General features: G+C 60.1%; 95 protein-coding genes, 1 tRNA gene and 5 pseudogenes (1 of these 101 running past the window's edge). 50 read left to right on the top strand and 51 right to left on the bottom strand.

What is annotated here, in order from left to right; all coding sequences use genetic code 11:
• Positions 1-230: 230 nt before the first annotated feature.
• The 4 genes from CRN80_RS27305 to CRN80_RS27290 are packed head-to-tail and all read left to right on the top strand — an operon-like array spanning position 231 to position 5887.
• On the top strand, positions 231-2126 hold the full coding sequence (locus CRN80_RS27305) for a type VI secretion system tip protein VgrG (protein WP_098952090.1): 1896 nt from the start codon (positions 231-233) through the stop codon (positions 2124-2126).
• Positions 2126-2962, top strand: coding sequence for a DUF4123 domain-containing protein (locus CRN80_RS27300; protein WP_098952089.1), 837 nt, complete (start codon positions 2126-2128; stop codon positions 2960-2962). Before CRN80_RS27305 ends, CRN80_RS27300 begins: the two co-directional genes overlap by 1 nt.
• 4 nt (positions 2963-2966) lie before the next feature.
• A complete protein-coding gene (locus tag CRN80_RS27295) occupies positions 2967-3728 on the top strand; it encodes a hypothetical protein (RefSeq protein ID WP_178110703.1) in 762 nt (253 codons plus the stop codon).
• Between the two features lie 14 nt (positions 3729-3742).
• On the top strand, positions 3743-5887 hold the full coding sequence (locus CRN80_RS27290) for a lipase family protein (protein ID WP_098952087.1): 2145 nt from the start codon (positions 3743-3745) through the stop codon (positions 5885-5887).
• Between the two features lie 9 nt (positions 5888-5896).
• Here the strand turns inward: CRN80_RS27290 and codA are convergent, their stop codons facing one another.
• The 4 genes from codA to CRN80_RS27270 form a co-directional block, all read right to left on the bottom strand.
• Positions 5897-7132 (bottom strand): cytosine deaminase, encoded by a 1236-nt coding sequence (gene codA / locus CRN80_RS27285; protein WP_098952085.1) that lies wholly within the window; start codon positions 7130-7132, stop codon positions 5897-5899.
• Between the two features lie 50 nt (positions 7133-7182).
• The gene (gene codB / locus CRN80_RS27280; protein WP_098952084.1) at positions 7183-8451 is read right to left on the bottom strand and encodes a cytosine permease; all 1269 of its coding nucleotides are present in this window, start codon (positions 8449-8451) and stop codon (positions 7183-7185) included.
• A 229-nt stretch (positions 8452-8680) separates the two neighbouring features.
• Positions 8681-9037: a 6-carboxytetrahydropterin synthase QueD gene (gene queD / locus CRN80_RS27275; RefSeq protein ID WP_003237990.1), complete on the bottom strand. Its 357-nt coding sequence runs from the start codon at positions 9035-9037 to the stop codon at positions 8681-8683.
• Positions 9038-9219: 182 nt separating this feature from the next.
• Complete coding sequence (locus tag CRN80_RS27270; RefSeq protein WP_098952082.1) at positions 9220-10299, bottom strand: hypothetical protein; 1080 nt, start codon at positions 10297-10299, stop codon at positions 9220-9222.
• A 158-nt stretch (positions 10300-10457) separates the two neighbouring features.
• On the opposite strand from CRN80_RS27270, the gene CRN80_RS27265 reads away from it, so the two are divergent.
• Genes CRN80_RS27265 through CRN80_RS27250 form a run of 4 tightly spaced genes read left to right on the top strand, consistent with a single transcriptional unit; the run spans position 10458 to position 13049 of the window.
• Positions 10458-10760 carry a PepSY domain-containing protein gene (locus tag CRN80_RS27265; RefSeq protein ID WP_056788323.1) on the top strand — a complete coding sequence of 101 codons (303 nt, stop codon included), beginning with the start codon at positions 10458-10460 and terminating at the stop codon, positions 10758-10760.
• Entirely contained in the window at positions 10760-11071 is a 312-nt protein-coding gene (locus tag CRN80_RS27260) for a PepSY domain-containing protein (protein WP_003190266.1), read from the top strand. Before CRN80_RS27265 ends, CRN80_RS27260 begins: the two co-directional genes overlap by 1 nt.
• On the top strand, positions 11071-11739 hold the full coding sequence (locus CRN80_RS27255; protein WP_003190268.1) for a response regulator transcription factor: 669 nt from the start codon (positions 11071-11073) through the stop codon (positions 11737-11739). Before CRN80_RS27260 ends, CRN80_RS27255 begins: the two co-directional genes overlap by 1 nt.
• On the top strand, positions 11736-13049 hold the full coding sequence (locus tag CRN80_RS27250; RefSeq protein WP_098952080.1) for a sensor histidine kinase: 1314 nt from the start codon (positions 11736-11738) through the stop codon (positions 13047-13049). Before CRN80_RS27255 ends, CRN80_RS27250 begins: the two co-directional genes overlap by 4 nt.
• Positions 13050-13195: 146 nt before the next feature.
• On the opposite strand, the gene CRN80_RS32225 is transcribed toward CRN80_RS27250, so the two are convergent.
• Positions 13196-13900 carry a methyl-accepting chemotaxis protein gene (locus CRN80_RS32225; RefSeq protein WP_371861814.1) on the bottom strand — a complete coding sequence of 235 codons (705 nt, stop codon included), beginning with the start codon at positions 13898-13900 and terminating at the stop codon, positions 13196-13198.
• A 201-nt stretch (positions 13901-14101) separates the two neighbouring features.
• A pseudogene (locus tag CRN80_RS32220) lies at positions 14102-14158 on the bottom strand (hypothetical protein); the annotation flags it as partial.
• 1415 nt (positions 14159-15573) lie between these two features.
• On the opposite strand from CRN80_RS32220, the gene CRN80_RS27240 reads away from it, so the two are divergent.
• The 3 genes and pseudogenes from CRN80_RS27240 to CRN80_RS32210 all read left to right on the top strand — a co-directional run bounded on the left by CRN80_RS27240 (position 15574) and on the right by CRN80_RS32210 (position 18739).
• Positions 15574-16893, top strand: a complete 1320-nt coding sequence (locus CRN80_RS27240) for a Na+/H+ antiporter family protein (protein WP_161794324.1) — start codon at positions 15574-15576, stop codon at positions 16891-16893.
• Between the two features lie 166 nt (positions 16894-17059).
• Positions 17060-17833, top strand: a pseudogene (locus tag CRN80_RS32215) (cache domain-containing protein); the annotation flags it as partial.
• Positions 17834-17917: 84 nt separating this feature from the next.
• The gene (locus CRN80_RS32210) at positions 17918-18739 is read left to right on the top strand and encodes a methyl-accepting chemotaxis protein (protein WP_370874666.1); all 822 of its coding nucleotides are present in this window, start codon (positions 17918-17920) and stop codon (positions 18737-18739) included.
• 556 nt (positions 18740-19295) lie between these two features.
• Here the strand turns inward: CRN80_RS32210 and yegQ are convergent.
• Positions 19296-20609 (bottom strand): tRNA 5-hydroxyuridine modification protein YegQ, encoded by a 1314-nt coding sequence (gene yegQ / locus CRN80_RS27225; protein ID WP_098952076.1) that lies wholly within the window; start codon positions 20607-20609, stop codon positions 19296-19298.
• Between the two features lie 171 nt (positions 20610-20780).
• Here yegQ and CRN80_RS27220 point away from each other — a divergent pair, with 171 nt between their 5' ends.
• Positions 20781-21848 carry an AI-2E family transporter gene (locus CRN80_RS27220; protein WP_019818663.1) on the top strand — a complete coding sequence of 356 codons (1068 nt, stop codon included), beginning with the start codon at positions 20781-20783 and terminating at the stop codon, positions 21846-21848.
• A 3-nt stretch (positions 21849-21851) separates the two neighbouring features.
• Here the strand turns inward: CRN80_RS27220 and CRN80_RS27215 are convergent, their stop codons facing one another.
• The 3 genes from CRN80_RS27215 to CRN80_RS27205 all read right to left on the bottom strand — a co-directional run bounded on the left by CRN80_RS27215 (position 21852) and on the right by CRN80_RS27205 (position 22930).
• Positions 21852-22034 carry a hypothetical protein gene (locus CRN80_RS27215; RefSeq protein ID WP_003190283.1) on the bottom strand — a complete coding sequence of 61 codons (183 nt, stop codon included), beginning with the start codon at positions 22032-22034 and terminating at the stop codon, positions 21852-21854.
• A 91-nt stretch (positions 22035-22125) separates the two neighbouring features.
• A complete protein-coding gene (locus CRN80_RS27210; protein WP_032892487.1) occupies positions 22126-22320 on the bottom strand; it encodes a hypothetical protein in 195 nt (64 codons plus the stop codon).
• Positions 22321-22555: 235 nt separating this feature from the next.
• A complete protein-coding gene (locus tag CRN80_RS27205) occupies positions 22556-22930 on the bottom strand; it encodes a hypothetical protein (RefSeq protein ID WP_019818659.1) in 375 nt (124 codons plus the stop codon).
• A gap of 156 nt (positions 22931-23086) precedes the next feature.
• Here CRN80_RS27205 and CRN80_RS27200 point away from each other — a divergent pair, with 156 nt between their 5' ends.
• Both CRN80_RS27200 and CRN80_RS27195 read left to right on the top strand, forming a co-directional pair.
• A complete protein-coding gene (locus tag CRN80_RS27200) occupies positions 23087-23905 on the top strand; it encodes a shikimate 5-dehydrogenase (RefSeq protein ID WP_098952074.1) in 819 nt (272 codons plus the stop codon).
• A gap of 306 nt (positions 23906-24211) precedes the next feature.
• Positions 24212-25512, top strand: a pseudogene (locus tag CRN80_RS27195) (IS4 family transposase).
• A gap of 353 nt (positions 25513-25865) precedes the next feature.
• On the opposite strand, the gene CRN80_RS27185 reads toward CRN80_RS27195, so the two are convergent.
• Positions 25866-26516, bottom strand: coding sequence for a YceH family protein (locus CRN80_RS27185; RefSeq protein ID WP_098952072.1), 651 nt, complete (start codon positions 26514-26516; stop codon positions 25866-25868).
• 116 nt (positions 26517-26632) lie between these two features.
• On the opposite strand from CRN80_RS27185, the gene CRN80_RS27180 reads away from it, so the two are divergent.
• Complete coding sequence (locus tag CRN80_RS27180; RefSeq protein ID WP_044273114.1) at positions 26633-27142, top strand: DUF1993 family protein; 510 nt, start codon at positions 26633-26635, stop codon at positions 27140-27142.
• A gap of 183 nt (positions 27143-27325) precedes the next feature.
• Positions 27326-30586, top strand: a complete 3261-nt coding sequence (locus CRN80_RS27175) for a hypothetical protein (RefSeq protein ID WP_098952070.1) — start codon at positions 27326-27328, stop codon at positions 30584-30586.
• Positions 30587-30664: 78 nt separating this feature from the next.
• Here CRN80_RS27175 and sstT read toward each other — a convergent pair whose 3' ends face one another.
• Positions 30665-31885: a serine/threonine transporter SstT gene (gene sstT / locus CRN80_RS27170; RefSeq protein ID WP_098952068.1), complete on the bottom strand. Its 1221-nt coding sequence runs from the start codon at positions 31883-31885 to the stop codon at positions 30665-30667.
• Positions 31886-32125: 240 nt separating this feature from the next.
• Here sstT and CRN80_RS27165 point away from each other — a divergent pair, with 240 nt between their 5' ends.
• A complete protein-coding gene (locus CRN80_RS27165) occupies positions 32126-33280 on the top strand; it encodes an MFS transporter (protein ID WP_098952067.1) in 1155 nt (384 codons plus the stop codon).
• A 4-nt stretch (positions 33281-33284) separates the two neighbouring features.
• Here CRN80_RS27165 and nhaR read toward each other — a convergent pair whose 3' ends face one another.
• The gene (gene nhaR / locus CRN80_RS27160; protein WP_098952065.1) at positions 33285-34187 is read right to left on the bottom strand and encodes a transcriptional activator NhaR; all 903 of its coding nucleotides are present in this window, start codon (positions 34185-34187) and stop codon (positions 33285-33287) included.
• 134 nt (positions 34188-34321) lie between these two features.
• On the opposite strand from nhaR, the gene CRN80_RS27155 reads away from it, so the two are divergent.
• From CRN80_RS27155 to mnmH, 4 genes are all read left to right on the top strand, one after another.
• On the top strand, positions 34322-34573 hold the full coding sequence (locus CRN80_RS27155) for a hypothetical protein (protein WP_032892480.1): 252 nt from the start codon (positions 34322-34324) through the stop codon (positions 34571-34573).
• Positions 34574-34604: 31 nt separating this feature from the next.
• Positions 34605-35354 (top strand): TerC family protein, encoded by a 750-nt coding sequence (locus tag CRN80_RS27150; protein WP_014717958.1) that lies wholly within the window; start codon positions 34605-34607, stop codon positions 35352-35354.
• Between the two features lie 93 nt (positions 35355-35447).
• Positions 35448-36482, top strand: a complete 1035-nt coding sequence (gene selD, locus CRN80_RS27145) for a selenide, water dikinase SelD (protein ID WP_020302053.1) — start codon at positions 35448-35450, stop codon at positions 36480-36482.
• Entirely contained in the window at positions 36482-37585 is a 1104-nt protein-coding gene (mnmH, locus tag CRN80_RS27140) for a tRNA 2-selenouridine(34) synthase MnmH (RefSeq protein WP_098952063.1), read from the top strand. The genes selD and mnmH overlap by 1 nt, the downstream gene beginning before the upstream one ends.
• Before the next feature lie 109 nt (positions 37586-37694).
• Here mnmH and CRN80_RS27135 read toward each other — a convergent pair whose 3' ends face one another.
• Together CRN80_RS27135 and CRN80_RS27130 are read right to left on the bottom strand one after the other, a co-directional pair.
• Positions 37695-38750 (bottom strand): permease, encoded by a 1056-nt coding sequence (locus CRN80_RS27135; RefSeq protein ID WP_044273121.1) that lies wholly within the window; start codon positions 38748-38750, stop codon positions 37695-37697.
• A gap of 58 nt (positions 38751-38808) precedes the next feature.
• Positions 38809-39510 carry a histidine phosphatase family protein gene (locus CRN80_RS27130; RefSeq protein ID WP_098952061.1) on the bottom strand — a complete coding sequence of 234 codons (702 nt, stop codon included), beginning with the start codon at positions 39508-39510 and terminating at the stop codon, positions 38809-38811.
• A 252-nt stretch (positions 39511-39762) separates the two neighbouring features.
• Between CRN80_RS27130 and CRN80_RS27125 the strand changes: the two genes are divergently transcribed.
• The 3 genes from CRN80_RS27125 (at position 39763) to hemB (ending at position 42398) form a co-directional block, all read left to right on the top strand.
• Positions 39763-40461, top strand: a complete 699-nt coding sequence (locus CRN80_RS27125; protein ID WP_098952059.1) for a glutathione S-transferase N-terminal domain-containing protein — start codon at positions 39763-39765, stop codon at positions 40459-40461.
• A 3-nt stretch (positions 40462-40464) separates the two neighbouring features.
• Positions 40465-41307 (top strand): PhzF family phenazine biosynthesis protein, encoded by an 843-nt coding sequence (locus CRN80_RS27120; protein WP_098952057.1) that lies wholly within the window; start codon positions 40465-40467, stop codon positions 41305-41307.
• Positions 41308-41423: 116 nt separating this feature from the next.
• On the top strand, positions 41424-42398 hold the full coding sequence (gene hemB / locus CRN80_RS27115) for a porphobilinogen synthase (RefSeq protein WP_016977356.1): 975 nt from the start codon (positions 41424-41426) through the stop codon (positions 42396-42398).
• A 75-nt stretch (positions 42399-42473) separates the two neighbouring features.
• Here hemB and CRN80_RS27110 read toward each other — a convergent pair whose 3' ends face one another.
• Both CRN80_RS27110 and CRN80_RS27105 read right to left on the bottom strand, forming a co-directional pair.
• Positions 42474-42776, bottom strand: a complete 303-nt coding sequence (locus CRN80_RS27110; protein WP_032892471.1) for a contact-dependent growth inhibition system immunity protein — start codon at positions 42774-42776, stop codon at positions 42474-42476.
• Entirely contained in the window at positions 42773-47440 is a 4668-nt protein-coding gene (locus tag CRN80_RS27105) for an RNase A-like domain-containing protein (protein WP_098952056.1), read from the bottom strand. The genes CRN80_RS27110 and CRN80_RS27105 overlap by 4 nt, the downstream gene beginning before the upstream one ends.
• A 273-nt stretch (positions 47441-47713) precedes the next feature.
• Here CRN80_RS27105 and CRN80_RS27100 point away from each other — a divergent pair, with 273 nt between their 5' ends.
• Complete coding sequence (locus tag CRN80_RS27100; RefSeq protein WP_032892469.1) at positions 47714-48799, top strand: DUF1615 domain-containing protein; 1086 nt, start codon at positions 47714-47716, stop codon at positions 48797-48799.
• Here the strand turns inward: CRN80_RS27100 and CRN80_RS27095 are convergent, their stop codons facing one another.
• A complete protein-coding gene (locus tag CRN80_RS27095) occupies positions 48800-49594 on the bottom strand; it encodes a DUF4349 domain-containing protein (protein WP_032892467.1) in 795 nt (264 codons plus the stop codon).
• Positions 49595-49751: 157 nt separating this feature from the next.
• Between CRN80_RS27095 and CRN80_RS27090 the strand changes: the two genes are divergently transcribed.
• Positions 49752-50174, top strand: a complete 423-nt coding sequence (locus CRN80_RS27090; protein ID WP_044273557.1) for a PaaI family thioesterase — start codon at positions 49752-49754, stop codon at positions 50172-50174.
• 708 nt (positions 50175-50882) lie between these two features.
• Here the strand turns inward: CRN80_RS27090 and CRN80_RS27085 are convergent.
• Genes CRN80_RS27085 through CRN80_RS27075 form a run of 3 tightly spaced genes read right to left on the bottom strand, consistent with a single transcriptional unit; the run spans position 50883 to position 53465 of the window.
• The gene (locus CRN80_RS27085) at positions 50883-52064 is read right to left on the bottom strand and encodes an acetyl-CoA C-acetyltransferase (protein ID WP_098952054.1); all 1182 of its coding nucleotides are present in this window, start codon (positions 52062-52064) and stop codon (positions 50883-50885) included.
• 11 nt (positions 52065-52075) lie between these two features.
• Positions 52076-52735, bottom strand: coding sequence for a CoA transferase subunit B (locus CRN80_RS27080; protein ID WP_003190327.1), 660 nt, complete (start codon positions 52733-52735; stop codon positions 52076-52078).
• Between the two features lie 31 nt (positions 52736-52766).
• Entirely contained in the window at positions 52767-53465 is a 699-nt protein-coding gene (locus tag CRN80_RS27075; RefSeq protein ID WP_058425579.1) for a CoA transferase subunit A, read from the bottom strand.
• Between the two features lie 132 nt (positions 53466-53597).
• Here CRN80_RS27075 and CRN80_RS27070 point away from each other — a divergent pair, with 132 nt between their 5' ends.
• Positions 53598-54500, top strand: a complete 903-nt coding sequence (locus CRN80_RS27070) for a LysR family transcriptional regulator (protein ID WP_056787687.1) — start codon at positions 53598-53600, stop codon at positions 54498-54500.
• Between the two features lie 58 nt (positions 54501-54558).
• Here the strand turns inward: CRN80_RS27070 and CRN80_RS27065 are convergent, their stop codons facing one another.
• From CRN80_RS27065 to CRN80_RS27030, 6 genes are all read right to left on the bottom strand, one after another.
• Positions 54559-54888: a hypothetical protein gene (locus CRN80_RS27065; RefSeq protein WP_003190335.1), complete on the bottom strand. Its 330-nt coding sequence runs from the start codon at positions 54886-54888 to the stop codon at positions 54559-54561.
• Positions 54889-55461: 573 nt separating this feature from the next.
• Complete coding sequence (locus CRN80_RS27055) at positions 55462-56310, bottom strand: NAD-dependent protein deacetylase (RefSeq protein WP_098952052.1); 849 nt, start codon at positions 56308-56310, stop codon at positions 55462-55464.
• Positions 56311-56319: 9 nt separating this feature from the next.
• Positions 56320-56760: a CBS domain-containing protein gene (locus CRN80_RS27050; protein WP_032892454.1), complete on the bottom strand. Its 441-nt coding sequence runs from the start codon at positions 56758-56760 to the stop codon at positions 56320-56322.
• 129 nt (positions 56761-56889) lie between these two features.
• Positions 56890-58839 (bottom strand): DNA topoisomerase III, encoded by a 1950-nt coding sequence (locus CRN80_RS27045; protein ID WP_098952702.1) that lies wholly within the window; start codon positions 58837-58839, stop codon positions 56890-56892.
• A gap of 220 nt (positions 58840-59059) precedes the next feature.
• Positions 59060-60682, bottom strand: a complete 1623-nt coding sequence (locus CRN80_RS27035) for an MFS transporter (protein WP_032892452.1) — start codon at positions 60680-60682, stop codon at positions 59060-59062.
• An 82-nt stretch (positions 60683-60764) separates the two neighbouring features.
• Complete coding sequence (locus CRN80_RS27030; RefSeq protein WP_098952051.1) at positions 60765-62432, bottom strand: GMC family oxidoreductase; 1668 nt, start codon at positions 62430-62432, stop codon at positions 60765-60767.
• A 128-nt stretch (positions 62433-62560) separates the two neighbouring features.
• On the opposite strand from CRN80_RS27030, the gene CRN80_RS27025 reads away from it, so the two are divergent.
• Complete coding sequence (locus CRN80_RS27025) at positions 62561-63454, top strand: LysR family transcriptional regulator (protein WP_098952049.1); 894 nt, start codon at positions 62561-62563, stop codon at positions 63452-63454.
• 681 nt (positions 63455-64135) lie between these two features.
• On the opposite strand, the pseudogene CRN80_RS27015 reads toward CRN80_RS27025, so the two are convergent.
• The 3 genes and pseudogenes from CRN80_RS27015 to CRN80_RS27005 form a co-directional block, all read right to left on the bottom strand.
• Positions 64136-65991: pseudogene (locus tag CRN80_RS27015) on the bottom strand (DUF3857 domain-containing transglutaminase family protein).
• Positions 65992-66173: 182 nt separating this feature from the next.
• Entirely contained in the window at positions 66174-67520 is a 1347-nt protein-coding gene (locus CRN80_RS27010) for a glutamine synthetase family protein (RefSeq protein ID WP_098952047.1), read from the bottom strand.
• A gap of 11 nt (positions 67521-67531) precedes the next feature.
• The gene (locus tag CRN80_RS27005) at positions 67532-68089 is read right to left on the bottom strand and encodes a helix-turn-helix domain-containing protein (protein ID WP_032892444.1); all 558 of its coding nucleotides are present in this window, start codon (positions 68087-68089) and stop codon (positions 67532-67534) included.
• 141 nt (positions 68090-68230) lie between these two features.
• Here CRN80_RS27005 and CRN80_RS27000 point away from each other — a divergent pair, with 141 nt between their 5' ends.
• Both CRN80_RS27000 and CRN80_RS26995 read left to right on the top strand, forming a co-directional pair.
• Positions 68231-68539 (top strand): RcnB family protein, encoded by a 309-nt coding sequence (locus CRN80_RS27000; RefSeq protein WP_098952045.1) that lies wholly within the window; start codon positions 68231-68233, stop codon positions 68537-68539.
• Positions 68540-68627: 88 nt separating this feature from the next.
• Complete coding sequence (locus CRN80_RS26995) at positions 68628-69821, top strand: MFS transporter (RefSeq protein ID WP_098952043.1); 1194 nt, start codon at positions 68628-68630, stop codon at positions 69819-69821.
• Here the strand turns inward: CRN80_RS26995 and CRN80_RS26990 are convergent.
• Together CRN80_RS26990 and CRN80_RS26985 are read right to left on the bottom strand one after the other, a co-directional pair.
• Positions 69784-70056, bottom strand: coding sequence for a DUF1652 domain-containing protein (locus tag CRN80_RS26990; RefSeq protein ID WP_003190355.1), 273 nt, complete (start codon positions 70054-70056; stop codon positions 69784-69786). The two genes, CRN80_RS26995 and CRN80_RS26990, sit on opposite strands and share 38 nt — an antisense overlap.
• 102 nt (positions 70057-70158) lie before the next feature.
• On the bottom strand, positions 70159-71655 hold the full coding sequence (locus CRN80_RS26985; RefSeq protein WP_098952041.1) for a PAS domain S-box protein: 1497 nt from the start codon (positions 71653-71655) through the stop codon (positions 70159-70161).
• 203 nt (positions 71656-71858) lie between these two features.
• Between CRN80_RS26985 and CRN80_RS26980 the strand changes: the two genes are divergently transcribed.
• Both CRN80_RS26980 and CRN80_RS26975 read left to right on the top strand, forming a co-directional pair.
• On the top strand, positions 71859-72827 hold the full coding sequence (locus CRN80_RS26980; RefSeq protein ID WP_098952039.1) for a hypothetical protein: 969 nt from the start codon (positions 71859-71861) through the stop codon (positions 72825-72827).
• A gap of 79 nt (positions 72828-72906) precedes the next feature.
• Entirely contained in the window at positions 72907-73527 is a 621-nt protein-coding gene (locus CRN80_RS26975; RefSeq protein ID WP_003190361.1) for a hypothetical protein, read from the top strand.
• A gap of 257 nt (positions 73528-73784) precedes the next feature.
• On the opposite strand, the gene CRN80_RS26970 is transcribed toward CRN80_RS26975, so the two are convergent.
• On the bottom strand, positions 73785-74030 hold the full coding sequence (locus CRN80_RS26970; RefSeq protein WP_043050220.1) for a DUF6124 family protein: 246 nt from the start codon (positions 74028-74030) through the stop codon (positions 73785-73787).
• A gap of 398 nt (positions 74031-74428) precedes the next feature.
• Between CRN80_RS26970 and CRN80_RS26965 the strand changes: the two genes are divergently transcribed.
• From CRN80_RS26965 to CRN80_RS26935, 7 genes and pseudogenes are all read left to right on the top strand, one after another.
• Positions 74429-74773: an FKBP-type peptidyl-prolyl cis-trans isomerase gene (locus CRN80_RS26965; protein WP_032892436.1), complete on the top strand. Its 345-nt coding sequence runs from the start codon at positions 74429-74431 to the stop codon at positions 74771-74773.
• A gap of 11 nt (positions 74774-74784) precedes the next feature.
• Positions 74785-75399: a GNAT family N-acetyltransferase gene (locus CRN80_RS26960; protein WP_098952038.1), complete on the top strand. Its 615-nt coding sequence runs from the start codon at positions 74785-74787 to the stop codon at positions 75397-75399.
• A 419-nt stretch (positions 75400-75818) separates the two neighbouring features.
• Positions 75819-78524 carry a magnesium-translocating P-type ATPase gene (mgtA, locus tag CRN80_RS26955; RefSeq protein ID WP_098952036.1) on the top strand — a complete coding sequence of 902 codons (2706 nt, stop codon included), beginning with the start codon at positions 75819-75821 and terminating at the stop codon, positions 78522-78524.
• A gap of 208 nt (positions 78525-78732) precedes the next feature.
• The gene (locus CRN80_RS26950) at positions 78733-79449 is read left to right on the top strand and encodes an MgtC/SapB family protein (RefSeq protein ID WP_019821435.1); all 717 of its coding nucleotides are present in this window, start codon (positions 78733-78735) and stop codon (positions 79447-79449) included.
• A gap of 289 nt (positions 79450-79738) precedes the next feature.
• Positions 79739-80365 carry a response regulator transcription factor gene (locus CRN80_RS26945; RefSeq protein ID WP_032892431.1) on the top strand — a complete coding sequence of 209 codons (627 nt, stop codon included), beginning with the start codon at positions 79739-79741 and terminating at the stop codon, positions 80363-80365.
• A gap of 11 nt (positions 80366-80376) precedes the next feature.
• Positions 80377-83989: pseudogene (locus CRN80_RS26940) on the top strand (transporter substrate-binding domain-containing protein).
• 133 nt (positions 83990-84122) lie between these two features.
• Positions 84123-84545: a hypothetical protein gene (locus CRN80_RS26935; RefSeq protein WP_032892429.1), complete on the top strand. Its 423-nt coding sequence runs from the start codon at positions 84123-84125 to the stop codon at positions 84543-84545.
• A 57-nt stretch (positions 84546-84602) separates the two neighbouring features.
• Here the strand turns inward: CRN80_RS26935 and CRN80_RS26930 are convergent, their stop codons facing one another.
• Positions 84603-85682, bottom strand: a complete 1080-nt coding sequence (locus CRN80_RS26930) for a 3-deoxy-7-phosphoheptulonate synthase (RefSeq protein ID WP_098952035.1) — start codon at positions 85680-85682, stop codon at positions 84603-84605.
• Between the two features lie 1264 nt (positions 85683-86946).
• Between CRN80_RS26930 and CRN80_RS26920 the strand changes: the two genes are divergently transcribed.
• Together CRN80_RS26920 and CRN80_RS26915 are read left to right on the top strand one after the other, a co-directional pair.
• Positions 86947-87696, top strand: coding sequence for a carbon-nitrogen hydrolase family protein (locus CRN80_RS26920; protein WP_098952034.1), 750 nt, complete (start codon positions 86947-86949; stop codon positions 87694-87696).
• Positions 87697-88143 (top strand): GNAT family N-acetyltransferase, encoded by a 447-nt coding sequence (locus CRN80_RS26915; protein ID WP_032892423.1) that lies wholly within the window; start codon positions 87697-87699, stop codon positions 88141-88143.
• Positions 88144-88178: 35 nt separating this feature from the next.
• Here CRN80_RS26915 and CRN80_RS26910 read toward each other — a convergent pair whose 3' ends face one another.
• Positions 88179-88418, bottom strand: a complete 240-nt coding sequence (locus CRN80_RS26910) for a DNA-binding protein (RefSeq protein ID WP_044273192.1) — start codon at positions 88416-88418, stop codon at positions 88179-88181.
• 82 nt (positions 88419-88500) lie between these two features.
• On the opposite strand from CRN80_RS26910, the gene CRN80_RS26905 reads away from it, so the two are divergent.
• The 6 genes from CRN80_RS26905 to CRN80_RS26880 all read left to right on the top strand — a co-directional run bounded on the left by CRN80_RS26905 (position 88501) and on the right by CRN80_RS26880 (position 92946).
• Positions 88501-88866 (top strand): helix-turn-helix domain-containing protein, encoded by a 366-nt coding sequence (locus tag CRN80_RS26905; protein WP_032892420.1) that lies wholly within the window; start codon positions 88501-88503, stop codon positions 88864-88866.
• Between the two features lie 151 nt (positions 88867-89017).
• Positions 89018-89659: a UvrY/SirA/GacA family response regulator transcription factor gene (uvrY, locus tag CRN80_RS26900; protein WP_003190387.1), complete on the top strand. Its 642-nt coding sequence runs from the start codon at positions 89018-89020 to the stop codon at positions 89657-89659.
• 1 nt (position 89660) lies between these two features.
• Complete coding sequence (gene uvrC / locus CRN80_RS26895) at positions 89661-91484, top strand: excinuclease ABC subunit UvrC (protein WP_098952033.1); 1824 nt, start codon at positions 89661-89663, stop codon at positions 91482-91484.
• Positions 91485-91516: 32 nt separating this feature from the next.
• The gene (gene pgsA, locus CRN80_RS26890; protein WP_032892416.1) at positions 91517-92077 is read left to right on the top strand and encodes a CDP-diacylglycerol--glycerol-3-phosphate 3-phosphatidyltransferase; all 561 of its coding nucleotides are present in this window, start codon (positions 91517-91519) and stop codon (positions 92075-92077) included.
• A gap of 60 nt (positions 92078-92137) precedes the next feature.
• Positions 92138-92213 (top strand) — tRNA-Gly (locus CRN80_RS26885).
• 445 nt (positions 92214-92658) lie between these two features.
• Positions 92659-92946, top strand: a complete 288-nt coding sequence (locus CRN80_RS26880) for a hypothetical protein (protein WP_138183585.1) — start codon at positions 92659-92661, stop codon at positions 92944-92946.
• 223 nt (positions 92947-93169) lie between these two features.
• On the opposite strand, the gene CRN80_RS26875 is transcribed toward CRN80_RS26880, so the two are convergent.
• From CRN80_RS26875 to tssB, 16 genes are all read right to left on the bottom strand, one after another.
• A complete protein-coding gene (locus CRN80_RS26875) occupies positions 93170-93610 on the bottom strand; it encodes a hypothetical protein (RefSeq protein ID WP_098952031.1) in 441 nt (146 codons plus the stop codon).
• Positions 93611-94261: 651 nt separating this feature from the next.
• Positions 94262-94726 carry a DUF6708 domain-containing protein gene (locus CRN80_RS26870; RefSeq protein ID WP_098952029.1) on the bottom strand — a complete coding sequence of 155 codons (465 nt, stop codon included), beginning with the start codon at positions 94724-94726 and terminating at the stop codon, positions 94262-94264.
• Positions 94727-95149: 423 nt separating this feature from the next.
• Entirely contained in the window at positions 95150-95614 is a 465-nt protein-coding gene (locus CRN80_RS26865; RefSeq protein WP_098952027.1) for a DUF6708 domain-containing protein, read from the bottom strand.
• A gap of 494 nt (positions 95615-96108) precedes the next feature.
• The gene (locus CRN80_RS26860) at positions 96109-99435 is read right to left on the bottom strand and encodes a T6SS effector BTH_I2691 family protein (protein ID WP_098952025.1); all 3327 of its coding nucleotides are present in this window, start codon (positions 99433-99435) and stop codon (positions 96109-96111) included.
• Complete coding sequence (locus CRN80_RS26855) at positions 99432-100367, bottom strand: hypothetical protein (protein WP_098952023.1); 936 nt, start codon at positions 100365-100367, stop codon at positions 99432-99434. The genes CRN80_RS26860 and CRN80_RS26855 overlap by 4 nt, the downstream gene beginning before the upstream one ends.
• Positions 100364-102394, bottom strand: coding sequence for a type VI secretion system Vgr family protein (locus CRN80_RS26850; RefSeq protein WP_098952021.1), 2031 nt, complete (start codon positions 102392-102394; stop codon positions 100364-100366). Before CRN80_RS26850 ends, CRN80_RS26855 begins: the two co-directional genes overlap by 4 nt.
• A 26-nt stretch (positions 102395-102420) precedes the next feature.
• Positions 102421-102678 (bottom strand): PAAR domain-containing protein, encoded by a 258-nt coding sequence (locus tag CRN80_RS26845; RefSeq protein WP_047710546.1) that lies wholly within the window; start codon positions 102676-102678, stop codon positions 102421-102423.
• A 77-nt stretch (positions 102679-102755) separates the two neighbouring features.
• Positions 102756-103277 (bottom strand): Hcp family type VI secretion system effector, encoded by a 522-nt coding sequence (locus tag CRN80_RS26840; RefSeq protein WP_032892404.1) that lies wholly within the window; start codon positions 103275-103277, stop codon positions 102756-102758.
• 103 nt (positions 103278-103380) lie between these two features.
• Positions 103381-104226, bottom strand: a complete 846-nt coding sequence (gene icmH, locus CRN80_RS26835; RefSeq protein WP_098952020.1) for a type IVB secretion system protein IcmH/DotU — start codon at positions 104224-104226, stop codon at positions 103381-103383.
• A complete protein-coding gene (gene tssK, locus CRN80_RS26830; protein WP_098952019.1) occupies positions 104219-105565 on the bottom strand; it encodes a type VI secretion system baseplate subunit TssK in 1347 nt (448 codons plus the stop codon). Before tssK ends, icmH begins: the two co-directional genes overlap by 8 nt.
• 37 nt (positions 105566-105602) lie before the next feature.
• Complete coding sequence (gene tssJ / locus CRN80_RS26825) at positions 105603-106952, bottom strand: type VI secretion system lipoprotein TssJ (RefSeq protein ID WP_098952018.1); 1350 nt, start codon at positions 106950-106952, stop codon at positions 105603-105605.
• Entirely contained in the window at positions 106949-107971 is a 1023-nt protein-coding gene (tssG, locus tag CRN80_RS26820) for a type VI secretion system baseplate subunit TssG (protein ID WP_098952017.1), read from the bottom strand. Before tssG ends, tssJ begins: the two co-directional genes overlap by 4 nt.
• Positions 107935-109701, bottom strand: coding sequence for a type VI secretion system baseplate subunit TssF (gene tssF / locus CRN80_RS26815; RefSeq protein ID WP_032892397.1), 1767 nt, complete (start codon positions 109699-109701; stop codon positions 107935-107937). The genes tssG and tssF overlap by 37 nt, the downstream gene beginning before the upstream one ends.
• Positions 109702-109708: 7 nt before the next feature.
• Positions 109709-110125, bottom strand: a complete 417-nt coding sequence (tssE, locus tag CRN80_RS26810; RefSeq protein WP_032892396.1) for a type VI secretion system baseplate subunit TssE — start codon at positions 110123-110125, stop codon at positions 109709-109711.
• Positions 110126-111604, bottom strand: coding sequence for a type VI secretion system contractile sheath large subunit (gene tssC / locus CRN80_RS26805; RefSeq protein ID WP_032892394.1), 1479 nt, complete (start codon positions 111602-111604; stop codon positions 110126-110128).
• A 30-nt stretch (positions 111605-111634) separates the two neighbouring features.
• Positions 111635-112138: a type VI secretion system contractile sheath small subunit gene (gene tssB, locus CRN80_RS26800; RefSeq protein WP_032892393.1), complete on the bottom strand. Its 504-nt coding sequence runs from the start codon at positions 112136-112138 to the stop codon at positions 111635-111637.
• Positions 112139-112575: 437 nt separating this feature from the next.
• Between tssB and vasI the strand changes: the two genes are divergently transcribed.
• The 3 genes in view from vasI to CRN80_RS26785 are tightly spaced (at most 4 nt apart) and all read left to right on the top strand, a layout consistent with a single transcriptional unit that may run on beyond the window.
• The gene (vasI, locus tag CRN80_RS26795; RefSeq protein ID WP_238344573.1) at positions 112576-113142 is read left to right on the top strand and encodes a type VI secretion system-associated protein VasI; all 567 of its coding nucleotides are present in this window, start codon (positions 112576-112578) and stop codon (positions 113140-113142) included.
• A complete protein-coding gene (gene tssA, locus CRN80_RS26790; RefSeq protein WP_098952016.1) occupies positions 113130-114548 on the top strand; it encodes a type VI secretion system protein TssA in 1419 nt (472 codons plus the stop codon). The genes vasI and tssA overlap by 13 nt, the downstream gene beginning before the upstream one ends.
• A gap of 4 nt (positions 114549-114552) precedes the next feature.
• Positions 114553-115343, top strand: partial view of a type VI secretion system Vgr family protein gene (locus CRN80_RS26785; protein WP_098952015.1) — the 5' portion only. It continues 1729 nt past the right edge of the window; the window shows 791 of its 2520 coding nt (coding positions 1-791); it begins with the start codon at positions 114553-114555; its stop codon lies off the right edge, out of view.

Genomic DNA, 115343 nt, shown 5'->3' with positions numbered 1-115343 from the left:
TCTGTAGTCGGAATTTTCTTCATGCTGTTAGAAGATTTTTTTGGCTGTATATATTCTGTAAAAGACACTTCCGTCTTCGCTGTACGAAACTTCTGTTTTATTCAAAAAGGACCGAAAAGTGCCTGGGGTCGCTAAGCTTAGGCGTGTTCAGGTGCTTTTTTTCGCAATCCGAATGGGTATTGGGGCGAGAGAGAGTCGTTCAAGAGAAAGTTGATGGCGGGTAACAAAGGATGGTTAACGGGTTTGTTTCGTCGCGTTTCAAGTTAGTCCTTGAAAACATAAATACAGAACTTCAGGTAGTGGCGTTCAAAGGCAGCGAGGCCCTTGATCAGCCTTACTTCATACAGGTGCAGTTAGTCAGCGAAGATCCTTCCCTTGACCTGGAGGCGTTGCTCCATCAACCCGTCTATCTGGCTTTCGGCGAAGCAGACCAGGGCTTGCACGGGCAAGTCTACGCCATCGGTCGGGATGATCCCGGTACGCGGCTCACCCTTTATCACCTGACGCTCGCCCCACGCCTGGCATCCCTTGCCCATCGTTGCGACCAGCGGGTTTTCCAGCAGCGCAGCGTACCGCAGATCATTGCCGCGGTCCTCGAACACCACGGTATCTTTGCCGACGCCTACGCGTTTGAGTTGGGGCCGGTGGTGTATCCGCCGCGCACGTTTTGCGTGCAGTACAGGGAGTCCGACCTGCATTTCATCCAGCGGCTGTGTGAGGAGGAGGGTATTCACTACCACTTTCGCCACAGCGCGGAGAATCATCTGCTGGTGTTTGGCGATGACCAGACGGTATTTCGCCGGTTGCCGGTGCAGCGTTATTGTTCCTCGGCTGATCCATCGCTTGGGGCCCCGGTTGTCCAGCGTTTCGACCGGCGCCTAATAACGCGCAGCCGGCGCACAGTACGTCGTGATTATGACTTTGAGCACCCTTCGTTTCGCCTGCATGCCCAGGCCGGTAGCGGGCCGGCGGATCCTTTGGAGGACTATGGCTATCCTGCCGGCTTTAATGGCCATGCACGCGGTGCACGACTGGCGCGACGTAGCCTGGAATGTCACCAGCGTGATCGCCATCGGGTACTGGGCAAGAGCGATCAACCGGCATTGTGCAGTGGTCACTTTCTTGAGCTGTGTGATCACCCGGACCCAGCCTGCAACGACTTATGGCTGTTGACTTCGGTGCGTCATGAGGGTTACCAGCCGCAGGTGTTGGAGGAGTCGATCGTTGATGCCAATGGGTTCCAAGGCTATCGCAACCGGTTCACCGCAACTCCCTGGCGCGCAGTGCATCGACCTGCCCTCAAGCACCCCAAGCCAACGATCAGTGGCAGCCAGACCGCGACGGTAACCGGGCCTGCCGGCGAGGACGTGCACTGCGATGCCTATGGTCGTGTGAAGGTGTGCTTTCACTGGGATCGCGCGGAAAAGGGCGACGAGACCAGCAGTTGTTGGCTGCGCGTGGCGTCCGGTTGGGCGGGTGATGGGTTTGGCGCCATGGTCATTCCACGGGTGGGCATGGAAGTGCTGGTGAGCTTTCTGGAGGGAGACCCGGACCAACCCCTTGTCACCGGTTGCCTGCCCAATGCATCGCACTTGCCGGCGTACCCTTTGCCGCAGCACAAGACACGCAGCGTTCTGCGCAGCCGCAGTTCGCCGAGCGGCGGGGGCGCCAATGAGTTGTACCTTGAAGACCGACGCGGCGAAGAGCTCATTTATCTGCGCGCCCAGCGTGACCTGGAGCAACGGGTGGGGCATGACAGTCGCCTGGAGGTAGAGGGCGATAGCCTGACTCGCGTTGGTCAAAGCCTGGTGATCGAAGCCGGGCAGCAGGTTCATCTCAAGGCCGGTGCCAGCCTGGTGATAGAGGCGGGTGCACAACTGAGCTTGAAGGCGGGCGGGGAACACCTGGTGATGCAAGCCGGCAGTATTTGCAGCAGCCGGTCCATCACCCTGGGCGGTTTGCCGTCTGCAGGCCGTTCGGTGAGCCCGTCATTGGTTGCCGGCGTGCAAATCTCTGCAGCGCAAGGCGTCATCATGGATCTGGCCAAGCAACTGGGCGCGGACTTTTGCCCGCTGTGCGAACGCTGCCGCGAAGGCCTGTGCAATATCGCGGGGAGGGCGGCCTGATGGACAATTTGCCCCATCGCTGGATGGCCCAACAACAGCAGAGCGGACACCAACTGTGCCTGATGCTGGAGGGTAATCACGAGGCTCGCCAACCCCTGCTGGCAGATCGCGCCCCGTCGCACTATTGCAGCCTGTACAGCGAGACCGATGCGGCGGAGTTGGCGAATTCAGGCCCGCTCATACTGTTACTGGAGCAGATGAATGAGCCTGCACTGGCCGACCTGCTGTTACACCCTGAGTCGAACTGGGGTTGGCTCGCCAGCCTGCCGGCCAGCGACTTGGCGGGTATGGCGCGTCATTGGCGTGAGCGATTACTCCTGGGGCCAGTAGGCCAGCAGGCGCTTTATCGCTTTCACGACAACCGCACCCTGGCCCGTGCCTTGGCCCATCTGGCCGAGGAACACTGGCCGGTCTACCTCGGGCCAATGATCAGCGTGTGCTATTGGCATGAAGGCCGTTGGTGCCATCACGAAAACCCTGCACCGGGCGACTACCCGGCGCCTGAGCCCCCGCCGTGGCTCGACACACCCAACCCTCAGGCCGACGCCATCCTGCACGCCAATATCCTGCGCTACCTGCTGGCGGAGCACAGCGAAGACCTGGCGGCATTGGTCGAATTCCAAGACCCCAGGATTTGGCTGGCCCAGGTACTGAAGCAAGCGCGCACCTGGCAATGGCGGGAGCCGGAGCAGCTCGAATTTCTGGTGGTACGCCGGTTGGCAGAGGCGACCGGCAGCAGTGTTGCTCATTGGGAGCCGAGGGCAGGCGAGGCGCCAGAAGAGCATTTTGAACGAGTGGCGGCACAGTGGCGCAGGGAGGTGGGGAGTGGTGAATAGATGGATGGGATTGGTGCTACTGGTGGTTATGGGGCTTTCGGGATGTACGGGGCGGGCGGTGGAGAGTTTTACGTTGGAGGTGGATTTGCCGGCGCAATTCGGCCTTGTGGGCGATGCTTCCTACACCCCCGCTCCGGGTGAAACGTGCAAGTTGCCTCGAAGACATGGCAAGCGACCGGATCTCAAAATATTCAACGCTGCCAGCAAGCCCGTAGCGAATAGAGTGAGTTTCGACGTGCCACTGACAGAGCGGGTGGAAGGCTGCTCGCTGATGTTACGTAAACTTGTGTTTGCGATTAACGCAAAGTGGGGGGAGCGTTGGTCGGACGTCGGACGGGATTACGCCGCTGTTTATATCCGAGATAGTTGGGAGGGCGGAATGTCTTTGATGTCAGAAAGTTATGTCCGAGAGCTCCCAGGGCAATGCCAATGGTTGTTTCGTACTGTTGGCCCCCAGCATGCCCTTATTAAGGGGCTTAAATGCAATTCGCTGAACACCAGCGGACAGCTTACGAAAGCTCGTGCTGGCGGTTATGTGTCCCGTGCTGGGTTGCGTGGGAAGACGCTGAGAATGGTGCTGGCGTTAACGGAAGAAGAACAACCAGCAGTGCAAGACAACTGGGTAAAGGTTGTCGGTGGCTGGAAGCGTTGCAGGGGAGAAAGCCAGGAAGACATATTTGCGTTTTGTCGCGGCAATGTCTCTGACTTCAAGGCTTTCAAAATGCCAGATGGGCGTCTATGCAATATTTATCCGACCTGTGATTAATCAGGAGAAACCTCATGGAAGAAGCTGCATGGAAGCAACAGTTTTTCAACGACAGGATGCCTGCTTGCTCATTGAATGGGGGTTGGTTGACCTTCTGCTTAGTCGATGAAACGGGAAATGGAAAAAGTTATGGGGGACTGCCTTACACCCTGCGTGACGTTGCTGGTCAGCAATACAACGGTCGGTTGAACGGGGAGGGTTTTGCCCGAGTGGAGGGCTTTTTCTGTGGACCCGTAATTCTGATGATGGAGGAGCGCTATTCAGGTCGGGAAACGCTCTATCAGTCGCTCATGACACGTTCATTCTATGCATTGCCTATCACTGAGTTGCAAGTGCGTGCCGAGCAAACCCATTTTCTTGATAACCACGATCAGATTGTCGAAAAAAATCCCGTACGCCCAAATGCAGATCATTTTTATCAGGTTGAAGTGAGTGACCTGGTTCGACATAGCGCTCACTTGCCGCCCCTGTCGTCACAGGCTCACCGTCCAATGCGACATGCACTCAAGATGATGGCAGACCTTGGTTTTGGACCTCCCGAGTCTTCCTTCAAGGGGCTGGTGCTCTTTCCGAAAAAATTCACGATGTTGCAGGTGCGACCTCTAAGAGCATTACGGCCAATCCTTTCTACACAGGACCAATTTTGCGCATTGAACCTGTACCAACTGGCGTTAATGGCAACATTAAGCTATTGCGAGTTTGGCCAAGATCCTTCAGCAGAACCTAAGGATAAAGTCAGCTTTCCTTGGCATCCAAGTATCGGGAATCTGTTTGCCGAACGCTTGTCATGTTACCGGGAGGCGTGGAGGTTTGACTCAGAGCAAGTGCAACGATTTTATCCATTGTATGAAGACGTAGCTTATTCCCGTCGTTTCGAGATTTTGCCTTTTGATCCAGAGTTGTACAGGCAGAATGCCACTGCGCATGATCTCGAGTATCCGGAGCGGATACACTTTTTTAACGATGTAGAGTTTGGAACAGATACTCAAGCATTCATTTCTCATCACGATGAAGTGGTGCTTATTGCTGTACGCGGCACCGCTAGTGGTGCCGATGTTCTACGCGATGCAAACGCCCATCAAGTCCCATTCATCGAGGGCGTTGGAAAAGCCCATCAAGGTTTTTATCAGGCATTTCAGGCCATGCATAATTTTGTATCGGGTTACCTTTTTCGATATCACAGCAGCCAACGAATTATCATTTGTGGCCATAGTCTTGGGGGGGCTATAGCACTCTTATTGGCCGAGGCCCTACGCCGCACACCAGATCGAGATTACGACCCACTCCTCTACACCTTCGGCGCCCCCCGCGCCGCCGACGCTGAATTCACCGCCGGCGCCTCAACCCTGGTCCACCATCGCATCGTCAACCACAACGACCCCGTCCCCAGTGTTCCGGCGCCCTGGATGAACACCACCGCCAAACTCTGGATTCCCGGGGCCATCACGCTATTCAGCAATCCCGCACCCCGTGGCCTGCTGTTCGCCGCTGGGCTGGTGCGGGTGGGCGGCAACCCCTATCGGCATCACGGTGAGCAATATCACTTCATGCCGATCACGCTCCCGGATGGCAGCCATTCCTCGGTGTTATGGAAGCCGGGCTGTGAATCGCTCCAAGAGGCCGGGTGCAACCGCGCATTGCAACTGCAGGGCGATATGCCCGACCGCGATAATCTGCTGAGGCAGCTGTTCCAAGCCGACCAGCACTTCATGACCACCAGCTACGTCCCCGCCGCCTGGGCGACATTGCGCCGCTGGCAACAAACCCTGGAAAGTGAGGGGCCGCTGGTGACCCAGCGGGAGTTCGAGCTGCTCGATCGGGCCTTCGAAGACATGCGCGAGCAACTGCGGGCCAAGCGGCGTGAACTGGCTCAGCGGCGCCCAGCCAATGATCGTAGCCATGAACCCACCGATGCCTTGAACGCAGAGATCGACCGTTTGCACACAAGCCGCGAGCGCTTGGCAAGCCTGCGCTGGCGTCGCCTGCAAGTTCACGATGTCTACGGCAGCCATGCCCCCTCTGCACATCTGCAATCGAGCCTCAAACGTTGGTTCAGCCACCGCGAGAATCGTGAGCCAGCCCAATTCTCCAGCATCCCGCCGCCGTCCCACGACGAACGGGCACGGGCGCAAACGCTGGACATCGACTCAGTCGTCTAACCCACGCGGTTACATAAACTCCACCTGGGCCGGTTGCCGTTTCATCAGTACCTTGCCGTTGCGGATCGAGTACAACGGCAGGCCCTGGCTACGTATGACTTCGTAGTCGCTGTCGGCCGACAGGATCAGCAGGTTCGCCGGGCGGCCTGCTTGCAGCCCATAGCGGTCGCCCAGGGCCATGGCTTTGGCACTGTTGTCGGTAACCAGATCCAGAGCGTTTTGCAAATTGCGATAACCGAGCATATGGCAGATGTGCAGGCCGGCCTCCAGCACTCGCAGGATATTGCCGTTACCCAGCGGGTACCAGGGATCGACGATGGAGTCCTGGCCAAAACACACGTTCATGCCGGCCTCAAGCAGTTCGTTGACGCGGGTGACGCCGCGGCGTTTCGGGAAGTTGTCGAAGCGGCCTTGCAGGTGGATGCTCTCGGTGGGGCACGAGACAAAGCTGATACCGGAATGCCCCAGCAGGCGAAACAGCTTGGCGCAGTAAGCGTTGTCGTAGGAGCCCATGGCCGTGGTGTGGCTGGCGGTCACGCGGGCCCCCATGTCGCGGCTGCGGGCTTCTTCGGCGAGGACTTCGAGAAAGCGTGAGTGGGGGTCATCGGTTTCGTCACAGTGCACGTCCACCAGGCAGCCGGTGCGTTCGGCCAGGTCCATGAGGAACTTCACCGAACTCACGCCTTGGTCGCGGGTGTATTCGAAGTGGGGGATGCCACCGATCACGTCGGCACCCAGGCGAATGGCTTCTTCCATCAGTTCGCGACCATTGCGGAATGACTCGATGCCCTCCTGGGGGAAAGCGACGATTTGCAGGTCGATCAGGTGCGTGCTTTCTTCACGCACTTGCAGCATGGCCTTGAGCGCGGTGAGGTCCGGGTCGGTGACGTCGACATGGGTGCGCACATGCTGGATGCCATGGGCGGCGAGGGCCTGTATGGTTTTTTTGGCCCGGGCCTTGGTGTCTTCCTGGGTAATGCTGGCCTTGCGTTCGCCCCAGCATTCGATGCCTTCAAACAGCGTACCGCTCATGTTCCAGCGCGGTTCGCCGGCGGTGAGGGTGGCGTCAAGGTGGATGTGGGGTTCGACGAAGGGCGGTATTACCAGGTTGCCGGCGGCGTCTAAGTCGCCGGCCATCAGCGTCGGCACCCCGGTTTGCGCAGTGATGCTGGCGATCCGGCCATTTTCCAGGTGCAGATCATGCAGGCCTTCACGGTTGCGCAGGCGGGCATTGATGATGTGCATGCTCAAGTTCCTCTTGGCTAAAAACAATCAGGCAGACAGCCGCCAGATCCTCAGGGCGATACTGATGTCCAGGCGGTCATGGCGCGTAGTATGGCCGTGAGCAGCACATAGGTCAGCGACGCGGCAACAATTCCCACCAACGGCGCGACCCACGGCGAGTTGAACGCCAGCACGGTGCCCACTCCATACGCAATCAGGCCGGGCCAATTGAACGCCGGCAGGCGAGCCTGCGCCAAGCGTGGGTATTGGCCGCGATAACGATAGAAGAAGTCCGCCATGATCACGCCCCCAATCGGCGGGATGACCGTGCCCAGCAGGATCAGGTACGGCACCAGCAGGTCGTACATGCCGAACAAGGCGAGCAGGGTGCCGATCACCGCGCCGGCCAGGGTCACGCTCTTGCGCCGTTGGGTGCGCAGCAGGTTGCAACCGGCGACGGCGAAGTTGTAGATGGTGTTGTCCTGGGTGCTCCAGATATTGAGCAGCAACATCGCCATCGCTGCCGTGGCGAAACCTTGCAGCAGCAAGACCTCCACCACATCCGGTTGCTGATAGACGATGGCGCCATAGGCCCCGATCAGCACCATCAAGCCATTGCCGACAAAAAAGCCGATCAGGCTGGCCAGCACCGCAACCTTGGCCGAGCGCGAAAACCGTGTCCAGTTGGTGGCCTGGGTTGCACCGCTGACAAAGGTCCCGAACACCAGGGTGATGGCGGTGGACAAGTCCAGCTCAGCGCTGGGCACCACTGCCAGCAGCCCCTGCAGCCCGCCGACCTTCACGGTGGCGACCCACATCGACAGCAGCAACAGAAGCCCCATGGCCGGCACCGCGATGTAGGACAAAATTTCCAACCCGCGATACCCCACGTAGGCGGTGGCGCAGAACAATAAGCCAAACACCAGCATCAGCCCCAGCACACTGCCCGGGCTCAACTGGAAATACTTGCCCAATACCACGGCCGCCGTGGCCGTGCCCCAGGCATACCAGCCTATCTGGGTAAAACCGAGGATCAAGTCACTGAGCTTGCTGCCCACTTCGCCAAAGCAGAAACGCCCCATCAGCACCGAGTTCAAGCCGCTCTTGAACGCGATGTAACCCAAGCCTGCGGCGTAGATACCCAACAGCAGGTTACCCAGGGCCACGACGCCGAGCATGTCGATGAAGCTGAACGCCACCCCCAGCTTGCCGCCGGCGAACATGGTCGCGGTAAAAAAGGTGAACCCCAGCAACACCATGGCTGTAGAGGCCAGCCCCTTGCGCGCATGCAAGGGGACTTCGCTGAGAGGGTAGTCGTTGCCGGGTTCTTGCTGCGTCATGGGGGCTGCTCCCTGAGTGGTGACCCAGGTCGCGTGCATCCCGCGTGCCAACGCAGGTGTAGGCAGGTATGCGCTGACGGGAGCAAGCCCTTTATAAGGCTGCCCCTTCCAATCAGCGCAAAAGCAGTGCAGCGGTGAGCCAAACTGGCTCAGTCGAACAGCGTCTGTGTGGGTTTCCCAAATGGATCAGCCCGCCGGCGCTTCGAAAAAAACCACCCGCAGGTGGTTCTTACTCACCGCGATAAATGCAGCCACTGGTGCACGTCTCGTGGATACGGATCGCACTGAGTTCCGGCAACAGAGGTTTCAACTCCGTCCAGATCCACTTGGCCAGCACTTCGCTGGTGGGGTTTTCCAGGCCGGGGATGTCGTTGAGGTAGTTGTGGTCGAGGCGTTCATACAGTGGCTTGAAAATCGCTTTGATCTCCGAGAAGTCGCGAATCCAGCCAGTATGGGGATCCAGGTCGCCGCTCAGGTGGATGGCCACCTTGAATGAATGCCCATGCAGGCGCCCACATTTGTGGCCTTCCGGTACGTGGGGCAGGCGGTGGGCGGATTCGAAGGTAAACTCTTTGAAGATTTCCACAGTGTTTTCAGCTCGGTCAGGTGTCTGGCAGGCGGCGAGTTTAACAGTTTGACCAGCCCCTGCGCATACCGCCCCTCATGTTGTAGGAGCGAGCTTGCTCGCGAAAACCCCAAGGGCGCCGCGTTAACCCAGGCACGCTGCGTTATCGTTGACGACCTTCGCGAGCAAGCTCGCTCCTACAGTTAAAGGGCCAGCAAACGGTCGCCGAGCTTGCCGTTATCCGCCAATGCCAAAAACTCATCCCCCAGCCGTTGGCTCTCGCTCATCGCTGTTTGCCAATATTTGTTGCGGCCAGGATCATCGCCCATAAAGCGCTTGAAGTCGCTGCGGTCTGGCAGTTTGCCGTGGGGCAGACGGGCCAGGTAGTCCCTGGACGGCGCCAGCAGTAACACATCCTGCAAGCCTTGCTGGTTGCTGCGTCGCCATGGCAGGCCCTTGTCGAACCAGCCGGGGATGACCCGGTCGGTAAAGTGCGGGTACAGCACGATGTCATCGCCGTGGTAAGGCAGGTCTAGGTGGTAATCCAGCAGGCCGCCGTCGCGGTAGGTGCCGGCTCCGGCTCCGGGCAGGTCGCGCACGCCTTGCATCACCATGGGGATCGAGCCGGACGCGAGCAACGCCTGGCGCAGGTTACCCACGTCCAGGCTGAGGAAGCGCGAGGGGAAATCCTTCAGGGGGTGTACCGGGGGTGCCTGGCGCGGGTCGTGGATGATCAGCCGCTCAAAATGCCGCGACAGCCGTGCGCGGCCCCGCAGGTTATCGGCAATCACCGACGACAGGCCCAGCCCCAGCCGCCCACGGTGGTCATCGGCGAGCAAGCCGTGGCTCTTGACCACCATGATGTTCAGCCGATAGTCGGGGTTGTCCAGCACCCGCGCATCACGCCCGGCCAGCAGGTCGTCGAGCATGCGCTGGCAGCTCTGGCTGACTTGGGCCATGGTCACGCCTTTGGCAAAGCGCTGCTCGTTGTACAGGCGGCCCAGGTCGAGCAAGCCTTGCACCGGGTCGGGCAGGCAGGCGCTGGCGAACCGCCAGGAGCCGATGGACGCGCCGATCAGCGCACGCTCGCGTGGGGCACGGCGTAACCAGTCACCGAACAGCGCCAGGTCGAGCCCTTGGATACCCAGGGCCTTGGGGCCGCCCGCCGCACCGGGGAGGATGCCGACGTCGGCAGGCGCAAGGCCCTGCTCGCGGATGCGGGTGAAGGCGCGTTTGCCGGCCTTGAGGGTCAAGGCCGGGAACTTGATATGGATGGCGGTCATACCGGTCTCTGTTGAGGCGAGCGGGGCAGTATAGGAAATCTCGCAGGCCGTGGGAAAAATGGCTTAACCGCAATTGCCATGGTGGCAATTCAGTTTCAGTTAAGTTGCAGCGCGTACGGTGGCCGATGTAGGAAAACATCATGTAACGGAGACTTATCATGAAGCGCCTCACTGCCCTGGGCGCCGCCGCTATCATCCTCGTTACGGCGACCCCGGCCGCCGCCGTGGACCCCGACAAGCCACTGATCGTGCCGGCCACTGTTACTATTGTCGCTTTCGATCAATTGGAAGCCACGGCCCTGGCCCTTCACCCTGGTTCGACGCTGCTGGACACCGATCTGGATGAGGAATATGGCAAGTACGTCTATGAAGTCGAGCTACGAGATACCAACGGCATTGAATGGGATGTTGAATTGAACGCGCTCACCGGGCAGGTTCTCAAGAATCATCAGGATACGTAATGAAGGTAAATTTACGCGTCGGCAGTCGCGTGGCGCTGGTGCTCATGGTGTTTTGTTCCAGCCTGGCGGCCCGCGACCTCAACCAGGACGAAGCCCTGGCCCTGCGCCAGCAAGGCGTGATCCTGCCATTGGAACAGCTGTTGCAGCAGGCCATGGCACGATACCCCGGCTCACGGCTGCTGGAAGCCGAACTGGAAAAGAAACACGGGCAATATGCCTATGAAGTGGAACTGGTGACCACCGAGGGCGTGGTGCGCGAGATCAAGCTGGACGCCACCAACGGTGACCTGATCAAAGATGAGGAAGATTGATGCGCCTGCTCCTGGTGGAAGACAACGTCCCCCTGGCCGACGAACTGATGGCCGGCCTGCAGCGCCAGGGCTATGCGGTCGACTGGCTGGCCGATGGCCGCGACGCCGTGTATCAAGGGCGCAGCGAACCCTATGACCTGATCATCCTCGACCTTGGCCTGCCAGGGTTGCCCGGGCTTGACGTGCTGGCGCAATGGCGCGCCGCCGCGTTGGCCATACCGGTGCTGATTCTCACCGCCCGCGATTCCTGGGCCGAGCGTATCGAAGGGCTCAAGGCCGGCGCCGATGATTACCTGAGCAAACCCTTTCACCCTGAAGAGCTGTACCTGCGCATCCAGTCGCTGCTGCGCCGCTCCCACGGCCAGACGAACCAGCCCACCCTGCAAGCCGCTGGCCTGCATTTGGATGAAGGGCGCCAGTGTGTGCTGCGCGACGGCGCCGAAATCCAACTGACGGCTGCCGAGTTTCGCTTGTTGCGCTATTTCATGCTGCATCCCGAACAGATCCTGTCCAAAAGCCACCTGGCCGAACACTTGTATGACGGCGAGACCGAGCGCGACTCCAATGTGCTGGAGGTGCACGTCAACCACCTGCGGCGCAAATTGGGCCGCAGCGTGATCGAGACCCGGCGCGGCCAGGGCTACCGTTTCGGCGCCACCCCGGCATGAGGTCAATCCAGCGGCGCCTGAGCCTGGGGTTGATCAGCGTGATGGTGATTGTCGGCGTGGTGCTGGCGCAAACCAGCCTGTGGTTGTTCGAGGCGGGTTTGCAGCGCTACCTTGAAGCGGGCTTGCGCAACGACAGCGAAAACCTGCTGGTGGCGCTGGTGCGTGGGCCCAACGGCGTGCAGTTGGATGAGCAACGCCTGTCGCCGGCGTACCAACGGCCATTTTCCGGGCATTACTTTCGTATCGACTTTGCCGACGTGCACTGGCGCTCCCGCTCACTGTGGGACCAGGAACTGCCCCGGCTCCCCGTGGCGGGGCTCAAGGGCAACCTGCAACTGGGGCCCGAAGGCCAGCAACTGTTGGTGTTGCGCTCGGACTACAAGCGCTTTGGCCAGTCGATTTCCATCAGCGTGGCCCAGGACTACACGCCCGTACGCGAGAGCTTTCGCCTGATGCGCCAGGTCGGCCTGGTGATGGGGCTGGCGGCGCTGCTGCTGGTGCTGATCCTGCAACGGGTCACCGTGCGCCGTGCCTTGCGCCCGCTGGAGACCGCACGTAACCAGATCGCCCAACTGCAACAAGGCCAGCGTTCGCAACTCGACACCCAGGTGCCGCTTGAGCTCGAACCCCTGGTGGCGCAGATCAACCACCTGCTGGCGCACACCGAAGACAGCCTGAAGCGCTCCCGCAATGCCCTCGGCAACTTGGGCCATGCGCTTAAAACCCCGCTGGCGGTGTTGTTGAGCGCCGCTTCCAGTGAAGCCCTCAAGGATCATCCGCAGTTGAGCCAGTTGCTGCGCGAGCAATTGGAGCAGGTGCAGCAGCGCCTCAACCGTGAACTCAACCGTGCACGCCTGGCCGGCGATGCCTTGCCGGGCGCGTTGTTTGACTGTGAACAAGAGCTGCCCGGTTTACTGGCCACCCTGCGCATGATCCACGGCGAACACCTGGACCTCAGCTACCAGGTGGCGCCGGGCCTGCAACTGCCCTGGGACCGTGAAGACCTGCTGGAACTGCTGGGCAATCTGTTGGACAACGCCTGTAAATGGGCAGACGCCGAGGTACGTCTTAGCGTCAGCGAGATGCCCCACGGTTACCAACTGGCGGTGGAAGACGACGGCCCCGGCATTCCCGAGGCCCAGCGCGACCAGGTGTTCAGCCGTGGCGCACGCCTGGATGAACAGAGGGTTGGCCATGGCCTGGGTTTGGGGATCGTGCGCGACATCGTTGAGGTGTGGGGCGGGGTGTTGCAGCTGCAGGAGAGTGAGCTAGGTGGGCTCAAGGTCTTGATCCAATTGCCACGCCGCTAGCATTCACACACCGTAGTTCAAAATGTGGGAGCGGGCTTGCTCGCGAATAGGGTGTGTCAGTCAATGCATTGGCGACTGATACACCGCATTCGCGAGCAAGCCCGCTCCCACCCTGATTTTGCTATCTCAGGTTGTGTGCAAGGTTCTTACACCCTGAACTGATCCATCAACCCCTGCTGCTGATTCGCCAGGCTGTTCAACGCCTGGCTGACCCGCGCCGATTCATTGGCCTGCTCCGACAACGACTCGGTCACATCGCGAATGGTCGCCACGTTGCTGTTGATCTCTTCGGCCACCGCGCTTTGCTCTTCGGCGGCGCTGGCGATTTGCAGATTCATGTCGCTGATCACCGTGACCGCATCGCCAATCTGGCGCAAGGCCGTCACGGCCTGGCCGACCTGTTCGACGCTGCCCTGGGCCTGGCGATAGCTGTTGCCCATGGAACCGACCACGTCGCTGGTACCGGTTTGCAATTGTTCGATCACCAGGCGGGTTTCTTCCACCGATTCCTGGGTGCGCCGTGCCAGGTTGCGCACTTCGTCGGCGACCACGGCAAAACCGCGGCCGGCTTCACCGGCGCGAGCGGCTTCGATGGCGGCGTTGAGTGCCAACAGGTTGGTCTGCTCGGCGATGCCGCGAATTACTTCGAGCACCGAGCCGATCTGTTCGCTGTTGGCGGCCAAGCCTTCTACCTGGGCCATGGCAGTGCTCATGTCGGCGGCGAGTTCGCCAATGTTGACGGTGGTGCGGTCGATAACCGTCAAGCCTTGGCGAGTCGCCTGGTCGGCATCTCGAGCGGCTTGGGCCGCCTGGGCGGCGCTGCGGGCCACGTCCTGGGCGGTGGCGCTCATTTCGTGGGACGCGGTGGCCACCTGATCCACCTGGCGGTACTGCTGCTCCATGCCGGCGCTGGTTTGCGTGGCAATGGCTGCGGACTGGTCGGCGGTGCCACGGGCGTCCTGCACCGAGCGTTTGACCTCGGCAATGATCGGCTGCAGCTTGTCGAGGAAGCGGTTGAACCAGCCGGCCAATTGGCCCAGTTCGTCCTGTTTGGCATAGGCCAGGCGCCGGGTCAGGTCGCCTTCGCCGCTGGCGATATCTTCAAGCATGTGCGCCACGCCAAGGATTGGCCGGGTCACGCTGCGCGCCATCAGCCACACCAGGATCAAACCGACCACGGCGGCCAGCAGTCCCAGGCCCAGTTCCAACAGGGTGCCTTTGGCGTTGTCGGCGTCCAGCTGGTTTTTTAGCGCTTCGGCGGGGGCGACCAGGACTTGTTCCGGTACATCCAGCAATACGCCCCACGACTTACCGCCGGGAATCGGCGCAAAAGGCGCCAATACCTTGAGTTGATGGTCGGTGCGCAGGCTGTGAGTCTGGGTACTGCTGGCCAGGGCACTGATCAACTGCGCGCCGCTGGCTGGGTCGACCTGCTCCAGGCGTTGGCTGAGTTTGCTGGCGTCGGGGCTGTAGCCGGCCAATAAGCCAGTAGCGCTGAGGATGCTGACCTGGGTCTGGCCGTCGTAGAGTTTCTGGCTGGCCTGTTGGCTGACCGCCTGCAAGCTGTTGAGGTTGATGTCCACCGACAGCGAGGCGATGACTTTGCCGTTGACCATCAGCGGAAACACGATGCTGGTCATCAGCACGTTCTGGCCGTCGATCACATAAAAGTAAGGTTCGATCACGCAGGGTTTGAGGGTCGTGCGTGGGCAAGTGAACCAGGCGTTGGCCTTTTCGCCGCTGGGGCCGATGGAGGTGTCGGCCATGTCGCTCTCGGGCAGCGCCATCGAGGTGATTTTCCCCGGTGTCGGTTGCGACCAGTACAGCGCGAAACGGCCTTTGTCATTGCTGCCCAGTTCCGCCTGGTTGGCGAACAGTTCGTCCTTGCCGTCCAGTGCATTGGCTTCGAACACCAGGGACAGGCCGAGCAGGTCAGGGTTGGCCTGCAACGCGGCCTTGACCTGGCGGGTCAGGTCTTCACGGGTGTCGAAGGCATCGAGAAAGCGCTTCTCGGCCTGCTCGCGCAAAAACAGCACCTGGCGGGAAAAACCATGGCCGTATTGGTAGGCATCCATGAACTGTTGGCGAATGCCCAGCGCCTGCACTTCGCCTTGGGCCTCGATGCGCGACTGGGCGGCTTCGTCGAGCATCTGCATGCTGGACGCCTTGACCTGCTGCGAGCTCTGCGCCATGCGATACAGCGACAGACCCACCAGCAGGGTCACGATCCCCAGCAGGCACAGGCCCGCCAGCAGGGTGATTTTCCATTGAATGGAGAGCTGCCTGAGCGACATCGGGACATCCTTACCTGAAAGCACATAGAGACAGCTTATCGGCGGGCGCCTGCAATTCTTTATCTGTTGAGAGAGCGTTCCCTCACCACAGTTTTTGACATGGCAGCCCAGCTCCTGCAAAGTGCGCGCCCTCTAATAAGACCTCTTTACAAGCCTGCACGCCGGCAGCTGTTCCCATGGGCCGCGCGCGGGCATGCCTGTCTTTTTTGTTTCTGCTTGAGGTAACCATGATTAACGCAGTCATCGCCGCGGTCGGCACCATGCTGGTACTCAGCCTGTCCCGCGTGCACGTGGTCATCGCCATTATCGTCGGCGCCCTGGTGGGCGGCTTGACCGGTGGCCTGGGTATCGAGGCCACGCTCAAGGCCTTCAACGGCGGGCTGGGCGGCGGCGCAACCGTGGCCTTGTCCTACGCATTGCTCGGGGCTTTCGCCGTGGCGATTGCCAAGTCCGGGCTGGCCCATGCCCTGGCGGACAAAGCCTTGCTGCTGGTGGACCGCCAGGACGCCAGCGGTGGCAACCACGTCAAATGGCTGCTGATCGGCCTGTTGTGGGTGGTGGCGATTGCCTCGCAGAACATCTTGCCGATCCACATTGCGTTTATTCCGCTGCTGGTACCGCCGCTGCTGTACGTACTGACCAAGCTGCAACTGGACCGTCGCCTGATCGCCTGCGTAATGACCTTCGGCCTGATCACCCCGTACATGTTTCTGCCGGTAGGCTTTGGCAATATCTTCCTCAATCAGATCCTGCTGGCCAACGTCGCCAAGAGCGGGGTGGATATCAGCGGGGTCAATGTCACCCACGCCATGGGTTTGCCGGCGCTGGGCATGGTGGTCGGCCTGCTGGTGGCGGTGCTGATCAGCTACCGCAAAAAGCGTGTGTATGACCTGAAGAAAATCGAACGTGTCGAGCAGGTGGCAGTGCAATACAACCCGCTGACCCTGCTGGTGGCCGGCCTGGCAATTGCCTCGGCGTTCATCATCCAGCTGTGGTTGGACTCGATGATCATCGGCGCCCTGGCCGGGTTCCTGATCTTCTCGGTGTCGGGCATCGTGCGCTGGCGCGACACCGATGACCTGTTCACCGAAGGCATGAAGATGATGGCGATGATCGGCTTCATCATGATCGCGTCCTCAGGCTTTGCCGAAGTGCTCAAGGCCACCGGTGACGTGAACTCGCTGGTGCAAGCCTCGGCAGCGTTCATCGGCCATAGCCGGGGCGTCGGGGCGTTGTTGATGCTGCTGGTGGGGTTGTTGGTGACCATGGGCATCGGCTCGTCGTTTTCCACGGTGCCGATCCTCGCGGCGATTTTCGTGCCGCTGTGTGTCCAACTGGGCTTCAGCCCGTTGGCCATCGTGTGCATCGTCGGTACCGCCGGTGCCTTGGGCGACGCCGGTTCGCCCGCCTCGGACTCCACCCTCGGCCCAACCTCCGGCTTGAATATCGACGGCCAGCACCACCACATCTGGGACACCGTGGTGCCGACCTTCCTGCACTACAACCTGCCGCTGCTGGCGTTCGGCTGGCTGGCTGCGATGACGCTCTGACGAGGTTCCTGTAGGAGCGAGCGTGCTCGCGAAAAGCGTCAACGATAACGCGGGCAACCTGGCACCCCGCAGTGCTCTCAGGTTCTTCGCGAGCAAGCTCGCTCCTACAGAAATTGCTCACATGGCCGTTAACCTCTCAAGTCGCCACTAACAAGAGAGAAAAGCCATGCGTCTGAGTTTGAAGGCCAAAGTCCTGGCCCTTGCTGTCGTGCCGGTGTTGTTGTTTGCCGTGGTCATTAGCCTGACCACCGTGTGGATTCTGCAGGGCCAGGCCCGCAACGAAGTGGATGAAACCCGCCAGCGCCTGCTCAACGACGCCAAAGCCACCCTGCAAGGTTATGTCGAGGTGGCCATGACCACCATCAAGCCGCTCTACGACGCGGCAGCCCCCGGCGACAGTGCGGCGCGGGCGCAGGTGGTGAAGTTGTTATCCAATACCAGCTATGGCAAAGACGGCTATTTCTTCGGCTACGACTCCGAGACCATCCGCCTGTTCAAGGGCAACAGCCCGGACGGCGTAGGCAAAAGCTTCAAGGACAACCGCGACCCCAACGGCGTCTACGTCAACCGCGACCTGGTCAAGGTCGGCAAGGACGGCACCCACTACCTGCAATACAGCTCGACCCAACCCGGCCAGACCGAGCTGGTGCCCAAGCTCGGCTATACCGAGTACCTGCCCAAGTGGGACATGGTGATCGGCACCTCGGTGAACCTCGATGGCATCGACGCCCAAGTGGCAGTGGTGCAGGCTAAAGTCGAGACACGCATGCAAGGCGTGCTGCTGAGCATCCTCGGTGTGGCCGTGGTGGTGTTGCTGGTGATCGCCGCCGTGGGCATGTTGCTAGCCAATACCATCTTGCGTCCGCTGCACCTGATGAAAGCCAACCTCGATGACATCGCGGCGGGTGAAGGCGACCTGACCCGCCGCCTGGCCATCACCAGCCAGGATGAACTCGGCGACCTGGCCGGTGCGTTCAACCGCTTTGTCGATAAAATCCACGGCCTGGTGCGCCAGATCACTGACATGACCGCTCAGCTCACCGGGTTGGTGAGCCAGGTGTCCGACCAGGCCCAGCGCTCCGAGCAGGCCATGGAACGCCAGCGCCACGAGACCGACCAGGTGGCCACCGCGATCAACCAGATGTCCTCGGCTGCCCACGAAGTGGCGCGCAGTGCCCAGGGCGCCGCCGTCGCCGCGCAGCAGACCGATGCCGAAGGCCAGGCAGCCAAGCGTGTAGTGGACGGCAGCATCGCGCAGATCCATGCGCTGGTGAACGACATCCGCAGCAGCGGCGTGTCCTTGGACAGCCTGCAGCAGGATGTGTCGTCTATCGTCAGCGTGCTCGGCGTGATCCGCTCCATCGCCGAACAAACCAACCTGTTGGCGCTCAACGCTGCCATCGAAGCCGCACGGGCCGGGGAGGCCGGGCGTGGCTTTGCCGTGGTCGCCGACGAAGTGCGTGCGCTGGCCAGCCGCACCCAAACCAGCACCCAGGAAATCCAGGGCATGATCGACCGCCTGCAAAAGGGCACCGAGGCGGCCGTGGACGCAATGCGCCGCTCCAGCGATGCCGGCGACGGCACCTCGGCCCAGGCCAACCAAGCCGGCGCGTCCTTGGACACCATGGCGCAGCTGATTGGCACCATCAACTCAATGAACGCCCAGATCGCCAGCGCCGCCGAAGAGCAGACCGCCGTGGCGGAAGAGATCAACCGCAGTGTGCATCAGATTGCCGTAGCGGTAGACAGCGTGGCGGACGAAACCCAGTTGGGCGCTCAGACGTCTCGCAGCCTGGCCGACCTGGGCCAGCGCCTCGGGCAGTTGGTGGGCCAGTTCAGGATCTGATCCTTTCAACCCATGGCAGCATAGGTATCTACACAATTTTGGTGCGACGCTGAACCTGTGGCGAGGGAGCTTGCTCCCGTGACGGCCTGACAGCTGGCGCCTATCTCCCTGAGGCACCGCAATCCAAATGTGGGAGCTGGCTTGCCTGCGAAGACGGCCTGACAGTCAACACTGTTGGACCGTGTACATATCCATTCCTGCGGTAACGGCCACTTAGGGTTCCGCTCTGACAGCGGGTCACTTTTGGAAAAGAGCCCCAAAAGTAACCAAAAGGGCTCTTGCCCCACCACTCGGCACCTCGCTGGGCTCGGTGTGCCCGTAATCCGCCAGTGATTTGGGGGGCCGCCGCCACGCGCCATCCATGGCGCGGGGCGGCTAAACCGGCATCCCTGCCGGTTTACCCCCCAAATCCCTGTCGAATTCCGGCCAGCGTGGTTTGACGGGGCGCCTAAGATCAAAAGCAGATCAAGATCAAGAGCGGCTCGCTTCGCATCGTGGTTACCGTCTGCTGCTACAGCCCAGAAAGTTGTGTAGATACCGATGCCCATGGCAGGGTTTAAACGTCGCGCATCAGCAGGCCAAAGCGCAGGTCCATCTGCGCCGGAATCGGCACATACACCGTATGCCCGTCCCCCGGCGCCACCTCGATGCTTTCGCCCTTGGCGTTATGCAGGCTCGGCAAGTCAAAGTGAAAATTGCCGGCGGGCGTCATCAACTCCAGGTGGTCGCCCAGCGCAAAGCGATTCTTCACCTTTACCTCGGCCAACGCGCCACGACGCTCGCCGGTCAGTTCCCCGACAAACTGCTGGCGTTCGGAAACCGAGCTGCCGTTCTGGTAGTTCTGGTATTCGTCGTGCACGTGGCGGCGCAGGAAACCTTCGGTGTAGCCACGTTGGGCCAGGGACTCGAGGTTGGTCATCAAGCCGCGATCAAATGCACGGCCGGCCACTGCGTCATCGATGGCCTGGCGATACACCTGGGTGGTGCGCGCGCAGTAAAAGTGGGACTTGGTGCGGCCTTCGATCTTCAACGAATGCACGCCCATCTGTGCCAGGCGCTCCACATGCTGCACGGCCCGCAGGTCCTTGGCGTTCATGATGTAGGTGCCGTGTTCGTCTTCGAAGGCGGGCATGGGTTCATCGGGGCGATTGGCCTCTTGTAGCAGGAACACCTGATCGGTGGGCGTGCCGATGCCCAATGTAGGTTGATATTCATGGACGATATCGCCAGTGGCATTTTCCACTGCCGGAGTGGCCTGGTATTTCCACCGGCAGGCATTGGTGCAGGTGCCCTGGTTGGCATCGCGCTTGTTCATATACCCCGACAGCAGGCACCGCCCGGAATAGGCCATGCACAAGGCGCCATGCACAAACACCTCCAACTCCATCGTCGGCACCTGCTGGCGGATTTCGCCGATCTCTTCCAGGGACAGCTCCCGCGACAGAATCACTCTACAGATACCTTGTTGCTGCCAGAACGCCACGCTGGCCCAGTTCACCGTATTGGCCTGTACCGACAGGTGGATCGGCATCTGCGGGAAGTGCTCGCGCACCAGCATGATCAACCCCGGATCAGACATGATCAGCGCATCCGGGCCCATGGCGATCACGGGCGCCAGGTCCTTGAGGAAGGTCTTGAGCTTGGCGTTGTGGGGCGCAATGTTCACCACCACGTAGAAACGCTTGCCCTGGTCATGGGCTTCCTGGATGCCGAGGGCCAGGTTGGCGTGGTCGAACTCGTTGTTGCGCACCCGCAGGCTGTAGCGCGGCTGGCCGGCATAGACCGCATCGGCACCGTAGGCAAAGGCGTAGCGCATGTTTTTCAGGGTGCCGGCAGGGGCGAGCAGTTCGGGGGCAATCATGGAGGGCATGGCTGTAGGTCGCAAAAGGCGCGAGGGTAGTGCAGGGCCGGGCGCCGTGCATTGATCCACGTCTAAACAGGGCGATCTATGCTTGTTCGAAAAACAAGGGCACTCCCAGGTTTGGCTGCGGACTAAGCAACAGGGCCGCGATCGGCCCTGTTTTTCTGACATGGACCGGACATGAATCAAACCAACCTGCAATTCAAAACCCTGTTGCTGCTACTGGCCCTGGTCACCGTGGCTTTTATCTGGATATTGCTGCCGTTCTACGGCGCGGTGTTCTGGGCCGTGATCCTGGGCATTATCTTTGCGCCGATGCAGCGCCGCCTGCAGCAGCGTTTTAGCTGGAACCGCAACCTGACCTCCCTGACCACCTTGATGGTGTGCCTGGTGATCGCGATTCTGCCGGTGATCATCACCAGTGCGTTGCTGGTGCAAGAGGGGGCCACGCTCTACAAAAACATCGAGAGCGGCAAACTCGACGTGGCGGGTTATATCGAGCAATTCAAGAACGTCCTACCGCCGTATTTCCAGCAATTGCTCGACCGTTTCGGCATGGGCAATCTCGAAGGGCTGCGGGAAAAGGTCGTCAAGGGCGCGATGCAGGGCAGTCAGTTCTTTGCCTCCCAGGCGTTCAGCTTTGGCCAGGGGACGTTTGATTTTCTGGTGAGCTTTTTCATCATGCTGTACCTGCTGTTTTTCCTGCTGCGCGACGGCCCGGAGCTGGTACGCAAAGTGCGCACAGCCGTGCCCTTGGCCGAGCCGCAAAAGCGTCGCCTGCAACTCAAGTTCAACCGCGTGGTGCGCGCCACGGTCAAGGGCAACGTGCTGGTGGCCGTGACCCAGGGTGCGCTGGGTGGCTTGATTTTCTGGTTCCTAGACATTCCCAGTGCCTTGCTCTGGGCCGTATTGATGGCGTTCCTGTCCCTGCTGCCTGCGGTGGGTGCCGGGCTGGTCTGGGGGCCGGTGGCAGTTTATTTCCTGTTGAGCGGTTCGATCTGGCAGGGCGTGGTGCTGGGGCTGTTCGGCGTGTTCGTGATTGGCCTGGTGGACAACGTGCTGCGCCCGATCCTGGTGGGCAAGGACACCAAGATGCCGGACTACCTGATCCTGATCTCGACCTTGGGCGGCTTGTCGGTGTTCGGCCTTAACGGCTTTGTCATCGGGCCGCTGGTGGCAGCGTTGTTCATGTCGTGCTGGGCGTTGTTCGTCGAAACCAAGCCGCGGGTCAAGCTGCCGCTGCCGTAACGCTCAGGCTTCTAGCCTGAAGTCGGTTGCCATCCGGCGTTGTGTTTCGGCATCCGATAACGAGGTGAGCGGGCCGCTGATCGGCTCGCCATCGCGCACCACATACCAGCAGGCGAGCAAGCCCAGTTTGCGCAGAGGGGCGGGGACGGCGCTACCGATGACAGACATGATTTGAACAGTGGGCATAAGTACCTCCAAACGTTATGGAGGCCACCTTACGGTTTGCTGGCGCCTGGGAAAAATCACCTGGCTCGATAGTCGACATCAACGCCAGGCGTTAATCCACCACCTGGTCGAGCATGTTCACCACTTCGTGTTCACTGAGCAGGCCCTTGCGCACCAGGTTTTCGGCCAGCAAGGCCAGGAACTTGGCGTTGCGATGGCCTTCAAGGTGCTTGAGTTCAGTCAAGGCGCTGTAGACCTTGCTGGAGGTGCACAGGCCGGCGGTGCGGTGCGGGTTTTGTGTGGGCATGGTCAATCGTCCTTAATTGTTATTGGCTGGACTGGGTCGATAGTGCGACTGTTTTGTGACGCAAACATGACAGCGCAGCCCGCAATCGATCAAGAGGATATTCGACGCTCATGATGTGGGATTGGCGCTCGTGCGTTGTTCTCACAGCGACATCGGCAGGATAAATCCGGACTTTTCAGGCAAAAAAAAGGCCCCGCGTGTGGGCGAGGCCTGTGGCTGTCAACGGGGTTAAACCTTACCAACCATGGCGGTAGTAACCGTGGGGCGGGCCGTAGTAGCCGCGAGGCGGCCCATAATAACCACGCGGTGGGCCGTAATAGACGGGCGCCGGGCGGTAGTAAACCTGCTGTTGCACATACACCGGTGGCGGTGGCGCGTAGTAGACCGGCGGCGGCGCGGCATACACCGGCTGCGGCTGCACATACACCGGTTGTTGCACGTACACCTCACGCGGCTGGCTGGCAACCACGGAGCCGACTACCGCTGCGCCGACAAGCGCACCGAACACGGCCGGGCCACCCCAACCACCACCGTGGGCGGAGGCTTGGCCGGCCATCGCGAGTGCGCCGATAAGCAAGGCGATCCTGGGGAGTTTACGCATGATGGTCATTCCTCAATTAGCCCCTGCGCTTGTGGTCTGCAATCAATAGACTCAAGGATTGTCGCGGGGATACTTTTAAGACAACGTATTTCGAGAAAACAGCACCGCCACTGGGTAAAGGTTGTGTAAGGTCTGTACCGATTTGCTTACTTCAAGGAGTTATCCATGCAGATGCACCCCAACAAAGACACCCAACTGTGCATGTCACTGTCGGCGCGCCCTGGGAACTTTGGCCTGCGTTTTCATAACCACCTGTATGAACAGCTGGGTCTGAATTTTTACTATAAAGCCTTCAGCAGCCAGGACTTACCCGGCGCGATCGGCGGTATCCGCGCCCTTGGCGTGCGGGGTTGCGGGGTGTCCATGCCGTTCAAGGAGGCCGCGATTGCCTTGGTGGACGAACTCGACGATTCGGTTCAAGCCATTGACTCCCTGAACACCATCGTCAATACCAACGGTCACCTCAAGGCTTACAACACCGATTACATCGCCATTGAGCAACTGCTGAAAAAGCACGCCGTGCCCAAAGACTCCAGCTTCGCCCTGCGCGGCAGCGGCGGCATGGCCAAGGCGGTCGCCAGTGCCTTGCGTGACGGGGGGTACGCCAATGGCGTGATCGTGGCGCGCAATGAGGTGGCGGGCCAGGCGTTGGCCAGGAACCTGGGGTATGCGTGGCAGGCGGATCTGGGTAGCCTGCGGCCACAGATGCTGATCAACGTGACGCCCATCGGCATGACCGGCGGGGCGGAGGCGGATGCGTTGGCTTTTGAGGCCGAGGCAATCGATCAGGCTGAGACCGTCTTCGATGTGGTGGCGATCCCGGCGGAAACGCCGTTGATCGTGCGGGGGCGTGCGCTGGGCAAGCGGGTGATTACCGGGTTGGAAGTGATCGCTATCCAGGCGTTGGAGCAGTTTGTGCTTTATACCGGCGTGCGGCCTACGCAGGAGCAGTTCGAGGCAGCGGTGGCCTTCGCCCGCAGCTAAAGCCTTACGCCAAATCCAATGTGGGAGCTGGCTTGCCTGCGATGGCGGCCAGTCAGGCGACGCCGATCTCTCTGACGCCCCGCAATCAAACTGTGGGAGCGGGCTTGCTCGCGAAGGCGGCCTGACAGGCGACACAGCTATACCGAATACATATCCATTCCTGCGGTAACGGCCACCTAGGGTTCCGCTCTGACAGCCATCCCTTTCAAGGTCTTCGGTAAAATCCCCTGAAATTTCATTCAGGGATCCCAAACGATGTGGGCCGATGTTCTAGCGCGTTTCGAGAAAAAAGCACCTGCCAGCGTCATGGCCAAATTGGCGCTGGAGCAAGCTATTGCCCCTGAGTGGGTCGATCAGGTCTTCGAAGAACATCGGCAACGGCAGTATTCTCGTGAACTACTGTTCTCGACCATAATCAAGCTGATGTCCCTTGTTTCATTGGGCTTGAAGCCATCCCTGCACGCCGCCGCGCGGCAACTGGAAGATCTCCCTGTCAGCTTGGCGGCGCTCTACGACAAAATCAGTCGTACTGAACCCGCGCTATTGCGCGCTCTGGTCACCGGTAGTGCGCAACGACTGACTCCAACCATCAAAGAACTGGGTTGCACGACGATGCTGCCGGACTGGCAGGTTCGCGTGGTAGATGGCAATCACCTGGCATCCACTGAGAAGCGTCTGGGGGCTTTACGCCAGGAGCGAGGTGCGGCTCGTCCCGGTTTTCGGTAGTGGTCTACGATCCTGATCTCGATCAGGTCATCGACCTTCAGGCATGTGAGGATGCCTACGCCAGCGAGCGCGTTTGCGTGTTGCCTCTGTTGGCTAATGCTGAACCGGGCCAGGTGTGGCTGGCTGACCGACTCTACTGCACGCTTCCGGTAATGGAAGCTTGTGAGCAGGTCCAGACGTCCTTTGTCATTCGCCAGCAAGCCAAACATCCACGCCTGATTCAAGAGGGTGAGTGGCAAGAACCCGTGCCTGTGGAAACAGGCTCTGTGCGTGAGCAGATCATCCAGGTCAGAGGCGGTTACCAATGTCGGCGCGTCGAACTGACGCTTCATTCGCCAACAGACTCGGGTGACAGCAGCTTGATGTTCTGGAGCAACCTGCCTGAAAGCGTCAGCGCTGAGCAGATCGCGCAACTCTATCGCCGCCGCTGGAGCATTGAAGGTATGTTCCAGCGACTGGAAGCGATCCTGGAAAGTGAAATCGAAACTCTCGGCAGCCCAAAGGCCGCCTTGCTCGGGTTCACTACGGCAGTGTTGGCCTACAACGTCCTGGCCGTACTCAAGCGAAGCGTGGAGCAAGCCCATCGGGAGACCCAGCCTGATGGCTGGGAAGCCTCGATCTATCACTTGGCGGTCCAGGTCAGGAGTGGTTATGAGGGAATGCAGATTGCACTTCCCTCGGAATATCTTCCCGCCATCCCTGTGGAAAAGTTGGCCCAGCGTTTGTTGGAGCTGGCCAGAAACATCCAACCCAAACAAGTTGCGAAAAGTCCCCGCGGCCCCAAGGTGCCTAAACCCAAGACATGGGTGCAAGGCAAGGCGGTGAATGCGCATGTTTCAACGGACAGGGTAATCAAGGCTGCCAAAACGAAAAGACCTTGAAAGGGCTGGCTCTGACAGCGGCTCACTTTTGAAAAGCGCAAAAGTAAGCAAAACGCTCTTGCCCCACCACTCGGCACCTCGCCTAGGCTCGGTGTGCCCTCACTCCGGCTTGAATCCGTGGGCCGCCGTCATGGGCCATCCTTGGCCCAGGACGGCTAACCCGGCGTCCTGCCGGGTTACCCACGAATTCAAGCCTGCGTTCGGCCAGCGTGGTTTAACGGGGCGCCTAAGATCAAGATCAAAAGCAGATCAAGAGCGGCTCGCTTCGCATCGTGGTTACCGTCGATCACTTCAGAGTTGTGTAGATACCTATGGCTATCGCAGGCAAGCCAGCTCCCACATCTTTATCTGCGTTATGCCTGTTCCAGCTGCGCCAGCCGCTCTTCCAGTGCGGCAATCCGCGCTTCCAGCTCTTCAATACGCTCCACTGAGACAGCGCCCGCGCTACGCTCCACTGGGTTCCCCCTTGCGGTCATAATCGCTTCAATATCCGCCGGGTCCCCCAGCGCATGGGTGTACCGGTCTTCCCGCTGCCCGGCCTGGCGCGGCACCAGCAGCGCCAATCCCCGTGCAATCAGGCGTTCGAGCTGATGCACAACCTGCTCGGCATCCTCAAAGTCATGCATGCGCCCACTGCGGGTGAGCAACTCGTTGACGGTCTGCGGCCCCCGTAAAAACAGCAGCCCGGTCAGGATCACCTGGGCCGGCACCAGTTCCAGGGCCTTGTCCACACGGTGTTCCCAGCGGTCGGCGCGGCTGCCCATTACCAGGCGCGTGAAGCCTTGGCCCTCCAGCACGCGCAGGCTCTGCCCGACCTGGCCTTGGCTGAGGTTCATCACCGGCTCGCGGCTGGTCTTCTGGTTGCAGGCCAGCACCAGGGCGTTGAGGGTGAGGGGGTAGGTTTCCGGGTTGGTCGCCTGTTTTTCGATCAGGCAGCCCAGGATGCGGATTTCCGTGCTGTTCAGGCGCGGCTCAGGGGTGTCGGTGTCGTGCTCGGCGGTCATCGCGCTTTCCCTATGCAGTGAAGCCCCTTAGCCTAAGCTTGAAAAAATAAAAGACAAGCGCCAGGCATGGCTATAATCGCGGCTGGTTCCAACCCCGCCATTACCGTGAGACTGTCATGACTATTTCCCTGTACGCCGCTTCCATCCCGGTCTTCAAGCAAATGCTCAACGCCCTCAGCGATGTGCTGAACAAAGCCGAAGCCCACGCCAGCGCCAAGAACATCGAGCCTAACGCCTTGTTGCAAGCGCGCCTGTTCCCGGACATGTTCCCGTTGGTGCGCCAGGTGCAGATCGCCGTGGACTTCGCCAAAGGTGTGTCGGCACGCCTGGCCGAGATCGAAGTACCCAAGTACGAAGACAGCGAAGTCACCTTTGCCGACCTGCAAGCGCTGATCGCCAAAGTCCTGGCCTTTGTCGACACCATCAAGCCCGAGCAGATCGACGGCAAGGAAGGCATCGAGATCGTCACTCGCCCCGGCACCCCGAAAGAGAAGCGCTTCAGCGGCCAGTCATACCTGCTGACCTACGGCCTGCCGCAGTTCTTCTTCCACGTCACCACCACTTATGCGCTGCTGCGTCATAACGGGGTGGAAGTGGGCAAGCGCGATTATATGGGCGCGTTCTAAACTCAAGGTTCAAAAAAACGTGGGGTTGTTCTTTCACGAACAGCCTCAGGTTTTTTTATGCATGGTTGTTTTATACCAAACTCATCATTTGTTACGCATTTCGACGCAACCAATATCCAGATAGATCTCACTCACGGGCGCCTATAGAACTTTCTAGTAAAGAACCTGGAGCCTACAAACGACATGCATCTTTCTCCCATCGCAGTCACGTCGATTACCAACAACGCTTATTCCGAGCCAGCATTGGATACGACGAAGAATCAAGATGGCTCTTCCTCGAATTTGGTTGCGGTGAGCCGCACCCGCCGAGAGGTGCCGGGTAATGAAACGTCCTCCCACACCTCTGCGCGGGATCAAGCCAACAGTGAACTGGCAGCCCGTTATAGTGAGGCGTTGGAGGGCCGGACACGTGATGAAGAAACGATCATTCCGAATATTCCGGAGGCTTCATCGTTCGGCCAGTGGCGAGCGCAGCTACGTCATACCCTTAACGACAAGGACTTTTTAACCTGGCTTAAGTCGGAGGGTTATGATCCATCCTCACTCAAGATTAGTTCTGACGGCGGGCTGAGTGTCAGAAAAAATGGCGTGCTTACCTTATTTACCTTAAAAGACAACTCACCTTGGGCAACCTTTGCCGGACCGATTCTGGCCGCGCTAAAAGCTTATGCGCCCGATGGGATCAGCTACTCGGACCTGCAGGCCGAAAGTGCGCCGCTCAAGCAGGTAGCCCAATTCTATGGCGAGACGATTCATAACGACTTCACCGAAGATCGACGACGTGTCCGAGAGTTGCAAAGCAATAATGGGTTTGCCACCTCAGGCGTGGGTGAGGCGCGTACTGAAGAAGCGCTGGTGGCGCAAAAACAGCAGCTTGCCAATAAACGTGACCTGGATACTTTCAGGGATGCTTTGACCACAGCATATGTGGGAGCGGACGAGTATTTGGATAACCAAGCCTCATTGCATGACTACACTCATCGCCTTCTTCCCGACCCGCCAGTTTATGATCGTGAAGCTGGACTGCGATCCTATCTGCAATCGCAACAAATCAAGCTGGATCCTGACTCCGGCTTTCGTCTGGATAACCAACCAATGGCAGGGCGGCAGGTGAACCTCTTGCAGTTCATGACGGGTAATGGTTGGGAGCACCCCGCTGATAAAGCCGACATTAAAAACATGACCCTTGAGTTGTTACGCCCTGTCGAGTACCGACAATTGCATGGCGATTTGGGGGGCGGGTTATCGTGGCCAACGCCACTGGATACGTCGCAACAGCAGGCGACCTACGACGCTGTTTCCTATAACGCAATGGCGTTGCCTGAGTTCGACTCGTTAACATTGAGCCAGAACGCTTTCGGTTATTTGACGCAAGGTATCCGGTGGTCTGAAGCAGAGCTGAAAGATCCCCGGCAAGCGATCCTCAGGCTTTTGCAAAGCCCCGCCGCGCGTGCCATGGGCGAAGCCTTGCGTACTAAGTTTGACGGCGCAGGCAGTGCTGAGGATTGGGCGCTTTCGGCTCTGCAGATAGGTCTCAACCAGGATGCATTGTTCAAGACTGACGAAAAGAACAAGGTGGCCGGGTTTGATTTGTCGGCGCGCGAGAATTGGGGTAAGCCGCTGTCTTTTGTCCTTGAGGGGCTAACCGAGCATCTGCGCAAGTCCTATGGCCACAACGCTGCGTTGGCAGCCTACCTGCTGTTGTCGCACCACGCTCCGGAGTTACTGGTCAAAAACATCCCTGACAGTGTGACTTACGGTTCCCCGGCCTGGGTCAGCTTCAAAGCCATCGTTGCCAAATCCGAGATGCGCAATCCGGGGGCGGCGGCGACTAAAACTTATGAGCAGCTGCTCAAAGACGATCTGGACCCCATTACCGACGCTGAAAAAAAAGTGCAAGCGCTGGCTGGGAGGGAAGGCCTGATTCACTGGGCCGTGGCGGATGGAGCCATTGAAAAACGGGTAGATAACAATTACACGGATGAAGAAGTAGAACGTGCTGTGACCCTCGCCAGTGAGCGTTTCGACACCTTGATACGAGCTTCAGAAGCTCAACGCACCGAATTAGCCACGCGCCATGCACTGGCGCTCAATGCGCTGAAGGAGAAATTTCCCGTAGAAGAATACGGGGTGATAGATTTTGAAAAGAAAACAATCTACCCAAAAGTACGGGATCGTGATTTACAAGGCCCTTACTCGATACTGGATATCTTTTTGCAGCCGCAGCAGCATGTGGAGTGGTATTCCAATGACCCTACCGTTCCTATTGAAAAAATATCCCATGAACTCAAGTTTATGCCGTCGCCCAATGAGCTGTTTGAAAAGCAGGCTGTCGATTATTACGACGGCCTTAAAGGCGCCATGAAGGTTACCGTACAACACCAACTATCACTGCTGCCTGAGGAGGATAAGGAGGCGCTGCAGTATGGTGAGCTGAAAATTTATGGGGAAGAGAAGGTGACTCGAACCATTACCGATACAGGCACTGGGATTCATCGCCGTGTCAAAAAAGTTGAAGACGCCAAAAGCAGCTCCGTATTGATCGAAACCCTGCATAAAGGCCGTAAACGAGTGTATGAATTCAACCCATCGACAGAGGGGTGGAAGCATCGAGCAGATTTGACTGATGGTGTGAAGGTTGGGCTACAGGGCGACTGGGCTGAAATGGCTACGGGTGAGGAAGGGGTGAGAGCTATATCAAACACCCAATTGAGTGAAATGACAGCCGGCAACTCGACAGACACCAAGGAACGAGAACCCAAGCCTCAAACTTCAACAACCCTACACACCTTCACCTCGGCGAGAACGCAGCACATAGCCGATGCCGTTACGCGCCATTTTTTCAGTGATAAAGAGCGTGAACAGTTGGCCAGCGGAGCCAGAGGCGTTACCACATTTGATACTGAAGTGACGGAGTTCGAAAAAATACAAGCTGTTACCCGTGCGCTGATACCAGGTGCAGCGGCGCTACACAGTTTTCAGCAGGGCAGAGTCGGTGAAGGGCTTAAGTTTCTTGCATTCGATATATTCGGCTTTGTTGTCGCCGGTGCCGGAGCCCTCGGTAAGATTTCCAAAATAACGAAGGTGGGCGCAACGCTAGGAAAAGGAGGCGTTGGAGGCAGGCTGGGTCGGGCATTTGTCAGAGCTGCCAATCCGTTTGCAGGGGGAGCTGCCATTGGAACCAGAGGCCTTACAACGTTCTCCTCGTTCGCGGGCAAAGGGAGCCTTACCTGGAAAGTGATTTCGGCTAATTTCAGTGTGGATAGGGTGTATCAGTACAAGCCCAAAGACGTGATAGAAGGCACTTATCAGGGCGCCGATACATCAAAGGTCCTGGCTCAGTTAGATGAAATCACTGGTAAGTGGTATCGAGTCGATCCGAAAACGAACAAGCGATATGGGACACCTCTTCAGGGGTTCACTGCGCAAAACTCCCCGACTTAACCTCAATACTTTCTAACCCTCGTCATAAAAGGCCCGAGTCGGCTCAGCAGTGAACCGCTCGGGCTTTTCTTCTTTCATTCAAGCTGTTTGTTCTTCCTTGCCCAAACACGCCGCCGCCGTAAACAGCACATCGGTAGACGAGTTGAGTGCGGTTTCCGCCGAGTCCTGCAGCACGCCGATGATGAAACCGACGGCCACTACCTGCATGGCGATTTCACTGGGGATGCCGAACAGGCTGCACGCCAGGGGAATCAGCAGCAGCGAACCACCCGCCACGCCAGATGCGCCGCAGGCACACACCGCGGCAACCACGCTGAGCAGTACGGCGGTCGGCATGTCCACGGCGATGCCCAGGGTGTGCACGGCGGCCAGGGTCAGCACGGTGATGGTGATGGCGGCGCCGGCCATGTTGATGGTGGCACCGAGCGGGATCGATACCGAGTAGGTGTCTTCATGCAGGCCCAGGCGCTTGCTCAACGCCAGGTTGACCGGAATGTTCGCCGCCGAGCTGCGGGTGAAGAACGCGGTGATGCCGCTTTCGCGCAGGCACATCAGCACCAGCGGATAGGGGTTGCGGCGCAGTTTCCAGAACACGATGGCCGGGTTGATCACCAGCGCCACGAACAACATGCAGCCGATCAGCACCACCAGCAGGTGGGCATAGCCGAGCAGTGCGCCGAAACCCGAGGTGGCCAGGGTGGAGGCTACCAGGCCAAAGATGCCCAGCGGCGCGAAGCGGATCACCACGCGCACGATCAAGGTGACGCCGTTGGACAAGTCGTCCAATACCGTACGGGTGGTTTCACCGGCATGGCGAATGGCGATGCCCATGCCAATGGCCCAGGCCAGGATGCCGATAAAGTTAGCGTTCATCAGCGCGCTGACGGGGTTATCCACCACACTGAGCGCCAGGCTTTGCAACACTTCGCCAATGCCTCCAGGAGCGCTCACCGTGGCGTCATGGGTAGCCAATACCAGGAACGACGGAAACATCATGCTGGCAACCACCGCAACCACGGCGGCGGCAAAGGTGCCGAGCAGGTACAGGAACAGGATCGGGCGGATATGGGTTTCCTGGCCATGCTTATGGTTGGCAATCGAGGCCATGACCAGCACAAACACCAGGATCGGCGCGACGGCTTTAAGGGCCGTGACAAACACCTTGCCGATAAAGCCAGTGGCGCGCGCGGCCTCGGGTAACAGCAGGGCCAGCACGATCCCGGCGATCAGGCCGATGACAATTTGGGTGACCAGGCTGACGCGCATTAAACGTTGCAACAGGGAGGGGGCAGCAGTCATAAAGAGTTGTCTCTAGTTTTTTTAGTAGGGCACAGCATTGCAGGCAGAAAGCACTGTAGGAAGTAGGCGCGAAGTCTAGCATGCTGTGGGAAGCGTCTTGTTTGCTGCGGCATTCCGTCACCCGTTTCAGTCGGACTTGGTCAAATCCAGACATGTTCTGTTAAGATTCCGCCTCTCATCTTTCCTCTCCGTCAGCGGGCCCTTAGGGCTGTCGTTGATGTCGTCGTTTCTGGAGTTTTCATGTTGTTTCCTATCCTGCTGCTGTCAGCCGCCGGTTTTACCGTGCTGACCACAGAATTCGTCATCGTCGGCCTGTTGCCGTCGATTGCTCGGGACCTGAACGTCAGCGTGTCCCAAGCCGGGCTGCTGGTGACGCTGTTCGCGTTCACCGTGGCCGCGTTCGGCCCGTTCCTCACCGCCTACTGCGCGCGGTTCCCGCGCAAGCGGCTGTTTATCAGCATCCTGATCATGTTCGCAGCCGCCAATACCGTGGCGGCATTGGCGCCGAATATCTGGGTGATGGCCATGGCCCGTTTGATCCCCGCCCTGGGCTTGCCAGTGTTCTGGGCCCTGGCCAGCGAAACGGCGGTAGACATTGTCGGCCCTGAGTTCGCCGGGCGTGCGATTGAAAAAATTGGCTTCGGCATTGTGTGCGCCACCGTGTTTGGTATTCCGGTGGGCACGCTGATTTCCGATATGTTCGGTTGGCGCACCGCGTTTGCGGTGCTCGCGGTGATCGCCCTGGCCAAGGCGTTGCTGCTGTATATCTACCTGCCGGTCACCCAGGCCAAGCACCAGCAGGCCAGCTTGCGCTCACAATTCAAGATCCTGCGCAGCCCGGTGATGCAGGGGCATATCCTGCTGTCGATCCTGGTGTTCAGTGGCATGTTCACCGCCTATACCTACCTGGCAGATATTCTTGAGCGCCTGGCCGGCTTCGACGGCACGTTGGTGGGCTGGTGCCTGATGGGCTTTGGCGCGGTCGGGCTGATCGGTAATTCCCTGGGCGGACGTGCCGTGGATCGTCATCCGTTGATCGCGTCCATGGTGTTCTGCGGGTTCATGATCGCGGGCATGGTGGCGGTGGTGCCGGCGATTCACTCGACCATCGGCCTGGCTGCGGCGATGGCGGTGTGGGGCGTGACCCAGGCGGCGATGTTCCTGGTCAGCCATGTGCGCTTGATGAAGGCTGCGCCCCATGCGCCGGCGTTTGCCGCGTCGCTGAATATAGCCGGGGCCAACTTGGGCATTGGCTTGGGTGCGATGGTGGGCGGGCATGTCATCGACACCCTCGGCCTGGGCAGCCTGGGGTTTGCCGCTTCGGGGTTTATCCTGGTGTCGATCCTGCTCGCATTGTGGCTGATGACCGCCAAACCCACGGCGCTCAATGCCTGAGTGATCAGGGCAGGGCGGTAAACAACTCCCGCCGGGCACCCTCGGTAATCGCCACAATGCCGGGGTGCTTGACCTTGCGCTCCACCGAGATCGCATAAAACGACTCGGTCACTGCATCGGTCTGGCCGATCAGCGCCACGCCATATTGGCGCACCACCTCGTCGGCGATCACGCTGGGCGCGATAAAGATCCCGCTGCCCGATTGCCCGAACGCCTGCATCAAGGCGCTGTCGTCGAACTCGCCAATGATGCGCGGTTGAATCTGTTGCTCGGCAAACCAGCGCTGCAAACGGCTGCGCACCACGGTCTCTGCCCCCGGAATCAACAGCGGTGCACCCTGTAAACACTGTGGGAATAGGCCGCCATGCTGATCAGCCAACGCCTGGGTGGCGAAAAAACTGATGCCGCATTCTCCCAGCTTCTGGCTGTAGCCCTTGATGTCCAAGTGCGTGGGCATGGGGCTGTCGGAAATCACCAGGTCCAGGCGCTGGATCGCCAGGTCGGCCAGTAAACGTTCGAGTTTATCTTCACGGCAGGTGATGCGGATCGGTTCGCTCAACTCCATGGTCGGCGCGATCAACCGGTACACGATGGACTTGGGCACCACATCCGCCACCCCGACCCGGAACGGAATCTGCTGCTCGTCAGGCTGGGCGCGCAGCATCGCCTCCAGTTCATTGCCGGTCTGGAACATCTGCTCGGCGTAGGGCAGCGCCTGGCGCCCGGCTTCGGTCAGTTCAAGCTGGCGCCCGACCCGCTGAAACAGGGCAATACCGAAGGTCTGCTCCAACAGGCTGATCTGCCCGCTGATGGTCTGCGGCGTGAGGTTCAACTGCTCGCAGGCGCGCACGATGCTGCCGGTCTTGGCCACCACCCAGAAGTAATGCAGTTGTCGATAATTGAGCATGGCGGTCTACACTTCGTAAAAACCGAAGTATACGCGAGAAAAATACGAATTTTCCTGAACTGTTCGCCTGCATAGAATGCCTCGCTATCGAGGGGCCACTATTTGGACCCAATGGTTCTAACGAGGAATACATCATGAAACTCAATTCCCTGGGCGCGGCGTCGTTGCTTGCGCTTTCATTGATAGTGGTCAGCGGCTGTGATCAAGTCGAAAAAAGCGCGCAGCAAGTGTTGGGCAAAGCCACCGAGTCGGCCAAGCAGGCCATCGACGACACCCACAAGGCCGCCGAGCAGGCATTGAGTGAAGCAACCCAGGGCTTGATCAGCCCTGAGAAGCAGGAAAAAGACGCCGAAAACGACGCTGAATCCGACACCAAAGAAACCTAATTCCCCAGCACTACCACGTCAGGACTGACCTATGGATTACCTTTTACAACTGGCCGCCAGCCCCACCGCCTGGGTCGCACTGGCGACCTTGATCGTCATGGAAATCGTGCTGGGCATCGATAACCTGATCTTTATCTCGATCCTCACCAACAAATTGCCGGAGAAGCATCGGGCCAAGGCGCGGCGCATTGGTATCAGCATGGCGTTGATCTTGCGCCTGGGCCTGTTGAGCACCATCGCGTTCATCGTGCAGTTGACGACGCCGGTGTTCGAAGTGTTCGGCCAGGCGTTCTCGTGGAAGGACATGATCCTGATCGCCGGTGGCCTGTTCCTGGTGTGGAAGGCAACCACCGAGATCCATCACAGCATGGACCCGGAGCCTGAGGAGAAGGCCACCGTCAGCAACACCGTGACCATCGGCTTTGCCGCTGCCATCGGCCAGATCCTGATGCTCGACCTGGTGTTCTCCATCGACAGCATCATCACCGCCGTGGGCATGACCGAGCACTTGCCGATCATGATCATTGCCGTGGTGGTCTCGGTGATCGTGATGCTGGTGGCCGCTGAACCGTTGGCCAAGTTCATCAACGACAACCCGACCGTGGTGATGCTGGCCCTGGGTTTCTTGATCATGATCGGCATGACGCTGATCGCCGAAGGCTTCGGTGCCCACGTGCCAAAAGGCTACGTGTATGCGGCCATGGCCTTCTCGGCGGCCATTGAGTGCTTGAACATCGCCCGGCGTAACCGGCACGCACGTTTGCTCGCTGCGCGCCAGTAATCGCTGAACAAACAGGCCGGCTGTGCTCACAAGAGCCCAGCCGGCCTTTTGCTGTCTGCTAGAATCGGCCCACTTGATAGCTTGAGGTCCCCCATGAACGAGCCGATTCGCCTTACCCAGTACAGCCACGGTGCGGGTTGCGGTTGCAAGATTTCGCCCCAGGTGCTGGAAGTGATCCTTGCGGGCAGCGGTGCACAGAACCTCGACCCCAACCTGTGGGTGGGTAATGCCTCCCGCGACGATGCGGCGGTATACGCCATCGACGACGAGCGCGGCGTGGTGTCCACCACCGACTTTTTCATGCCGATTGTCGACGACCCGTTCGACTTCGGCCGCATTGCCGCCACCAATGCCATCAGCGACATCTACGCCATGGGTGGCGATCCCTTGATGGCCATCGCCATTCTCGGCTGGCCGGTCAATGTGCTCGCCCCGGAGATTGCCCGCGAAGTGATTCGCGGCGGTCGGGCCGTGTGCGACGCCGCTGGCATTCCGCTTGCGGGCGGGCATTCCATCGACGCGCCGGAGCCGATCTTCGGCCTGGCCGTGACCGGCATCGTGCAAAAGCGCCATATGAAGCGTAACGACACGGCTACTGCCGGTTGCCGCCTGTACCTGACCAAGCCCCTGGGCATCGGCATCCTCACCACCGCCGAGAAGAAGGGCAAGCTGCGCGAGGCGGATATCGGCCTGGCGCGTGACTGGATGTGCACCCTCAACAAGCCGGGCAGCCGTTTCGGCAAGTTGGCCGGTGTGACGGCCATGACCGATGTCACCGGTTTCGGCCTGCTTGGCCACCTGGTGGAAATGGCCGACGGCAGTGGCCTGACGGCCCGCATCGACTATGCAAAAGTCCCACGCTTGCCGGGGGTTGAGTATTACCTGGACCAGGGCTGCGTGCCCGGCGGCACCTTGCGCAACTTCGAGAGCTACGCCAGCAAGCTGGGGCGCGTGCAGGAGCTGCACAAGCGCGTGCTGTGCGACCCGCAAACCAGCGGTGGCCTGCTGATCGCCGTTACCCCCGAAGGTGATGCCGAGTTCCACGCCGTGGCCGCCGAGCTGGGCCTGGCCCTTGAGCCTATCGGTGAACTGCTGGAGCGACAGACCAACGCGGTTGAGGTGATTTGATGGCGACGGACATCACCGATTACCGCGACATTTTCCTTAATGACCGCCCGATGATGGATACCCGCGCGCCGGTCGAATTCACCAAGGGCGCGTTCCCCGGGGTGATCAACCTGCCGCTGATGACCGACGATGAGCGCCAGCGGGTTGGCACCTGTTACAAGCAGCAAGGCCAGCAAGCGGCAATCGTACTGGGGCATGAACTGGTGTCCGGGGCAATCAAGGCCGAACGCATCGAACAGTGGGCGCAGTTTGCCCAGGCTAACCCCAATGGCTACCTGTACTGCTTTCGGGGTGGGCTGCGTTCGCAGATCGTGCAGCAATGGTTGAAAACCGAAGCGGGCATCGAATACCCCCGCGTGGGCGGTGGCTACAAGGCCATGCGCACCTTCCTGCTGGAGACCCTGGAGCAGGCGACCGTCCAGTGTGACTTCGTACTGCTGGGCGGCATGACCGGCACCGGCAAGACCGAAGTGCTCGGCCAACTGCGCAATGCCTTGGACCTGGAAGGCCACGCCAACCATCGCGGCTCCAGCTTCGGCAAGCGCGCCACGGCGCAACCCTCCAATATCGACTTCGAAAACCGCCTGGCCGTGGATGTGCTGAAGAAGCGCGCAGGCGGTATCGAGCAGTTTGTGGTCGAGGACGAGAGCCGTATGATCGGCAGTTGTGCGCTGCCATTGCCATTGCACAAGGGGATGCAGACGTTTCCGATGGTGTGGCTGGAGGACAGCGTCGAAGGTCGCGTCGAGCGCATCCTGAAGGATTACGTGGTCGACCTGTGCGCCGAGTTCATTGGCGTGTTTGGTGATGCCGGCCAGGGGTTGTTTGCCGAGCGCCTGACCCAGAGCCTGGCCAATATTCACAAGCGGCTGGGAGGTGAGCGTTTCCAGCGGTTGCAGGCGGTGTTACAGGATGCCCTGGCTGAACAGGCACTCAGCGGCGCAGTGGATCTGCACCGGGTATGGATTGAAGGCTTGCTGCGGGAGTATTACGACCCGATGTATGCGTTCCAGCGCGAGAGCAAGGGCGCGCGTATCGAGTTTGCCGGGGAGCAGGGGGCGGTGGTGGAGTATTTGCGTGAGCGGGCAGCTCGGGTGTGGTGACCTTTGGGGCGCCATCGCAGGCAAGCCAGCTCCCACCTTCTGAAGTGTGAATACATACAAAGGTGGGAGCTGGCTTGCCTGCGATGAGGCCATCAGCCCCACTGAAAATCTAAAGAATCACCGCCCCAATCAACCCACACACCACCCCCACCAGCATGGTCAACCCGGCCACCGTCACCAGCACCCGCGCATCGAAATCCTTGCGCAGCATCAACAGCGACGGCAGGCTCACGCTCGGCAGGGTCATCAGCAAGGCCACGGCCGGGCCGGTGCCCATGCCCAGGGCCATCATGGTTTGTACGATGGGGATCTCTGCCGCTGTCGGAATCACAAACAGCGTGCCCACAATCGCCAGCGGCACCAGCCACACCAGGCTGTCGGCCATCGCCCCGTCCACATGGGGGAACAGCCACACCCGCGCCGCGCCGAGGATCAGCACCGCCAGGATATACACCGGGATAGTGCTCCAGAACAGCTGCCACAGGGTGCGCAACCAGCGGCTCAGGAACGGTTGCGACTCCGCCGTGCTGACGTCGGCAACGGCTTCCAGTGCGGCTTCCGGCACTTGGTCCGGGCGCGCAATGCGCTGTGCCACCAGGGACACGCCCACCACCAGCACAATCCCCGCCACCAGCCGCAACGCGGTGAAACCCCAGCCCAGCACAAAGCCCATGAACACCAGGGTGGCCGGGTTCAATACCGGGTTGGCAATCCAGAATGCCAGCGCCGCGCCGACCGACACCTGCTGGCGGCGCATGCCCGCCGCCACCGGGGCCGCGCAGCAGCTGCACATCATCCCCGGTAGGGCGAACAGCCCACCGCGCAGGGTCGAGCCCAGCCCGGCGCGGCCAAACAGGCGCAGCAGCCAGTCGCGGGGGATCAACACTTGCAGCAACGAGCCGAGGATCACCGCCAGTACGGCGGCTTTCCAGATGGCCAGGAAATACACCTGGGCATAAGCCAGCGCCGCCGCCAGGGGCGAGCTTTGCTGGTCATTGAGAATCGAGGCGCCAATGCTGTGGTTATCGGCCGCTACAAACGCCTTGAGGTAGTAGGGCGACCACTTCACATAGTAGAGGCCGATGCAGGCCACCAACAGAAATAGGGCAGGTTTGCACCAGAACGCCCAGCCGCGGCTGGGCTGGGTGGAAGCGAGGTTGGGCATGGAGAGGATCCGCAGGTGAGTCGATAGCCTGGCATCATACGCCCCCGCGGCCCAAGCTTCAGATATCTGCGCTGACCTGGGTCGGGTCCGGGCAGTTTTCCCCACCGTTATTCAGCCCTTGCTTATAGTTGCGGCTGAGCAGCGAAGCCTTGCCGTTGTGCCAGGTCAGTGTCAGCACGTACAGGGAGTCATAGTCATTTCCGGACCAATCATCGGTAATGGTGTGTTTTTCACCGGCTGCTTCGCTGGCGACTTTGTTGATCAGTTCCGGCAAGTAACCATGGGACCAGGCCGTATAGATCGTCGCGTTGCGGTACTTGTCCTCGACCAGTTCTTCGGCCAGGGCGCTGGTGTCATTGGCTGAAAACTCGATGTTTACCGGCAGGCCGAGCTTGATCGCGCTGGGGCTGATGGTGATCAAGGGGCGAATGTAGCTGTAGGAGTTGTCCAGTTCGCCTTCCTCGACGTTACGCGTCGGGTTGGCAGCGAACACATAGTTGGCTTTGCCGAACTTTTCCGGCAACAGGGTCGCCAGGTTCATGGCGCGGTTCAGGCCCTGGCAATTGAGTTGGCCCAGGCCACCGGCCGGTTTTTCGCCATGGCGCAGGAATACCAGGGTTTGCACGCCATCGACCGGTTGCGCGCGGCTTTCACGGGCGTCCAGGGCGGTGACGATGGCGGCGCTGACCAGCAGCAGCGGCAACACCATGTAGGAATAACGTTTGATTCGTGGCACAAGGCGCAGAGGCTTGATCGTCATGATAGGTTCGAGTCTTCGTGCGTCGGGTTAAGGCGGACAAGCCCGGCCCCAGTGACGCATCAGCGTCCTGCGGTGTTCCCTGTCGATAGAGCAAAGCGCCTCCTTTCATTGTTCGGGCGCTCTTTAAGAGTGTATTCGGGCGCTTTGGTTCGCCCACGCAGGATTCTAGCCGGCAAATGTTGCGCAACGATGACCCATGCACGACGGCAGGCAGATGACTATCATGGGGACTTTCCGTCCAGGGGGTTCTCGATGAACGCACTCGCCGCTTTCCCGATCAACAGCAAATGGCCCGCCCAGCACCCGGAACGCCTGCAGCTGTATTCGTTGCCCACGCCCAACGGCGTCAAGGTGTCGATCATGCTCGAAGAACTGGGCCTGCCTTATGAGGCGCACAAGGTCAGCTTCGACACCCAGGACCAGTTGTCTCCCGAGTTCCTGTCCCTGAACCCCAACAACAAGATCCCCGCGATCATCGACCCCAACGGCCCGAGCGGGCAGCCGCTGGCGCTGTTCGAATCCGGCGCGATCCTTATTTACCTGGCGGAAAAAACCAGCCAGTTGCTGTCCGAAGACCCGGCCACCCGCTATGAAACCCTGCAGTGGTTGATGTTCCAGATGGGCGGCATTGGCCCGATGTTTGGCCAACTGGGGTTCTTCAACAAATTCGCCGGCAAGGCGTATGAAGACAAGCGCCCGCGTGACCGCTACGCCGCCGAATCGCGGCGCTTGCTGGGCGTGCTTGAAAAGCGCCTGCTGGGCCGCACCTGGATCATGGGCGACGAGTACAGCATCGCCGACATTGCAACCTTTCCGTGGGTTCGCAACCTGATCGGTTTCTATGAGTCCGGTGAGCTGGTGGGCATTACCGATTTCCCTAACGTACTGCGCGCGTTGGACGGCTTTGTCGCACGTCCAGCGGTGATCCGTGGCCTGAACATTCCGAGCTGAAGCATGCCGACTTTCGATTTTCAACAACTGGATGTCTTCAGCAGCGTGCCGCTCAAAGGCAACCCCTTGGCCGTTGTGTTGGGCGCGGATAGCTTCACCGACCAACAGATGGCGGACTTCGCCAATTGGACCAACCTCAGTGAAACCACGTTTTTACTGACGCCGCGCGACCCTCGTGCTGACTATCGGGTAAGAATCTTCACCACCCTCAAAGAGCTGCCGTTCGCCGGGCACCCGACCTTGGGCAGTTGCCACGCCTGGTTGCAGGCTGGCGGCGTGCCACGTGGCGAGGAGATTATCCAGGAGTGCGAAATCGGCTTGGTGCGTATTCGCCGTCAGGGTGATGAACTGGCGTTTATCGCGCCGCCGTTGCTGCGTGCCGGCCCGGTGGAGGCGCCGTTGCTGGAGCGCGTGCGCCTGGCATTGGGCCTGGCGCCCGAGGCTATCTTGCGCAGCCAGTGGGTCGACAATGGTGCCGGTTGGCTGGCGGTGATGCTGGCTGAGCGTGATGCCGTGCTGGGCCTGCGCCCAGACTACGCGCAGCTACAAGGGTTGGCCGTAGGGGTGATCGCCCCCTGTGACCCCACGCGTGACGCGGTGGACGCGCAATTTGAAGTGCGCGCTTTTGTCGCTGGCGATGGCGCCGCCGAAGACCCGGCCACTGGCAGCTTGAATGCCGGCGTGGCCCAATGGCTCCTCGCTGAAGGCCTGGCGCCCAACCGTTACGTGGTCAGCCAAGGCACGGCGATCGGGCGAGCGGGGCGTATTTATATCGAGCGCCAGGGCGATGAAATCTGGGTGGGCGGCGCCGTGGCGTTGTGCATTGAGGGGCGTCTACAGCTGTAGATCAATGAATTGTTACGCGCCTGGCAATACACTATTGGCCCCTCGGCGTTTGTGTTGCCAGGACTTGGGGGCATAAGCTTTCGCCCCAAAGTGTTCAGCCATTTTTCAGGATTGCCATGACCAGCCAGTTCCCCCAAGCCCGCCCACGCCGCCTGCGCCGCTCCCCGGAGCTGCGTGGCCTGTTCCAGGAAAGCGAATTCACCCTCAACGACCTGGTACTGCCGATTTTTGTCGAAGAAGAAATCGACGATTTCGTGCCCATCACCAGCATGCCGGGTGTGTTGCGCATCCCCGAGAAAAAACTCGCCGGTGAGATCGAGCGTTACGCCCGCGCCGGCATCAAGTCGGTGATGACCTTCGGCGTGTCCCACCACCTCGACGCCAGCGGCAGCGACACCTGGAAAGAACGCGGCCTGGTTTCGCGCATGTCCTCGATCATCAAGGACGCCGTGCCGGAAATGATCGTGATGTCCGACACCTGCTTCTGCGAATACACCGACCACGGCCACTGCGGCGTAATGCACGGTGCCCATGTCGACAACGACGCGACCTTGGTCAACCTCGGCAAACAAGCCGTGGCCGCCGCCCGCGCCGGCGCCGACGTGATCGCTCCGTCAGCGGCGATGGACGGCCAGGTCCAGGCCATCCGCCGTGCCTTGGATGACGCGGGCTTCACCCACATCCCGATCATGGCCTACTCCACCAAATTCGCCTCGGCCCTCTACGGCCCCTTCCGCGAAGCCGGCGGCAGCGCGCTCAAGGGCGACCGCAAAAGCTACCAGATGAACCCGATGAACCGCCGCGAAGCCGTGCGCGAATCACTGCTGGACGAACAGGAAGGCGCCGATGCGCTGATGGTCAAGCCAGCCGGTGCCTACCTCGACATCATCCGCGACATCCGCGAGGCCTCGCGCCTGCCGGTGGCGGCGTACCAGGTGAGCGGTGAATACGCGATGATCAAGTTCGGCGCACAGGCCGGGGCGATTGATGAGGACCGGGTGGTGCGCGAGACGTTGGGGTCGATCAAACGGGCGGGTGCGGATTTGATATTTACGTATTTTGCGATGGACTTGGCGTTGGCGGGGATTTAAGGGCGTCGCTGAACCTGTGGCGAGCGAGCTTGCTCGCGTGGGGCTGCATAGCAGCCCCGTATCTCGGCAAGAAAATTATTTAATGGCGTTCTTTAGTACTAACGCAACATGGTTTAACCACGTTTCCCCATCACTCCATTCATTAGGGTAATAGTAATAACAGCCGATATCAGAGAGTAAAAAGTCTTGAAGATCTTGCTCTGTTTTTTTGGCTGACACTAGTTTTTCTAGCTCTGATAGCACTATTGTTATCGTCTCTTCAGACGACTCCGAAATAAAAAAATCAATTACGTCGTTTGCGCTTTTATGATCATCAACCCAATCTTGATTGAAGTACCCTGCAAGAAATTGCTGCAGCTCGGGGTAGTCCTTATTCATGGGTTTGGAAACCCTGTGTGAATTCGATATCCAGTATGCATTTTTTGGTCTCTGCGAATAATTAAGTAAATTTCTTTTCCGGGTACAGGTGTCGTAGTGTTCTTTTTGAAACTTGTGCCGATTGGCTCTGGGGATGGTTGAGTGATGACTATCTGCTGGTTGTTTCCTTCTAGGAAGTCTTTGATTTTGTCTTGATTGTTATCCAATACCTTTGAAATGGCGAGTTCAGCTGTTGCGCGATCATGAAAAGTAGAGGCTGCCGGGATATGTGGTTCCTGTCTCAAGCGGTCAAGCAATTTTTGATCAGTTCTACCGACATGCTTTTGCATAAGATGTCCTCCTGCCGCCTCATGTGCGGCTAAACCTCCTCCTGGAACGATTACGCTATAAGGCCCTTCAGGGCAGCTTGTTTTTTTACAGCTTAGTCCCAGCGGATCCACCCACCCCGTGGGATTGGGCACATACCGGTACCCATTGATCCCGCCCGCCAACTTCACCGGGTCCGGCGTCAGGTAGCGACCAATATCCGGATTGTAGTAGCGATGGCGGTTGTAGTGCAGGCCGCTTTCCGGATCGAAATACTGCCCTTGAAACCGTAGCGGATTGGCGATGTTGCCCACGTCGAGCCGGGCGATCTGGCCGTAGGCGCGGTAGTGGGCGGACCAGACGATTTCGCCTTCGGGGCTGGTGAGTTCCTGCGGGGTGCCGAGGTGGTCGAGTTGGTAGTGGTAGGGCGTTGTGGCCTGTGGGCCGAAGCCTTCCAGCAGCGCCAGTGGGCGGAAGCTGTCGGGTTCGTAGAGGTAGCTGCGATGGCAGTCAGCATGGTGCTCGGCAATCAGCTTGTCGCCTTGCCAGAAAAGCTCGGTGGTCTTGCCGTCGACGGTTTTGCTGATGCGCCGCCCAAACGGGTCATAGCGATAGCTGGCGGTTTGGCCGTTGGGTTGGGTGATGCCGATCAGCCGATGCTGGCAGTCGTAGCGGTATTCGGTGACGAGTTGCTGGCCCTTGCCGCGCCGTTCGCGGATGAGGTTGCCAAAGGCGTCGTAGTCGTAATGGCGGTCGCCTTGGATCATCAGGCGGTTGGCCGCGACGATGTCGGGGCCGGGGCGGTCTTGCATGAGCAGGTTGCCGGCGGGGTTGTGGCTGAAGCGTTCCTGTATGTCTTGCGAGTGGTCGGCGCGGGTCAGGCGGGCGAGGGGGTCGTAGTGGTAGCGGTGTTCGCCTTTGCGGGTGTCGAGCAGGCGGGTGAGGTTGCCGGCTTTGTCGTAGTCGTATTGGCGTTGGTAGAGGTGGTTTTGTTGCTGGGTCACCGCGTGGGCGTGCAGGCGGTGTTGTTCGTCGTAGTGGTAGTGGCTGAGCAGTTGGCCTTGCTGGCGCTGGTGTTCGCGGCCGCTGTTGAATAGATGGGAGGTGAGCACTCCTCCGTTGAGTTCGACGGTGGCGAGGTGGCCGCCTTTGTCGTGGTTGAAAGTGATGCGGTTGTTGTCTGGCAGGCACAGGTTTTTAAGCTGGCCGCAGGCGTCGTAGCCGTAGCGCAGGGTGCCCCAGCCTTGGTGTTCGGCGGTGAGGCGGTTTTGGCGGTCGTATTCGTAGGCCAGCGCCCAGTGGCCGTCTTCGACGCTGAGGAGGTTGCCTTGGCGGTCGTAGGCGTAGTCGACAACGTTGCTGTCGGGCAGGGTTTTTCGTACGAGGCGTCCGGCGTGGTCGCGCTCGTAACGGGTGATTAGCTGCCTGCCATCGTCGCCGTATTCGGTTTTCTCCAGCAGGTTGCCGTTGAGGTCGTAGGCGTAGGCGGTGCGCTGGCCGTCGAAGCCGGTTTCCTGGCGGATCAGGCCGTTGGGGTGGTAGTCGAGTTGGTAGGTTTCGCCGGCTTCGTTTTCGATCTCGGTGAGCAGCAGCCGGGCGTTGTCGTAGCGGTACTTGACCTGGGTGCCGTCGGCGTTGAGACGGCGGCTGATCAGGTGTAGGCCGTCGGCGTATTCGTAGCGGGTGACGTGGCCGAGTTCGTCGCGTTCGGCGATGATTTTGCCGTAGGGGTTGTAGCTGAATTCGCGTGTGGCGCCGCCTGGCAAGACGAGGCGAATCAACCTACCGACGCTGTCCCATTCATAAACGGTCTGTGCGCCGTGTTCATCCTCACAGGCAATTTGCCGCCCCAAGTCGTCATAGCGATAACGCTTGATCCCACCCTGGGGCAATTGCTCCTCAAGCAACTGCCCACGCTCGTTCCACACCAGTCGATGACAACTGCTGTCGGGGTACCAAACCCCGGTCAGTTGCCCCTGTTTGTTGTAGCTGTAGTCAGTCGAATGGCCATCGGGGTCAGTCTTGCGAATGACATCGCCTTGGTCATTACGCTCATATTTCCAGACTGCCTCACCACGCCTTACAACCCGTACGAACCCATTGTCATGCTCGTAGGAAGTCGGCTCATCATCCCCCGGAAACAGCGCCACCAATCGTCCAGCGTCGTCATATTGATAGGCCGTCACCGCGCCCATCGGGTCTTGCTCGACGGTCAGCCGGCCTTGGTCATCGTAGGATTTGTAATGCTGAGCGCCGTCCGGATCGATGCGCTGCACCAACCGCGCCCGATGGTCATGGACATACACCTCCTGGCTACCGTCGGCGTTATGCACGGTGACGCGCCCGTCATCGCCCCAGGCATAGCGCGTGTCCATCTGCGAAAAGTTCGCCCAATGCCGAACACAGCGTGCTACCTTGCCAGCACGTTCCCATTCCCAGAAGAAACTCGCACCACCGGCCAGTTGGCGTTCCAGAATGACGTGCTGATCGTCGTACCGATAGCGCTCGCTTTCACCGACAGCATTGGTCGCGCAAACCAGTCGTCCGTGTTCGTCATAGGCGTAGGAAACAACGTTCTGCTCGGTCTCCCACACGTAGGGCTCACGCCCTTTGGCACGATGAACCTGATAGTCCACCGCGACGATGCGACCCAACTCATAACGCAACAGCAACGAACGGCCAGCACCGTTATCCAGCCGCTCAATCCGCCCTGAACGATCACGGAAAAGGCGCAGGCGGTTGTCATACGCATCGCTTATCGAGACCAGCACACCATCGCGGAAGTGATAGAAACGCGAGGCCTGGGCCAGCACCAGTTCATCAGGAGCCGAACCCAAGTAGATCGCCGCTTCCGCCAGGCTATTGGTGATCGCAGGCCGAGAATCGGTGGGCAAGGGCAGGGTAGTCGAGCGGTTCTCATGGTCAGTCCACACCACCGAATCGCCCGACACCACCAGCCGATGGGCCAGCGCATGGCTCCAACCAAACCCCAACCCACAATCAACTTCCACCGCGCTGGTGCGATACAGCCGCGTCCATTCAAACGGCAAGATCCCGTCCAACGCACCATCGGTAAGGGTCAGCAGTTCCTCGCCCGTGACCATCGACACCGGGCAACCGTGGGTAACGGTCTTGTCCGCTGGCGCCGCCGCATCTCCTTTGGGATTTGAAGCCACAGCCGGCACATCATCGACAGGCTCCTGACGGACCAACGTCGTGCGCTGGGTCTTGCCGCGCACCATCGGTACCGGGTTCGAAACCAGCGTGTCGCCAGCCTTCAACGGCACCACCGGCACCGCCTTGACCGGCGTCGCTGCACTGCTCAGCAACACCGGTTTGGCGGCCTCCACATGGGTTTCCAGCCGAGGGCCCGCCACTTGCTTGGCCAACACCTCCAACAACGCCCGAGCCCGCCCGGATTTAACGTGACCGAGCACACGAGCCCCCAATCGCGCCACCACGCCCATCGCACCCAACACGCGAATCAGCAGCAGATTGATCAGCACCTCACCAGTGATTTCACCCCACAGTTCCGCCATCTCCGTAGGCGGGAGCATGCGCATCCAGCTGACCAGCGCCGACAGGTAGATAAACAGCAGCGGCTCATCACTGAGCACCAACAAGCCCTGGGCGATCGAGTCACTGCCCAGGGTCAGCAGTTCATCGAGCTCAGCTTGCGAAAGGTAGTGCAGCAGCTTTTCGCTATTGGGCTTAAGGTCTGCCAGCAGCGCAGACAGCTCGCCAATGTTGTCCCACAGGCTGTAAAGCGCCTTGCCCAACCCACTGGCAAAAGCCGCTTCCAGCAGGCGCCGCCGTTCCAGCGGGCGGGCGTCTGTGTAGTTTTTCCACTGGGCTTGGAAGGTGTCGGTCCACTCTTTGCGCAGCCGGGTTTCCAGTGCAGCGATCACCGACTGGTAGGACGCATACAGCGCCTGGACGTGATCCTGGGAAACGTTGGGGTAAAAACTCACCCGGTATTGCTGGTTGCGATCACACTCGGTGACTTCGAGGATGCCACTGGGGCCGATGGTCTTATGGAGGGGCTCGCCCAGCGGGCCGCCGTGTGGATCAACGCGTTGCACCACCACCGGCGTGTTGCCGATGGGCACGAACCTGGTGCTCTGGAACATATGCACCAGGGTCAAGGTACCTGTGGCCTGGCACGTGGCGACGGTACTGCTGGGGAACAGGGAACGATTGATCGGTGCAACCAGCGCGACGTCATCGCCGACCTTGAACACCTGTTCGACGTCCAGTGCCGAGAAGCTCCAAATGCTTTTGGCCCACTCGTCAAAGGTGTTCAAGCAATCGCGAAAGTCACGGAAGACGCCTTCAACGTCGACCGCTTCCACGTTCATTGGCGTCAGCGCCAGCCTGCCAATGGCCGGGTTCAAGTGGCGGCCCCGTCAACCGCACGCGTCACGAAAAAAACCATCTGCATTCCCTCGCACTGTTTGATCAGGCGAGGGACTTTGCAGAGGTTTGCGAGGGCGAGGAGTAGAGCTTATCCGGCAGTGGTGTGGGATGTTTCAGTTACTGCCAGCCACGGGGTTCGGCATGCCGACGAACCCCGGTTAGACTTACCTGTCGATATCAGCACTGCCCGGCCTGTCGTTAACCAAGGAAGCCCCATGTATTCAACGCGTCTGCTGCTCTGCCTCATTCCTTTGCTGGTACTGGCCGGTTGCTCCACTTCCCGTGGCCCTCAGCAGCCCGAGCGCAGTGAAGCGGAGGTGAAGGCGCAGATCGTGCGCCTGCTGCCGGCCAAGGTCGCGGACCGTAACGGCTGGGCCCAGGACATCTATACCGCCTTCGACACCCAGAAAATCTACCCCAGCACCGAAAACATCTGTGCGGTACTGGCGGTGACCGAGCAGGAGTCCACCTATCAGGTCGACCCGCCGGTGCCCGGTATGGGCAAGATCGCCCAGGATGAGATCCTGCGCCGCGCCGGCAAGGTGCATGTGCCCGCCTTCGTGGTGCGCAGCGCCTTGCAGTTGCGCTCGCCCACCGGCAAAACCTACGCCGACCGTTTGAATGCCGCCCGTACGGAGAGAGATTTGAGCGGCATTTTCGATGACTTCATCAGCATGGTGCCCCTGGGCAATACGCTGTTTGGCGGGTTCAACCCGGTACACACCGCAGGCCCCATGCAGGTCAGTATCGACTTTGCGCAGAAACAGGCGCGGGGTTATCCCTACACGGTGGACGGTACGATTCGCCGTGAAGTGTTCACCCGTCGCGGCGGTATGTACTTCGGCATCGCCCATTTGCTCGGCTACCCGGTGAGCTACGACCAGCCGCTGTACCGCTTTGCCGACTTCAATGCCGGTTGGTACGCCAGCCGCAATGCCGCGTTCCAGGCCGCGGTCAGCCGTGTTTCAGGCAAAGAGCTTGCACTGGATGGGGATTTGATTCGCTATGGCTCATTGCTGCCCGGCACCACCGAGCTGGCGGTGCGTTCACTGGGGGCGAAACTGGACATGCGCAACCCGAGCATTCGCAGCCAACTGGAGCAGGGCGAGCAGTTGGATTTCGAGGACACCACCTTGTACAAGCGCGTCTTCGCCTTGGCCGACCAGGCGGCCGGCAAGCCGCTGCCACGGGCGATCCTGCCGGGTATTGTGCTCAAGAGCCCGAAGATCACCCGCAACTTGACCACGGCCTGGTTTGCCAAGCGCGTGGATGAGCGCTACCAGCGCTGCCTGAAGCGCTGATCAACCGCGGCGCTTGACGAACCGGCGCCACAAGCCCACCCACAACCACACCACCGGGAACGCCAGGATCACGAAGGGCAGCACATAGCTGGCGCGTTCCAGGGCGTCTGCGGTGCCGTTCACCAGGTTGTCGCCCAGGTTGCTGAACATCCGGGTGAACCTTGACACCTGGTTGGCGCCGTCGGAGGAGCGGAAGTTCAAGGTCACACGGTTGGTGTCGAGGCGGCGTTGCTGGCCGGCGGCAACCTGGGCCAATTCCTGCAGCTCGTTTTCAATACCGGCTTGCTCTTTGCTCAGGACGATCAGGTCGCTGACGGTGATGTCCTTGCGCTTGGCCAGTTCGTCGAGACGTTGCTGCTGGGCTTGCAGGCGATCCTGGCGACGGCGCACATCCGCCACGGCATCGGCCAGGTCCTCGGCCGTGGTGATGCGCTGGCCGAGCTTACCGCCTTCGGCCGCCAGGGCGACCATCGGCTCCACACCCGTGGGCGCGATCCGCAGGATGATCTGGCCACCCTGGCTGTCTTCGGTAATGCCCAGGATATTGCAGGCGCCAAAGCGCGCCGTTTCACACGCCTCGCGAGTGGCCTGCATGCGCGGCGAAAGCAGGGCACCGGGCAGGGCCAGGGTCAATTCATGTTCATAAGCCAGTTGTGCTCCGGCCTTGCCCTGTTCGCCATTGATGACGGTGGCGCGAGAGTGTTCCTTGGGGGAACAACCGGCCAAGGCCAGGCCGGCGAGCAAGAGCAACAGCGGCGCGCGAAGCGGGTGGGAGTTGCCGTCCAGGTGGCGCATGGCGTTTCCTTGAAATGTGTAGGAGAAATTGGCCGAGATTAAAGCGGGTCCGGCCCATTAACGCAAAGCATTGCCCGGGATTTGCCCGGCTGATGGTGGTGGCTGCCGGGTCGAGGCTGGCGTACATCTCAAGCCTCATACCAGGGAAGCAACCGCCATGAACGCTCAGACCGTCCCCCAAGGTTTTGTCCCATTGCCGCGCAGCAGCCCGTTGCTGGAACTGCTCGGTCCGGCGTATTGCCGTGGCGAAGGTTTGCAATTGGAAGTCGGCCTGCGCGCCGATCATCGTCACGCCAACGGGCGCGGTACGGTGCACGGTGGGGTGCTGGCGACGCTGGCCGATATCGGCATGGGGTATGCCATGGCGTTTTCCAGTGAGCCGCCGTTGCCGTTGATTACCGCCAGCATGACCGTGGATTACTTGGGCGCCGTGCAGGTAGGGGAGTGGATGGTGGTGCGTTTGGAAAGCCACAAGCGCGGACGGCAGATGGCGTTTGCCACGTTGAGTTTGCAGGTGGAGGAGCGGGTGGTGCTGCGGGCGAGTGCGGTGTTCGCGGTGCCGCATGCTGACAGGCAGTGAGATCAAATGTGGGAGCTGGCTTGCCTGCGATGTCGGCCTGCCAGCCGAGACTTTTCTACCTGACACGCCACAATCCAACTGTGGGAGCGGGCTTGCTCGCGAAGGCGGCCTAACAGTCAACACAGTTGGACCGGGTACATATCCGTTATTTAGGTAACGGCCACCTAGGGTTCCGCCCTGACGGCGGCTCACTTTTGAACAGCGCAAAAGTAAGCAAAACGCTCTTGCCCCACCACTCGGCACCTCGCTTAGGCTCGGTGTGCCCGTAATCCGCCAGTGATTTGGGGGGCCGCCGCCACGCGCCATCCATGGCGCGGGGCGGCTAAACCGGCATCCCTGCCGGTTTACCCCCCAAATCCCTGTCGAATTCCGGCCAGCGTGGTTTAACGGGGCGCCTAAGATCAAAAGCAGATCAAGAGCGACTCGCTTCGCATCGTGGTTACCTGTGGGGTGCAGGTTCGACTTCTGTGTCGATTGAACGGCCGCCTTCGCAGGCGATCCAGCTCCCACCTTTTGAGCGAGTTGTTTCAGGGGGGCACGAGAAAAAGAAAAGGCCTGGCTTTTCGTGGAGCCGGGCCTTTTCTGTGTTGCTCGTTATGTCTCACCTGTAGGAGCGAGCTTGCTCGCGAAGCACTCATAGGCAACAGGTTCTACCAGGAGCGCTGCGTTATCGTTGACGTTTTTCGCGAGCAAGCTCGCTCCTACAGGTCAGTTGCGCTCGAGTGCCAGGGCTACGCCTTGGCCGCCGCCGATGCACAGCGTTGCCAAGCCTTTCTTGGCGTCGCGCTTGATCATTTCATGCAGCAGGGTCACCAGCACGCGGCAGCCTGAAGCCCCAATAGGGTGGCCGATGGCGATGGCGCCGCCGTTGACGTTGACCTTGTCCGCGTCCCATTCCAGCTCTTTGCCCACTGCCAGGGATTGCGCGGCGAAGGCTTCGTTGGCTTCGATCAGGTCCAGGTCAGCCAACTGCCAGCCGGCCTTGTCCAGGCAGCGGCGGGTGGCCGAGACTGGGCCGATGCCCATGATGGCCGGGTCGACGCCCGCGTTGGCGTAGCTGGCGATACGCGCCAGTACGGGCAGGCCGAGAGCCTTGGCTTTTTCAGCGCTCATCAGCAGCACGGCCGCGGCGCCGTCGTTCAGGCTGGAGGCGTTGCCGGCGGTGACGCTGCCGTCTTTCTTGAACGCAGGCTTGAGCTTGGCCAGGGATTCGGCGGTGGTGCCGGCGCGGGGTTGTTCGTCCACCGCGAAGGCCACCGGGTCGCCTTTGCGCTGGGGGATCAGGATCGGCGTGATCTCATCGGCAAAGCGCCCGGCTTCGATAGCGGCGGCGGCTTTTTGCTGGGAGGCGGCGGCAAAGGCGTCCTGGGCTTCGCGGCTGATGCCGTATTTGTCCACCAGGTTCTCGGCGGTGATGCCCATGTGGTAGTCGTTGAACGCATCCCACAGGCCGTCGGTGATCATGCTGTCGATCATCTTCGCGTGGCCCATGCGCAACCCGGTGCGCGCGGCAGGCAATACATACGGTGCCAGGCTCATGTTCTCCATGCCACCGGCAATGATCACCTCGGCGTCGCCGCAACGAATGGCCTGGGCGCCCAGATGCAAAGCCTTGAGGCCCGAGCCGCAGACCTTGTTCAGGGTCAGGCTCGGCACGGGGTGGGGCAGGCCGGCGAGGATCGAAGCCTGGCGCGCCGGGTTCTGGCCGCTGCCTGCGGTGAGTACCTGGCCGAGGATCACTTCATCCACTTGCGCCGGGTCCAGGCCGGTCTGCTCCAGCAGGCGACGGATCACAGCGGCGCCCAGTTCCGGGGCCGGAATGTTCGCCAGCGAACCTTGGAAGCTGCCCACGGCGGTGCGGGTGGCAGCAACAATCACGACGTCTTGCATGGAATCTGTCCTCACTGGAAGTGCATTTCTGGAACGTGGTCCGGGACGATCAGTTTACCGGCGGTCTTGCTCACAATCTCTTCAACGCTGACGCCAGGTGCGCGTTCCTTGAGGACAAAAGCGCCATTTTCGATTTCCAGGTACGCCAGGTCCGTGAGCACACGCTTGATGCAGTTGGCACCCGTTAGCGGCAGGCTGCACTGGCTGAGCAACTTGGACTCACCGTCCTTGGACGCGTGGGTCATGATCACGATGATGTTTTCTGCGCCAGCCACCAGGTCCATGGCACCGCCCATGCCCTTGACCAGCTTGCCGGGGATCATCCAGGAGGCGATGTTGCCCTGTACGTCCACTTCGAATGCGCCCAGTACAGTGAGGTCGACATGCCCACCACGAATCATCGCGAAGGACTCGGCAGAAGAGAAGATCGAGGCGCCGATGCGTGCGGTGACGGTCTGCTTGCCGGCGTTGATCATGTCGGCATCGATGGTGTCTTCGGTCGGGAACGGGCCCATGCCAAGCAGGCCGTTTTCCGATTGCAGCATCACTTCCATGCCGTCGGGGATGTAGTTGGCCACCAGGGTCGGAATGCCGATACCGAGGTTCACGTAGTAACCGTCCTGCATTTCGCGGGCAACGCGTTGAGCCATTTGTTCGCGGGTAAGCGCCATGATTGTTTCCTCTTATTGTTCTGGACGGGGATTATTTGCGGACGGTGCGCTGTTCAATGCGCTTTTCGAAGGTGCCGCAGATGATCCGGTCGACGTAGATTCCAGGGGTGTGGATCTGCGCCGGGTCCAGCTCGCCCGGTTCGACGATTTCCTCGACTTCGACCACGGTGATCTTGCCGGCGGTGGCGGCCAGCGGGTTGAAGTTCTGGGCGGTGTGACGGTAGATAACGTTACCGAAGTGGTCGGCTTTCCAGCCTTTGACGATGGCAAAGTCGCCGGTGATGGACTCTTCCATCAGATACGGGCGACCGTTGAACTCGCGGGTTTCCTTGCCTTCGGCCACCGGGGTGCCGACGCCGGTGGCGGTAAAGAAGGCCGGGATGCCTGCACCGCCTGCGCGCATTTTTTCTGCCAGGGTGCCTTGAGGGGTAAGCACCACCTCAATCTCGCCGCTGAGCAGTTGTTTCTCGAAGAGGGCGTTTTCACCCACGTAGGAAGCGATCACTTTGCTGATCTGCTTCTGTTCCAGCAGCACGCCCAGGCCGAAGCCATCGACGCCGCAGTTGTTGGAAACCACCGTCAGGTCGCGGGTGCCTTTGCGCTTGATTTCGGCAATCAGGTTTTCCGGAATGCCACACAGGCCAAAACCACCGGAGAGCACGGTCATGCCGTCTTCCAGGCCTGCCAGTGCTTCTTCATAGGACGCCACGCGTTTATCGAAACCTGCCATATGCACCTCTTTTATTGTTTGTGGTCCAGCCAGTGAGCTGAGTGTTGCGCCAGCGGATTGATTTGTTAAGTTGTTTTTTAAGGTTGATTGATTTAGAAAACAGCATAGTCCAGTCATCGTCCGGAGCAGCTCATGACCGTCAAACAGATGCGTGCCTTTCTCGCTGTCGCGCAAAGCCTGAGTTTTGCCGCTGCCTGCGAGCGCTTGCACCTTTCCCAGTCGGCGTTGAGCTTGACCATCAAGGGCCTGGAAGAAGGTTTGGGTGGGCGCCTGTTCAGCCGCAATACCCGTAACGTCGCGCTGACCCCTGAAGGTGAATCCCTGTTGCCCCTGGCCCGCCGGTTGATTGCCGATTGGGACAACGCCGAAGACGAACTGCGCCAGCGTTTTACCCTGCAACGCGGCCGCGTCACGGTGGCGGCCATGCCGTCGTTCGCGGGGAACCTGTTGCCGCCGATCCTGAAGATATTCCGCGCCCGTTACCCTCAGGTGAACGTGACGGTGCATGACCTGATCAATGAGCAAGTGCTGGAGATGGTGCGCGACCGACAGGTGGAGCTGGGGGTGGCGTTCGAGCCATCAGATGGCTCGTCATTGGCGTTCACGCCGCTGTACCTGGACCGCTTTATCGCCGTGGTCCCGGGAGATTCAGCCTTGGCCCAGCGCGCTGAAATCGACTGGAAAGCTCTATTGGAACAGCCGTTCATCACCCTGCAACGGCCTTCCACCGTGCGAGTGATGCTGGAAGAGCACCTGGGGGCCTTGCAGATGAAATTGCCCGTGGCCTTGGAAAGCCATCAACTGGCGACGGTGGGCAAGATGGTTGCCAGCGGTTTGGGGGTTAGCGCGGTGCCGGCGTTATGCGCCAGGCAGATGGAAGAGGCCGGAGCCCATTGCATTACCTTGACCGGCCCGGTGATCGAGCGGCCGATTGGGGTGCTGACCAAGCCGGGGCATGAACTGTCTGCGGCGGCGCAAGTGTTGTTTGATATCTTTCGAGATGAAGCGGGGAAGGGCAGGTTTCCAAGTTTCTAAACCGGTAAATACAAATGTGGGAGCTGGCAAGCCAACTCCCACATTAATTGAGTACTACTTAGTAGTAACGGTCGATCACTTTAACTTGCGAGCTGTCTTTGAAAGACGCCCAGGCATTGTTAAGTGTGTCGAACACCTGTTCGATAAAGTTGCGGTCAGCCGCGGCTTTCTTGCCGACGTAACCCTGGCCACGGCGGTACATCTTCAGGCGCGCCGCCAGCTCACGGTTGTTACGGTCAAACTCGGCTTCTTCGGTATGGGGCGCCAGGCAGTCAATTTGCACTTCGCCCGATTTGCCAATCCACAGGATATGGTCGTCGAGTGTGTCTTTCTGCGCTGCGAACATCTCAGCCAATTCATCGATAGTTGGTTGGTTGTTCAGATTCATGTGTAAGCCCCTTGACCAGTTGGCGATCTATCAGTTGGTTCGTTAATACCAGTTAAGTTGTCTCCGGTTACTAAAACCGGGCGTCAGCGACGGGCTGCCGAATACGGGCAGGGTCTTGAAGCTGATGCATGTAGTCTTGCTGATGGACTGCTACGCAATGCTCTGATTGCGAAGACAAGCCGCGTTTGAGCGCCTTGTACCTGTCCCTCTCGGGGCCGGTCAGCTTCATCAATCTGCCTTGTGGGCAGTGCACATCCAGAAAAACAGCTCGGCGGTCAGACGAGCCTGTTCAAAACGCTTGTTACCAACGCTCTCGATCCGAGAGACGTCTAGATCATGCAAGGACAAAAAGGTTACGTCAACGGTTATGTAGTGATTATTTTTGTGCACTACATAAATTGCCGTGGGGACGGGGGAATGCGAGAAAACGTGACTTGGGCGTCATTTTTTGGACGTGATGGTCGAGCGCCTTAACCCTTGTAGGAGCGAGCTTGCTCGCGAAAAACTCGGGCTCGCCGTGGGGTGTCAGGTTGCCCCGGTTATCGTTGACGATTTTCGCGAGCAAGCTCGCTCCTACAGGGAGAGCTGGTCGACCAGTAATGGCAGTAGTTGCTCGCAGGACGCCTGGATTTTTACCTGCAACAGCTCATCCCCCCGCGTCTTGCCCAGGTTGATAGCAATCACCGGCTTACCCTGTTCAACCATCGCCTTGCACAGGCGAAACGCCGAATAGGCCATCAGCGACGACCCCACCACCAACAATCCCTCGGCATGCTCTACCGCCGTCATTGCCTTGAGCGCCGTCGCCGGTGCGACGTTCTCGCCAAAGAACACCACATCCGGTTTCAGCCGTTCGCCATTGCAGTGCGGGCAGCGGGGCACTTGGAAGCGCTGTTCGAACGCGGGATCGAGCAAGGTGTCGCCATCCGGCGCTTGCACCGCATGAACCTGTGACATGTGCGGGTTATCGACTTCCATCTGCCGCTGGATCACGTCGCGCTCGCTGCGCAGTTGGCAATCCAGGCACAGCACGCGATGCAAGCTGCCATGCAGCTCGATCACACCCTGGCTGCCGGCCTGGTCGTGCAGGGTGTCGACGTTCTGCGTAATCAGCCCGCTGATATGGCCACGGTGTTGCAGCGTCGCGAGCGCAAGGTGGGCCTTGTTCGGCTGGGCAATGCGCACCCGCGGCCACCCCAGCATCGCCCGCGCCCAGTAGCGGCGCCGCGCCTCGGGAGTGGCGAGGAATTCCTGGTACATCATCGGTGGCTTGCCCCGGCGTACACCCTCACCGTCCCGGTAATCCGGGATACCCGATGATGTACTGATCCCTGCGCCGGTCAGTACCAGAAAACGCCGGCCGGTCATGGCCCGGTGCAGGGTGTCGAGGTGGTCTTCCTGATGGTCCAGCGTGTCGAGCATGGGTTCCCCCTATTCGCCGCGGATGTACTGTTCCAGCTGCTGGATCAAGGCCGCTTGTTCGGCAATCGCTTCCTTGACCAAGTCACCGATGGACAGCAGGCCCAGCAGTTTGCCGCCTTCGACCACGGGCAGGTGGCGCAGGTGACTGTCGGTCATGATGTTCATGCATTCCTCGACACTCTTGTGAGTATCCACCGTGATCACCGGCGAGCTCATCACCTCATGGACCTTGGTGGTCACCGACGAGAGGCCCTTGAGCATGATTTTGCGTGCGTAATCCCGTTCACTGATGATGCCGACCACCACGCCATCCTTGACCACAGGCAAGGCACCGACGTTTTTCTCGGACATCCGCACCAGCGCTTCAAACACGGTGTGGTCCCATTTGATGGTGTGGACGTCCTGGTTCTTCTGGTCCTTGGCTTTGAGCAGTTGTGCAACGGTCTTCATGGCGGCCACTCCGGTGTTGTTGTTGGTAGTCCAGATCCCCTACAGAATCCTAGACCGAACCCGCCGGAGCAAGGGCCAATGCGGCGTTAAACCTGTCGAAAAACGTCATGTCCCGGTTTTTTTCGGTATTTAACCGGCATTTGCCGGCTTTTTCCCGCGCTTGGGACTGGCAGCAGCCTTACGCGGGGCGGCCTTGCGTTTCTTTTTCCACGGCGTTGCACCCCGGCCTGCGGGGCTGGCGGGGCCAGTGATGGTCATGCGCATGCCGTTGCAGCGCGCCACCTGTTTGCTCATCCAGGCCGCTTGCTTGGCGACGAATTCTTCCAGGCTCATTTCGCCGCTTTGCACCATGTCCAGCGCCTGTTCCCAGATGGCGGTGGTGCCGGGGTCGGCGATAGCGCGGGGCACGGCGTCGATCAGGCTGAACGCAGCCGGGGTTGCCGACAGGGCCTTGCCGTTTTTCACCAGATAACCGCGGTCCAGCAGGCCCTGGATAATCCCGGCGCGGGTGGCCTCGGTGCCGATGCCCGTGGTGTCCTTGAGTTTTTGCTTGAGCAACGGGTCCTCCACCAGCTTGGCGACGTTTTTCATTGCTTTGATCAGGTCGCCTTCGGTAAAGGGCTTGGGTGGCTGGGTCCACAGGTCCTTGAGGTTGACCTTGGCCACGGCGTAGTCGTGGCCCTGCACCAGCGTCGGCAACGCTTGGGGCGCAGGGGCTTCGCGACCTTTGGTGGGTGCCAGCGCTTCGGGCAGGGCGCGTTTCCAGCCCGGTTCGATGACCACTTTGCCCACCGCGCGCAACGCCTGGCCGGCACAGTCGAAATCGGCCTGGGTGCGGTCGTATTCATGGTTGGGCAGGAACTGCGCCAGGTAGCGTGCACGAATCAGCGTATAGACAGCACGGTGCTTGCCGGTCAGTTGGCTGATGTCCTTGCCGGCCCCGGTGGGGATGATGCCGTGGTGGGCGCTGACCTTGGCGTCGTTCCAGGCCCGCGAACGGCGCTGTGGGTCGATGTGTGGCATCAGTTCGTTGACCGCCGTGTCCGCACGGCCCAGGGCCGCCAGAATCTTCGGCGCCTCGCTGTGCTGGCTCAATGGCAGGTAACCGCAATCGCTGCGCGGGTAGGTGATGGCCTTGTGGGTTTCGTACAGGGATTGGGCGATATCCAGGGTTTCCTGGGCGCCCAGGCCAAGCTTCTTCGAACAGATCTCCTGCAAGGTGCCGAGGTCGAAGGGCAGGGGTGCCACCTCGCGCATGCGTTCGGTACGCAGTTTCACCAGCCGCGCCGTGGCGGCGTTGAGCATGGCGTCGGCGGCGTCCCGCGCCAGTTGCGGGTTGAGGCAACGGCCCTGGTCGTCACAGGCATCCTCAGGGGCGCGCCATTGGGCGGTGAAGGTCATGTGCTCGTGGCGCAGGTCGACATCGATGGCCCAATAGGCCACCGGCACGAAATCGGCGATGCTGCGATCACGGTCCACCACCAGGCGCAGGGTCGGGGTTTGCACCCGGCCTACCGGCAGCACGCCCTGGTAACCGGATTGGCGCCCCAGCAGGGTAAACAGGCGGCTCATGTTCATGCCGATCAGCCAGTCGGCACGTGAGCGCCCCAGGGCCGAGTGATACAGGCTGAAGGTTTCTGCACCGGGTTTGAGCGCCGCCAGGGCCTTGCGAATGGAGGCGTCGTCGAGTGCCGACAGCCACAGCCGCTGGATCGGCCCGCGGTAGCGGCAATGCTCCACCAGTTCACGGGCGATCATCTCGCCTTCGCGGTCGGCGTCGGTGGCGATCACCAGTTCCTTCGCTTCCCCCAGCAAGCGCTTGACGGCCTTGTATTGGCTGGCGGTCTTGGGCTTGACCAGCATCTTCCATTTTTCCGGAACGATCGGCAGGTCGGCCAGCACCCAGCGTTTGTACTTGGCGTCGTAAGCGTCGGGCGGGGCGGTTTCCAGCAGGTGGCCGATGCACCAGGTGACCGTGACTCCGTTACCCAGCCAGCAGCCATCGCCGCGGCGGCTGGCGCCGAGCACGGCCGCGATATCCTTGGCCTGGGAGGGTTTTTCACAGAGGTACAGCCGCATGGTCATCACATCAGATCAGGTTGATGCTTTGCAGGATGCTTATTTGAAGGGATTTGAGCAACCATTATCTGTATGGATGTACAGCAATTTGTGTGAGCACTGCACACCGCTGTAGGAGCGAGCTTGCTCGCGAAGAACCCGAGAGCGACGCGGGGCACCAGGTTCCCCGCGTCATCGTTAACGATCTTCGCGAGCAAGCTCGCTCCTACAGGGGGGGGTATCAGTTGTTTTCGATATCCACATGCCGGGTTTCTTTGAGGCAGAACAGCCCGACGATCAGGCTCACGCCCGTCACCACCACCGGGTACCACAACCCATAGAAGATATCGCCGGTGTACACCACCAAGGCAAACGATACCGTCGGCAGGAACCCGCCAAACCAGCCGTTACCGATGTGGTAGGGCAGGGACATCGAGGTGTAGCGGATGCGCGTCGGAAACAGCTCCACCATCAGCGCTGCCAACGGCCCGTAGCACATGGCGGCGATGAAGATCAGCACCACGATCAGCACCACCACCATCAGCTTGTTGACCTGGGCCACATCCGCCGATGACGGGTAGCCGGCCAGGGCCACGGCGCCACGCAGGGCCGCTTCGTCAAAACCGTCGATACGCACATCGCCCACGCTCACTTGCACCGGGCTGCCCGCAGGGGCGGCGGCGCTGCTGTAGGGCAGGCCCTGTTTGACCAGGAAGGTCTTGACCTTGTCGCACGGGCTGTCAAAACGGGCCTTGCCCACTGGGTCGAACTGGAAGGTGCAGGTGGCCGGGTCGGCCAGTACGGTGATCGGCGCTTGTTGGCTAGCCTGGTCCATCGCCGGGTTGGTGTAGTGCGCCAGGCCCTTGAAGATCGGGAAGTACAGCGCGGTCGCCAACAGCAGGCCGAGCATCAGCACCGGCTTGCGCCCGACCTTGTCCGACAGCCAGCCAAACAGGATAAAGAACGGCGCGCCAATCACCACGCTGATGATCAACAGCATATTGGCCAGGGCCGGGTCCATGCGCAGGAACTGGGTGAGGAAGAACAGCACATAAAACTGCGCCGCGTAGAAGGTCACGGCCTGCCCGCCGTTGATGCTGAACAGGGCGATCAGCACCACCTTGAGGTTTTCCCACTTGCCGAACGACTCGCGAATCGGCGCCTTGCACGCCTTGCCTTCTTCTTTCATTTTCAAGAAGGCGGGCGACTCGTGCAGGCTCATGCGGATCCAGGTCGAGATGCCCAGCAGCACGATGGAAAACAGGAACGGAATGCGCCAGCCCCACACTTCGAACTGATCGCCGGTGAAGTAACGGCAGGCCAGCACCACCAGCAGTGACAGCAGCAGGCCGAGGGTGGCGGTGGATTGAATCCAGCTGGTATGCAGCCCGCGCTTGCCCGGTGGCGCATGCTCGGCCACGTAGGTAGCGGCACCACCGTATTCGCCGCCCAGTGCCAGGCCCTGCAGCATGCGCAGCACAATGAGGATGATCGGCGCGGCAATGCCGATGCTGGCGTAGGTCGGCAGCAACCCGACGCAGAAGGTTGCCACGCCCATCAGGATGATGGTCACGAGGAAGGTGTACTTGCGCCCGATCATATCGCCCAGGCGGCCGAACACCAGCGCACCGAATGGCCGCACCACAAAGCCTGCGGCAAAGGCCATCAAGGCAAAGATAAACGCCGTGGTGTCATTGACCCCGGCAAAGAACTGCTTGCTGATCACCGCCGCCAGGGCGCCGTAGAGGAAAAAGTCATACCACTCGAACACCGTCCCAAGGGAGGAGGCGAAGATGACCTTTCTTGATTCGTTGGCGGTACTTGCACTGGCCGCCGAGCCCAGGGGTTGAGCATGTTCTGACATCGGGTGTCCCTCACAGTGATTATTTATTGTTGTTCCACTGTCGGCGCTAACCTCAGCGCCGCTATTTTTTCAACGTCAACGATTACGCGGGGTGCTTTGTAGTGCGCGGTGCTGGTGGGTTTTTCGCGAGCAAGCTCGCTCCTACAGTGTTTGGGGACAGGATGAGCTGCGCGGCTTTCTCCGCGATCATCAGCGTGGGTGAGCAGGTATTGCCGGAGGTGATGCGCGGCATGATCGATGCATCGGCAATGCGCAGGCCGGGGATGCCGTGTACGCGCAGTTTGCTGTCGACCACGGCGTCCTTGTCATCGCCCATGCGGCAGGTGCCCACCGGATGGAAAATCGTGGTGCCGATCCGCGCAGCGGCCTCGTGCAGTTGTTCTTCAGTTTGCAGGGCTTGGCCGGGCAGGTATTCCACCGGTTTGAACTGGCTCAGGGCTGGAGCGGCAACGATGCGCCGGGTCAGGCGAATAGCGTCGGCGGCCACGCGCAAGTCCTCTGGGTGGCTGAGGTAATTGGGTTGTATCAGCGGCGCATCCGCCGGGTTGGCCGAACGAATATCCACCCGGCCGCGACTTTGCGGGCGCAGGTCGCAGACCGACGCGGTAAATGCTGGGAAGCCGTGCAACGGTTCGCCAAAGCGCTCCAGGGACAGTGGCTGCACGTGGTATTGCAGATTGGCCGAGGTCTGCTCCGGCCCGGAGCGGGCAAATGCGCCGAGCTGGCTGGGCGCCATCGACAGCGGGCCGCTGCGGTCGTACAGGTAGCGCAGGCCCATGCCCATCTTGCCCCACAATGTGCCGGCGATCTGGTTCAGGGTGCGGGCATTTTCCAGTTTATAGATCAGGCGCAGTTGCAGGTGATCTTGCAGGTTGCCGCCAACGCCTGGCAGTTCATGTACTACGTCGATGCCCAGCGGCTTGAGCACCTGGGAAGGGCCGATCCCTGAGCGTTGCAGAATCCCCGGCGAACCCACCGAGCCCGCGCACAGCACAATCTCCTTGCGCGCCTTCCAGCCCATCGATTGGCCGTGTTGACGCCCCAGTACCTGCGAGGCACGACCGTTTTCCAGCAGCACACGCTCAACCTCTACCTCGGTCAGCACGGTGAGGTTAGGCCGCTGGCGGATCGGCTTGAGAAACGCTTTGGCCGCATTCCAGCGCACACCGGCTTTCTGGTTGACCTGGAAGTAACCGCAACCCTCGTTATCGCCTTGGTTGAAATCATTGATATTGGCGATGCCGCTTTGAGCCGCCGCCTCACGAAACGCATCGAGGATCGGCCACGACAGGCGCTGCTGCTCGACGCGCCACTCGCCGCCCTCGCTGTGGAATTCAGAGCCGCCGGCAAAATGGTTTTCGCTCTGTTTGAACAGCGGCAATACGTCCTTCCAGGCCCAGCCCGCATTGCCCGCCGCCGCCCAGCCGTCGTAGTCCTGAGCCTGGCCGCGCATGTAGATCATGCCGTTGATGGACGAGCAGCCGCCCAGCACTTTGCCCCGTGGGTAGCTCAAGGCGCGCCCTTGCAGGCCAGCTTGGGATTCGGTCTTGAAGCACCAGTCGGTGCGGGGGTTGCCGATGCAGAACAGATAGCCGACGGGGATATGGATCCAGGGGTAGTTGTCGCGGCCACCGGCTTCAAGCAGCAGGACACGGTGAGCCGGGTTGGCGGACAGACGATTGGCCAGCAGGCATCCGGCAGGGCCGGCGCCGACGACGATGTAATCGTATTCAGCAGTTGCATTGGGCATCTGGGGTCTCGCTTGTTTTTCTTATTGGCCCCATCCTAGTTGTTAGTTTTCGTCTTAAAAATGTTAGTTTTTACCCACCCGCTGTGCGTTTTTAAACAACGCCGGCTGGCCCGGGCACTGGAGGCGATATGTTCGACTGGAATGACCTGCGGTTTTTTCTCGAGTTGCAGCGCAGTGGCCGCCTGCTCACCGCCGCCCAACGCCTGAAAACCACGCATGCCACCGTGGCCCGGCATATCGACGCCATCGAGAAAAGCCTCGGCACGGCGTTGTTCGTGCAACATGCCCAGGGCTATGAATTGACGCCTGCCGGCGAAGCGCTGCTCAAGCATGCCGAGGCCATGGAGAACGTCGCACTGCTGGCCGAAGACGAGCTCACCCATTCTGCTGCGCCCCTGGGCAAGATCCGCCTCGGCGTGGCCGAAGGGTTGGGCGTGATGTTTTTGGCCGCACGCATGGGCGGGTTGTTTGAACGCTATCCAGGATTGGAGGTGGAGCTGGTCGCGGTGCCGCGCTTTGTCAGCATCCTCAATCGCGAAGCGGAGATCAGCATTCACTTGGAACGTCCCAGCGCCGATCAATTGGTGACACGCAAACTCACCGATTATCGTCTGGCGCTGTACGCCAGCCGTGCCTATCTGGCGCGTAACCCGCCTATCGAGAAGCGTGAAGACCTTGCTGCCCATGCCTGGATCGATTATGTCGATGACCTGTTGTTCAGCCAGGAACTGAAGTTCCTCAACAGCTTTTGCCGTAACCCCAAGGTGGTGTTCCACAGCACCAGCGTGATCGCCCAACATCAGGCGGCGCGTTCGGGGTTGGGCATTGCGGTGTTGCCGTGTTTTATGGCGGATGGGGATGGGGAGTTGGTGCCGTTGTTGCCGGCAGAGGGCATTCAGCGCAGCTATTGGATCAGCTCGCGTCGGGAGCTGCACAAGTCGGTGCGGTTGCGGGTGTTGTGGGATTATGTGGTGGAGTTGTGCGCGCGGGAGCAGGGCTTGTTGCTCGGCGAATCTCGCTGACACACACGCGGATTAAAAGGTGGGGGCTGGCTTGCTTGCGATGACGGTCCGACAGCCGATGCATATCTACCTGACACCCCGCGATCCCTCTGTGGGAGCTGGCTTGCCTGCGATGGCGGCCCCCCAGCCGACACTTCTCTACCTGACACCCCACAATCCAACTGTGTGCGGGCTTGCTCGCGAAGGCGGCCTGACAGTCAACATAGTTGGACCGGGTACATATCCGTTATTTAGGTAACGGCCACTTAGGGTTCCGCCCTGACGGCGTCTTACTTTTGAAAAGCCGGAATGCCGGCCCAGTCAAAAGTAAGCAAAACGCTCTTGCCCCACCACTCGGCACCTCGCTTAGGCTCGGTGTGCCCGTAATCCGCCAGTGATTTGGGGGGCCGCCGCCACGCGCCATCCATGGCGCGGGGCGGCTAAACCGGCATCCCTGCCGGTTTACCCCCCAAATCACTGTCGAATTACGGCCAGCGTGGTTTGACGGGGCGCCTAAGATCAAAAGCAGATCAAGAGCGACTCGCTTCGCATCGTGGTTACCTTGTGCTGCTACAGCTCGCAAAGTTGTGTAGATACCTATGCTGCGATGGCGATGTATCAGCCACTCATGTGCAAGCTGACCCGCCGCCATCGCAGGCAAGCCAGCCCCCACATTTGGATAGGGGGTGTGTCAGGGGCACCTTAGAACTTCACCACCTGATGCACCTGCTCGGCACAGGCCCGAGCTTCTTCAATCATCTTGCCGAACGCATCGCTGGTGACTTCGGCATGGGTCAGCCAACGTTTTTTCTGGCTCAGGCGATAGTGATAGCGCAGTGAGCCGTCTTCCAGTTTTCCGTCCAGGTCGAGGTCGTACCAGGGCGAGCGCACCTTGCAGCCGGGGATGGCTTTTTCCATCTTCCCGCCTGTCAGGGTGTAGGTGTAGTCATAGGTTTCGGGGTTGCCCAGGTAGAGGTCGGCCTGTTGCCCCTGGCGGCGATAGTTGACGTAACCTTCCCAGCGGTCTTTCAAGGACGGGTCGGTGTAGACATAGTCATTGGCCAGTTTTTCCAGGGCGCGCTGATCGTTCATGCGGGCGCTGACGCTGTAGCCGTCATGTACCACAAAACGGGTGGGTTCGCGGGTGATCTGGCAGTCGCTGATGTCGTTGCCGAAGTTGGCGCAGATGTTCTGGTCGGTGGCGGTGGTGCCTTGCTGGCGGTCGGCGACGCTCAGTTGCATCAGCGGCAGGCGGCTGAAGGTAATAGTCGCCTTGACCGCGCCATCTCCCTCTTTGCCGTATTGCACCTGTTTGTCCAGGCGTATCGAGACTTCGGGGCGCTCCAGTGGGATGTGTTCTTCGCGCACCTGGCTCTGGGCGTCGTTGACCAACACCCAGCGGTCCTGAATATCGGGCATGGTCTGGCCAGGGGCGAAGACCGGGTTGGTCGGGTCAAGCCACCACACTTGGCCATTCACTTCAGCACGATGGCGTGGTTCGGCGCCTGGGTGCCCGGAATCAGCAGGGCATCGGCCACGTCGCCACGGCTGACCCACGCGGTCTCCGCCTTGATGCCGCTGGCTTTGAGCATGGCCGTCAGCAGCGTCGCCAGGTCCTTGCAGTCGCCGTAGCCGTGCTGCTCGATTTCCGCCAGGCTGAACGGCACGTAGCCGCGTTCGGTTGCGCGCCAGTCACCCAGGTAGCGGTAGTGATCATTGATGTGCTGCATCATTGCGGCCACTTGCTCAGCCGGCGCCAGGCTGCGTGCGGCGGCCACGGCGGCGGCGGCTTGCGTCGGCAGGTTGGCGCCGAGGATCTGGTTGTAACGCTGGGCAAAATCACCGAAGTACGCCTGGCGGTCCACGGCGCTGCCCACTTCCAGGCGTGGAACGCGCAGCAGCGCGGCGGCGGAGGATTCATTGATGTAGTTGAGGTAGATCGGCGCTTTAAGCGCCACGTCCAGGGTTTTGCCGTTGCTCGAAGGGGTCACGTTGAAGGCGTCGAACATTTCACTACGCCACTGGATCGGGCGTTCGGCGGTAAAGCGCGCCTTGAAACGATCGCGGCGGGCCGCGCCGGGGCCGAACTTGAGCACGTAATGGAACTGGCTCATCAGCGGTTTTGCCGGATAGTGGTGGCGTACGGTGTAGCGGATCTTGGTGCCCACGCGCAGGTTGGGGAAGGCCAGGGAGGTTTGCTTCTCGCGGCTGAAACCCTGGTCTGGGTTGGGCGCGCTGCGGGTATCGATTTGCGTGGCGGCGAGGGCGACCGGCTTGGCGCCAGGCTGGGTGGACTGGGCGCTGATTACTTCAAAGGTATCGCCTTCGGCGTAATCGAAATCGATGCGCGAGAGCATTTCGCGGCCGTTGGGTTTGAGGATCGTGTAGCGGTAGGTGGTGGTGCAGTCGGTGCTGGCGTCGCGGTTGAAGTGGCAGTGCAATTCGGTGTCGTTGGCCAGTGGAGCTTCGGCTAGGGGTTGCAGTGCAGCGCTGACGGAATGGGAAACCAGCCCCATACTGATAGCAATCAAAGGGCGGTGAAACGAAAAACGGTACATGGGCGCCTCGGGTGACACATTGAAACAGCTACCCGGCGGGTAGCGAGAAGGCGCCGGATGATAATGGATCTCAACGGCAAAGGCCAGGATTGTTCGACAATTTTTAAGCCTGAAAGGCCCGTGCTAGAGCCTTTCGTTGATTTGGATCAAGGTTTGTATACCGCCGCCAGCGCGGCGCGTGTTTAGAGAAACCAGCGATATTCGCGCGCATGAATTTCTTGCTGAAAAGCCAAGTGATCCTGGCGTTTGTTCTCGCAATACACGTCGACAAATTCCGCGCCCAGCTTGTCGCGCAGCACCGGTTGCTGCTGCATGGCACGCACGGCGTCGAGCATTTCCACCGGGAAATCGGTGCCGCTGTTGCGGTCTTCGTTCAGGGGCGCGATGGGGTCGCGCTTGGCCTCAAGCCCGTGCTCAAGGCCCACCAGGATTGCCGCCAGCACTAGGTAAGGGTTGGCATCGGCGCTGGCCAGGCGGTGCTCGATCCGCAGGTTGCGCGGGTCGGACTCGGGGATGCGCACACAAGCATCGCGGTCTTCAAAGCCCCAGCTCGCCCGCGTCGCAGCGTTGACCGTGCCGCCCAGGCGGCGGAAGGCGTTGTGGTTGGGCGAGAAGATCGGCATGCAGTGGGGCAGCAATTCCAGGCAGCCGGCCACGGCGTGGCGCAATGGCTGCTGCTGATGGGCCGCGAGCAGGTTATTGCCCGCTGCGTCGTAAAGGCTGACATGCACATGCATGCCACTGCCGGGAAATTGCAGGTAGGGCTTGGCCATGAAGCTGGCGCGGTAACCCTGCTTGAGCGCCACGCCACGGGTGCTACGGCAGAACAGGGCGGCCCAGTCGGCGGCGCGCAGGCCGTCGTCGCAGTGGCCGAAGTTGATCTCGAACTGGCCGGGGCCGATCTCGGCGGTGATCACCGTGATGTCGATGCCTTGGTCCTTGGCGGTTTGCGCCATGTCGTCGAGCACGTCGCTGAAGCGCGACAGCCGTTCGATATGCAGGTTGGGCTGGTCGTCGGCATCCCCACTGAGCGGGTCGCGGGCAAATTGCGGCAGGCCGTTTTCCAGCTGTTTATCGAACAGGTAGAACTCCAGCTCAAACGCGACCACGGGGTGAATGCCCTGGTGCTGCAAGCGTTCCAGCACCTTGGCCAGGACTTCGCGGGGTTCGAATTCGATGGGCGCTTCGGTGCCGTCCGAGGTGATGAGCATTTGCCCTAATGGCTGCGATTCCCAGTTCACCGGTTTGAGCGTGCCCGGCACCAATCGGCGATTGGCGTCCGGGTCGCCATCGTTGAAGCAGTAGTCGCCAATCTTGAACAACCCACCCTGAGCCCCCAGCAATACCGCGTTCTGCGGCAGCTTAAGCGGGCTGCCGGCTGCGACTTTCTCAAGCATCTCCACCGGGTAGCGCTTGCCATAGAAATGCCCGGGAATGTCCAGGGCGATCAGGTCGACATAGCGCACGTCGGGGTGGTTCTGGCGGAAGCTGCGTACTTCGGCCAGCAACGTGGAGGATTGGCTTTTCACGGGTGCAGCTCCTAGTTGTAAACCCACAAGACGCGGGCGGGCAGGTCGGTGAGGTTGGCATAGCGGCAGTGGGCGAAACTGGCCAGGTGGAAACTGTCGCCAGCGTGGAGGGTGACCGCATCGGGCTCACCCTCAACCCACAGCGTCAGCTCGCCCTCCAGCACAAAACCGGCCTGCTCGGCGCGGTCGCTCATGCTTTGCTCGCCGCTGTTGGCACCGGGGGCCAACAGGCTGTCGAGCATCGAAAACGCGCCGTTCATACTCGGCGACACCAGGATGTCGGTGATGCCATTGGCGTAATACACCGTGCGCCGCTCGTTGGGGCGGGTGACCCAGTCCACTGCCTTTGGTTTGGGCAGGCTGTAGAAGTAGGTGGTGGGCACGTCGAGGGCGTGGCTGATGGCGGTCAAATCGGCCACGGTCGGGCGCGACAGGCCACGTTCGACCTGGGAGAGAAACCCCACCGACCGCTCGATTTTTTGCGCAAGTTGCGCCAGGGTGAGCTTCTTGTGCTTGCGCAGGTCGTGGATCAGCGCCGCGAGGGTGGCGAGTTCTTCTTGTGGGGTCATGAAATTTATGTCGAATAATTTCATGAAAAATTACAGCATTATTTTCACGATCGCAATCTCTGGCCACAGGAAACAAGGCTGAATGATTGCGCGCCGCCGCGGTCGGAACCTGGGTATGCATCATTAATTGAAGGAGCACCCATGAAATCCAGAACTCTAGCTGCCTGTGTTCTCGTCGCTGCAAGCTTGTCTACCGCCAGTTTCGTGGCGCAGGCCGGCGATACCCCTCAGGAAACCGTGCAACCTTCAAACATCAACGCTCGCGACTTGAAAGAGGGCGACCGCGCGCCGGATATCCTGATGCGCAAGGAGTCGGCCATCAGCGATTGGAAAAAGCGCGGCCTCAAGCAGCCCGAAGAAGAAAGCCAGTGGGCGCGCGTAGGCGACAAGTACGTCCTGCTCAAGACCACCAACGGCACCATCCTCGAGATTACGCCAGTCAAGCAATAATCCCGTCGGGGCACCTGCTCGTTTCATGTCTCTTGCGTTAAGGTAACCGACCGCAATGGTCGCGTTACCTTTGAAGAATGAGAGCAGGATGCTTGCCACCATCAGAAACTACCCCCGCACCGTGAACCTGCTGCTGTGCGCCACGTTGTTGCTGACGCTGGCCAAAGCCATCACCTTTCCCTACCTCGTGATCTACCTCACCAGCCATTTTGGCCTGGACATTACCCAGGTCGGCCTGGTGATCGGCAGTTCGTTGATCGTCGGTTCGCTACTGAGTGTCTACGGCGGTTTCCTGGTCGACCGCATCAATAGCTATCGCCTGTTGCTCGGGTTGAGTCTGGTGTTTGTGCTGGGGTTTATCGGCACGGTGCTGGCGCAGAATATCTGGGCGTTCTATGGCTGCCTGATCCTGATCAACCTGGCCTACGCCGTCATCGATATTGCGGTGAAAGCCGGCTTCGCCAGCCTGCTGCCCGAAGACGCGCGCAGCGAGGTGTTTTCCATCAAGTACACCCTTACCAATATCGGCTATGCCGTGGGGCCGTTCTTTGGCGCGATGGTGGCCAAGCTGGATATCAGCTTGCCGTTTATTCTGTCGGCGCTGTTGGGGCTGGGGTTTTTCCTGCTGTATGGGCGTTGGGGTGACCGCACCTTGGCCACTGCGGACGCTACGCAAAAGCCGGTGCCGTTCCTCGCCGTTGCCCGCGTACTGCTGCAGGACCGCCGGCTGGTGTGCTTCACCCTCGGTGGTTTACTCAGCGCGGTGGTGTTCGGCCAGTTTACGGCCTACCTGTCGCAGTACCTGGTGACCACCACGACCGCCGAATACACCTACACGGTGATCAGCGCGGTGCTGACCACCAACGCTGTATTGGTGATCGCCTTGCAGTACCTGATTGGCCGGCGCATCTCGCACCGTTACCTGAGCCAATGGCTGATCGCCGGCTTGAGCATGTTCATGCTGGGTTTGATCGGCTTCGGGCTGTCCACCAGCGTGGTGGGGTGGGTATTGGCGATGGCGGTGTTCACCGTCGGTGAAATCATCGTGTTCCCGGCCGAGTACATGTTTATCGACCGAATTGCCCCGGACCACCTGCGGGGCATGTATTACGGGGCGCAAAACCTGTCCAACCTCGGCGCCGCGCTGGGGCCGGTGCTGTGCGGGCTGGTGCTGGCCAGCCTGCCGGCCCATTACATGTTCTACATGCTGGGGGCGTTTATCGTCGCCGGCGGGGTGTTTTATTTCATGGGAGCGGCGATAAAGGCAGATCATCCAGCGTGAGCTTGCCGACGTTGTTGCTTTGCAGCTCGTAGCGCAATTCGTCAACCATCTTCGCTACTTCCTGCGGGGTCTGGAGGCGGTTGGTGCTGATGCCGGTCACCACCAGGTCGACGCGGCCAGTCTCGGCGTCGTAGACCTTGAGAGTCAAGGAAGCGTCCCGGCACAGGGTAAATTCGCACGTCAGCGGTGACAGGCCTTCTTCGATGCAGTTGCGCAGTTGAGAGAGGGTAAACATGCGGGTTCCTTCTAGGCATAAATACGATCCCTTGAAGGTTATTGCTTGCACCTCCGCTCAATAAGGCGAATTCGCACTAGACGCACTAGTGCATTTGCACGGTCAGGGTTTGTTTTTCAGGCGCAAATCACCGGCAAACAGCCCGCGTTCACGGGCCCAGACGATCGCTGCACTACGGCTGTGCACCCCCAGCTTGGAATACACCGTGGCCACATGGTTACGCACGGTGTTAGGCGCCAGTTTCAGGCGCGAGGCGATCTCTTTGTCCGCCAGGCCCTCGCAGATCAGGCCCAATACATCGCGCTCGCGGGCGGTGAGGTCGGTGAAGGAAACATTCGGCAGGTTGGGGCTGTTGACGCTCTTGGCGTTGGCCAGCTTCTCGATCAGGGTCTGGCTGAACCAGGACGCGTCCTGCATGACTTCCTCGATGGCCGCTACCAGCTCCAGCTCCGAGCGTTTGCGTTCGGTGATGTTCATCAGCACCATCAGGTAGCAGGGCACGTCTTGGATAATCACGGTGTCTGCGGACACCACGCAGTCGATCACCTCGCTGCCTTTCTTGCGCACCTTGAGGTCCTGGCCTTCAAGGTTGCCGGCTTTTTCCAGGGTAGCGAACAACTGTGCGCCGGCCTGGGGGCTGTCGATGAAGTTGATGTCTTCGATGGATTTGCCGATCAGTTCCTCGCTGATGTAGCCGGTGATGCTCATGAAGGCTTCGTTGATGTCCACCACCTGGCGGTTGTCGGCACTGCACACCAGGGTCGGCACGGGCGTCAGACGGAAGGATTTGGCGAAGCGCTCTTCGCTCTGGCGCAGGGCGATTTCGGCTTTGCGCCGTGGCTCCAGGTCGGTGAAGGAAAACAGCATGCAGTCTTCCTCGTTCATGTCCAACGGTTGGCCGGCGACGATCACCAGTTTACTGCCACCTTCGGGCAGTCTCAGTTCGGCCTGCATCTGCGGGATGGTCGCGCCTTCGCCCAGGCGCTGGATCGCCAGGTCCTTGCGCTCGGCCTGTTCCAGCACATCCAGTTCATACACGGATTTGCCGATGACCTGGTCGCGGTTGTAGCCGGTCATCTCCAGAAAACCCTGGTTGACCTTGATGTAGCGCAGGTCGCTGAGGCGGCAGATCACGGCGGGCGCCGGGTTGGCGTTGAAGGTTTTCTCAAAGCGCTGCTCGGCGCTGGCCCATTCGGTGGCGTCGCTGAGGATCAGCACCAGCAACTCCGGCTCACCCTGGGCATCGGTCAGCACCAGGCTGCGCAGGCGGTGCACCCAGCTGCGGTGTTCGTCGTCGGTGGGTGTGACTTCCACCACCACATCGCTGAACTCTTCACCGGCAGCCACGCGGCTGAGGGGGTAGCTGTCCAGTGGCAATGGGTGGTTGTTGCGATAGCGCAGGGCAAAGCGCTTGGCGTACGCCTCGGTATTGGCGCCCAGTTCCTTGACCTCGCTGACCCCATGCATGGTCAACGCCGCTTCATTGGCCCACAGAATGGTCTGGTCGACCTCGGCCAGGATCACACCGTCGGACAGTCCCGAGATGATGGTCTGCAGTTGGCGGCGGTTGGTTTCTTTGGCGAGAACATCCTGGGTCATAACGTCTCCGATTAGGGCAGGGCAAGGCACATTGGGTTACGACATCCCGGCTTCAGGATAGTGCAGAGTAATTGCCTACGGGGCAGTGCGAATGCACCAGGGCGCCTGGTGCATATGGGCCAGGACTGAACGTATGTCGTTTCGCCACACTCACACCTAACAAGGCACATTGCCTTGCTCCCAAATTTTAAAAGGACCTTTGTATGACCACTGTCTATGAAACCAATCGATCACTGTTTCGTGTGTCGTGGAGCTCGGTATTGGCCGGTAGTGCAATCGCACTGGTCACCTACCTGGTGTTGAGTGTGTTGGGCACCGCCATTGGCGCCAGTGCCGTTGACCCGATGGAAGCGGGCAACCCGTTGAGCGGTTTCGGCACGGGTGCGGGTATCTGGCTGTTTGTATCGACACTGGTCGCCATCGCGTTGGGCGCGTTCGTGGCCGGCCGCACCGCGCCGGATCGTGGCGGCCTGCACGGGGTGCTGACCTGGACCCTGACCACCTTGCTCACCACTTGGCTGCTGGCGGGCCTGGCTTCCAGCGTGGTCGGCACTGCCAGCAACGTGGTGGGCAAAGGCCTGTCCGCAGCCGGCAGTGGCATTGCTGCCGCCGCGCCGGGGATTGGCAATAGCATCAAACAGCAGTTGAACGAGCAGGGCATCGAGCTGGACTGGAACAGCCTGCAAGGCCAACTGGATACCTTGCTCAAGCAGAGCGGCAAGGCGGAGCTGGACCCTGCCAAGGTTGAGCAAAAAGCCGATCAGGCAGCAGCCGATGGCAAGCAGTCGGCCACCGATGCAGCGACCAACCCTGCCCAGGCCGGTGATGAGCTCAAGCAGTGGTTCGAACGTGTGAAAGCGTCCGGCGAGCCAGCCCTGAATGCAGCGGATAAAGAGGCGCTGGTCAACATCGTCGCGGCCCGCACTGGCAAGAGCAAAGAAGAAGCCACCCAGATCGTCGACAACTATGCCCAGGCTTATCAGCAAGCCATGCAAAAGGTCGATGAGCTGAAAAAACAGGCTGAACAAAAAGCCCGTGAAGCCGGTGAAGTCGCTGCCAAGCAACTGTCCCGCGCGGCCTGGAGCACCTTGGCCATGCTGCTGTTGGGCGCAGCCTTGAGCTTCTTTATCGGTCGTATTGCGCTGACTACCCGTCGCGTGCCTTTGGCTTAAAACTGTCTACGGCAAGGACGCCGCCTGTGTGAAGGGGTAAAATGCTGGCATTTTACCCTTATCCCACAAAGGTGCCCCCTTGAGCGCAGGCAAAGCCGTCGGACTGTTATTACTCACTTCTCTGTTGGCGGCGTGCGGCACCTCGCCGCCACGCACGCCCAACGACCTCTGCGGTATCTTGCGCGAAAAAGACGACTGGTACGACGCCGCCAAGGTCACGCAAAAGCGTTGGGGCGTACCGATCCAGGTGCCGTTCGCCATCATGTATCAGGAGTCAGGCTTTCGCCACGACGCCAAGACCCCGCGTAAATACCTGCTTTGGATCATCCCCTGGGGCCGCGTCTCCACCGCTTCCGGCTATGCCCAGGCCAAGGATGAAGTGTGGAACGACTACCGCAAAGCCACCGGCCGCAGCGGCGCTGATCGCGAAGACTTCGACGACGCCATCGACTTTATCGGCTGGTACATGGACAAGACCTACACCATCAACGGCGTCTACAAGTACGACGCCTATGGCCAATACCTGAACTACCACGAAGGCTGGGGCGGCTACCGCCAGCGCACCTACGCCAGCAAAGCCTGGCTGCCACCGGTGGCGAGCAAGGTGCAAGCGCGTTCGCAGATGTATGCGCGCCAATATGCCGGGTGCAAGGATGAGTTGGGGCGAGGGTTCTGGAGCCGGTTCTGGCATTGGTTGTAAAGGCTTTTGGATGCACGCAGATCCAATTGTGGGAGCTGGCTTGCCTGCGAAAGCGGTCGTGCAGTCACAGATGCATTGACTGACACGCTGCCTTCGCAGGCAAGCCCTAATGCCGATCAGTTAAGCGAACGCAATGCTCAAAGCAACGAAGATCACATGTGGGAGCGGGCTTGCTCGCGAAGACGTCGGCCCAACAAACATGGATATTGACTGACCCACCGCTTTCGCGAGCAAGCCCGCTCCCACATTGGATTGCGTTAACGCGGCTGGATGCATTCCAGCGAACGGTCCACCATCACGCTGGCCATTTCCACCAAGTGCATGACCGAAATCACCAAGGTGCGTGAAGTGCCATCCAACTGCTCACCTGCCGTCTGCGCCGCAACGGCCGCGCAACGCAACACGCTGCTGGCATGGGCTAGGGCGTCTTCGAAGCTGAGGTCGGGTGTGGTGGCGAAGAATTGCAGTTCTGGGGCGGGTGGTGCGGGGACGAGCTTTTCCATTGTTTGACTCCTAATCTAAGTTAGAAGGCCACCATCATCGCTACCAAACGACTTTTAGGGTGGTGGCCGTACGCAGATTGGTAGACCGGTGATTAGGACCCGGTGCACCCGAAGGTGCCCTGCGCACGGCCGCCATAACGCAGGGCCGAAAAAAAGCGCCTTGCAGAAGGGGGCGCTTAGCGCCTAATCATTCGCGGTCTACCAAACCCCGAGTCACTGAATTGGCAGTGACCGACAAAGACTAGCCACGCAATGTGAGCGGCGCAAGCGGTTGGGATTCTCTCGGAAACGTCCTTCAAGTTAAAGGGAAATGTCATTGTTCCGACTGTTCCTACACTTGCCAAACCCATCCGATTCTGGGAAAACCCCAGCCTTTTCACGCCTTCAATGAGAACCCCATGAGCAACGACGAACTGCAGGTCATCGACATCCGCCTGGGCGACGGCAAAGCCGTGGTCAAGGGCGCGCTGATCACCACCCAATACACCGGCACCCTGGAAGATGGCACGGTGTTCGATTCCTCCTGGGAGCGGGGCAAACCGTTCCAGTGCGTGATCGGCACCGGCCGCGTGATCAAGGGTTGGGACCAGGGTTTGATGGGCATGCAGGTTGGCGGCGTGCGCACGTTGTATGTACCGGCGCACTTGGCTTATGGCGAGCGCTCGATGGGCGCGCATATCAAACCCAACAGTAACCTGCGCTTCGAGATTGAATTGCTGGAAGTGCTGACGCGGGATGATTGAAGAGGTTGAACATGGACGTTGATCCACATCTGTTGCCTGGCAGCTCCCTGGAAGGCATTCGGGTGGTTGAGCTGTTTGGCTTCGATGAGGCTGAGCTGCAGCAGTTTTTTGAACAGGCACCCGATTACTTCATCGCGGTGAATGGCGAACCGGCTACCCCGACCGAAGCACGGGAAGAGTTAAGCGGCCAATTGCCCGCTGGCTGGCATTGCAGCCGCCTGTACTGGCTGGGTTACCGAGATGCGCAGGGCCACCTGGCCGCCGTGGTGAATATCGCTGCGGATTTGCTCGCCGCCGGGGTGTGGCACATTGGGTTGCTGCTGGTGCATACGCGCTGGCACGGCAGCGGGCTGGCGCAGCGCTTGCACGCGGACCTTGAGGCCTGGGCGGTGGCGAAGGGCGCGCAGTGGCTACGGCTGACGGTGGTGGTGGGCAATACCAGGGCCGAGCGTTTTTGGCCCAGGCTTGGCTATGTACAGGTGCGCACCCGCGAGGGCATCACGATGGGCCGGCAGGTGAATAGGGTGTCTATCCAAGTAAAGGTTGTGGCTAGCGCGAGCATTGAAGACTACCTGGCGCTGGTCGAACGGGACCGCCCCACGTGGGGTGAAGAAAGGCGTTCCTGAACCCATCCTGAAGAATTTTCTTATTCGCCATGCAGGCACTTTCCTACGGTTTACTCTGCCAACATCGGGGCGTAAGCTTCGCGCGTTTTCATCAATAGCGGAGACCCTCAGTGGGTACTTGTTCGAGTGACAGTCGTCGGCCGGTTTCGGTAACCGGCCTCTTGGCAAGGTAACGCGCATTTTCCAGATGCCGTTGTCTCGCCTCACAAAGCGAGAAGCGGCATCCCGGCGGTGGCCAATCCTGGCACCTGCCTGATTCCCTCTCATCGACGCTGACCAGCACCTGGGTAACGCCTGGATGCTACGGACGCGCCTGCCTGTTACGGCGGGCGGGCCAGGTTCGGCTGTGCCTGTGTGACGGGCGCGGTGTGGACGGGCAGTACCTGCACGACGGTTTTTCCTCGCGCAGGAGTTACACCATGAACCTCACGTTGCTCAAAGAGTTCTTCGCCGGTTTCCTGCGGACCCGGCATATCGCCCGGCATTTTCGCCGCCTGGCGATGCTGGAGACCGTGACCGACGCCAGCGTCAGCCGCGAAGTACCGCCTAGCCTGGCGCAGACGCTGGTGGCTTCTGCCAACCGCAGCACCGTGCAATTGCTGGGTGTACTGGGCGGCCACACCGAGGGCCTGAACACTCAGGAGGCCGATGCCCTGCGCGTGCAATACGGCCTCAATGAAGTCGAGCACGAACAGCCGCTGCCGTGGTGGGTGCACCTGTGGCATTGCTACAAGAACCCCTTCAACCTGCTGCTGACCCTGTTGGCGGTGATCTCCTGGCTGACTGAAGACATGAAGGCCGCCACGGTGATTTTCTCCATGGTGGTGCTCTCGACCCTGTTGCGCTTCTGGCAGGAGGCCAAGTCGAACAAGGCCGCCGATGCTTTGAAGGCCATGGTGAGCAATACCGCGACGGTGCTGCGCCGCGATGCTGCCAAGCGCATTGAACTGCCGATCAAGCAACTGGTGCCAGGCGATCTGATTGTGTTGTCGGCCGGCGACATGATCCCCGCGGACTGCCGCGTGCTCAGCGCCAAGGACTTGTTCGTCAGCCAGGCGGCGATGACCGGTGAATCCATGCCGGTGGAGAAGTTCGCTCATCAGCAGGACGCTCATACGCGCAACCCGCTGGAGCTGGAGAATATTCTGTTCATGGGCACCAACGTGGTGTCCGGCGCCGCCACGGCGGTGGTCCTGGCCACCGGCAACAGCACGTATTTTGGTGCCTTGGCGCAACGCGTCACGGCGACGGACCGTGCCACCACCTCGTTCCAGCAGGGGGTCAACAAGGTCAGTTGGTTGCTGATTCGCTTTATGTTCGTGATGGCGCCGCTGGTGCTGTTCATCAACGGCTTTACCAAGGGCGACTGGACCGAGGCGTTGCTGTTCGCGCTGTCGATTGCGGTGGGTCTGACCCCGGAAATGCTGCCCATGATCGTCACCTCGACCCTGGCCAAGGGCGCGGTGTTTCTGTCGCGCAAGAAGGTGATCGTAAAGCGCCTGGACGCGATCCAGAACTTCGGCGCCATGGACGTGCTGTGCACCGACAAGACCGGCACGCTCACCCAGGACAAGATTTTCCTGGCGCGCCATGTGGACGTGTGGGGCCAGGAGTCGGACGACGTGCTGGAAATGGCCTACCTCAACAGCTACTACCAGACCGGCTTGAAAAACCTGTTGGATGTGGCCGTGCTCGAGCACGTGGACATCCATCGCGAGCTGAAAGTTGGTACCGCGTTTCACAAGGTCGACGAGATCCCCTTCGACTTCAACCGCCGCCGCATGTCGGTGGTGGTGGCCGAGCAGCACCAACCGCACCTGTTGATCTGCAAAGGGGCGGTGGAGGAAATTTTGTCGGTATGCAACCGCGTGCGCCATGGCGACGTCGATGAAGTGCTGACCGACGAACTGCTGGCGCGCATTCGCCAGGTGACGGCAGCCTTTAACGAAGAAGGGCTGCGGGTGGTGGCGGTCGCGGCGCAGCCGATGCCGGCGGGGCGTGACACCTACACCCTGGCTGATGAGAATAACCTGACGCTGATCGGCTACGTGGCGTTTCTCGACCCGCCCAAGGAAAGCACCGCACCGGCTCTCAAGGCCCTGAAGGCTCACGGCGTGGCGGTGAAAGTACTGACCGGCGACAACGAACTGGTCACGGCGAAGATCTGCCGCGAAGTGGGCCTGGAACAACAAGGTTTGCTGATGGGTAACGACATCGAGGCGATGAGCGACGCCGAACTGGCCCTGGCCGTGGAAACTACCAATGTGTTCGCCAAGCTCACCCCCAGCCACAAGGAACGCATCGTGCGTCTGCTCAAGGCCAACGGGCATGTGGTGGGCTTTATGGGCGATGGCATCAACGATGCTCCGGCGTTGCGCACGGCGGATATCGGTATTTCGGTGGACAGTGCGGTGGACATCGCCAAGGAAGCGGCCGACATCATCCTGCTGGAGAAGAGCCTGATGATCCTGGAGGAGGGCGTGCTGGAAGGCCGGCGCACCTTCGCCAACATGCTCAAGTACATCAAGATGACCGCCAGTTCCAACTTCGGCAACGTGTTCTCGGTGTTGGTGGCCAGTGCCTTTATCCCGTTTTTACCGATGCTGCCGATGCACCTGCTGGTGCAAAACCTGCTGTATGACATTTCGCAGATCGCGATCCCGTTCGACAACGTCGATGACGAGATGCTTGCCACGCCGCAACGTTGGCAGCCGGGGGAAGTGGGGCGCTTCATGCTGTTCTTCGGGCCGATCAGTTCGATCTTCGACATCACCACGTTCGCACTCATGTGGTATGTGTTTGATGCCAACACGCCAGACCACCAGACGCTGTTCCAGTCCGGCTGGTTTGTGGTGGGGCTGCTGACCCAGACCCTGATCGTGCACATGATCCGCACCCCGAAAATCCCGTTCCTGCAAAGCCGTGCGGCGCTGCCGTTGATGCTGATGACCGGCGTGATCATGGCCGTGGGGATATTCCTGCCGATGGGGCCGTTGGCGCATTACTTCAAATTGCAGGCGCTGCCGTCGCTGTACTTCGTGTTCCTGCCGGTGATTTTGCTGGCTTACATGGCGCTGACCCAGGCGGTGAAGGGCTACTACATCCGCAGGTTTGGCTGGCAGTAATACAACATCGCAAAACCCTGTGGGAGCCGGGCTTACTGTAATGCCCGTCAGTTAAGGTTCTGTAGGAGCGAGCTTGCTCGCGAAGAACTTGCAGACGCCGCGTTCATTCAGCAAGCACGCGTCATCGTTGACGTTTTTCGCGAGCAAGCTCGCTCCTACAGGGGCCGGCATTGTTTCAATGTGCATCTGCATTCATGGAGATTTTTTTATGCAGGCAATCAACAACATCAACCTCAACTCCCTGGTCGACACCGTGGTCAGCCTCAGCGCGGCATTTATCCTCGGCGGCTTGATCGGTTTCGAACGTCAGTACCGCCAGCGCACCGCTGGCTTACGTACCAATGTGCTGGTGGCGGTGGGCGCGGCGATCTTTGTCGACATGGCCAACCGCCTGGGCGGCGCGGAGGGCGCGGTGCGCGTGGTCGCTTACGTGGTCTCGGGCATCGGCTTCCTGGGGGCGGGTGTGATCATGCGCGAGGAAGGCAATGTGCGCGGGCTCAACACGGCCGCCACCCTCTGGGCTTCGGCGGCGGTGGGCGCCTGCGCTGGCGCCGACCTGATCCTCGAAGCCTTGCTGGGTACGCTGTTTGTGCTGGCGGCCAACACCTTGCTGCGGCCGATCGTCAATAACATCAACCGCCAACCTTTGGATGTGGTGTCGGCAGAGGTCACCAACATTCTTTACGTCATTGCGCGCCGCAGTCAGCAGCAGGCGGTGATGGCGTTGCTCGAAGCCGAGCTGGCACGTTGCAACTACCCGGCCAGCGATGTCGATGTGCGGCCGTTCGGCAGCGACGAAGTGGAGATCGAGGCCATCCTGGCCGCCACGTCGGTGGATGGCGACGAACTGGATGCTCTGGTAGCGCGCCTCTCGACATCAACCCTGGTGGTACAGGCTTTCTGGAGCCCAAGTACTACCGACTGACCCCTATGGGCGAGCCAGGATTGGCTAAGCTTGCTTGTGGAAAAATCCTACATCTAGTCCGGATTATCCCTTCAGTTAAAACATCATTGCGTTGCTAAGGTTGGGCACTTGCGGCTGTTGGGTCGTTGAGGTCCGGCGTCCGTGGTTATGCTGAGTTAATTGAAGGGGGCCAGACACGGCCTGGTTACCGTATTGATAAGGCAGCGCCGTTCGTCGGAACTGTCATTTCTCACAGGTACCCAGGTCCGGTGTGATGTGTAAGGGTATTTTGTCCACATAGGGAAGTTGTATGAACAAAGCATTAATTGTGGATGACCATCCGTTTATCCGGGCGACGGTCAAACACCTCCTGCAGTTGGAGGGTTTTGTTGAGATTTTTCAGGCTGGGGATGGCGCAGATGCGATGCAGTTGGCGCGGGAGCAACGTCCCGAGCTGATTATCCTCGACCTGGCGATGCCCAAATTGGGCGGGTTGGAGGTCATCAGCCGGATCAAGGCGTTGGGCTTGCCGTGCAAGATTCTGGTGCTGACGTCCTACCTGGCGGTGTTTTTTTCCACCCGCTGCATGCGCGCCGGCGCCATGGGGTTCGTCGCCAAGACCGGCGAACTGGATGAGCTGCAAAAGGCTATCAAGGCGATCATGTCGGGCTACAGCTGCTTCCCCAGTTTGCCGACCAGTTCGGTGCGGCGCGACGATTTGCAAGAAACAGAACGGCAGATGATCGAATGTTTGTCTGACCGCGAACTTACCGTACTGCAGATGCTCGCCCTAGGGCTGGGCAACAAGGAAATCGCCGAGCAAATGCTGCTGAGCCACAAGACCATCAGTACCTACAAGACTCGACTCAAGGAGAAGTTGCGAATGTCCTCGGTAGTGCACTTATCCACGTTTGCCCAGCGCAACCATCTGATCTGATCTGAACTGAAATGATCACCGCCGCGTTTATCAGGTTCGTCACGATCCTTTGGATGAGCCTGTTACCTCTGATCGCGGTGGCCCTTGAAGAGCCTCACGCTTTGCGGCTGTTGGGGCACTCTCATATCGAAACCCCGCCAGTGGCGCTGGACGAGGCCGATTGGCGTTGGCTGCGTGAGCGGCGCACATTGCTGATGGGCGTTTCGGCGCCCGATTACGCACCTTTTGACTTGACCAATAACAACGACGAACTTGAAGGTATCACGGCTGATTTTGCCGCATTGGTCGGCCAGGCCCTGCATATCGCCATCGAGGTTCGGCGTTACGACACCCGCGATGAGGTGGTTGAGGCGCTGAAGCAGGGGGCGGTGGATTTCCTCGGCTCCGCCAATGGCTATGAAGCGGCGGACCCGCAGCTGCTGCTGTCTCGCTCTTATGCCAACGACCAACCGACCCTGGTGACCCGCAGCGGTGACAGCCAGGTATTGAATGACGACCTGGCCGGCAAGCGCGTGGCAATGCTCTATCACTACATGCAGCCCGACGCCGTACGGGCGTTTTACCCCAAAGCCCAGTTGGAACTGTTTGCCTCGACGTTCGAAGCCATTGGCGCCGTGGCGTTTGGTCGTGCCGACGTCTACCTGGGGGATGCCATCAGCAGCAATTACCTGATCAATCGAAACCACCTCAATAATGTACGCATGGCGGATTTTTCCGGCCTGGAAGTCAATCCGTTTGCGTTTGCCGTCACCCGCGAAAATGCGCGCTTACTGCCCATCCTCAATGCCGCGCTGGAGGCGATTCCCGCCAGCGAGCAGATGGAAATCCTGCGCCGCTGGAGCGGAGGTAACCTGGGCATAATCGGCGTTGACCGGCTGCACTTGAGCGCCAGTGAGCAACGCTGGGTGCAGAAAAACCCACGGGTCAGGGTCGCGGTGCTCAATGACTTCCTACCGTTATCTTTTATTGGTGGTCGAGGTCAATTCGAAGGGTTGAGTGCCGAGGTGTTATCGCGCATCAGCTTGCGCACCGGCTTGAAGTTCGATGTGGTGCCAGGCAGTTCGTTGCCGCGCCAGGTCAACATCGTCAGTGCGGGGACGGCGGACATGCTGGCGGTTATCACCCCCAGTGTGGAGCGGGCCGAAAAAATACGCTTTACCCGGCCCTATCTGACCAACCCCTTTGTGCTGGTAACCCGTGACAGTCCACACAGCCCGCTCACGTTGGAAGAGATGGTTGGCAAACGCTTGGCCATGGTGGTCGGCAATGGCCTGCATGATGAGATAGCGCAGAATTTTCCAGGCGTGATGTTTGTCGATGTGGAGAACCCCCAGCAAGCCATGGCGCTGGTGGCCAACGGTGACGCCGACGGCGCGGTCAACTCGTTGATCAGCGCGCGCTATTTGATCAGTCGGTATTACCGCGACCGCTTGCGTGTCACCAGTACGGTCGGCACTGAGCCTGCACGCGTGACCTTTGGGGTCAACCGCAGTCAATTGGAGTTGTATTCGATCCTCGACAAGGCGCTGCTGAGTATCACCCCGCAGGAAATGGACGAATTGATTGGTCAGTGGCGCAGCGAGGTCATCATCGAGGACAGTTACTGGTTGCGTTATCGCAACGTGATTCTTCAGGGCTTCGGGTTGGCGGCGTTGTTGTTGGCCGTCACGCTGGGCTGGGCCATTTACCTGCGCAGCCTGATTCGTAAGCGCCTGCAGGCCGAGCGGGCGCTGAGCGATCAGATGCGGTTCATGAGCGTATTGATCGACGGCACGCCGCACCCGATTTACGTGCGTGACCGCCAAGGGCGGTTGATGGCCTGCAATAACGCCTACCTCGACGTGTTTGGCTACAAGCTTGAAGACGTGATCGGCAGGACGGTAGTGGAAACCGACGTCGAAAACCCGCCGCAGGCCCAGTCGTTTCATGAGGATTACCTGCGCTTGATGGCGGGGGGCGAGCCGCAGATTCATGATCGAATACTCAAGGTGCCCAATGGCGATGTGCTGACCATCTACCAATGGATGCTGCCGTACCGCGACGGCGACGACAAGGTGGTGGGCATGATTGCCGGTTGGGTCGACGTGAGCGAGCGGCATCGGTTGCTCGGCCAGCTACAGGAAGCCAAGGACGATGCCGACGCCGCCAATCGCGCCAAGACTACTTTCCTGGCGACCATGAGCCACGAGATCCGCACGCCCATGAACGCCGTGATCGGCATGATCGAACTGGCGTTGAAAAATGCCGAGCAGGGGCGGGTCGACCGCGACGCCTTGGAGGTGGCCTCTGTGGCTTCACGGGGCATGCTGGAGTTGATCGGCGATATTCTCGATATCGCGCGCATCGAGTCGGGGCACTTGTCGCTGACCCTGGAACCCGCCAACCTGCATGAGCTGTTGGCGTCGGTCGCGCTTGTTCGAGGGGCTGGCCCGCGCCAAGGGGCTGGCGCTGCAGGTTGAGCTGGACCCGTTGATTGACCGGGCGGTGCTGGTCGACCCGCTGCGATTCAAGCAGGTGGTGTCGAACCTTTTGAGCAATGCCATCAAGTTCACTGCTCATGGGCAGGTCAGTCTGGTTGCGCGGGCTAAGGTCGAGGATGATCGCTTGGCCGTCCAGTTATGGGTGCAAGACACCGGCATCGGAATCAGCATCGCCGATCAGCAGCGGTTGTTCAGTGTGTTTATCCAGGGCAGCAATAACCAGCAGTCGGCACGTAGCGGGTCTGGGCTGGGGTTGGTGATCAGCCGCAGCTTGTGTGAAATGATGGGCGGCCAATTGCACTTGAGTAGCGTGTTGGGGCATGGGACTCGGGTGGACGTGACGCTGACCCTGGCCATGACCGCCACGCTGCCGGCCGCGGTTGAGCCTGCGCAAGAGGCGGCGCCTGAGGGCCGTGCGCTGAAGATTCTGGTGGTGGACGACTACCCGGCCAACCGCTTGCTGCTGGCTCGACAGTTGAGCTTTCTGGGCCACCATATCGTCACGGCCGAAGACGGTGTTCAAGGGCTTGAACAGTGGCGAGCGGGGCAGTTCGACGGCGTCATTACCGATTGCAACATGCCGTTCAAGAACGGCTATCAGCTGGCACAGGAGATTCGCGCGCAAGAGCGTGAACAGGGTCTGGAACCCTGCCTGTTGCTGGGGTTCACCGCCAACGCACAACCGGAGGAATCCGAGCGCTGCCGGCAGGCGGGCATGGATGGCTGCCTGTTCAAGCCAACCGGGCTTGACGACTTGCGGTCGGCGCTGGCCTCGCGTGTGGCCGACGCGGGCCCGCAGCCCGTAGCGACATTCGACTTGAGCACACTGGTCGCGCTGACCGGCGATGATCACGCTGCGCTTGTCGAGTTGCTGGCGCCGCTGCTCGACAGCCTGGAGGCAGACCGTACCTTGCTGCCACGCCTGGCCAGCCAGGCAGATTTTGCCAAGCTGCACGACCTGGCTCACCGTGCCAAGGGCGGCGCGCGGATGGTCAAGGCAAACCTATTGATCAGTGGGTGTGAAGCATTGGAGGCAGTGTGTGAACAGCGCGACCGTCAGGCATTGGGGTCAGCGGTTGAGGGCGTGTCTGAAGCGATCGATGTTTTGCGTCTTGGCTTGAGCGCTTATTGCAATCAGACTTGACTGCGGTTGATCGCCATTCGGGAAATTTGGGAAAACTCTTACGCGAACCGGGAACATGCCTGATTTTGTCGTCGGCATATGTCTGGAAAATGGGCAGCGCTCACTGCCGAGCACTGCCTGCCAGGGGTTTGCCATGCCGAACAAAGCACTGACCATCCTGATTGCCGATGAACAGCATCTGCAACGCCTGTACATCGAGAAAATGCTCAACCGGTTGGGTTATTACCGGATCGTGCCGGTGCAAACGTTCGAAGAGGTGCGGATTCTTACCGCCATTCCTGCCGAACCCTTCGATGTACTGATAATCCATGCCGGGCTGATGGCCCAAGCCTATGAACCTCAGCCCCAGGTGCGTCATGTGCTGGTCTACGAACATCTGGACCTGGGCGCCCCTTGCGGTGTAACGCCGGCCGTGCGGGTGCGCCTGCCGGGCGTCCCGGACCACGTCAACCTTGAACACTTCATGGACATCGTCGACCCCTGCGAGACTGCCCACGGACTGCGGGTGTTGCCGTGGTTGCGGGAGCTGTCCCGCATGCCGGTGGCCCGGGCATAACCTCACTGGGCCTGTGGCGAGGGAGCAAGCTCCCTCCCAGATGTTGATTTTCACCGATCAGTCGGCTTTGCCGTGCTCCCGCAACCGCTCAGCGGCACTGCGTAACAACTGCTCGGTCCCGTCCCAACCCAGGCAACCATCGGTCACCGACACGCCGTATTTCATCGACGCGCTCAGCGGCTGGCAGCCTTCGAACAGGTGACTTTCAAGCATCATGCCCACCAGGGAGGTATCACCTTGCAAGCGCTGCTCCAGCACGTCATTGAATACCGCTGGTTGGCGCAGCGGGTTCTTGCCGCTGTTGGCATGGCTGCAGTCGACCATGATCCGCGCCGCCACCTTGGACTTGGCCAGGTCATGCTTCACGTCGGCCACGCTTTGCGCATCGTAGTTCGGCCCACGGTGGCCGCCGCGCAGCACCAGGTGCGTGTCGGGGTTGCCGGGCGTCTGGATGATCGCCGGGTGGCCCTGGCTGTCGACGCCGAAATGGCGATGCGGGTGGGACGCTGAGCGCATCGCATCGCAGGCAATGGCGACGCCACCGTCGGTGCCGTTCTTGAAGCCCACGGGCATGCCCAGGCCGCTGGCCATTTCGCGGTGAATCTGCGATTCGGTAGTGCGTGCGCCAATGGCGACCCACGTGAGCAAGTCATCGAAGTAGCCGGCGGCCATGGGCTGCAGCAACTCGGTGGCCACCGGCAGGCCCAGGCGCAGCATTTCACGCATCAGCTCGCGGGACAGGGTCAGGCCGGCGGCCATGTCATCGCTGCCGTCCAGGTGCGGGTCGTAGGCCAGGCCTTTCCAACCCACCGTGGTGCGCGGTTTCTCGACGTAGGCACGGATCACCAGCAGCATCTGGTCGCTGACTTCAAGCGCGAGCTTCTTCAGATTGCGCGCGTATTCCATGGCCGATTCCGGGTCGTGGATCGAGCACGGCCCCACAATCACCAGCAAGCGTGAATCTTCGCCATTGAGGATGGCGCGCACGGCTTGGCGATGGGCGTGGACTTGTTCGTTGAGGAACGGGCTGAGCGGCAGTTGATGCTTGAGCTCAAGGGAGCTGGGCAAACGCTGGGTCAGGGCTTCATTGGCACTGTTGAGGGTAGAGACGGGCAAAGCGGCGACGGAGGAGTTCATATTCAAGGCTTCCTGGGCAAGCGGCGGGCGATTCCCGCACGCTTGGCCTACTGGGGTGTTCGACAATTGGCCGTATCGGCTACGTGTGTTGGCTTGCCACCATGGGGTGACCGGTCGGAGGCGGCAGGCTGTCCCGAACGGAGCTGGCTAAATCGCCATGCAGTGCAAGTGTCGTAGCGGTAATAGGTGGTGAAGTTCATGGTGTGATTCCTTTAAGTGATCGTGAGCAAACAAGTTGTCAGGCGCTGAAAAAACAAAACCCCCGGTCGGGGAGCCGACCGGGGGTTTAGATTTCTCTGGTAGGCGACCCCTTGAGTAGTGGGCGCCGATTTCAGGTATCAGGCGCGCCAGTGGCTAAACCAATACCCAAAATAAAAGCCGGCCAGTGCGCTCGAACCGTTCACACGGGTAGCCGACACCGAGCGCAAGGCGCTGGCAGCAGGGCAAACCTGAGTGTGGGTGAGTGGCAACATGGGGCTCTCCAAATGATGGGGGGAGCTTACTAGAGGCGTGCAGGTGGATTCAATCAGTAATTTCTATTGCGTGGCGGTACTTACCGCTATGGGCAACGCTGGACCTGTGGCGAGGGAGCTTGCTCCCGTGACGGCCTGCCAGCCGACGCCTATCTACCTGACACCCTACGATCCAACTGTGGGGGCTTGCCTGCGATGGCGGCCTGACAGTCAACACCTATCTACCCTGACACCCCACGATCCAACTGTGGGAGCTGGTTTGCCTGCGATGGCGGCCTGACAGTCAACACCTATCTAACCTGACACCCCACGATCCAACTGTGGGAGCGGGCTTGCTCGCGAAGGCGGCCTAGCAGTCAACACAGTTGGATTGTGTACATATCCATTGCTGCGGTAACGGCTACTTAGGGTTCCGCCTGACGGCGGGTCACTTTCGAAAAGCGCGAAAGTAACCAAAGCGCTCTTGCCCCACCACTCGGCACGTCGCTTGGGCTCGGTGTGCCCGTAATCCGCCAGTGATTTGGGGGGCCGCCGCCACGCGCCATCCATGGCGCGGGGCGGCTAAACCGGCATCCCTGCCGGTTTACCCCCCAAATCCCTGTCGAATTCCGGCCAGCGTGGTTTGACGGGGCGCTTAAGATCAAGATCAAAAGCAGATCAAGAGCGACTCGCTTCGCATCGTGGTTACCGTCCGCTGCTACTGTCCACTCAGTTGTGTAGATACCTATGCCGCTATGGGGCAAGTGTGGATATGCTGACGGCTCTCAAACAATGATTGCCAGGACGCGACCATGACTGCCTTGACCCTTGCTGCGGCGCAAACCGTTTCCATCCCGGGCGATGTCGCTGCCAATATCCAGCGGCACCTGGCGTTGATGTGGGCCGCGGCTGAACAGGGCGTGCAGTGCCTGGTGTTTCCAGAACTGTCACTGACGGGCTACGAGCCGTTCCTGGCGGCCGACTTGGCCATCGACCCGCAAGACGCCGTGTTGGCGCCGTTGCGTGAGCTGGCGCGGGAGCTGCGGTTGACCGCCGTGGTGGGCATGCCGGTGCGGTTGGCGTCACAAACAAGTGTACTGATTGGCGCACTGGCGCTGGGGGCGGACGGCTCAGTAGGCGTCTACACCAAGCAGCACTTGCACCCCGGTGAGGAGTTGGCATTTGCTGCGGGGCAGGGCGGCGAGGTCCTGGCATTTGGAGATGACCGCATAGCATTGGCGGTGTGCGCGGACTTTTCCCAGGCCAGTCATCCATGTCAAGCGGAGGCAGCGGGCGCCACGGTGTATGCCGCAAGCGTACTGATCAGCGAGGGAGGCTACGCGGCGGACAGTGCTTTGCTTGAAGGCTATGCGGCCGGGCATGGCCTGTTGGTATTGATGGCTAACCACGGTGGGCCGTCCGGAGGCTGGGCCTGTGCCGGCCGCAGTGCAATTTGGACCGCCGATGGCAACTTGCTTGTTGCCTCCCCCGGTGTCGGCGACGCGCTGGTGATCGCCCGTCGCGAGAACGGGCAGTGGGCCGGCCACGTGGTAGCTCTCTGAATGAGGTTTCATTTGCGCCGGGCCACTGAGCAAGACCTGCCGTTTGCCCGCACCCTGACCCGGGAGGCTATGAGCCATTATTACCGTCAGAACGGCTTGTTGTGGTCCAACGACGGCTTCGACGTGGCCTGGGCGGGCCGCGAGAACTGGCTGATCTGCAACGATGACGGCGTCATGGGCTTTATCAGCCTGAGCCGCGACGGCAAGGCCCTGTATATCCGCGAGCTGCACCTGCTGGAATGCTGCCGCAAGCAGGGTGCGGGCAGTTGGGTGCTGGCGCAAATGGTGCTCAAGGCACGCGTCGAGGGCCTGGGCTTTCTACGTTTGACGGTGTTCAAGACCAACCCGGCAAGAAGGCTGTATCAGCGCCTGGGGTTGAGCATTGTCGGTGAAGAGGATGGCTTCTGGCGGATGGAGCGTGAGTGTCGCGCACTCACATCGGACTAAAACAAGCACGTCCTAAAAATAAGCGCATACTGCTGTCAGCTAGTGCTTTGTTCATCGTGGGATTGAGCTTCAGGCTCATCCACGATAACGCCCTCTTTCATGCCCAGAAGTACCGCCACTTTATGGGCTTCTCCACGTCGTCCCTTTTTTCGCCCGGCGAGCACTTGATAGGTGGTTGCCGGATCTACGCCATGCTCCCGGGCGAACGCTTGAACTGACTTTCCTTGATGTTCCAGCCAGGCCTTGGCTTGTGCAGCAGTACGGATTCCGGGCATAGTTCAAAACCGTTCAAGTTTGTTTAACGAAGTGATGGTGTGACACCTCTTGGGGTGTGCCAATTTAGGATCATACATCCAAATGAGTGGAATCGGTTCGCGCTTAAGGCAAGAAAGAGAGCGACTTGGCCTGTCGCAGAAAGTTTTTGGTGAAATTGGAGGCGTTGAAGCGAACGCCCAAGGCAAATATGAAAGTGGTGGTCGTGCGCCCAAGGCCGATTATTTGTCTCGCGTCGCCGAAAAAGGCGTGGATATCCTGTACGTGTTGACCGGCAGCCCAACGCCGATCCAGCTGGATAACCTGAGCAAGATCGAAGAAAAAGTGCTGGGCAATTACCGAGCGATGTTCAAGGAAGACCAGGATGCAATCCGTCGCTTGACCAGTACCTTGGCCGAGCATTCATCCGTGGTGAACGGAAAAGCCAAGCCGCACCCCCAGGAATCCTGACCTTTAACCCAGGAAACACGGCTGTTCGCCACCTGGCGAACAGCCCCAACGCGTTGAATCTCTATATATATGACACTTGCAACTAGGTCTGCGCCTTGGTTTTTTGCTAAGGTGTTCAGCAACCTATAAGACCATATCGCGAGGTGTCTGCTTGATTAGGGTGCTAGTAGTCGATGACCATGATCTCGTTCGTACAGGTATTACACGAATGCTGGCTGACATCGACGGCCTGCAAGTAGTCGGCCAGGCGGAGTCGGGGGAGGAATCCCTGATCAAGGCCCGGGAGTTGAAGCCCGATGTGGTGCTGATGGACGTCAAGATGCCTGGGATTGGCGGTCTTGGTGCCACGACCAAGCTATTGCGCAGCCATCCGGACATCAAGGTCGTGGTGGTCACGGTGTGCGAGGAAGACCCGTTCCCCACCCGTTTGCTGCAAGCCGGTGCCGCCGGCTACCTCACCAAGGGCGCAGGCCTGGCCGAAATGGTGCAAGCCATTCGCCTGGTATTTGCTGGCCAGCGTTACATCAGCCCGCAGATTGCCCAGCAATTGGCCATCAAATCGTTTCAGCCCACCAGCGATTCGCCGTTTGATGCGTTGTCGGAGCGGGAAATCCAGATCGCCCTGATGATCGTCGGTTGCCAGAAGGTGCAGACCATCTCTGACAAGCTGTGCCTGTCGCCCAAGACCGTCAATACCTACCGTTATCGTATCTTCGAGAAGCTTGCCATCAGCAGTGATGTTGAATTGACCCTGCTCGCGGTGCGCCACGGCATGGTGGACGCCAGCGCCTGACATGACCACACCGTTTGATCCCAGTGCCTTTCTCTCCACCTGCAGTGGCCGCCCCGGCGTGTACCGCATGTTCGACAGCGAGGCGCGCCTGCTTTACGTGGGCAAAGCCAAGAACCTGAAGAGCCGTCTGGCGAGCTACTTTCGCAAGACCGGCCTTGCGCCGAAAACCGCCGCCCTGGTGGCGCGTATCGCTCAGGTCGAAACCACGATCACCGCCAATGAAACCGAGGCGCTGCTGCTTGAGCAGACGCTGATCAAGGAATGGCGGCCGCCTTACAACATCCTGCTGCGTGACGATAAATCCTACCCTTACGTATTTTTATCGGACGGCAACTTTCCGCGCCTGAGCATTCACCGCGGGGCAAAAAAGCAGAAGGGCAAGTACTTCGGGCCTTACCCCAGCGCCGGGGCGATTCGTGAAAGCCTGAGCCTGCTGCAAAAAACCTTTTTTGTGCGCCAGTGCGAAGACAGCTTCTACAAGAACCGCACACGGCCGTGCCTGCAATACCAGATCAAGCGCTGCAAGGCGCCCTGTGTGGGCCTGGTGGAACCTGCGGAGTACGCCGAGGATGTGCGGCACTCGGTGATGTTCCTGGAAGGGCGCAGCAATGCGCTCACCGATGAGCTCTCTGGAGCCATGGAGCAGGCCGCCAGCACCCTGGATTTCGAAAAGGCTGCCGAACTGCGTGACCAGATCTCCCTGCTGCGCCGTGTCCAGGACCAGCAAAGCATGGAAGGCGGCACCGGTGACGTCGACGTGATCGCCGCGTTCGTCAACCCGGGCGGCGCCTGTGTGCACCTGATCAGCGTGCGTGGCGGGCGGGTGTTGGGGAGCAAGAACTTCTTTCCGCAGACCGGTATCGACGAAGACGTGGCGGAGGTCATGGCTGCGTTCCTTGGCCACTATTACGTCAGCAGCCCTGAGCGCGACCTGCCGTCGGAGCTGATCGTCAACGTGGTGCACGAAGACTTTCCCACCTTGATCGAAGCGATCCACGAGCTGCGCGGCCGCGAGCTGGACATCAGCCACCGCGTACGCGGCACCCGTGCCCGCTGGCAGCAACTGGCCGTGACCAACGCCGAACAGGCCCTGGGCGCGCGGCTGGCGAACCGACAGCACGTCGCTGCACGCTTCGACGCCCTGGCCGAGGTGCTCAACCTGGACGAGCCGCCCCAGCGCCTGGAGTGCTACGACATCAGCCACTCCAGCGGCGAGGCCACAGTGGCCTCCTGCGTGGTATTCGGGCCGGAAGGGCCGATCAAATCCGATTATCGACGCTACAACATCGAAGGCGTTACCGCAGGCGATGACTATGCCGCCATGCACCAGGCACTCACGCGGCGCTTCAGCAAGTTGAAGGACGGGGAGGGCAAGTTGCCCGATATCCTGCTGGTAGACGGCGGCAAGGGCCAGCTGTCCATGGCCCGTGACGTGCTCAACGAACTGGCGGTGCCCGACCTGATCCTGCTCGGCGTCGCCAAGGGCACCACGCGCAAGGCTGGTTTTGAAACGTTGTACTTGAATGATGCCGCCCATGAGTTCACTTTGAAGGGCGACTCACCCGCACTGCACTTGATTCAACAGATCCGCGACGAAGCGCACCGTTTCGCCATTACCGGCCACCGCGCCCGCCGTGGCAAAACCCGGCGAACCTCAACCCTGGAAGGGGTTGCGGGGGTAGGCCCGACCCGCCGTCGCGACTTGCTTAAACATTTTGGTGGCTTGCAGGAGCTGTCCCGTGCCAGCATTGACGAGATAGCCAAAGCACCCGGTATCAGTAAAAAGCTCGCTGAGCTGATTTATGCAAACCTGCACAGCGAATAGAATGCCTTCTCACCTCGTAGCCAGTTGTGCCGATGAATATCCCTAATCTGATCACCGTTCTACGCGTCCTGCTTATCCCGATTTTCATTCTGTTGTTCTATTTGCCGTATGAATGGAGCTACATCGCCTCCAGCTCGGTATTTGCCTTCGCAGCCGCCACCGACTGGCTCGACGGCTACCTGGCACGCCGCCTGGAACAGAGCACGCCCTTCGGCGCGTTCCTCGACCCTGTGGCCGACAAGCTCATGGTGGCCGTTGCCCTGGTGCTGCTGGTACAGGAACACGGCAACCTGTGGCTGACCCTGCCGGCCGCCGTGATCATCGGCCGCGAGATCGTCGTCTCGGCCCTGCGCGAGTGGATGGCCGAAATCGGCGCCCGCGCCCACGTCGCCGTCTCCAACATGGGAAAATGGAAAACCGCCGCGCAAATGCTCGCGCTGGTCATCCTGCTGGCCAACCCGTCGGACTTCACATTCTGGGTACTCACCGGCTACGCCTTGCTGCTCATCGCCGCCGGCCTGACCCTGTGGTCCATGCTGCAATACCTGCGCGCCGCCTGGCCTCATCTGCGAACCACGGTTGAAAAGAAATAAAACTTTTTTGAATCAAGGGGTTGACGGGTGCTGAGGATTCTATAGAATGCGCATCACCAAGCGGGAATAGCTCAGTTGGTAGAGCACGACCTTGCCAAGGTCGGGGTCGCGAGTTCGAGTCTCGTTTCCCGCTCCAAACGTTAAAGAAAAAGCCACTCAATCGAGTGGCTTTTTTTTGCCTGGGATTTACGGAATAGACGCTTAGGCGTTTTTTTTGTGTGCAAAACCTTGGGCGCCCAGGGTGATCCTGTAAGACTCAAATTCGTATTGATATCGGATTCGCTCAGTTCACCTGTCGCCAAGCCAGCTACTGTTTGTTCATCCTCCCGGCGTACATAGACCTGTGGTCATGCGTCACTTCTGGTACCGATAATCCTGAGTCACGGTGGTTTACAGGCAGTGGACTTGCCCCATGTCCTGGCAACTGCTTGAAAAGGCCTCACTGCGTGATGCGCCCTCAATGCTCACCCGAAGAAGCTATGCAACATGGGAATTGGACCCCATGAACGCGGTGTTTATACTCAGTGAACCTGCATTGTGAAAGAGGCAAAAAACACATGGAGCTACACAAGGAGCAAGGAATGGTCTACGGCCAAGAGAAAGAAGCGCGCACAGGGCGACGATCAACGATGCTTCGCGCTGCCAGCGCGGAATATTCCGGAGTGCGTCTGCGGGTAGTGCTGTCGGAGTGCAAGATCGCGCCAATGGATTTCGCGCTATTTCTGAAGATCAGCCCTCAGCGGCTGACCAATTGGTTTTCTCGTGGTATCCCGCACTCGCAGCTCGATAGGATCGCAGGACTGTTGAGCGTTAATGCACAGTGGCTGGAAACAGGGGCTGGGGAAAAATTCCCGGCGACGAGCGAGTAGTGAAGCCCTGCGGGAGCACATGGCAGAGAGCCCTCGGCAGGCAGGGGCTCAAGGTCTGCAACAGCAGATTCCCCAACCGCAGGGCGGGCGTCCCTTGGGATGACGGAAGAATGAAGGTACGACGCGGCCGATGCGCCGTTGACGCACTGCGGTCTTTGACTAGGGCTTGGCGGCGGGTGTCTGTCAAACCGCATCAGGCACATGCCGGCATTATGGCCGGTAGTCAGTACTCATCCAGCAGAAACACCGCCGTAAGGTTCCGGTCCGCTTGCGTGAAGACACAGAGGTCCAACCCGTCACTGATGGCATAGGACGACAGCATGTAACCGCCAAGTTCCAGAACCGCGTCGTTGTAGCGCCGATGCTCTGCGCGCACATCGCCCCAGTCGCCGCAGATGTGCCGGCGCCCGTAGAAAAGTGGGTCGAGCAGATCCTGTCGGATCAGGGCGTCGACACAGCGGGAGATGGTCAGGCCACCGAAGGGAAATCGTGGCTGAAGGGTGAAGAGGGCGGACATGGGGATGCGCAGTTCCTCCACGGCGATGGGGCTTCGTACTCTAGCAAGGTCGAACGTTCCGACGGCGAGGTCGCGGTCACAATCACGCACGTGATGGCGTTGCTTGTGGGTCGGCAGGCGTGCTTTGGCTGGGTAGAAAAGCTCCATGGGGCCGGCTCTTGGCAGCGTGTCCAACCCCGCAGGTACTTCATCGTTCGCTGACCCATGACGGTGTCACTTTTTATGGGTGAGGGCGTTCGGCCCCACTGGTTTCCTTGACCGCATATAACAGGCAGCGTACCGCTTCACGATCCTCATCCGACAATGAGCGGTAGTAGTGGATCAAGCGTTCTTCTTCTCGATTGATTTGGCGGGGCCGCAGGGATGTGCCGGGGGCGGTGCGTAATGAAGGAAAAAACGAAGTATTTAGCATGACCCTATTTCTTTATGAGATGAATGGAGACGTGGGCTTCTTGCCCGGAACAACTGAATACATAACGTTTATTGTAAGAAAGAGCTCGTCATTTTTTGTGACTGCTGAGTTTTTCAGAAGGGGCTGTCGGAAGGGCTTGGCAACGATGTAGGAGCGATCTTCCAAACCCGGTTGAATGAAGGTGCGATTGAGTGGAGAGCCCGCCAAACTGGCCTCCATGGTCAGATTGGCGGTGGGGAGGCGCGGATCTGTCAAAAACGGGACACCTCCTTGAAGGCGCAGGTCAAATAGCGCATCGCCACCCGGTCGGTTTCTGATAGCGTGCGGAAGTGTTCAATCAACCCACCTGATTCATCCGTTATAGGCTGATTCGCATTGACGGAACCTCAAGAGGCTGTACGTGACTCAAGGTCTATTTCGGCCGGCCACTGCACTTTGGGGGCCAAGCGGCGGGCGAGGTTGAGGTTCACGGCTTCGTTGTTCCAGTCACGAGGTGGGCGGGGAAAAGCGGGCAGGGCTTGCGGGCCTTGTTGCATGAACAGTTGGGCCATGGCCCAGTACATTTCGCCTTGTTGAATTTCGTGGGCGAAATGAAAACGATCAATTACCTGGTGGGTGCCAGGTTTCACCACGGCAAGGGTGACGGTTTCGATGAGGCCGCCACTGCCCATGGGGCCGTACACGCTGCAGGCTTCGGCACGCAGGTTATCCCAGTCATAGACTTCGGCCCGAACGCCCCAGGCGGTGCGGCTGAAGGGTCTGAGGCCGTCGCGGTAAAAGCGGTAGACGTAGACTTTGCGTCGGAAGCGGTTGAAGCGGATGGGTTCGTCGCGGGGAGGGGCAACGTCCATTCTCCAGATAAACACGCTTCCCCATAGGGGGGTGATAAATCCGATGAGACCGAAGAAATGAAATACAAACGAAGGTATATCTCCAGTCGCTATAAGGATAACGATCCAAGTGATGGGAGGAATGAGAGCAAACAGAAACATACAAGGAGCCATCCAGACTCCAATCCCGCGAGTTCGCACTGTGGCGCGTGCCAGTTCAAGATATACATCGTCAACATGATTGGGCGGATTCGATAGTACGGGAGGATACGGTTCAATGGAGGGCGATTCGTTTGGCCCCGGCAAATCGTGCTTCCAGCCAGGAGCAGGTTTGTCGAGTAAAGGTGTTTTAAATACCATGATGAGCTGTTCCAAGTTCGGGGTGAACGCCGCTTGTAATCTTTAGCCTGTTGTATCGAGGCCGCTTCGGTTGATGGCTTGTAGTCAGGGCGCGGTGCGTGACTCCAGGTCTAGTTCGGCTGGCCATCGCACTTTGGGGGCCAAGCGACGCGCGAGATTGAAGCTCACGTCTTCGTTGTTCCAGTCACGAGGTGGGCGGGGGAAAGTGGGCAGGGCTTGCGGGCCTTGTTGCATGAACAGTTGGGCCATGGCCCAGTACATTTCGCCTTGTTGAATTTCGTGGGCGAAATGAAAACGATCTATTACCTGGTGGGTGCCAGGTTTCACCACGGCAAGGGTGACGGTTTCGATGAGGCCGCCACTGCCCATGGGGCCGTACACACTGCAGGCTTCGGCACGCAGGTTATCCCAGTCATAGACTTCGGCCCGAACGCCCCAGGCGGTGCGGCTGAAGGGCCTGAGGCCGTCGCGGTAAAAGCGGTAGACGTAGACTTTGCGTCGGAAGCGGTTGAAGCGGATGGGTTCGTCGCGGGGAGGGGCAACGTCCATTCGCCAGAAGTAAATCCCTAGCCACAAAGCTGTGATGAGTCCAAAAAATGCTACTAAAACGAGAGAGGTAGGGGGGGCACTATGCTCTTTAACTGCAAAAGCAACCAGCGTAGCCGGAAAGCCTAGAGACAATAGAAAGATGAAAGGAACCATCCAAACACCAACTCCACGAACTCTCATAGTCGCGCGCGCTAGTTCGAGATACACATCGTCAACATAATTGGGCGGATTCGATAGTACGGGGGGATACGGTTCATTGGAAGGCGACTCGTTTGGTCCCGGCAGATCGTGCTTCCAGCCAGGAGCAGGTTTGTCGAGTAAAGGTGTTGTGAATAGCATTGGAGTAGTTCCAGTTGGGGTTGAGAGCTTTTTTACCTTTGCTTCAAGCGGGCAGCAGACAACCAGTAAGCAGGCACACTGTTGATGATCACCAGCGATTGTTGCCATGGGAAAAGTAGGCAAATGCCCATGCCAAGTTCATCCAAGGCTGTGGTTTACAAGCTATCCATCAAGATGAGCTCGGCGTAGGCATCGTGAATGTCGCGATCGGGCCAGTAGGTTACCGACAAGGTCGCCGCTTCAATGTTGTGCCGGCGGCGGTCGGGCAACAGTACAACCGCGCCTTTGATATCGTTGACCTGCGAGGTACGGGCATCGGCCAACGAGACGGTGCGAACTTCCTGCGTGGGCAGGGTGCTGTCGGCCCGGTAGTCAGGCTTGTTCGGACGTTTGGGCACAGCCAGCGCCGCTCGGCGTTCGCTGGCGGCGGTTGCCAGGGTGGGGGGATTCAACTCGCCTTCGGCCAGCACTTCGCCGCCGGTGTACTCGTTGGCCGAGCCATCGCCGTGACGATGAACCGTCAGTGACCAGCGATAGGCCGACCGGTTGGCATCGAAGAACGGCAGAATCAGGCGATATTCGAGGTGCTGTTCATGGACCTGTGCGCCCACACTACCCATGGGCCCGCCCCAGCCATGAGAGCCGCTATCGACGATTCGCAAGCGGAAGTTGACGCCGGCCTCAACGCCAATGGTCGCGGCATTGAGCTCGGCGATGGCGATGTGTGCGTGTTCAGGTTTCTTCCAGTGAATGGGCGGGTCTTCATTGTGTGCGCCGAAAAAACAGCGGCGTGCCCAACGTTCAAGAGGTGTTGACTCTCCTCCTTCGGCCCATTTGTATAGCCCGTACCCTGCTATACCGAGAAATATTGCTATACCGAGCGGACCAAGCAGGGTACTAGCAGCCGTAGCAGCGGCCCAAACGCCAGCGCCTGCTCCCAAACCGGAAATCATGGCAGAGAATAAATATTTTGATGCAGCGGAAGTATCACCCCCCTTCCAAGTACGATTAGCAGCAAACCCCGCTCGCGTCGCATCGTACAATCCCGCCACAGCACCAATACTCCCCCCGGCCCGTACGAATACGTTGCCCATCCGTGCAGTCGCTGTTGCGTTAGTCATCGCCCGGGCAGACAAGCTGCCCGCCTTCTGCACCTGAACCGCCCCCTTTTCCAGTGCAATACCTACAATTTCCACCCCTCCACCCAACACCCCCAAACTACTGCCATACACCGCCAACCTGGCCTCAACGGCCTTTTCGCCCATGGCTTTCTCCGCTTCCTTGAGACTTTTGTTCAGCGAGTCGCTAAGCAGGTACATCCCGCCCATCGCCATCAAAAACTCGCTACTGCCGACCGCGCCACGCAGCCCGGTAAAGCCGGTGCGAACCCATCCAGCCGCCAGGTACGAGGACACCTTGACCCCCTGCAACACCTTGCGCGCCTGCGGGTCCAGGGTGCCAACCCCAACTGCGATTTCGACTAGCGCAGCGTGGGCACCTTTGCCCAGTTGATCCACGCCGAGGTTGGCCTGGCGCATCAGGCTGTCCTGCAGCTCGGTGACCTGGCCTTCCACCCAGACGCTGAGGGTCACGCTGAGGTTGGCTATTTTGGGGTCCAGCACCGCCAGGCTGAGCAGGCCGCCCTGAATCAACGGGCGCACCTGTTTGCGCACCTTGTGGGCCTCTTCGTCGGTTTTGCCCAACTCGTCCTTGAGGCCTTCCCAGGTGCGGTCGATGGCATCAGCGGCCTTGCGTTGCAGGTTGCGCAGGTGCTCGCATTGCAGGGCGTAGTATTCACCGAGCTTCATCTTCACCTTGAGTTCGGTCAGATGAATACCGTTGTAGAGCAGTTGGCTGGCACTGTTGAGACGCGAAACCGCCCGCCCCACGCCAGGGCCGAGTGACGGTTGCAAGCGGGCGGCAGCGGCATTGAGGGCGCCGAGGAGCTGCGCCATGGCATGCTGTAGACGGGGGCGGACATGCTGCTTGAAGTCGTCGTTGGCGATGAGCTTGGTAAGGGTGGAGTAGAGCTTTTCGCTGTCGTTCCAGTCGCCATCACCTGTTGCATTGAAACTGGGCAACAGATCGGCCAGCAAGCCTTTGTCACGCAACAGAAGGGCGCGGTAGATCGGGCTCTGTGGGTCGTTCAGCCATTCACTCCAAAGGGAGGCGGTATGGCCGTTATCTTGCGTCGCGGGCGCTTCACTGATACCACCTTCAAGGCACAGCGCCATGGTCTGGCTGTAGGCCCGTCCTGATGGGCGATCATTGCCGTCATAGTCATTTTGCTCGACACACGCAAACAGGCTGGAGCGGCACGCCGCCGCGTAGGCGTGTGCGCTTTGGTCGATATAACGCTGATAGTTGGCCCATTCCTGCTCATACAGTTGGTGAAACAGGGCACGGCTCTGTTCATCGTAGCGTTCCTCCAGTTTCTGGTTGTGGGCGAGTGTGCGCTTCTGGACGATTCGCTCGCGTTGCTGCTCAGGGCTGGAAAATACCGGTGGGCCATCGCCGGTCATGGGCTCGACAGACGCCGGTAGGGGCGTCTGGCCTTCTGCCTGTTCGCGATGGACTTCGCGAATGGCGAGCAATAACTGAGAGGTCTGGTAGCGATAAGCCCGGTCCGGGTCGTTCATCCAGGCCTGGCGCTGCTGCACCCAGCGGTTGCGCGTGTCGTTGAGCTCCTGCACAAGACCAATGATGTCATCCAGTACAAACGCGAGGACGCCTTGTTGGAGCTTGTGCTGTGGGATGGCGCTGCGCAGGAAGCCCTTCAGCGCGCCCAGGCGATGGGCGCGGCTATGGAAACCGTGCACGCTGTCGAATCTGGGCGCTGCCTCTTGCGGGGGATGCTCATAAAAACGCCAGTCGGGTTCGGTAGGGATGGGCAATGGGCTCGTCGGGTGGTGTTGGTATTCGTAAACCTGCTTGTCCACCTGCAGGTTTTCATCGGTCATGGCCAGGCCAACGCTGGCGGGGTTGTCGCGTGCGCTGGCGAGGTCGAGTGTCTGGAACCGCTCTGAAGCCTGACCGGCCTTGTAGGCGTCCAGCACGCTGGCGGGCCACGGGTCATTGGCAAACGCCAGCCACGCTTGGGTGTGTTTTTCAGTGTCGATGTTGAGGAACGAGGCCGGGCAGTCGTGGTTGGCCGCGACGCACGCATCGGACAGCGGGGTCTCGTTGGCGGGCGGCGGTGCGTAGGGGTTGAATTGACGTAGATAACCGTCCGGGCTGATCTGGTAAGCCTGCCAGATTTTGCGATCCAGCAAGACATACAGGTAGCCGGCGCGCAAGGTGCGCAAGCCCAGGCGCGTATCGATATGCACGGTATCCGGACGCACTGGCTCATTCGGTGAGCGCGGCACCAATGCGTGGCGCAATGGCAGGATGGGCAACCCTTTACGTTGGCAGGCTTTGCATTGATCGTTTGAAACGGCGGTTTCGGCTATAACGATGCCCAGTTGTGTGCCCAAGGTCATTGAGGTGCTCCGGCATAGGTCAGGTCCGACACTGCCCTTTGCAAGGCGATGTCGTTGTAGGGGACCAGCAGTTGGCTGAGCGGCGCTTGCCCCTGAACCGCTTGTTCAATCACGGCGCGAAAGCCGGTGTGCTGGTGCAGATGCGGATGCAGCATCAGGCGATGCAAGGCGAGTGTCAGGATGTCGTCCTGGCGGCTAAGCCCAAGCTGACGGGCTTGCTGGATATGGATATAGGCTTGTGCCGCCGCTTGGGGCGGCAGCGCAGTAGGGCCGCTCCAGCGAGCCGGGGCATACGCCAGCGGCAATTGGAGTGCGCGACGCCAACCGCTCAACAAGGCCGCAACCAAGGGGGCGTCCTGCTGTACCGCCGTCGTGTGGCTGCCCGGTACGGTGCGACGTTCGGGCGCGCCCACCAATACGCTGCCGGCACCGCTGCTTGTGGGCAGGAACCAGCGTCGAATTGGCCACCAGGGCCCCTCATTTTTGTCGAAGGTGCCAGCCAACAACTCCAGCCGAACGGGCTCATGGATCGGGAAAAACACTTGGCCTTGCTTCGAGGGCAGTAGCCCGAGCGAAACGATGTGGGCACTTAGCGCCTGGGAGGGGGCGCTGCTACTGAGCCAGCCGCACACGTAACGCTTGTGACGATCCATCTCCTCATGAGCGCGTAAGGCAGATAGCGCCAATAGTTCCTGCGACGGCGAAGTTCCGGGTGTCGCGAGGGCCACCAGTGCCGGGCAGGCCGACGGCGTATGGATCAGATCGGGCCGATGCACAGGCGTGACGGCATCGTCGCCGAGCGTTTGGCGCAATACCTCTATGCGTAATGGATCGTCTGCGGCGCAGTCGGCCAAGGGGTCGAGTAATAAATACAGGGTGGCATCGGGCGCATGCTGTTCGGCCACGAACGCCTGGACGCTCGCCGGCCTCATCGGTTTTTCTCCACACAGGCCTGACCTGTTTCGGGCTGCAGCTGCAGTTTCAGGGCCTGGCCGTTGCCTGGGTTTGTGGCGTTGACCGGGCCATGCAGGGTTATCGCTATGCCATTGAGGTGAATGCCTTGCGCGTCGAGCGTGAGGCTACCTCCCGGGCTTTGGAAGACCACACGCTCACTGGCTTGCAGTTGGTAGACCGTGGTGGTGTGGTGTATGCCTTGGCCGGCAGTTAGTCGATGTTGCCCCGAGATCGTTTGCTGGCAGTGGCCGCCCACTTCGCTGTTGTGGTTGGCTGTTGTGGTGTCGTAGCGGTTATTGCCGACCCGCTCACTGCGATCCCGACCGACAGTTGACTCATGGTCACGTCCCGACGAGAGCGTGTGGTCCCGGCCGATCACGTGGGACTGGTCGTTCCCGATAGTGATCTGCTCGTCATTGCCTACTTCTTCTTTGCGGTTATTACCTACAAACGTTGTGTTGTCATGTTTGACATGAACGTTCTTGTCCTTTTCAGCATGGATAAACACCTCCTCGTGCCCTAGCTCATCCTCAAAACGCAGCTCATTGAAGCCATTGCCTTTATGGGTTTGGCTCTTGATGGTCATCCGCGTCTTGTGTTTGGGCAGCTCATACGGCGGCAGATTGGTCTCGCGGTAGGTGCGGCCCGTGGCGATGGGCTGGTCAGGATCGCCATCCAAATAGCCGATAATCAGTTCCTGACCGATTCGCGGCACGGCCATGGCGCCCCAGGTCGCACCGGCCCAACCCTGCGCTACACGAATCCAGCATGAGCTGTGATCGTTGTTTTTGTCCGAGCGATCCCACGGGAATTGCACCTTGACCCGACCCCATTCATCGCAATAAATCTCCTCTCCTGGCGGCCCAACCACCGTGGCAATCTGCGGGCCGTCGATGCAGGGTTTATCGCGTAGTGGGGCTTTCCAATCCGAGGTCCAGCGGATGGCGCTGGCTTTCAACGAATAAGACGTACCGAGGCCGCTACCAAAGGACTCTTCCTGCAAGCTGGTGTGTTGCTTGCCTTCGTGCTTGATGGCGATGGTGCGCCAGCGGTCGTTGAAGTCCTCACGGGGATGATCGTTGAGGTCGAAGGCCAACCCCGGTTGCAGGCGTTCATCGTCGCCTTCCAGATGGGCCAACTTGGCGTCGTTGCGTAGCGCCGTTAGGCGTGTCTTGGTGAAGGGCTTGCCAGCGATGTCGCGTTTGTAGCGGCCTGGGTAGTCGTAACGTTCGTAGTCCTTGTGCTGGTTTTTCAAGTCCTGGTCGCCGGTGGCGGTGTGCTGTTGGTCGTAGCGCGGGTGGGTGAAGGTGTAGTCGCGCTGCACCTGGCGTGCGGTACGCACTTGTTCGGTGTAGTGGAAGCGGTTTAACGCGGGCTCCTTGGAGTCGCCACCTCCCATGGGCTGGTAGATCACCGGGCAGTCGGTGTGGGTGCCGATGGTGCCGAGGCCGCCGACGCGGTCGGTGAGCACGAGGGTGTGGCCGTCGGCGCGGTGTTCGAAGGTGTAGAGCAGGCCTTCTTCGGCGGCGAGGCGGGCGATGAAGTCGAGGTCGGTTTCACCGGCCTGTACGCAGTATTCGCGAGGTTGGTGATCGAAGCAGATTTCGCTGCGGATGTCGGTCAGTTTATGCTCGGCCAGCATGCTGGTGATGATGTCGGGCACGGTCTGGCTTTGAAAAATTCGCCAGTTGGAACGCAGGTTGAAACGCGCCAGAGTCGGTTCGACCACGGCGGTGTAGTGGGTGCGCCGAAAACCGGTATCGCCCTGTTGGAACAGGCTGACCAGGCCGTGCACGTAGCGTACCGGTGTGTCGTCGCGCCAAATGGTAAACACCGCGGCCAGGTCGAGCATGCGGTAGAAGTCGATGGCGGGGTGGTGGCTGACCAGTTCCAGTTCGAGTTTGAAGGGCTGGGACAAGCCCTCTTCAAGGGTGAACGAGACCACTTCGAAGGGATCGCCCCGCAGCGGTTCGAAGGTGTAACGCAGGTCGCTTTGACGGGGCATGTGGCCTCCATTTCAGTATGTAAGTGTCAGTCGATCAACCAGCTGCTATCACCGTTTTCCAGTTTTCCATCGTGGTCGGTGGTGTCGCCAACCCGGGCCACGGCTTTTCCTTCGACGGTCATAGAGCGTGAGCCGCTGGTGATCACGGCGCCGCATCCGAGGGTGTCGCCGACACGGGCGACAGCTTTGCCATTGACGGTCATGTTGCGGGCACCGCTGTCGACGGTGGTGGGGCCACACAAAGGGCAATCATGGTCGTGTCCGACCAGTACGACGGCAGGCATAGAGCCTCCTTAATAGGATTCAAGTCAGTGAAGGGTCCGCCGCTGCACGAGCCGCAGCGACGGAACTGGGTACGCGCTTAACCCGCTGCTGCCGGCTTGCGCCAGTCGTCCGAAGCTTCAGTGCCGGCGACTACATGAATCCAGCTGATCTTGCGGTAGGCCAGGCTGGTCCTGATCAGTTGGGTGTAGTTGGCGTTGCTGCTGTCTTGTGCATGGGGCAGTACGGTTTCGATCTCGACGACGGTGGCGTCTTCGAGTTTGGTGGTGAAGAAGTGCTGCTGTTTGCCCTCCCCGCAAGTGCGGAACCACTTGACCTCGACGGTTGGCAACGTCTCGCCGGTGGCCAGGGCTTGATAGAGCATTGGAGAGGCTTTGTTCAGCGCACTGGTGAAAATCAGCGGTTTATGCACGCGCTGGCCAGCGGGTTGGCCGCTTTGCGGGTCGGTAGGCGTGCATATTGTGTGGTCGATGGCCTGGGCGAGAATTTCGTCCTCATGGCCTTCTACATAAACGTTGCCCACCGAGTCTGCGGTGAAAGCACCTTTGGAGATATGCCCCTGGTTTTTGCCGTGGATGCTGATATACGCGGGTGTTGGCATGACAAGCTCCTTGTCGCGATGATTGAGCGACCTTGAGGTCGCGGTTTATGGCCGAAACGGCCATGGCTTTGCAGGCGCTCGACATGAGCGCGCTGAAAATCGGTTACAGGTGCAGCACCCGCTCAAGCGACACCAACACCTGCTGGGTGATGGTGTTCAGGCGGATCGAGTAGATCGTGTAGGCGACCGTCAGCACGACGGCGGCCATGGCCCATGGTGTCCACAATGGCCAGGCGCGTTTTATTCGGTAGTTGCGCGGTGCGACGTTGGTGAGCGGGTCGGTGAGGCGCTTGGGTGTTTCGCCGCGAAGAGGGCGTAGTAATCCGTGCAATTGGTCGATGATTTTCTGTATTTCGTCATCGCCCTTGGCGTGCGCGCCGTATTTGCCTTTGAGGCCGGAGATCAGGCACTGGTACATGAACTCCAGAACATGCTGGTACCTGGCGGCTTCGGGGATCATGTTGTTCATGATGGTGAAGAATTTTTCGCCGCCTCGGGTCTCGCCGTGGAACTGGCTGAGCAACGAGCGTGCGCTCCAGGTGGAGAGCCTGCCCCAGGTGGTGCGCATGACCACCTCGTCCACCAACAGGCACAGGCTGTAGGAGTAGGCCTTGAGCATGCCGGCGTCGTAGTCGAGCTGGCGGACTTCTTCCATGATCGCAGTGATCTGGTTACTGACGCTTTGGTACAACGCAGGCACGTCATGGTGGTGGTCCAGACGGCGCAGGCGGATGACCAGGCCGATCAGCGGCGTGGCGGCATCGCACAGCGGGTTCCAGGCCACGCCACGGATGTCGAATTCAGGGTCTGCGAGCAGCACCGGCGGCTTTGGCTTGGCCTGTTCCTCAGTGGGGTCCGGTTCTTTGCTGCCGGTCGCCTGTTGCAAATAACTCAAGAGCTGATTGTTGCCCGCAGGTGGCGGGGTTTCGGTGGGCGTTGCTTCATTCATCTCTCTCACTCCTGATCGCCCAGAACTGCAATTCCAGCTCCGGGAATTCACCGGCAATATGGAAACCGAACCCGCTGCCACTGCTCAGGCTTTGCCAGGCAGGGTGATGGCGGTCGAGTTCGAAGTAGCTGAAGCCGGCATGAAACGGCAGGTGCCGCGGTGCCACCGGCAGCGGCCGCAGTGGAATGCCCGGCAGTTGCAGGCTGACCAGTTGCTCCAGGCCTTCGGTGGAGCTGATCTTGATCTGCCGGGGCAGTTGCTGACGCAGGGTCTCCGCCGGCAGCCCGGCGCGCACGGCGAGGATGAACTCGGCGTTGTCCAACAGGCGCTTGTCGTTCAATGCGGCGCTACGCACGCCGTACTCCTGATCGACGATTGGCAACGACACCGCGCGCGGTTGCAGCACGGTGCCCAAGGCGCGACGCAGGGTGTGCTCCAGGATCTGGAAGGATTCGCGCAGGTTGTCGTGCTGGTAGGCCGGGTATTCCTGGGGCAGGTGGCCTTCATCGGTGAAGGTCACCAGTTCGCCGCAGGCTTGCGCCAATGCGATGTACAGCCGCTCCGGGTGAACCTGGCGTTGGCGGGCCAGGTGCTGGAACAGCGGGAACAAGCGGTTGAGGGTTTGCAGCAGGTTGAAGTCGGTGACATCGGCCACCCCCGACTGCCCCGGTGAGCCGATACGCTGGGCCAGGTTCTTGGCCCGTTCGCGCATCAGCCCGGCCACTTCGCCGAGGTAGCGATGCAGCGCCGGCACGGCTTGCAGGGACAGGCTGGTGGGATAGAAGTGCTCATCCATCACCAGGCTGCCGTCGGGGCGCTTGTCTTTGATCCTGCCCAGGGCGATGCCGGTGAAGGCACTGCGGTCGCTGCGTTCAAGCATCAGTTGCAGGTTGGGTACGGCCAGGTCCATGCCGACCTGATCGCCGTCATCGCTGTGGGTATCGCGGATTTCCTCGCGGCGGGCAATGTAGCGGCTGTTGCCGTACTGGTCGGGCCAGCGCACTTCGAGGGCGCCGTTGGACCGCAGTGGCAGCGTCAGGTAAACGATCTGGTTGACCGCGCTGCTGTCGGCGATTTCCAGCGGGGAGGGCGGCGCCAGGTCGTGGGGAATATCGAAGACACTGCCGTCGGGCATGATCCCGCGTGCCTGGGTAATGGCGACTTTACCGAAGCTCAGGTACTCGGTGTTCAGCGTCAGTTCGCTGAAGCCGTAGAGGGCGTCGTTGAGGCTGTGCAGGCGCTGATGCACGGCGGCTTCGGCGGCGCGGGCCTGTTGCTGGAAGTGTTGGGGCTTGACGAACAAACCTTCATGCCAGATGACGGGGTTGCGTGAACTCATCAGTAATTACTCGGGGCAAAAGCGGCTGAAAAGGGCGTCATCGGGTTTCTCCCTTGAGGCTGACCTGGGTGGCGTCCAGCTGCACCAGCACCGCGTACTGCCGGCCTTTGGGCTCGACGCGTAGGCGCTGTTTCCACTGGCCGACGTCGCTGCTGTGGTAGTTGGCGATCACCGCGATAAAACGCGTGTCTTCATCCAGGGCACGCAGGTCGATGAACTTGAATTGGCCGGGCTGGAGCAGGTAGTCGTCGGCCCGGATGTAGGTGCTGCCCAAGGTCTTTTTCAGGTCCTCGGCCAGGGCTTCGGGGCTGGCGTTGACTAGCAGCGAGTCATCGGTGAGTTGCAGCACCTTGAAGGCGATTGGCGTAGCGACATGCTCCAGCGCCGGGCTGCCCCATGGGGTGGTCAGGCTCACGCCCTGGGCGTCGTAAGCGCCGAGCAGTGCGTCCTCGATGGGCGACATTTGCTCCGCAGGCGTGGGCTCAATGGTTAGCAACGATTGCGCTGGCACGGCTTCGTAAAGATGGTTGAGCAGGGTTTGCACTTTGTCCGTCAGCGCCTGCGGGCTGGCGGCCTGGACGTTGAGGGTGTAAGGCGAGCGGTTTTCGTCCTCTACCGGTGCGGTGCCGGTGCTGATCAGGCGCGGGTTGACGTTATCGCTGGCGTGCAGGCTCAGGGAGTAGCGGCTGGGCTGATCGTCGGGGCCGCCGACCGGGATAGAAGGCGTCCAGATCACCTGGCCGATCTTGCCGAGCATGGTGCAGCCGCCGAGGGCCAGGCAGGCCAACAACAAGGTGCATAGGCGCAGGTTGCTGAACAGGCTGAAGCTGCGCTTGTGTGCGGGCGCGCCACTATCCGCCAGCGGTTTGGGCGGCGGCGCTTTATGCATCGCCCGCAGCGGATCGCCTTGCTCGCTTAAATCCACGGGTTGGCAAAGGCGTTCGAATTCCGGGCAAACCACAGGTGCAACTTCGGCCAGCGGAGGGTTCGTTACCTCCTCCAGGTGCCACTCCAGCAGGCCATCCGGGCGACCACTGAACAGCGCTTCGAGCGAGCGTTGCCCTGGCGCATGCTCGCCAAACTGCACGGCCACTCGATAGGCGCCCACTTGCAAGAAGTCGCCATCGTTGAGTGCTACCGCACTGTCGCAACCCACCGGCAGATCGTGGCCGTTGACGTAGGTGCAGCCACTGCGGTCGATCACACAAAAGCGCCCTTCGACAACGCGGATATCGCAGTGGTTAGGCCGCACACTGTTCTGACGATCCACCAGATGCCAATCCGCTGCGGCACTGCCAATGCTGCCGCCCTGCGGACCAAAGCGGTGGCTGGGTAGATAACCGTGCAGCAACTGCGCGGGATTACTGATGACCAGGGTCAGCTTCATGCGCGCCCCCGGATCCGCACTACGGCGGGATGGCGTTGTTGCTGGTGCTCGATAAAACTGGTCCAACCCAGGTGAGTGCCGCTGGCGCGTTGCAGGTTGAACGGCGGTACATCTTCTTCGCGTAGCCCCAGTTCCAGGTCGTAGGCGGTGGTATCGCGCAGCAGAAAATCCATCAACTGGCGTAAGCGCCCGAACTGATCGCCGCTGGGCAGAAACTGACGAAAGCGCGCCTGGGTCAGGTTGGGAATCACCAGGGTAAACTTGCTGGCGCGGGTCTTGCTGCGGTCACCCACCACAAAGTTGCTGCCCAGGGTGCCGTTGGCTTTGCCCAGCGCCAGGCGCTGGCGTTGCGCAAAACTCACCGAGCGGGCCTCGAACTCACGGATATGCACGCCGTGCAGGTCGAAACAGTGCTCGACGATGCCGGACACCACCGACGGCGAGCGGCTGCGGTTGGCGATCAAGCCAGCAAAGCTCAGCAATCGGCCCCAGGGCAGCGGGGTGGCGCCGCGCAGGTCGTTGTCATTCAGGCCGACCATCGAGAAGACGTACCGCGAAAAGCGATCGGTGGCCTCGGCCTGGAAGCGAACGTAGTAGCGGTACTTGCGCCAGCTGGTGTGCAGCAGCGTCAGCAAACGATGATTGAAAAAGTCCATGAACGCCGGACGAATGCCACGCTCCTGGGCCTGCTCGTAGGCCAGGCGATCAAGGTAGTAACCGGGCAGTGGCGAATCCGTACCGTGCAGGCCAAAGAAGCTGGTCTGCAAGCGATAGCGCACCTCTTCACGATCGTCCTCAATGCGTGCGGCCTCCACCACGTCGGAGGCCGGAAACCCCAGCCCCGCATGGCTTTGCAGGCGTACGCGACGGCGCACCGCATCACTCAGGGGCCGTGCTTCCAGGTCATCGCCATGCAAGGCGTGCAGGTGCTCCAGCAGACGGTGAAACGAATAGTTTCGCGCGTCGGCCAGCAGCAGGTCAGCTAGATCACGGGTTGTCTGCCGGTCAACAGTGGCCATTCGTAGCGCTCGTTGTTAGTGGTATTGATCACTTCCAGGCGATGGAAGGAGTTGATGCTTGCGTACAGGGCGAAGAAGTGCGAAAGCACACTGGCGAACAGGTACAGCTCGCCCTCGCAGAGAAAAGCGTCCTGGTCCAGTTTTAAGCGCGTCTGCACGCCGCGTACCGGCAGGCCTTTCATCAGCCAGTCGATGGGCGTGGTCACCGCATCCTGGATGCCGTTGAGGCGTTTGCGGGTGGCGCGGGCCTGTTGCAGATCGTGCAGCGCGGCAAAGTCATAGGCACGGATCACCGCCTTGAGCGGCTCGGGCGACAGCAATGACAGGTAGTTGAGCGACAGGTTGGAAATCAGCGTCCAGTGCAGGCTGCTGTCCAATACCGGCCGGTAGCTGCGCGTCGGCGCAATCAGATTGGTATAGGTGGCAAACGAGGGTGTGGCCTCGGTAGACCGTGACACATCCCCGATACCCAGCCTCTGCGGCAGGTCGCGGTTGGTACAGGTCAATTCGATCGAAGCTGCTTCGTTTTCGCCGATATACAGGCTTTCATCGCCGCGCACAAAGGCGATGCGATGACGCAAGCCTTCACGTCCGTGGGACTCCTCGATGTGTGTGCGGAAATACAGCGCCGTGCGGCCCCGGGCATGTTCGATCTCATGCTGGAACGATTCGAACGGGGTGAAGCGCCGCAATGGATCGCCTTTACGCTCCTTGTCGGCGGCGTCCCAACCGGCCACGTGGTCGACACTGAAAATTTCATACGCATCCCGGCGGTTGCCCGTGGGGCTGATACGGCGTTCCTGGCTGCGCCCATCCAGCATGATGGGCTCGGCATCGTGGCGGAATAGATTGACTGCCGGCGCGCAGAACAGGTGCAGGTCGCTGGTGCGCAGGTGTGTATTGACCGGCATCGGCCGCGAGAACTGAAATTCGAAGCGTATCTGCCCGGTGGTGACGGCCGGCCAGACCTTGGCAAGCCGGGTCAGGCTGAAAAAGTGGAAGCGCTGCGGGAACACAAAATATTCCTGCAGGATGCGGTAGCCATCGAACACATTGCGCGGGTAGGGCAGCAGTGCCTCGTCGGGGGTGAAACCGGGAAAACCCAGATCGTCGGGGTTGAGGCGATAAGGCGTGTTGTTGACGTACAGCGTGATGCTTTTGAGGTAATGGGCCAGCCATAGGTACAGGGTCAGCGCGGTGGCATTGTCGCCGCCCAAATGAAAGTCCAGCTGGTCGCACTCAAGGCTGTCGAGCGGCTGCTGGGTCAACACATTAAGGTCGACGCGCAGTGTCGAGGCTTCGCGGCTGTGGGCATCGCTGACGGCGTGCAACGCCAAGGGGTACAGGTTGACGTCGGTGCAGGTGCGAAACTCGCAGGAAATGCCGTCCACAGGGTTGGCAAACAGCCGCGTCCCTTTGGGAATCACTTTGCGCTGACTGATCGCATTTGGCAGCGGTGTAAAACGGATGATGGTCGCACTGGGCAGGGGCCGCAGGTAATTGGGCCAGAGCATCTGCAGCAGCGGGTGGGTCAGCTCCGACAGGTCGTCATCAATCTTCATGCCCAGCTTGGCGGTGAGGAAGGCAAAGCCCTCCAGCAGCCGCTCCACGTCTGGGTCGCCGGCCTGATCGCCAAGAAACTGCGCCAGTTGCGGGTTGTCCTCGGCGAACTCGCGGCCGAGTTCGCGCAGGTAGCGCAACTCCTCGGCAAAGCGTTGTTTCAAGTCCATCGCATCCTCATCTCACGCGGGTGTAGCCGTCGCGGCCGTGCATGGCCACTTCGATCTGCACCTGTTCTTCCTTGTGGTTGACCTGCACCTGGCAATCCAGGCGAAAGTTCAGCTCCAGCGGCAGGTCCGGGTCGGGCTGATAGCGCACGCCCGTGACCTTGATGCGCGGTTCAAACGCTTCCACCGAACGCCGGATATCGGCGCTGATGGCCAGTACCAGGTCACTGCTGGCCTGGGTGACGCCGTTGAAGTCGCGCAGGCCCAGTTCAGGGCTGCTTTGTGAGCAGCCCTGGCGTGAGTTGAGCACCTGCTCCAAGTGACGCTTGATCGCCTCGATACGCTGGTGCGCCTGCTCATCCGCGCAGCCTTGGCGGTAGCGCGGTGCATCGGGTTCCAGGCGTTCGAACAGGCTGGCGCCGCGCATTTATTGGGTGTCCAGCCGACCGACCAGGGAGATCTCGAAGTTGGCGCCCATGTACTTGAAGTGCGGCCGTATCGCCAACGACACCTGGTACCAGCCCGGGTTGCCCTCGACGTCCTGCACTTCGATTTTTGCGGCGCGCAAGGGGCGACGGCTGCGTACATCGGTCGACGGGTTCTCCTGATCGGCGATGTACTGCTTGAGCCAGGTGTTCAGCTCGCTTTCCAGGTCCTGGCGTTCCTTCCAGCTACCGATCTGCTCGCGTTGCAGCACCTTGATGTAGTGGGCCAGGCGATTGACGATAAACAGGTACGGCAACTGGGTGCCGAGCTTGTAGTTGGTCTGGGCTTCCTGGCCTTCGCGGGTCTTGGGGAAATTCTTGGGTTTCTGCACCGAGTTGGCCGAGAAGAACGCCGCGTTGTCGCTGTCTTTGCGCATGGTCAGCGGGATAAAACCGGCTTCGGCCAGCTCGAATTCCTTGCGGTCGGAAATCAACACTTCAGTAGGGATCTTGGCCTGCAGTTGGCCGAAGGACTCGTACAGGTGCACCGGCAGGTCATCCACCGCACCACCGGACTGTGGGCCGATGATGTTCGGGCACCAGCGGTAGCGGGCAAAGCTGTCAGTGATGCGCGAGGCCATCAGGAACGCGGTGTTGCCCCACAGGTAGTTGTCGTGGTTGCCGTCGACGGTTTCGTTGTAGCCGAAGCTGCGGGCCGAATTGTCTTCAGTGCTGTAGGGCGTGCGCAGCAAGAAACGTGGCAAGGTCAGGGCCAAATGGCGAGCGTCTTCGGACTCGCGCAAGCCGCGCCATTTGGTGTGGCGGGGGCCGTCGAAAATATCGTTGATCTCTTTGAGGTCGGGCAGGCCCTGGAAGCCTTCGAGGTTGAACAGTTCCGGCCCGGCCGCCGACACAAACGGCGCATGGGACATGGCACCGATGGAGGCTACATAGCTGAGCAACTTGATGTCCGGCGAGCTGGGACCAAAGGTGTAGTTGCCGACAATGGCCCCCACCGGCTCACCGCCGAACTGGCCGTAGCCGGCGGTGTAGACGTGCTTGTACAAGCCGCTGCGAGTGATATCACCGGCGTTGTCGAAGTCGTCCAGCAACTCCTCCTTGGTGACGTGCAGCATTTCCAGCTTGATGTTTTCGCGAAAGTCCGTGCGGTCCACCAGCAGTTTCAGGCCACGCCAAGCCGATTCCAGTTGCTGGAGCTGCGGCTGATGCAGGATCACGTCCATTTGCTTGCTCAACGCGCGGTCGATCTCGGCAATCATCTGGTCAACCCGGTGCTTGTTGACCGGCTGCTCGTGATCACCGCTTTGCAGGATCTCGCTGATGAACGCAGCCACGCCTTGGCGGGCCACGGCATAGCCTTCCTGGGACGGGCGGATGGTGGTATTGGCCAGCAATTGATCGAGCAACGACGACTGTTCATCGGCGACCAGTACTTGGGCGGCACTACTTTCCCTAGGCATAAGGGCTACTCCATATGGACGTAAAAGAACTCAGTTGTTTGGCGCGTCAAGCACCAGGTTCAGTTCGCTGGCCAGGCGTTGGCGGGCGGTTTCATCGGTCAGCAGGTTTTGCAGGTGCTTACGAAAGGCAGGTACGTTGCCCATTGGTCCCTTGAGCGCAACCAAGGCTTCGCGTAGTTCCAGCAACTTGTTCAGCTCGGGTACTTGGCGAGCAATGGCGTCAGGGCCGAAGTCATTGATGGTTTTGAATTGAAGTTGCACATTCAGGTCGGTGTCGTGATCGTTGTTCAGTACCGACGGGACCGCCATGTCCAAGGCAACTTCTGCTTTGGTAAGGACTTCATTGAAGGTGTCTTTATCTATCCGAATGGATGGTCTATCTTCAAGAGCACTTAGTTCGCCGTGGCCTTTGAAGTCGCCCGTGACCAGTAACTTCAGCGGTAGCTCGACTTCGGCTTGTTGGTCGCCTGTGGCCGGCACGTACTTGATATTGATGCGTTCTTTAGGCGCGACAGAACTTTGGGATTTCGACATGGGAAAAATCCTTTTTTGAAGGTGGCGCTATTAAAAGCCCATGTTTCAGAAAAAGTCATGTCGGACGAAGTCGATTCGTTTCGTGGTACTTGGATGTAAGAAAAATTACTGTTTAATGTTTATGTTGGGCCTGGGAAAATTCATACAGTGTCAGGTTTTGTTATCTGAGGGGTGTATCTGGTATTTGAGGGTGTTGCAAAAAAAATGATGCCTCGGACTTGCCAGTTCGTTATTTATATAAGTTCATGAAAAGTTGCTGTGTTCGAAGATGAGTGATCGCCTTGGTTCAATAGCAAAAGTTGAATTTATTGATAATGTAGGGGGAGGCGTTGATGCGCAAAGGATCGCAACGTTGGTGTTGGGTAGGGGGCCTGGCAGCAATGCTGATTGCCCCGCACATACACGCAATGCCGATGGCACAGGATTGCCCGGCGATCGTGTCCCCGCTCAAACGCCTGGAATGCTTTGACTTGGCTGCCGGCACGCCCATCCATCATCCGCCTGCGCCGCCGCCTGCGCTGAGCCGGGTGCTGCCGATTGTCGACCTGGTACAGCGCAATGAGGCCAAGCGCCAGCCTGAGGATCAGCGCTTTCTGTTGTCGTCATTCCCGGCGCTGGACAACGACCAGCCACCACGGCTGGTGATCTCGGCCCCGGCCTTGGGAGCACTGCCGCCAAGGCCCTATTTGGCCATCAGCTGCGAGTCGAAAATTTCGCGCCTGCAATTGGTGCTGGATGAACCGGCCAAGCCCAACAAAATACGCATTCAACTGTTCAAGGATGAGCGCCCCGTATCGGTAGCTTATCAATGGCAGGTGCTGGACGACGCCGGCCTGGTGGTCGATGCCGGGCGCGGGCTGCAGGCGATTTCCCTGTTGCGCAATATGGGCGGTGGCCAGCGCCTGCGGCTGGAGAGCGACTATCCAAGGCTGCACGGCCTGATATTCGACGCCGAGGGGCTGGGCGAGCTGATTGAACAGGAGCGCCAGGCATGTCGTTGGTGATCGACGTTCCGGTCGACATCGTCGAGCGGCTGCTGGCCCCCATTGACCCCGCGCAACCCGCCGGGCATTTCGATGTAGAGGACGAAACCTACCAGGCCATCGACCAGGAGATGGTCAAGCTGGGCGGCTTGCGTGAGAGCGATATCGACTGGCCCTACATCGATGAAGCCTCCCGCGACTACCTGACGACCCAGTGCAAGTACTGGCGCATCGTCGGCCATCTGCAAGTGGTCTGGTTGCGTACCCGCCAGTGGGTGCGCTGGGCCGATGCCCTTGGGCTGATCGCGGGTATGGTCGAACGGTATTGGGACAACGCCTACCCCAAGCCCGGCCCCACCGGTTACCTGAACAAGCGCAAGCAGGTCCAGCGCCTGCTGGAAGATCTGGGCCAGGTGCTGCCGGCCCTGGAGCGCAGCAGTTTTGAGCCGGCTTACCAAGCAGCGGCGCAACGGGCGCTGACTACCCTGCAACGGTGCGTCGACAGCGCCAAGCTCGACCCCGCAGCGCTGGATACCCTGCAACGGCAGTTGGACAAATACAGCGAGCCGGCCGTGGTGAACGCGCCTGCCCGTATGCCCACCGCCAGCGGCGCCCTGGACGCAGCCTTTTTCAGCCCGCCTAAACCGCAAGCGCCCAGTAACGAACGTGAACAACGCCGTGCGGTGTTGAACATGGCCGAGCAGATCAACCAGCAAGACCCTTACGACCCCACCGGCTACCAATTGCGCCGCTTCGGCCTGTGGTCGCATCTGCGCACCGCGCCCTTAGTCGTCCGTGACCGGCGCACCGAACTGACCGCCGTGCCCAAAGACATTGTCGACGGCTACCAGGATGCGCTTAACCACAACGCCATTGAGCCGAACCAGTTACTGCGCATCGAAAAAAGCGTGTGCGCCTCGCCGTACTGGCTGCGCGGCAGTTACCTGGCCGCCCAGGTCGCCTCGCGCCTGGCGATGGAAGAGGTGGCCGGCGCCATCCGCCAGACCTGTGAGCGGTTTGTCTGCCGTCTTCCGGCCTTGCTGGAGTTGTGTTTCAGCGACGGCACGCCGTTCGTGGATGCGCAAACCCACGCATGGATCACCGGTGCCGATCAGACACAAGCCAGCGGCAGCCCGGTGCACGAATACGCCGGCTTGCGCGACGAACTGGCCACTCAACTCAACACCGAAGGCGTGGAAGTGGTGCTGCTGCGCCTGCAGGAACTGCACGCCACCCAAGACGCGCCGCGCCATCGCAGCTACGCCACCGTGATTGCCGCCGACCTGCTGGCATCGCGTGGGTTGTCGTGGCTGGCGGACGATTTGTACGCCAGCGTTGCGCGGTTGATGCGCGATACCACGGCGCAGGGCTGGGAGCCGGAGCTGTATCAGAAGGTGGCGGCCATCATCAGTCAAAGTAAGGACTAGCCACGTGCCCGGCCAAAGCGACCTGCGATTCACCTTCGAGCCCTTGAAAGGCGATGCCTTCGACGTAGTGTCCTTCACGCTTGAAGAAGGCCTGTCCCAGCCGTTCAAGCTGGAACTGCAACTGGCCAGCCACAACGCGGCCATCGACTTCAATAACGTGCTCGACCTGGCGGGGCTGTTCACCATCCGGCGCGGCGAAACCCCAGTGCGCTATGTGCACGGCCTGGTCAGCCTGTTCACCCAGGGCGACACCGGTTTTCGTCGCACCCGCTACACCGCCGTCATCGAACCGACCCTGGCGCGTTTCGACCTGCGCTCCAACTGGCGCATCTTCCAGGGCCAGACCGTGCCCGATATCATCACCAACGTGTTGGCCGAGCAAAAACTGACCGACCTGCGCCGCGAAATCTGCTTCGATCATCAACGCCGGGAATACTGCGTACAGGCCGGCGAAACCGACCTCGATTTCATCGCCCGCCTCGCCGCCGAAGAAGGCCTGCTCTACACCTTCGAACATCGCGACGACGGCCACACCCTCGTCCTCACCGACCGCGTCGGCGGCCTGGGCACCATCGGCACGCACAAACATTGCCCCGTGATCTACCAACCCATGGCCGGCGGCGATGCCACGGAACCGGCCTTGACCCGTTTTCACTACACCGAACAAGTACGCACCGCCCGCCAGGTACAACGCGACTACACCTTCACCCACCCGCGCTACGACCAACAGCACACCGCCACTGGCGACCAGGACCTGAAAAACCAGCACAAGTACTACGAACGCTACGACTACCC

It is taken from the genome of Pseudomonas sp. FDAARGOS_380, assembly GCF_002591235.1.
GTDB lineage: Bacteria > Pseudomonadota > Gammaproteobacteria > Pseudomonadales > Pseudomonadaceae > Aquipseudomonas > Aquipseudomonas salmasensis.
The sequence above is the reverse complement of the archived record's forward strand: the minus strand, read 5'-3'. Positions and strand labels throughout refer to the sequence as shown.

Bases quoted from the DNA above. Each gene is read 5' to 3' on its own strand.
- CRN80_RS27205 (WP_019818659.1), bottom strand. From the start codon at position 22,930: ATGACCATCATGCGTAAACTCCCCAGGATCGCCTTGCTTATCGGCGCA.
- CRN80_RS26985 (WP_098952041.1), bottom strand. From the start codon at position 71,655: ATGACCCAGGATGTTCTCGCCAAAGAAACCAACCGCCGCCAACTGCAG.
- CRN80_RS27035 (WP_032892452.1), bottom strand. From the start codon at position 60,682: ATGTCAGAACATGCTCAACCCCTGGGCTCGGCGGCCAGTGCAAGTACC.
- CRN80_RS26905 (WP_032892420.1), top strand. From the start codon at position 88,501: ATGAGTGGAATCGGTTCGCGCTTAAGGCAAGAAAGAGAGCGACTTGGC.
- CRN80_RS27180 (WP_044273114.1), top strand. From the start codon at position 26,633: ATGACTATTTCCCTGTACGCCGCTTCCATCCCGGTCTTCAAGCAAATG.
- CRN80_RS27265 (WP_056788323.1), top strand. From the start codon at position 10,458: ATGAAGCGCCTCACTGCCCTGGGCGCCGCCGCTATCATCCTCGTTACG.
- CRN80_RS27045 (WP_098952702.1), bottom strand. From the start codon at position 58,839: ATGCGGCTGTACCTCTGTGAAAAACCCTCCCAGGCCAAGGATATCGCG.
- tssK (WP_098952019.1), bottom strand. From the start codon at position 105,565: ATGAGTTCACGCAACCCCGTCATCTGGCATGAAGGTTTGTTCGTCAAG.
- CRN80_RS26845 (WP_047710546.1), bottom strand. From the start codon at position 102,678: ATGCCTGCCGTCGTACTGGTCGGACACGACCATGATTGCCCTTTGTGT.
- hemB (WP_016977356.1), top strand. From the start codon at position 41,424: ATGACCAGCCAGTTCCCCCAAGCCCGCCCACGCCGCCTGCGCCGCTCC.
- CRN80_RS27135 (WP_044273121.1), bottom strand. From the start codon at position 38,750: ATGCCCAACCTCGCTTCCACCCAGCCCAGCCGCGGCTGGGCGTTCTGG.
- CRN80_RS26970 (WP_043050220.1), bottom strand. From the start codon at position 74,030: ATGGAAAAGCTCGTCCCCGCACCACCCGCCCCAGAACTGCAATTCTTC.
- tssF (WP_032892397.1), bottom strand. From the start codon at position 109,701: ATGGACTTGAAACAACGCTTTGCCGAGGAGTTGCGCTACCTGCGCGAA.
- CRN80_RS27075 (WP_058425579.1), bottom strand. From the start codon at position 53,465: ATGGCAGGTTTCGATAAACGCGTGGCGTCCTATGAAGAAGCACTGGCA.
- CRN80_RS27065 (WP_003190335.1), bottom strand. From the start codon at position 54,888: ATGAATCTGAACAACCAACCAACTATCGATGAATTGGCTGAGATGTTC.
- CRN80_RS27130 (WP_098952061.1), bottom strand. From the start codon at position 39,510: ATGACGATCAAGCCTCTGCGCCTTGTGCCACGAATCAAACGTTATTCC.
- CRN80_RS27110 (WP_032892471.1), bottom strand. From the start codon at position 42,776: ATGAATAAGGACTACCCCGAGCTGCAGCAATTTCTTGCAGGGTACTTC.
- CRN80_RS27290 (WP_098952087.1), top strand. From the start codon at position 3,743: ATGGAAGAAGCTGCATGGAAGCAACAGTTTTTCAACGACAGGATGCCT.
- codA (WP_098952085.1), bottom strand. From the start codon at position 7,132: ATGCACATCATCAATGCCCGCCTGCGCAACCGTGAAGGCCTGCATGAT.
- CRN80_RS26950 (WP_019821435.1), top strand. From the start codon at position 78,733: ATGCAGGCAATCAACAACATCAACCTCAACTCCCTGGTCGACACCGTG.
- CRN80_RS27175 (WP_098952070.1), top strand. From the start codon at position 27,326: ATGCATCTTTCTCCCATCGCAGTCACGTCGATTACCAACAACGCTTAT.
- CRN80_RS27215 (WP_003190283.1), bottom strand. From the start codon at position 22,034: ATGCCCACTGTTCAAATCATGTCTGTCATCGGTAGCGCCGTCCCCGCC.
- tssE (WP_032892396.1), bottom strand. From the start codon at position 110,125: ATGCGCGGCGCCAGCCTGTTCGAACGCCTGGAACCCGATGCACCGCGC.
- CRN80_RS26850 (WP_098952021.1), bottom strand. From the start codon at position 102,394: ATGCCCCGTCAAAGCGACCTGCGTTACACCTTCGAACCGCTGCGGGGC.
- CRN80_RS26875 (WP_098952031.1), bottom strand. From the start codon at position 93,610: ATGGAGCTTTTCTACCCAGCCAAAGCACGCCTGCCGACCCACAAGCAA.
- mgtA (WP_098952036.1), top strand. From the start codon at position 75,819: ATGAACCTCACGTTGCTCAAAGAGTTCTTCGCCGGTTTCCTGCGGACC.
- sstT (WP_098952068.1), bottom strand. From the start codon at position 31,885: ATGACTGCTGCCCCCTCCCTGTTGCAACGTTTAATGCGCGTCAGCCTG.
- CRN80_RS27185 (WP_098952072.1), bottom strand. From the start codon at position 26,516: ATGACCGCCGAGCACGACACCGACACCCCTGAGCCGCGCCTGAACAGC.
- CRN80_RS27100 (WP_032892469.1), top strand. From the start codon at position 47,714: ATGTATTCAACGCGTCTGCTGCTCTGCCTCATTCCTTTGCTGGTACTG.
- CRN80_RS27030 (WP_098952051.1), bottom strand. From the start codon at position 62,432: ATGCCCAATGCAACTGCTGAATACGATTACATCGTCGTCGGCGCCGGC.
- tssC (WP_032892394.1), bottom strand. From the start codon at position 111,604: ATGCCTAGGGAAAGTAGTGCCGCCCAAGTACTGGTCGCCGATGAACAG.
- CRN80_RS27300 (WP_098952089.1), top strand. From the start codon at position 2,126: ATGGACAATTTGCCCCATCGCTGGATGGCCCAACAACAGCAGAGCGGA.
- CRN80_RS27150 (WP_014717958.1), top strand. From the start codon at position 34,605: ATGGATTACCTTTTACAACTGGCCGCCAGCCCCACCGCCTGGGTCGCA.
- CRN80_RS27070 (WP_056787687.1), top strand. From the start codon at position 53,598: ATGACCGTCAAACAGATGCGTGCCTTTCTCGCTGTCGCGCAAAGCCTG.
- CRN80_RS27295 (WP_178110703.1), top strand. From the start codon at position 2,967: ATGGGATTGGTGCTACTGGTGGTTATGGGGCTTTCGGGATGTACGGGG.
- CRN80_RS27105 (WP_098952056.1), bottom strand. From the start codon at position 47,440: ATGAACGTGGAAGCGGTCGACGTTGAAGGCGTCTTCCGTGACTTTCGC.
- CRN80_RS27055 (WP_098952052.1), bottom strand. From the start codon at position 56,310: ATGCTCGACACGCTGGACCATCAGGAAGACCACCTCGACACCCTGCAC.
- CRN80_RS26910 (WP_044273192.1), bottom strand. From the start codon at position 88,418: ATGCCCGGAATCCGTACTGCTGCACAAGCCAAGGCCTGGCTGGAACAT.
- CRN80_RS26920 (WP_098952034.1), top strand. From the start codon at position 86,947: ATGACTGCCTTGACCCTTGCTGCGGCGCAAACCGTTTCCATCCCGGGC.
- CRN80_RS26945 (WP_032892431.1), top strand. From the start codon at position 79,739: ATGAACAAAGCATTAATTGTGGATGACCATCCGTTTATCCGGGCGACG.
- CRN80_RS27165 (WP_098952067.1), top strand. From the start codon at position 32,126: ATGTTGTTTCCTATCCTGCTGCTGTCAGCCGCCGGTTTTACCGTGCTG.
- CRN80_RS27005 (WP_032892444.1), bottom strand. From the start codon at position 68,089: ATGACCCCACAAGAAGAACTCGCCACCCTCGCGGCGCTGATCCACGAC.
- CRN80_RS26855 (WP_098952023.1), bottom strand. From the start codon at position 100,367: ATGAGGCCGGCGAGCGTCCAGGCGTTCGTGGCCGAACAGCATGCGCCC.
- tssB (WP_032892393.1), bottom strand. From the start codon at position 112,138: ATGTCGAAATCCCAAAGTTCTGTCGCGCCTAAAGAACGCATCAATATC.
- CRN80_RS26990 (WP_003190355.1), bottom strand. From the start codon at position 70,056: ATGTTTACCCTCTCTCAACTGCGCAACTGCATCGAAGAAGGCCTGTCA.
- CRN80_RS26860 (WP_098952025.1), bottom strand. From the start codon at position 99,435: ATGACCTTGGGCACACAACTGGGCATCGTTATAGCCGAAACCGCCGTT.
- nhaR (WP_098952065.1), bottom strand. From the start codon at position 34,187: ATGCTCAATTATCGACAACTGCATTACTTCTGGGTGGTGGCCAAGACC.
- CRN80_RS26935 (WP_032892429.1), top strand. From the start codon at position 84,123: ATGCCGAACAAAGCACTGACCATCCTGATTGCCGATGAACAGCATCTG.
- CRN80_RS27095 (WP_032892467.1), bottom strand. From the start codon at position 49,594: ATGCGCCACCTGGACGGCAACTCCCACCCGCTTCGCGCGCCGCTGTTG.
- uvrC (WP_098952033.1), top strand. From the start codon at position 89,661: ATGACCACACCGTTTGATCCCAGTGCCTTTCTCTCCACCTGCAGTGGC.
- CRN80_RS27000 (WP_098952045.1), top strand. From the start codon at position 68,231: ATGAAATCCAGAACTCTAGCTGCCTGTGTTCTCGTCGCTGCAAGCTTG.
- CRN80_RS26880 (WP_138183585.1), top strand. From the start codon at position 92,659: ATGGTCTACGGCCAAGAGAAAGAAGCGCGCACAGGGCGACGATCAACG.
- CRN80_RS32225 (WP_371861814.1), bottom strand. From the start codon at position 13,900: ATGAGCGCCACCGCCCAGGACGTGGCCCGCAGCGCCGCCCAGGCGGCC.
- CRN80_RS26840 (WP_032892404.1), bottom strand. From the start codon at position 103,277: ATGCCAACACCCGCGTATATCAGCATCCACGGCAAAAACCAGGGGCAT.
- CRN80_RS27250 (WP_098952080.1), top strand. From the start codon at position 11,736: ATGAGGTCAATCCAGCGGCGCCTGAGCCTGGGGTTGATCAGCGTGATG.
- CRN80_RS27210 (WP_032892487.1), bottom strand. From the start codon at position 22,320: ATGCCCACACAAAACCCGCACCGCACCGCCGGCCTGTGCACCTCCAGC.
- CRN80_RS27080 (WP_003190327.1), bottom strand. From the start codon at position 52,735: ATGGCGCTTACCCGCGAACAAATGGCTCAACGCGTTGCCCGCGAAATG.
- CRN80_RS27305 (WP_098952090.1), top strand. From the start codon at position 231: ATGGTTAACGGGTTTGTTTCGTCGCGTTTCAAGTTAGTCCTTGAAAAC.
- mnmH (WP_098952063.1), top strand. From the start codon at position 36,482: ATGGCGACGGACATCACCGATTACCGCGACATTTTCCTTAATGACCGC.
- icmH (WP_098952020.1), bottom strand. From the start codon at position 104,226: ATGAATGAAGCAACGCCCACCGAAACCCCGCCACCTGCGGGCAACAAT.
- CRN80_RS27260 (WP_003190266.1), top strand. From the start codon at position 10,760: ATGAAGGTAAATTTACGCGTCGGCAGTCGCGTGGCGCTGGTGCTCATG.
- CRN80_RS26870 (WP_098952029.1), bottom strand. From the start codon at position 94,726: ATGGACGTTGCCCCTCCCCGCGACGAACCCATCCGCTTCAACCGCTTC.
- selD (WP_020302053.1), top strand. From the start codon at position 35,448: ATGAACGAGCCGATTCGCCTTACCCAGTACAGCCACGGTGCGGGTTGC.
- CRN80_RS27120 (WP_098952057.1), top strand. From the start codon at position 40,465: ATGCCGACTTTCGATTTTCAACAACTGGATGTCTTCAGCAGCGTGCCG.
- CRN80_RS27125 (WP_098952059.1), top strand. From the start codon at position 39,763: ATGAACGCACTCGCCGCTTTCCCGATCAACAGCAAATGGCCCGCCCAG.
- CRN80_RS26960 (WP_098952038.1), top strand. From the start codon at position 74,785: ATGGACGTTGATCCACATCTGTTGCCTGGCAGCTCCCTGGAAGGCATT.
- CRN80_RS26930 (WP_098952035.1), bottom strand. From the start codon at position 85,682: ATGAACTCCTCCGTCGCCGCTTTGCCCGTCTCTACCCTCAACAGTGCC.
- CRN80_RS26965 (WP_032892436.1), top strand. From the start codon at position 74,429: ATGAGCAACGACGAACTGCAGGTCATCGACATCCGCCTGGGCGACGGC.
- CRN80_RS27050 (WP_032892454.1), bottom strand. From the start codon at position 56,760: ATGAAGACCGTTGCACAACTGCTCAAAGCCAAGGACCAGAAGAACCAG.
- CRN80_RS27200 (WP_098952074.1), top strand. From the start codon at position 23,087: ATGCAGATGCACCCCAACAAAGACACCCAACTGTGCATGTCACTGTCG.
- CRN80_RS27220 (WP_019818663.1), top strand. From the start codon at position 20,781: ATGAATCAAACCAACCTGCAATTCAAAACCCTGTTGCTGCTACTGGCC.
- CRN80_RS27085 (WP_098952054.1), bottom strand. From the start codon at position 52,064: ATGCAAGACGTCGTGATTGTTGCTGCCACCCGCACCGCCGTGGGCAGC.
- CRN80_RS27025 (WP_098952049.1), top strand. From the start codon at position 62,561: ATGTTCGACTGGAATGACCTGCGGTTTTTTCTCGAGTTGCAGCGCAGT.
- tssA (WP_098952016.1), top strand. From the start codon at position 113,130: ATGTCGTTGGTGATCGACGTTCCGGTCGACATCGTCGAGCGGCTGCTG.
- CRN80_RS26915 (WP_032892423.1), top strand. From the start codon at position 87,697: ATGAGGTTTCATTTGCGCCGGGCCACTGAGCAAGACCTGCCGTTTGCC.
- CRN80_RS26980 (WP_098952039.1), top strand. From the start codon at position 71,859: ATGACCACTGTCTATGAAACCAATCGATCACTGTTTCGTGTGTCGTGG.
- CRN80_RS32210 (WP_370874666.1), top strand. From the start codon at position 17,918: ATGACCGCTCAGCTCACCGGGTTGGTGAGCCAGGTGTCCGACCAGGCC.
- CRN80_RS27155 (WP_032892480.1), top strand. From the start codon at position 34,322: ATGAAACTCAATTCCCTGGGCGCGGCGTCGTTGCTTGCGCTTTCATTG.
- CRN80_RS26995 (WP_098952043.1), top strand. From the start codon at position 68,628: ATGCTTGCCACCATCAGAAACTACCCCCGCACCGTGAACCTGCTGCTG.
- CRN80_RS27090 (WP_044273557.1), top strand. From the start codon at position 49,752: ATGAACGCTCAGACCGTCCCCCAAGGTTTTGTCCCATTGCCGCGCAGC.
- yegQ (WP_098952076.1), bottom strand. From the start codon at position 20,609: ATGCCCTCCATGATTGCCCCCGAACTGCTCGCCCCTGCCGGCACCCTG.
- CRN80_RS26865 (WP_098952027.1), bottom strand. From the start codon at position 95,614: ATGGACGTTGCCCCTCCCCGCGACGAACCCATCCGCTTCAACCGCTTC.
- tssJ (WP_098952018.1), bottom strand. From the start codon at position 106,952: ATGAAGCTGACCCTGGTCATCAGTAATCCCGCGCAGTTGCTGCACGGT.
- codB (WP_098952084.1), bottom strand. From the start codon at position 8,451: ATGACGCAGCAAGAACCCGGCAACGACTACCCTCTCAGCGAAGTCCCC.
- CRN80_RS27255 (WP_003190268.1), top strand. From the start codon at position 11,071: ATGCGCCTGCTCCTGGTGGAAGACAACGTCCCCCTGGCCGACGAACTG.
- CRN80_RS27270 (WP_098952082.1), bottom strand. From the start codon at position 10,299: ATGACCGCCATCCATATCAAGTTCCCGGCCTTGACCCTCAAGGCCGGC.
- tssG (WP_098952017.1), bottom strand. From the start codon at position 107,971: ATGGCCACTGTTGACCGGCAGACAACCCGTGATCTAGCTGACCTGCTG.
- pgsA (WP_032892416.1), top strand. From the start codon at position 91,517: ATGAATATCCCTAATCTGATCACCGTTCTACGCGTCCTGCTTATCCCG.